Genomic DNA, 100,529 nt, shown 5'->3' on the forward strand with positions numbered 1-100,529 from the left:
GCCCGCGACTATGTGCTGCCCAGCCGGGTGTGCGGCGGCGAATGGTTCGCCCTGCCCCAGTCCCCCCAGTTGTTCAAGCAGCTGCTGATGGTGGGCGGCATCGAGCGCTACTACCAGGTGGCCCGCTGTTTCCGCGACGAAGACCTGCGGGCCGATCGCCAGCCGGAATTCACCCAGCTGGACATCGAGATGAGCTTCATGGATCAGGAGCAGATCCTTGAGTTGAATGAATCACTGATCTGCGCCATCTGGAAGGCCGTGAAGGGCGTCGAACTGCCGCGGCCCTTCCCACGCATGACCTGGCATGACGCCATGGAGCGCTACGGCACCGACCGGCCCGACACCCGCTACGGCATGGAGCTCACCAACGTGAGCGACATCGTCAAAGACATGGGCTTCAAGGTGTTCAGTGGCGCCGTGAAGTCCGGCGGCGCTGTGAAGTGCATCGCGGTGCCCGGCGGCAACGATGCGGTGAGCAACGTGCGGATCAAGCCCGGCGGCGATGTGTTCAGTGAGGCACAGAAAGCTGGTGCCGGTGGCCTGGCCTTCATCCGGGTGCGCGACGGCGGTGAGATCGACACGATCGGCGCCATCAAGGACAACCTCAGCAATGAGCAGAAGCAGGAGCTGCTCAGCCGCACCGGTGCGGAACCCGGCACCCTGCTGCTGTTCGGTGCCGGCGACACCGCCACGGTGAACAAGGCCCTCGACCGGGTGCGCCAGTACCTGGCCAAGGAGCTGGGCATGGTGAAGGCCGACCGGGACAACGACCAGTGGAACTTCCTCTGGGTGGTGGACTTCCCGATGTTCGAGTTCAACAGCGACGAGAACCGTTACGAGGCTCTGCACCACCCCTTCTGCGCCCCCAATGCGGAGGATCTCGGCAGCGATGCATCGAAGTGGGCCGAAACCCTGCCCGGAGCCCGGGCCCAGGCCTACGACCTTGTGCTCAATGGCCTTGAGCTCGGCGGCGGCTCCCTGCGCATCCATGACTCCGCCCTGCAGCGCCAGGTGTTGCAGACGGTTGGATTGCCCCTCGAGGAGGCCCAGGAGCAGTTCGGCTTCCTGATGGACGCTCTCGATGTGGGCGCACCGCCCCACGGCGGCCTGGCCTTCGGTGTGGACCGGATGGTGATGCTGCTGGCCGGCGAAGAGTCGATCCGCGACACCATCGCCTTCCCCAAAACCCAGCAGGCCCGCTGCCTGATGACCAGTGCTCCAGGGGGCGTGGCCGACAAGCAGCTGGAGGAACTGCACGTGGCCAGCACCTGGGTTGAGCCCGACCAGGAGGACTGACCGCAGCCACTGGGCTGAGCAGATCCCGAAGGGAATCAGCGCATTTGTCGCACCGCGGCCAACGGCGAGGAACCCTGAAGTTGGACTTCACAAGGCCAGCTTTTGCCCAGCAAGCCCCGACGGACCGGGGGGACCCGTGAACGCCGCAGCAGCGGCACAACGGATCTGCTGCGGCTTTATCTCCAGGACATCGGCCGGGTCGACCTGCTCACCAATGAGGAGGAGGTCACCTTGGCACGTCTGGTGCAGCGCCGCGAAGCACTGCTGCTCCAGCAACGGGAGCTGGCTGAGAGCGATGCCGCCATCGGTGAACTGCACCATCTCGAAGAACTGCAACGCCGGGAAGCCAACCAGCACAGCCACTGGCCAACCAAGCAGGAATGGGCACGCGCGGCAGGACTGCCCTTGCCCGAGTTGCAGCAGCGGATTGACCTGGGCTATCAGGCCTGGGCTGAGCAGGCCCAGCTTGAGGCCAAAGATCTGAAGCTGGCCCTCCGCAACGGGCGGCGAGCCAAAGACCACATGATTCAGGCCAACCTGCGCCTGGTGGTGGCGGTGGCCAAGAAGTACCAGCAGCGGGGCATGGAAATCCTGGACCTGGTCCAGGAGGGAACGCTCGGGCTGGAGCGGGCCGTGGAAAAGTTCGATCCCACACGCGGTTTCCGCTTCAGCACCTACGCCTACTGGTGGATCCGCCAGGGCATCACCCGGGCCATCGCCACCCAGAGCCGCACGATCCGGTTGCCCGTTCACGTCACCGAAAAACTGAACCGGATCAAAAGGGTCCAGCAGGAGATTGCAAGCAACGAAGGACGCATTGCCTCGATCGCGGATCTGGCGCGCGAGCTGGGCATCAGTGAAGACACCGTGCGCCAGACCCTGGCACGGGTGCCCCGCTCAGTGTCTCTGGACACCCGTGTCGGCCGCGAACAGGACACCCAGCTCGGAGATCTGATCGAGGACGGCCATGCCACCCCGGAGCAGACCCTCACCCACGACGAACTCCACAACGATCTGGAGGATCTCCTGGATGAACTCACCAGTCGGGAGGCCGCTGTCCTGCGCCGGCGCTTCGGATTGGAGGACGACACGCCCCAGACCCTGGCCCAGATCGGGGAAGAGCTGAAACTCTCAAGGGAGCGCGTTCGTCAGATCGAAACCCGCGCCCTGCTCAAACTGCGGCAACCCCAACGACGCAGCAAAGTCCGGGATTACATCCAGGGCCTGGATTCCTAAAACACTGGTTCCCCCAGGAGCCCATGACCGACGCCAGCTAATTTGAAGAGTCGCCCGGCAGGTCATGGCCAAATTCGTCTTCATCACCGGTGGTGTGGTGTCCAGCATTGGCAAGGGAATCGTGGCGGCGAGCCTCGGCCGGTTGCTGAAGTCGCGGGGCTACAACGTTTCGATTCTCAAGCTGGATCCCTACCTGAATGTGGATCCCGGGACGATGAGCCCGTTCCAGCATGGTGAGGTCTTCGTCACCGACGACGGCGCCGAAACCGATCTCGACCTGGGCCATTACGAGCGCTTCACCGACACGGCGATGTCACGCCTGAACAGCGTGACCACCGGCTCGATCTACCAATCGGTGATCAACAAGGAGCGCCGCGGCGACTACAACGGCGGCACCGTTCAGGTGATTCCCCACATCACCGGCGAGATCCGCGAGCGCATCCACCGGGTTGCCTCCAACAGCAATGCCGATGTGGTGATCACGGAAATCGGCGGCACCGTGGGTGATATCGAATCACTGCCCTTCCTCGAAGCCATCCGTGAATTCCGGGAGGACGTGGGTCGCAACGACCTGGCCTACATCCACGTCACCCTGCTGCCCTTCATCGGTACCTCCGGCGAACTCAAAACCAAGCCCACACAGCACTCGGTCAAGGAACTGCGTTCGATCGGCATCCAGCCTGATGTGCTCGTTTGCCGCAGTGATCGCGACATCAGCGACGATCTCAAGCGGAAAATCGGCGGCTTCTGCGGGGTGCCCACCCGCGCCGTGATTCCCTCTCTGGATGCCGACAGCATCTATGCCGTGCCGCTGATCCTTGAGCAGGAGGGTCTGTGCCGTGAAGTGCTGGACGTGCTGAACCTGACCGACCATGACAGCGACATGGCGGCATGGGAACAACTGGTCAACAAGCTGCGCAATCCCGGCCCATCGGTGAAGGTTGCCCTGGTGGGCAAGTACGTGCAGCTGAACGACGCCTATCTCTCCGTCGTCGAAGCGCTGCAGCACGCCTGCATTGCTCAGGATGCCTCCCTCGACCTGCACTGGGTCTGCGCTGAACAGATTGAAGCCGACGGCGCCGATGCACTCCTGCGCGGAATGGACGCCGTCGTCGTGCCCGGTGGCTTCGGCAACCGTGGCGTCGATGGAAAGATTGCAGCGATTCGCTGGGCCCGGGAACAACGGGTGCCCTTCCTTGGGCTCTGTCTTGGGATGCAAACCGCAGTGATCGAGTGGGCTCGCAACCAGGCCGGCCTCACCGAGGCCACCAGTGCTGAATTAAACGAAAACACGCCCCATCCCGTGATTCACCTGCTGCCGGAACAGCAGGACGTGGTCGACCTCGGCGGCACGATGCGCCTGGGGGTCTACCCCTGCAGAATTGCGCCGGGAACCCTCGCCCAGAGGCTTTACGGGGACGAGGTGGTCTATGAACGCCACCGCCACCGCTACGAATTCAACAACTCCTATCGCAATCTTTTCCTGGAATCCGGATATGTGGTGAGCGGCACGTCCCCGGATGGACGCCTGGTGGAGTTGATCGAACTGAAAGGGCATCCGTTCTTCACGGCCTGCCAGTACCACCCCGAATTCCTCTCCCGGCCTGGACAACCCCATCCGTTGTTCCGGGGATTGATCGAAGCGGCCCAACAACGCCTTCCCGATTCACCGGCTCAGGCCCTGCGTCAACAAGGGGACATTGCGATTCCATGACCCGCATCAATGGCTGACTCCCAGCGTCTTCCCGTGGTGGAAACGTTCCATTCCCTGCAGGGAGAAGGCCACCATGCCGGACGCAGTGCATTTTTCATTCGGCTCGCCGGCTGCAGCGTGGGCTGCCCCTGGTGCGACACAAAACACTCGTGGCCCAGTCAGGCACACCCTGAGCAACCCATCGATGCCTTGGCTGAAGCGGCACAGAGTGCTGCTGAGTCAGGGGCCAGCTTCGTTGTGATCACCGGTGGGGAACCGTTGCACCACGATCTGCAGCCCCTCACCCAGAGCCTCGATGCGCGATGCGGTCTCCCCCTGCATCTGGAAACCAGCGGGGTGGATCCGCTGAGCGGACGCTTCGACTGGATCACCCTCTCGCCAAAACGCCACCGCCCCCCACGGCAAGAGCTTTTGCAGGCCTGCCATGAGCTGAAAGTTGTGGTGCATGGCCCGGAAGACATCAGCTTCGCTGCAGCAATGGCGTCCCAGTGCGAGAACGACACCGAACGACTGCTTCAGCCGGGCTGGGAGAGCAGCATCGGAGAAGCCCTGGCAGTGGAGCATGTGCGTCAACACGCCCAATGGCGCCTCAGCCTGCAAAGCCACAAATGGCTTGGAATCCGCTGAACAATGCCGTTGAGGGCAGGGTCTGCTCCACTACGTTGAGATTGAACAGAATTTGATCGCCTGAGCCATGACCTCAGTGGCCGTTCTGGGCACAGGCCTCCTCGGAACGGCGATCGCAACGCGATTGCTGGAGCAGGGTCTCCACGTCCACATCTGGAACCGCGACCCCTCCCGCATCGTCTCGCTTGTGGAGAAGGGTGCAACAGCGATCGACGATCTGGGGCAAGCCGCGAAAAACAACAGCATTTTGATCACCGTCTTGCGTGACGGGGCAGCAACGGCATCCGTGATCGGCACGATTGGGGATCTGCAGAGCTCAACGGTGATCCCGATGGGGACCATGGGAGTTGAGGAAAGTCGCAAGCTCGCCACACAGGTTGCGGACCAGGGAGGGCAGTATCTGGAAGCCCCGGTGCTCGGCAGCAAACCACAGGCACTGAACGGATCGCTGCTGGTGATGGCCGGCGGCGAAGAGAATGTCTTCGAAGAACAACGGCCACTCCTCTCTCATCTCTGCCAGGAGCCCCAGCTCGTGGGCCCCGTTGGCAGCGGCGCTGCCACCAAGCTGGCCCTCAATCAGTTGATCGCCAGCCTCACCCACAGCTTCTCCCTCTCCCTGCAACTGATTCAGCGGGCCGGCGTTCCTGTGGAAACGTTCATGGCCATCCTGCGGCCGTCAGCGCTCTACGCCCCCACCTTCGACAAGAAGCTGCAACGGATGCTGGATCACAGCTACGCCGATCCCAACTTCAGCACCGCCCTGCTGCGCAAAGACCTACACCTGTTCCTAGAGGAGGCGACAACGACTGGGCTCCAGGATCAGGGGTTGAGCGGTTTGCTGTCCCTGCTTGAACAAGCCAAGGGCACCGAGCTGGATGAGCAGGACTACTGCGCCCTGCACGAACTCACGGTTCTGAGATGAGTCAACGCACTGCCATCGCGCTTCTCTCCGGAGGTTTGGATTCCGCCACTGCTGCGGCCCTTGCCCTTGAGCAGGGCGACCGCGTCATCGGCCTGTCCTTTGACTACGGCCAGCGCCATCGCCGCGAATTGGACGCCGCCGCTTCCGTTGCTGAGCAGCTTGGCTTGGCAGAGCATCACTGCATCAGCGTGAATCTGGCCAGCTGGGGGGGCTCAGCCCTCACCGACGCCAGCATCTCAATCCCCACCGATGGCGTGGAGGAAGGCCGCATTCCGCCCACCTATGTGCCCGGGCGCAACACCGTGTTCATCTCCATTGGCCTCAGCCTGGCGGAGGCCCGCGGAGCCGAGAGGTTGGTGCTGGGGGTGAATGCTGTCGATTACTCGGGGTATCCCGACTGCCGGCCCGACTACCTCAACGCCTTTCAGACCCTGGCCGACCTGGCCAGCAAAGCCGGTCGGGAGGGCCATGGCGCCCAACTCTGGGCACCGCTTGTGCAGTGGAGCAAGGTGCGCATCGTTGAGGAAGCTCTTCGCCTGGATGTTCCGATCGAAACAACCTGGAGTTGCTACAGCGGCGGCACGCACCCCTGCGGCGTCTGCGACAGCTGCCGCATCCGTGATGCAGCGCTCCGCGAGGCAGGCCGGCCTGACCTCTGCAGTTCAACAGCGGCATGATCCGCCCCCAACGGCTTGAACTGCCCTGGCAGGAGCCCCAAGCGCTCGCGAACCAACTGGCCCATGCCTACGGCGAAGAAGGCCTGGCCTGGCTGGATGGCGACGGCAGCAAGCTGGGCCGATGGGCCACCCTGGCGGTGGCACCCCAGGAGATCATCTGCTGCCGTGGCCTCCCTGGAGAGCCAGGAGCCGGCAATCCCTTCGAGGCACTGCGGGGGCTTGCCCCAGGGCATTGGTGCGGCTGGCTGAGCTATGAAGCCGCCGCCTGGGTGGAACCGGGAAACCCCTGGGCCAGCGACGGCATGGCCACGCTTTGGATCGCCCGCCACGATCCAGTGCTTCGCTTTGATCTGCAAAAGCGCAGGCTGTGGATCGAAGCCAGCAGCACGGCTGCTCTGGAACGCCTCACCCAACAGCTGGCCTCCAGCCCTGAGCAGCCCAATCACGAGGCCCCATCAATCCCCCTGACGGCCTGGAGTCACCACACCACACTCGAGCAGTACGCCGCGGGGGTGCAGCGCATCCGTGATCTGATTGCAGCAGGTGATCTCTTCCAAGCCAATCTCACGGCCTGTTGCAGCACAGCTTGGCCCCAGGGAGGCAGTGCCCTCGCGCTGTTTCTCACCCTGAGGCAGGCCTGTCCTGCCCCCTTTGCAGGGCTGATCATCAGCGACCAGAACGAGGCGTTGCTGTCATCGTCACCGGAACGGTTCCTACAGGTGAGTGCCGAGGGAGCCGTGCAAACCCGGCCGATCAAAGGCACCAGGCCGCGCCATGGCGAGCCCGAAGAAGATGCCAACCTCGCCGCGGAACTCGTGTGCAGCGACAAAGACCGGGCCGAGAACGTGATGATCGTCGACCTGCTGCGCAACGACCTCGGTCGTGCCTGCCAACCGGGTTCGATCCAGGTTCCCCAACTGGTGGGGCTGGAAAGTTATGCCTCCGTGCATCACCTCACCTCGGTGGTGGAGGGGCAGCTGCAGGCCGGGTTGAGCTGGGTCGATCTTCTGGAAGCCAGCTGGCCTGGAGGATCGATCAGTGGAGCACCAAAACTGCGGGCCTGCCAACGTCTGCATGAGCTCGAGCCCACCAGCCGCGGGCCTTACTGCGGATCACTGCTGCGGATCGACTGGGATGGCAGCTTCGACAGCAACATCTTGATCCGGTCGCTGCTGCGCCAGGGCGACACCCTGCGGGCCCATGCCGGCTGCGGAATCGTCGCCGACTCGGATCCCCTTGGCGAAGCAGAGGAGTTGATGTGGAAACTGCAGCCCTTGCTGGAGGCGCTGGCATGACCACAGCTGGCATGAGCACCGCTATCGCCTGGATCGACGGCCAGTGGGGAACGGCCGCAACCCTGAACCTTCCCCTCGATGATCGAGCACTACTCCTGGCCGATGGCCTCTTCGAGACTGTGCTGGTCCGCAACGGCCAGCCGCAACTCCTGCAGGAGCACCTGAAGCGATGGAACAGCAGTTCAGCCCTGCTGGGCATGGACCCGCCACCGCAGCGGGACACGCTGGAGACACTGATTCAAGAGGCGATTCAACGCAGCCAGCTGAGCGAAGCCGATGGAGCCCTGCGCCTCAACTGGAGCCGTGGCAGCACACCCCAGCGTGGAATCGGACTGCCAGCCCCAGGCCATCACCGCTTTTGGCTCACGCTCCAGTCCTGCACACCGACGTTTTCAGCCGTCACCACCATCACCAGTCGCCATGAGCGCCGCAACACCTCCAGCCGCTTGAGCCGTTGCAAGACCTTGGCCTACGGGCAATCGATCCAGGCCCGCAGGGAAGCCCAGGAGCAAGGGGCCGACGACGCTTTGCTCTTGAACACGGCTGGAGCCCTGTGCTGCGCAACGGCGGCCAATCTGTTGGTCCGGCGTCGCGGACAGTGGCTGACACCGCCCCTCAGCAGCGGCTGCCTCCCAGGGGTGATGCGGGGCCGTGCACTGGCCCAGGGCCTGGCGAAGGAAACCGAGCTGACGGCGGAGTTCGATGCCGATGATCTGGCCGTTCTGATCAACAGCCTCAGCTGTCGCCCGATCTGCTCCCACGACGGTCAGCCCATGGCGACAACGACTGCGGCAGCAGAGCTGTGGCAATCCCTGCTCGATTGAGCCAGGGGCCAGCGATGGCCTAGATCCGAAGAATCCGGCGCACAGCCTCGTCCCAACCGCTGGCATGGGGGGCTGCCGCCAGTTGGAAACGCCCGGAAGCGATCCCGGAGCGCAACTCGGGATGGGGGCCATCGGGCCCGGGCACAACGACAGCAACGTCGGCCACCTCGAGCAACGGCAGATCGTTGGGGGAATCCCCCAAAGCCAAGACCTTCACCTGCTCAGCATCAAGATGACGCTTCAAGGTGGCCAAGGCCTTGCCTTTGCTGATGTCTGGGCCCAGCAGATGCCCCATGCGGTTGCCCTGCACCACCGTGAGGTCCATCCGCTGCACCAGGACCTCAAGCCGGCGGCGTCCCTCCGCCGAAGGCGGAACGAAGGGCACGCTGCAGCAGCGCCGCTGCGCCTGGCGTAAGGCTTCGCCGCCAAGCCCCAACAAGCGCTGCCCTTCCGCCTCACTGAGTTCATCCAACGGGAGAAGGGGCTCGCCCAGCTCACTCTGAAGACGTTGCAACTGGGGTTTCAGCTCCGTCCAACCCGGGCCCAACGGCAGCTCCCAGGGCTCCCCGTCAGGGGTTTCCCCATGCACGGCGCCACCGTTTTCAACGATGTATGGATCGTGAAGCCCCGCTTCTGCGCGAAAGCCACGCACTTCCTCGGCTGTTTTGCTGGTGCAGGGAATCACCGGGATCCGGCGCTGTTGCAACTGGCGGAGCAGATCCTTGGCCGGCGACCAGTCGTAGCTGTGATCCAGCAAGGTGCCGTCGAGATCGGTCACCACCCACCACGCCGGCTCGACACTCGCGGTCATGGCTGAACCAACCAATGCACCGCATAAGGCTCTAGCGAATAGGACTGATGTGGTTCAAACACACGACCGCTCAGGCAATCGGCCCAGGGCTGATTCAGATCACCCCCCAAGCCAGCAAGGCGCAAGCTCAGGCGCGAGGCCGTCATGTTGTGAACGGCCACCAGCATTTCGCCCCCGCGGCTCCGCTGCAGGATGACGCGATCACTGCGATCCGGACTCAGCACCGTCATCGGAGCATCCGGATGCAAGGCCGGATGAACAGCCCGTTCGGCCAGGGCCTTGCTCAACACAGGAAGCAACGCCGATGCATCAGCGTCGGGATCCGCCAGACGTCGCTCCAAGGCCTGGGCCGTGAACTGAGGCCGATTCAGATCCCGTCGATGGCCCGTTCGACGAAAGCGTGCGAGGTCGTTGGGAGCCGCCAGCAACGCCGGCAGATAAAAGGCGGGAACCCCGGGCAAGGCCAGGATCAACAGCTGGGTGAGCAGGAAACGCTCCCGTTGCAGGTAGGCCGGATCAATCCCCCCATCCGCCATGGCACTCCACCAGCTGATGTTGATCTCGTAGGGCACCTCCTCACCGGAACTCAGCATCCTGTGGCTGACCAGTCCACCCCGTTGTTCGCAGCCGATCAACAGTTGAAGCAAGCGCTTCTGAGGCATCAGGCCCTCCAGGGGTCTTAAACCGATGCCGTCATGACAAGCGGTGAAATTGAGCAGGCCTGTCTGCGGCGGCAAGTCGGGCCAACGACTCAGCCAAGCATTAAGAAGGTCGGCCCGACCACTGACGCTGGCCTCCAACAGCAAGGGCGGCAAGGGAAAGTTGTAAGCGAGATGCGCTTCATCACCGCTTCTCAGATAGGAGAGGTTTTCCTGCTCCGGCACGTTGGTTTCCGTGACCACAACGCCATCGGGACCCACCTGATCGAGCAGCAGACGCAGCACCCGAACCAGTTGATGGGCCTGAGGCAGATGGATGCAGGAGGTGTGGGGTTCCTTCCAGACAAAACCCACGGCATCCAGACGGATCCAACGCACCCCATGGCGAGCCATCCGCTGCATGAGACGGGCAAAGCCCAACAACACCTCCGCACTGCGCCAGTTGAGATCCACCTGATCGGGCCCAAAGGTGGTCCAGACCTGTCGCGCTCCCTTGGCCCCCCTCAGTTGTGTGAACAGATTGGAGCTGCGCGGACGAACCACATCCGCCCAGCAGGGATCGGGAGCGGCTTCCAGCACACAAGAGCAGCCGGGCTGCTCATCCCGCATGAACTGCTGCACCCAGGGGTGAGACGCCGACACGTGATTGAGAACGAGATCGGCCATCAGCCGTCGGCCCTGGGCGAGAGCAGCAAGGTCGCTCCAATCGCCGAAACGCGGCTCGAGCGTGGTGTGGCTGGCCACCGCAAAACCGCCGTCACTGGTGGATTGCAGGAACGGCAGCACATGAATCACCGCTGCGAAGGGCTGCAGATGGCGATTCACAAACAACTTCAACGCTTGAAGACCAGGCACACCCTCATCACCAATGGTGTCGGCGTAGGTGATCAAGACCACGTCGCCACCGTCCCAGCGGTGGGCGTGCTCAGCCATATCGCCATCTCCTGACGCATCGCTCAAGATCTGCAGCAATTGCGACGGCACGTCCTTGCCATCCCCAGAAGAATCGTGGGGGTACAGATCGCCAAGCAGGGTCCGCAGCGTTTCTTCGCGCGGGGGCTGCATCGCTTTCCTCCTCAACACCGTTCAGGTATGGGGCAGGACTCTCACCACTGTTGTTGCATCGAACACCACATGGACTTTCAGCAGGGGCTGATCAGCACTGTTCATGACTACAGCTTGGGCAATCTCGATGCAGCTGCCTTCAACCAGGAGCTGAGTCAGCGACCCACCACCCTGCTGATCCCCTGCCTGATGGAGGAATTCAGCCGCCCAGCCCTGGGGCTGATCCGCGACACACTTTCAGGCCTGCAAGGGCTCAACGAGCTGGTGGTGGCCTTGGCCGCCAACAGCGCTGAAGACGTCAAAGCGGCCGAACAATTTTTCGAGGGGATGCCCTTCCCCGTTCGCGTGCACTGGACCAATGGCCCTGCAGTGCGCGAGTTGCTCGAATCCGTCGGCGAACTGGGGCTCGACGTGACCGGACCACCCGGCAAAGGCTGGGCCGTCTGGCAGGGACTCGGCGTGGCATGCCAGGACGCTGAAGTGGTTGGCCTGTTCGATGCCGACATCAGAACCTTCGGATCGGCGTATCCAGAGCGCATGCTGCGTCCCCTGCTGGATCGATCCCACGGCATTGCCTACGTCAAGGCCTTCTACAGCCGCCTCTCCCTTGAAACCCAGGCGCTTCAAGGCCGAGCCACCCGTCTGTTTGTTGGCCCATTGCTGGCCAGCCTGGAGCAGATTTTCGGGCCTCTGCCCTACCTGTCGTACCTGCAATCCTTCCGCTATCCCCTGGCGGGTGAATTCGCCTTCACCACCGATCTGGCGATGAATCTGCGCATCCCATCGGACTGGGGACTGGAGGTGGGCCTGCTGTCTGAGGTGTATCGCCATGTGGCCTCCAGCCGAATCGCCCAAGTTGACCTGGGGTTGTTCGACCACAAACACAAGGAGCTGGGCCAGCAACCCAGCGAGGGCCTGCAGCGCATGGCGGGCGAAATTTTCGGCACGGTGTTGCGCGGCCTGATGGAACACGAGGGCTGTGTGATGTCGATGGATCAACTGCCAACATTGGAAGTGCTGTACCGGAGGGTGGGCGAAGATCGCGTGCGGCAGTTCGGCCTTGATTCGGCGATCAACCGACTGCCCTACGACCGCCATGGCGAAGAACTGGCTGTTCAGAACTTTGCGGGCCTCCTGCGCCCCGGCCTGGCCAAACAGATGCAGGCACCCATCGCCCATCAACTGCCCAGCTGGTCGAGACTGCGCAGTTGCAATTCAGCCCTGCAGGCTGATCTGGCCGCAGCAGGACAAGCGGACCGGACTTCACTGAAACGGCCGAACCACAACCCTGAACCCTTGGCCTCTGAGCTGGCTGCGTAGAACGAAGCGAAGGGGATCTTTAGCCCAACTGCTCACGCTGCCGCGTCACCCAAGCTGTTGCAGCCCGCTGGGAATGCCAGGCCTGAAGCAATTGCTTGGCCAACACTTGCAATTGCTGTGGATCGAGGGTTGATTCAATCGCCCGATTCATCCGCTCAACCTCAAACTGCTGAGTAACACTCAAACCAATCGTTTCTTCCATCGCGTCATCCTCTACATCGACGAATTAATCATGCAAACAGCGGCGAAAAAGATTTGTTTCGAATGAAACGAAAGACCCCCTATGCGCGGCCACTCAAACCCTGAACGACGCACGCCCAAGAGGAGCCGGGTCAAAAGTGTGATGATGACTACAAAAAAGATCAGCTTTGTATCAGCTCATCTGCATCAAATCTAAAGGCGTGCCGATTCGGTGACCAATCCAACATCTTCCTTGCCTGAAAAGCAAGAGATTGGCATCATTCCAGATGCTAAACATGATTGAGTGTATTTACCAAAACGACACCAGCCGCATGGTGATCGTGAAATGCATCGGCACAGACCACTTCTATCGGGAGAAGGTCGTGATGCCCACGGAGGTGTTCTGGTTCGAAGCGCCAAAAGATGCGCGCCTGGAAATCTGGAAAATGTCGATGACGGGGCAAATGCTGCATGTTCGTGCCGATGTAAGCGACTACGCCATGAATGAAGAACCTGCGACAGAATCCCTCTGGGCCAGCTGAACTGACCCAAAAGAATTCTCGAACGACAGAGGCTTAGATGTTGTGTCTCACCACGTTGATCAGCGGAGCAGCTCGTTGAGCCGCTGCTGAGGTGATCGGTCGCCGAGTGCTGTGTGCTTCCTGAGACGGTTATAGATCGACAGGTAGCGAGGCAGCCACTGATTGCGTTCCTCTGAGTTCTGGAACGGCATCCCGTAGGCCCATTCCCGGCACAAGGTCTGGATGAACCGTTCGGCTTTGCCGTTGGTCCTCGGGGTGTAGGGCCTGGTGCGGATGTGCTTGAGGCCAAGGGCTTTGCAGGCCTTGGCAAAGCTGCGTGAGACATAGGCGGGGCCGTTGTCAGACATGACCTGCCTGCACTCGACGCCCTGACTGTTGAACCAAGCCAAAACTCGGCTCATAAAGCCAATGGCCGTTGCCTGCTGCTCGTCGGCGAGCACCTCGACGTAAGCAAGCCGTGTGGCGTCATCAATGGCGACGTGGACACGGTCGTAGCCGACGCCAGTAGAGCGGCACTGCTGGCGGTTGCCGGTGATGCGGTGGCCGACCTTTCGAAAGCGGGCGAGCTTTTTGACGTCGATATGGATCAGGTCTCCGGGATGCTCCCGCTCGTAGCGCTGGACTGATGGTTTGGGCTCGAGATTCCGCAGCCGCCCCAGTCCCAGGCGGTTGAGCACCCTGGCCACGGTGGAGAAAGGTGCTGCTAGAAGCCTCGCGATGTGGCGCAGGTGCAGCCGTTGATGACGGAGCTCCACGGCGTGCTGCAGTTGCTGCGGATCGAACGTCCGCCGCTGGGTGCGGCGAACACTGCGTCGATCCGCCAGAGAAGGTGCACCGCCTGAGCGGTAGCGGGCCAGCCACTTGTAGGCACAGCGGAGGCTGATCCCTGCTTCTGCAGCCAGTTCAGCCAGGGGACGACGGTCTTGGAGGTGTTGATTGACGAGCCTGAGCCGGCTCTTCTGTGTCAGCCGGGCATTGGGATGGCTATGCATGGGGCGTGAGGTCTGGGTTGGTGGGTCGCACCTCAACCCGTAACGGCCTCACACCTTCTTGTCAGCTGACCAACCTGCTGAGACTGAACACTTAGACGCTGAGGAACTGATCCACCACCGCCTGACTGAGGTCACTGGTTGGACCACTGGCCACAATTCCGCCCCTCTGCATGGCGTAGTAACGGTCGGCTTGACGCACGAAGTGGAGATGCTGCTCCACCAGCAACACACCGATACCGGTCTCGGCGATGATCCGACGCACCGCTGCCTCGATGTCCTGCACGATGTTGGGCTGGATGCCCTCGGTGGGCTCATCGAGCAGCAACAGCTTCGGCTTACCGAGCAATGCCCGAGCGATCGCGAGCTGCTGTTGCTGCCCCCCGCTGAGGTCTCCACCCTTGCGGGGCAGAAACTCCTGCAGGATCGGGAAAAGTTCGTAGACGAAGGGGTCAATCCGACGATTGCGGACCAGCCCCCCCGGCAACGCCTCCATGCCCAGCATCAGGTTCTCTTCGACCGTGAGCTGGGGGATGATCTCGCGACCCTGCGGCACGTAGCCCACACCAGCCTGGGCCCGTTGATGGGGCGCCTGACGATCGAGTCCATCGCCGTTGAAAACGATCTCACCCGTGCGGGGCCGCAGCAGCCCAATCAGGGACTTGAGCAGCGTGGTCTTACCCACACCGTTGCGTCCAATCAGGCAAACCATCTCCCCTTGCTTCACGGTGAGGTCCACATCGCGAAGAATGTGGCTCTCGCCGCAATAGGTGTTCAAACCACGGATTTCCAGCAGCGTTGTCATCCGTTCTCCTCCTCAGTGGTGCCGAGATAAACCTCAATCACCCGGAGATCGCTCTGCACCTGATCCATCGTGCCCTCACAAAGGACATGACCCTGGTGCAGCACCGTCACCGGACTTTCAAGCCGCCGAATGAATTCCATGTCGTGCTCAATCACCAACACGGTGTGATCCCCCGCCAACGACTTGAGCAGATCCGCCGTCAGATCGGTCTCCTCATCCGTGAGCCCAGCCACCGGCTCATCCACCAGCAACAGGTCGGGATCCTGACCCACCAGCATGGCGATCTCAAGCCACTGTTTCTGCCCATGGGACAAGGACCCAGCAGCCCAATCGGAACGGTTCTGCAGGTTAACGATGCGCATCAAGTGATGAACACGGTCTCGCTGCTCCCCATTCAGGCCCCCCACCAGCAATGACCAGGGCTGCTTCGGCTGGCTGACCGCCAGAGCCAGGTTCTCCTGAACAGTGAGTTTCTCGAACACACGAGGACTCTGAAACTTGCGGCCGATGCCAAGGCGCGCGATGCGGTGCTCGCGCGTTCCCACCAGAGAGCGTCCCTTGAACACCACGTCCCCTTCTGTGGGAGCGGTCTTGCCAGTAATCACATCAAGGAACGTGGTTTTACCGGCACCATTCGGGCCGATCACGGCGCGCAGCTCCCCAGGCTGAAGGCTGAGGTTGAGATCGCGGAGCGCCAAAAAGCCATCAAAACTGACGGTGATTTGGCGCAACTCCAATAAAGCCGTACTCATGACTGAACCTCTTCCTGACCTTCAAGATCGAGACGTGGATAGGTCTCACTCCGACGGGAGATACCGAATCGGTTGAGCCAGTTGCGAGGTCCATCACCTCGGAACCAACCAATGACGCCTTCTGGTAAGGCCGTCACCACAAGGATGAACAGGCCACCTTGGATGAACAGCCAACTCTGGGGCAGTGCTTCGCTGACCAAACTCTTGGCGTAGTTGATGGCCACAGCGCCAAGAATGGCTCCCACGAGCGTGCCTCGACCGCCCACAGCAACCCAGATCACCATCTCAATCGAGAAGGGAACAGTCATGTACTGCGGCGAAACGATGCCCGACTGAACGGTGTACAGCGCACCACCGATTCCGGCCAAACCACCAGCGATGGCGAAGACGATCGTCTTGAACAACGTTGGGTTGTAACCGGCAAAGCGCAGCCTGGGTTCGTCATCGCGAATGGCGATCAACACGTCTCCAAACCGGCCCCGCACCACCCAGCGCAAAAACAGCCAGGCCAGGATCACCACCACAGAGGTCAACCAGAAGAAACCCCGCTGCATCTCAGGGGAACCCACCATCTGACCGAACAGCTGGGTGACATCGGTTTTAAGGCCGTTGGTGCCGTTGATCAGCTTCTGCTGGCCGTTGAAGAAATTGAAGAAAACAAGCAGGGCCGCCTGGGTGAGGATCGAGAAGTAGACCCCCTTGATCCGATTGCGGAACACCAGGTTGCCGAGCACGGCGGCCAGCACGGCTGGAACCAGCCAGATCGCCACCAGTGTGAACAGCGGGGAATGGAACGGCTCCCAGAAAGCGGGCAACCGATCCACGCCGTAGAGGCTGAAGAACTCGGGAATGCCGTTGGGCAGATCAGCCGAGCTGTTCAGCTGCAAATACATGGCTGCCACATAGCCGCCGAGGGCAAAAAAGATGCCCTGGCCAAGGCTGAGCAGACCGGTGAAGCCCCAGATCAAATCGATGCCCAGGGCAACGATTGCCAAAGAGAGGAAGCGACCCAACAGATTGAGCCGAAACACCGGCAGAACAGCAGGTGCGGCAACGATGGCAGCGACGATCACCACCCAAAGGATGATCAAGGGCCAACGGCGTTGTTGAAAGGCTTGGAACATCAGATCAAGCCTCCACCATGCGTCCTTTTTGCGGGAACAGACCCGCGGGACGGAATTGAAGGAACACCACAATCAGAGCGAACACCATCACCTGAGCCATGCTCGTGGTGGCAAAGAAATTCACCGCACCGGCCAGGGGAGCCGGCATGTCAGGCCAGATCGTCAGCAAGCGGCCAGCACCGATCAGGTCGGTGAGCAGGCCAATGGCAAAGGAAGCGAGCACGGTGCCTAACAGGTTTCCGACGCCACCGAGCACCACCACCATGAAGCAGCCCACGATGTAAGACCCGCCCACGTTGGGGCCCACCGAACCCAGCAGAGAAACAGCAACCCCCGCCACACCGGCCAAACCGGAGCCGATGCCGAAGGTCAGCACGTCAACGGTTTCGGTGGGAATGCCCAGACAATCACTCATCGAACGGTTCTGGGTGACGGCACGAATGCGCATGCCCCACACACTTTTGTTGAGGAACCACGTCACCCCAACCACCGCAACGATCGTGATCACGATGATCACCAGGCGCGGCACAGGAAACGTGATGTCCATGAATTCGATGCCACCGCGCATCCATTTGGGTGCCGTCACATCCACATTGCGGGAGGTGGCTCGGGCGATGCGACTGATTTGAGAGGCCAGACCACCGGCCAGCAGCACACCGCCTAGGGCTGAAACAGCCCAACTCCCCGCACGCACCAGGCGAGCTCGAGGTCCCGAGAGGAGAGAGGAGGGAAGCAGCAGCGGCAGGCCAAAGCCCAGCACCAGCGCCAGGATCAGTCCGGCGGCGTGGGCCAGGGGAACACTCCGCACAAACTGCTGAAGAATCAAGCTGACCCCCCAAGTCGCAAGCAACGTCTCCAGCGGATTGCCGTAGAGCCGGCGAATCACGGTGCGTTCCAGCAGGATGCCGACCACACCGCTGACGATGAAGGCCAGCGGAAGCGCCACCAGCACGTAGGCGTTGTAAACCTGCTGCAGCGCAGGCAGCTTGAAGATCAGCTGCACCACGTAGGTGGTGTAGGCCCCAAGCATGATCAGCTCGCCATGGGCGAGGTTGATCACACCCATGAGGCCGAAGACAATGGCCAGTCCGAGGGCGGCCATCAGCAGCACCGAGCCGATGGCAACACCGTTGAACAGGCTTTCGAGAAGCAGTTGCACGGACGTGTGAAACGAAGCGTTCAATGAAACGACGAAAGGAGGAGCCCGTCACCGGGCTCCTCCCTGAAGAGCAATCAGGCTGTGATCAGAGGATCAGAGCTTGTACTTCTCACCCTTGGCGGCGTCGGTCCAGTCGCAAGCGAAGCCCTTGGAGCTGGGCTCGAACTGGTTCCAGGCCTGAGGAGCCACAGGACCATCGGTGGATTCGAGGATCTCGAACTGGCCATCAGCCGTGATCTGGCCGATGCGCACGGTCTGGGACAGGTGGTGGTTGGGCATCACCTTCACAGGACCCTGGGGCGCGTCGAACTCGATGCCGACCAGGGCCTCACGCACCTTGTCGTCGTCGAAGCTGTTGGCCTTCTCGACGGCCTTCTTCCAGAGGTAGACCATGTTGTAAGCCGACTCCTGGGGGTCAGCGACCTGGCGGTCTTCGCCGTACTTGGCCTTGAAGTCAGCAGCGAACTTCTTGGACGCCGGGGTGTCGATCGACATCATGTAGTTCCAAGCGCCGTAGTGGCCCTCAAGGAACTCAGAACCGATGGTGCTGATCTCCTCTTCCGCGATGGAATAGCTCATCACGTAGTAGCCGTTCTCAGGAGTGATGCCGGCGTCCTGGATCTGCTTGAAGAAGGCGACGTTCTGGTCACCGTTCAGGGTGTTGATGATCACACCACCGTCGGGCAGGGCCTTCTTGATCTTGGCGATGATCGGAGCAACCTCGGTGTTACCCAGGGGCAGGTAGTCCTCACCGACCACTTCGCCACCCAGGGACTTGAGCTGTTCCTTGGTGATGGTGTTGGAGGTGCGGGGGAAGACGTAGTCCGAACCCACGAGGAAGAAGGGCTTGCCAGCGGCAGGCGACTTCTCATACATGAACTTGGTGGCAGGCTCCGACTGCTGGTTCGGAGTGGCACCGGTGTAGAAGATGTTGTTGGAACACTCCTGACCCTCGTACTGAATCGGGTAGTAGAGGAAAGCGTTCTTCGACTCGTACACAGGCAGCATCGCCTTGCGGCTGGCAGAGGTCCAACCACCGAAAACGACGGGCACTGCGTCCTGGTCGATCAGCTTCTTGGACTTCTCAGCGAAGGTGGGCCAATCGGAAGCACCGTCCTCGACGATGTACTCGATCTTGTATTTCTTGCCGTCAACCTCAACGCCACCGGCGGCATTGATCTCATCGATCGCCATTTTCTCGGTGTCCACCAGGGTGGACTCGGAGATGGCCATGGTGCCGGTCAGCGAGTGCAGGATGCCAACAGTGACGGTGTCGTCAAAGTCGGTCGCAGGAGCAGACGCTTTGTCACCGCCACCACAGGCGGTCACGGCAAGACCCAGCGATGCCGCGGCCATGCCGGCGAAAAGGCGCTTGGAGAGAGGGGTGCTCATGGAATGAGAGGGCACTTAAAAGCTTGGACGCGCGAAACGCCCTGAAATCTGACCATCGCTATAGGCGGGGATTTGAAACGTAACAACGGGAACACTTTTGTCCCCAAAAGCTTGTGTTTTCATGATTTTGGTAGCTGTTGCAACAAAAACTCCACCACCTGCTCCAGGCCTTCACCGCTGTGGAGATTGGTAAAACACCATGGGCGGTTTCCCCGCATCCGCCGGGTGTCCTGTTCCATCACTGAAAGATCGGCACCAACCTGAGGAGCCAGGTCAATCTTGTTGATCACCAACAGGTCAGAGCGGGTGATGCCAGGCCCTCCTTTCCGGGGGATCTTGTCGCCGGCCGCCACGTCGATCACGTAGATGCAGAGATCCACCAGTTCCGGACTGAAGCTCGCCGCCAGGTTGTCGCCGCCGCTCTCAACCAGCACGAGATCGAGATTCGGAAACTGCGTCTCCAGCTCCGCCACGGCGGCTCTGTTGATCGAGCAGTCTTCGCGGATCGCCGTGTGAGGGCAACCACCGGTCTCCACGCCAAGGATCCGCTCTGGATCCAGGGCACCCGCACGAGTAAGGAACTGGGCATCCTCCTGGGTGTAGATGTCGTTGGTGACCACCGCGAGCTGCAGCTCGTCGCGCAAGCGGCGACAAAGCGCCTCCACCAGTGCGGTCTTGCCGGATCCCACAGGACCCGCCACCCCAAGGCGCAGTTTGCTGCTCATCAGCTTCGAAACAGGCGTGAATACAGCTCAGCATGGGCAAGCTGAGCCATGCCCGCACCCACACCGCTACTCCAGAGCTGCTGCGGATCGGCCGCCTGGAGCAGCTGCGCTTGGGAGGCAATCAGCGGCAGCAGCCGCTGTTGCAGCACCTGCGCTCGGGAGGGCCCCAACGGCAGCAGCCGCACCGAGGCACTGAGCTGATTGGCAACCCAGCCGTAGAGGTACCCCTCCGCCATGTCTCCCGCTGGAACCGACAAGCCCACAGCGGCCCAGGCCCAGGCCGCCGGCCAACTCAGGGCAACCGGTTCAGGCAGGTCCTGACCCATGTCTGACATCAACTGCAGCAGCGACATCCCCATCTGACGCTGCTGGGCTCGCAGCTCCGCGGCCTCGCGGGTGGCCAACAGCCAACCATCCAGATCGATCAGGCGCCCCTTGGCTGCCGCATCGGCCTGGGTGGACCACCCCACAAGGGCCTCCGCCAGAGGCCTCAATGCCGCGGCCTCCAGCCGCACCGCGCCCCGTTGCAGTTCAGCCTCCAACCAAGCCTGGATGGCCTGCTCATCGGCGATGGATCCCGCCTGAATCAGCACCTCCAGGCCCTCTGAATAGCTGAAGGCACCCACGGGCAGGGCCGGGCTGACCAGTTGCAACAACGCCAGGGAAGTCATCCGTGCTGATGGCTTCCGTAGGCACCGCCCTCAGGGGCAAACGACTGCAGGCAGCGGCTGACCTTCAAGCCACGCCCCTCCAGCATCGTGGCGAGAACGGAGTCCTCCGGCAGCAACAGCTCCTGCTCATGCAGCTCCAGGGCGACATGGCGATTACCCAGGTGATAGGCCGCCTGCAACAACTCAAGGGGATGCGCCCCCTGGACCCGCAACAACGCCTCCGGCGCTGCCGTCACCTCTACAACGGTCGTACCCGACTGGTCCCCCAGCAGATCACCCGGCTGCAGCGATCCCACACGGGGCAACTGCAGCAGCACCGGACGACCGCAGGAGGTGGTGCGACGGCCCCGCAGCACCGTGCGCTCTTCGGCCGTTAACGGCAACTGAAGCGTTGCCGTAGCACTGCTGCTCTGCAGGCGCTGCTCCAGCACGACCACCGCATCCGTCACCAGCACCTCCTCTCCAGGTCCACAACGAAAGCGTGCCGATCAATCAGCAGCGCTTTGGTGTGCATTGCTACAGAGTCGAAGCCGGTGGCGGCGGAGCGTGAGGCCATGCAACGTCTTGATCCCTGGCACGGCCGCTGCGACCTGCAGTTTCACGCCACCAACGGCAGCACCAAACACCAGGGGGGCTGCACAGCTCCGTTCAAGCTGCTTCGCAGTGAACGCGGCGATGACGGACGCTGCGAGCTGCCGGTGCTGCACACCGCCGGAGGCCTGGTGGGCGGCGATCAACTCAGCCTGGACATCAAGCTTGAAGCCAACAGCCGCAGCCTGATCACCAGCGTGGCGGCGCAGAAGGTTTACGGATCGATCGGCCGCAGCCACCTGCAACCGGAAGGTTGCTCTGCCCAACAACAGGTGCACTGCACGCTGGCCAGCGGCAGTGATCTCGAATGGCTGCCGCAGGAACTGGTGCTGTATGCCGATGCCCTGTTCGAGCAGCAGCTGACGGTGACCCTGCCCCAGGACGCCTCCTTTCTCAGTGCGGAGATCGTGCGCCTGGGCCGAACCGCCGCCGGTGAAACCCTGCAGCAGGGACGTTGGAGGTCGAGCCTCACGATTCAGCGCGTCGCGGCTCGCAGCTCAACCTGGGAGCTGGCGGATCGGGTGGAGCTCGGCGGCGCCAGCCTGGACAGTCCGCATGGGATGGGGGGCGCCCCGGTGTTCGGAACACTGGTTTGGGCCGCGCCGATGGCCATCGACGCCGAAACAACAGCAAAGCTGTTGGAGGAAGCTCGGGCCGACCGCGAGGGTCTGACGGGCACGATGCGCTGCGGTGCCCTCAATCAGGGCCTGATCGCCCGCTATTCCGGCGAGTCGAGCCGTGATGCCCGCTTCTGGTTCAGCCGAGTCTGGGAGCGAACGCGGAGACTCCGGGGGCTGACAACGCCTCGCATCCCCAGGGTCTGGCCCCTGCAGGAACAGCCTCTGCGCCGACAAACGTCCACCGTGAACGCTTTGGAGACCGCAGCGGAGACACACTGAAGAAGACCGAGCTTCGCCATGCATCTCAGTCCCCAGGAAAAGGACAAGCTCCTGATCGTGACCGCAGCACTGCTGGCCGAGCGGCGCTTGAACCGCGGCCTCAAGCTCAACCACCCCGAAGCGGTGGCCTGGCTCAGCTTTCTGGTGCTCGAAGGCGCCCGTGATGGAAAGAGCGTGGCGGAGCTGATGCAGGAAGGCACCACCTGGCTGCGTCAGGACCAGGTGATGGAGGGCGTGCCCGAGCTCGTCCATGAGGTGCAGATCGAGGCCGTCTTCCCCGATGGCACCAAGCTCGTCACCCTGCACGACCCGATTCGCTGAGGCAGAACCCATGGCACCTCTCATTCCAGGCGAACTGCTTCCCGAACCTGGTGAACTGGAGCTGAATGCAGGCCGACCTGTCACCACGGTGAGCGTCTCCAACAGCGGCGACCGGCCGGTGCAGGTGGGCTCCCATTTCCATTTCGCCGAAGCCAACGCGGCCCTGCAGTTCGACCGGGCCGCAGCCCGCGGTCAACGACTCGACATCCCCGCCGGCACCGCCATCCGCTTCGAACCCGGCGACAGCCGCGACGTGAACCTGATTCCCTTCGCCGGGGCGCGACGCGTCATCGGCTTCAACGGCCAGATCAACGGACCCCTCGACGCCTGACCCATGCCCTACCGCATCTCCCGCCAGGCCTACGCCGATACCTACGGACCCACTACCGGCGACAGAGTTCGCCTGGCCGACACCGATCTGATCCTGGAAGTCGAAAAGGACTACACCGTCTACGGCGATGAGGTGAAGTTCGGCGGCGGCAAGGTGATCCGCGACGGCATGGGCCAGTCCCAGACATCCCGAGCCGAGGGCGCCGTCGACACGGTGATCACCAATGCCCTGATCCTCGACTGGTGGGGCATCGTGAAAGCGGATGTCGGCCTCAAGGACGGCCGGATCGTGGGCATCGGCAAAGCCGGCAACCCCGACACCCAGGAAGGGGTGACGATTGTGGTTGGCCCCGGCACGGAAGCCATCGCCGGGGAGGGCCACATCCTCACGGCCGGTGGCATCGACACCCACATCCACTTCATCTGCCCCCAGCAGATCGAAACGGCCCTGGCCAGCGGCGTCACCACCCTGATGGGCGGCGGCACCGGACCGGCCACCGGCACCAACGCCACCACCTGCACCCCCGGCGCCTTCCACATCGCGCGGATGCTCCAGGCCGCCGAAGGCCTGCCGGTGAACCTGGGCTTTTTCGGCAAGGGCAACGCCAGCACCCCGGAAGCCCTGGAAGAACAGGTGCGCGCCGGCGCCTGCGGCCTGAAGCTGCACGAAGACTGGGGCACCACACCCGCCACCATCGATGCCTGCCTGTCGGTGGCCGATCGGATGGATGTGCAGGTGTGCATCCACACCGACACCCTGAACGAAGCCGGCTTCGTGGAGGACACGATCGCTGCGATCAAAGGGCGCACCATCCACACCTTCCACACCGAAGGCGCCGGCGGCGGCCATGCCCCAGACATCATCAAGATCTGCGGCGAGGCCAACGTGCTGCCCAGCAGCACCAATCCCACCCGGCCCTACACCCGCAACACGCTCGAGGAGCACCTCGACATGCTGATGGTGTGCCACCACCTCGACCCGAAGATCCCCGAGGACGTGGCCTTCGCCGAATCACGGATACGGCGCGAAACCATCGCCGCCGAAGACATCCTTCACGACCTCGGCGCCTTCTCGATCATCGCCAGCGACTCCCAGGCCATGGGCCGCGTGGGCGAGGTGATCACCCGCACCTTCCAGACCGCCCACAAGATGAAGGTGCAGCGCGGTGCATTGCCGGAAGACTCCGCTCGCAACGACAACCACCGCCTCAAGCGCTACATCGCCAAGGTGACGATCAACCCAGCGTTGGCCCACGGCATCAGCAGCGACGTGGGGTCGATCGAAACCGGCAAGCTCGCCGATCTCGTGCTATGGAAGCCGGGCTTCTTCGGCATTCGCCCGGAACTGGTGGTGAAGGGCGGTTCGATCGTCTGGGCCCAAATGGGCGACGCCAACGCCTCGATTCCCACCCCTGGCCCGGTGCACGGCCGACCGATGTTCGGCGCCTTCGGCAAAGCCCTCGCCCCCAGCTGTCTCACCTTCGTGAGCGAAGCGGCGATGGATGCCGACATCCAACGCCAGCTCGGCTTGGAGCGCACCTGCATGGCGGTGAAGGAGACCCGCAGCGTGGGCAAGAGCTCCCTCAAGCTGAATTCAGCGCTGCCCAAGGTGAGTGTGGACCCGCAGACCTATGAGGTGTTCGCCGACGGTGAACTGCTCACCTGTGAGCCCGCCGAGGTGCTGCCCCTCGCCCAGCGCTATTTGCTGCTTTGAGCCCCACGCTGCTGGTGGTCCAACACGTGGACCACGAAGACGCCGCACTGGTGGGAGAACTGGCGCGGCAGCGGGGCCTGACACTCAAGATCCTGAGGCCCGACCGGGGCGACCCACTGCCGGACCCCAGGGCGTGTGCCAACAGCATCGCCCTTGTGCTCGGTGGTCCGATGAGCGTGAACGATCGCAACCAACCGGGCATGGACTGGTTGCGTCAGGAACTGGACTGGCTGAGGGGCTGGCACCAGCAACGCCGACCGGTGCTGGGCATCTGCCTGGGGGCACAGCTCCTGGCTGTGGCTGCAGGGGGCAGCGTGCAACCGCTGCAGGTGGGAGCACCACCACAGCAGCTGAAGGAATTGGGCCTCGGCGCGATCCACTGGGTCGCGGATCCAAGCGATGAGGCTTTGCTCAAAGGGCAACCAAGCAGCAGCCTGGTGCTGCACTGGCATGGCGATCGGATCCACCTCCCGGCTGATGCAACCCTGCTGGGTTCTTCACTGCACTGCGCCGAACAGGTGTTTCGGATCGGAGCCCACGCCATTGGCCTGCAATGCCACCTCGAGATCGACGGCGATGCGCTGGAACGCTGGATCGCCAACGACCACGACTACGTGGTGAACGCCCTTGGAGCTGAAGGGCCCGATCGCCTGCGCTGGGACTGGCGCAGGCTGGGCACAACGCTCCAAGAACAAGGCCGAAACTTCTTCAATGCTGTGCTCAATCAACTGATTGAGATCAGCCAGACCCACTAATTCCTACGGACAAAAATAAACAAAACCAAAAACTTTTCTGAAGAGGTATCACCCTGAACACCACTTCGGGATTTGCAGGAGCTTGAATACTTCTGTAGCAACAGCTACCGATCGTTCACTTCGCATCGCGCGAAGCGCAGTTCGCCTCAGGCCATGGAACGGGGACCTGAGCTTGCTTCGAGGACCATCCAATGACCACCCTTCTCTATCGCGGGCATCAGTACCAGCAAAGCAACGCCACCGAGGGCAATCCTGGCGTTCAGCTTGTGTACCGCCGCAACGTGTACCAAGCCCGCCAGATCAACAACCACCGCACTCCGGTGCAGCTGATTTACCGGGGCGTGCGCTACACGCGCTAGGCCAACTTCTCGATCCGTAGCAACTCGAACATTCCAATCCTGAGGATTGAGGCGTAATAGATCCAGCTTCAGCAACGACGTTGGATCTCATCACTACTCGCCTCGACCAAGGTCTCGTGCAGGTGAATCCCTCCAGCGTGCACGGTGTGTTCTGGCTGCAAACGCACTTTCCAGCTCAAGACTGGGATGCCCTGCTGTCGGGACAAGCCGCTTTCGGCATGGATTGCATCGACGATCTGATCAGTGATGCCCGCGAAGCTGGATTGAATGTGGAGTGGGAAGCTTCCGTCCCCAGCTGAACCCCCTGGAATTAAAAAAGCCCTGCAACACAGTCGTGTGCAGGGCTTTTTTAATGGCGTGAATGACGGTGAATGCTCAAGCCACCAAGCGGTTGAGCATCGGCAACTCCGACAGTTCATCCCTCCACTCCTGGGCCCAGAGGGCCTGACTGCGCTCATACACCTCCATCAACTGCTCCACGGCGCGCTCGTGAAAATCAACGCGAAGATCCAACAGCGGAAAAGCCGCTTCACCGCTCACCTGCACCGCCGCTGACGTGCAGAAGGGAGAACGATGGTCACCGCCGGCCGCTTCCCCAGCCTGCAGAGCCATCATCAGGCGGCGACCCAGTTTCAAGCTGGGGTCGCTGGTGAGAAAGGCCTGCTCCATGGCTGCCAACACCCCTTCATCCACCAAGCAATTGCCGGCAACAGACAGATCACGCTGATGGCGATGACCTGCCCAAGGGCCGCAATCCTGTCCCGTCCAACAGGCCGTGCGACCGTCCAGATCAATCAGGTGAAACTGACGCCGGTCACGGTGCTGATCATCCGCCAGCAAGCTGGCCAGAACGCTCTCGGCATCCGAACTCTGCTCCAGGCGCTCAAGACCACAAATCCCCAGATACGGATTGGTGTGGGCCTGGGTGGCGACGGCACCAACCCCGGCGCGGATGTGGGGCACGGTGGATCCAACAGCCAGATGACAGGTGGCAACGGCCACGCCAAAGCGACCGTTGCTGGGGTCCCGAGCCAGGATTGAAAAGGTCACGGCAGCTGACGGTCGAGCCGCTGCAAGGTTTCCAGCAGCACCGCAGTTCCCGCCCAGCACTGCTCATCGCTGGTGAACTCTGCAGCGGAATGACTCAGACCACCCCGACTGGGCACAAAAATCATGCCCATCGGCCAACGGCGGCCGACCTCCTGCGCATCGTGACTGGCTCGGCTGGGGAGATGGCTGTGGGACAGGCCGAGATCGGCCGCGGCCTCCGCAATCGTGGCCATCACCACGACATCAGCAGGGGTGGGATCAACACTGAACTGGGGATCCACCGCAATTGGGCAGCCCGTTTCAGCACCGATGCGTTCCAGCTGCTGCATCAACTCCTCCACCAACTGATCGAGCACGGTCGGATCCACATCCCTGAGGTCAACGGTCAGAGTGACAGCGCCGGGAACAACATTGGCGGCATTGGGCCAAACCTCCAGTCGACCCACCGTCGCCACCGGATCCCCTGGATGGCGGGAGGCCATGGCCTCGACGGCAAGAACAATGCGTGAAGCCGCCACAAGAGCGTCCTGTCGCAGCTCCATCGGTGTGGTGCCGGCGTGGTTGGCCTGGCCCTGCACGTTGATGCTGAAGCGACGCTGACCCACAACACCCTCAACAACACCGATGGCATCACCGCGTTGCTCGAGAACACCACCCTGCTCAACATGCAACTCCAGGAAAGCGGCGTAGGCCTCATCGGAGCGGCGGGCTGACGCCAAAGACGGCCAATCCCCCCCGAGGCGCGCCAGGTTGTCCTGAATCGGCTGGCCGTTGCTGGTGGCGTAACTCTCCGGGTCAGCGGAGGCCGTGCCCGCCAAGCCCTTGCAACCCACCATGGTCGACTCCTCGTCGGCAAAGGCGATCAACTCGATACCATGCCGCAGCCGCAAACCCTGATCCTGTAGAGCGCGGCAGGCCTCCAGGCCGGCCAACACCCCCAGAGCACCGTCAAAACGACCACCGGTGGGAACCGTGTCGAGGTGCGACCCGGTCACCAGGGCCGGACGGTGGGGATCCAAGCCTTCAAGGCGTCCGATCAAGTTGCCAGCGGCATCAACACGCACCTGCATGCCGAGCTGCTTCATCCAGTGGGCCAGCAACTCGCGCCCTTGCACATCCTCCGGCGAGAACCCGCGTCGACAGATGCTGCCATCGGGCTTGGCGCCAATGCTGGCCAGCTGTTCAATTGTTTCAACCAAACGATCACGGTTTGGTCGCGCAGCAATCTTGGCTGGCTCGACCCTTGATGCAGGGGTGGTCGGAGAAGCCGTAATGAGCGCTGGCAATGCCGTGACCTTCAGTTCAAAGGGATTAACACCTTCACCTGAAAGGGCCGATCGGCCTGTAGCTAGCGCAACGATTTAATCCTGACCAAAGAATTCAAACGGGCATCAGCACCCGCCAACCCAGGCGGTCTGCCTCACGCCGGGCCAGGGCTGGCACGTCTTCCGCCACAAACATGCGGTGCAGCATCTGCACACCCAGCAGATGATTGATCACCGCATCCATCTGTACACGCTCCGCATCGGTGGTGGCCGGATCCTCGTGACGCGCAAACAAGGCACGCACGCCGGCCTTGCTCAACAAACCAGCGGCATCGATCGCCTCATCGCTGAGGTAGTCGTCGGCGAGCTGCTTCATCTGCTCCCACTTCTCGGGCTCCGTGTGGGCTGGCGGGGCCATGAAGGCGAACTTCTCACGCCGGTACAACACCTCCGGCAACAGGCCGGCCATGGCTTCCCGCAGCACGTATTTCTCAGTTTTCCCCTTGATCCGCAGCTCAGGCGGCACCTGAACCGCCACCGCGGCCAGATGGTGATCGAGGAAGGCGGGTCGCGCTTCCATGGAATTGGCCATGTCGACCCGATCGCCGCCCCAGGTGAGGATCTGGCCCTCCAGCATGGTCTTGATCCAGACGTACTGGGCCTTGTCCAGGGCATGGCGCCCGTCCAGTTGATCCGCATCCAGTTGCTCGGCAATCGCCTTGCCCGGGGAGTAATCCTTCAGGGCTGCGGCATGGGATTCCGCCAGAAGCTCCGGCACCAAGGGCGCACAGGCCAGCCAGGGCTGCAGGCAACTGGGGGTGAAGCCAACCACCGCATCAAGATCGGGGTCATCCACCTGGTTTTCAGCCAGCATCGCCCCTTTCACCAGGGCATTGGACTGCTGCAACAGGCTTTCCCAGCTGGCGCGCTCCTCCTGCGGCAGGTCATCGAGACCGTGGAGGAACATGTCGCGGCGGAAGGCGGGATAGCCACCGAACAGCTCATCTGAGCCTTCACCGGTCATCACGACCTTGTAATCCACGTCGTTGACGTGGCGGCTCATCAAGAACTTGGCCACCGCCAGGGTGTTGTAGATCGTTCGCTCCGCATGCCAAATGGTGCGTTCCATGTGGCCATAGAGCTCCTGGCCCGAGAGACGCATCAGATCCTGCTCAGCGCCTGTGGCCTCAGCCATCTCCCGGGCAATCGGCGACTCGTCATAACGGGCGTCGTCAAACCCGATGGTGAACGCCTTCACCGGTGCCTGGCTCACGGCTGACGCCAAACCAAGGATCGAACAGCTGTCGATGCCGCCGGAGAGATAACAACCCACCGGCACGTCAGCCACCATGCGCAGTTCAACGGCCTCCAGCAAAGCCTCACGAACGGCAGCGATGTGGTCAGCTTCGGTTCGCTTGGGGTCCCGCTCGTCCTTGCGCGGAAAGTCGACGTCCCAGTAGGTGGACTCCGACACCTCCAGATGCCCATTCACCCGTTGCACCTTCAGCACATGGCCGGGCTTCACCTGATGCACCCCGGCGAAGGCGGTGGTGCCGGGAACCATGGTCTGCATCAACTGGTGAAACAGACCCTCCGAAGTGAAACGTCGCTCCACCGCCGGATGGGCGAACAGCACCTTCAATTCGGAACCGAACACCAGACCCTCAGGCGTCATCGCCCAGTACTGCGGTTTGATGCCGAAGCGATCCCGCACCAGGTAGAGGCAGTCTTCGGACCGATCAAACAAGGCGAAGGCAAACTCACCGCGCAACAAGGGCAAGGTCTCCTCCAAGCCCTGGCGTTGATACAGCCGCAGCAGGATCTCGGAATCGCTCTTGCTGCTGAATCGCACCCCCTGGGCGGTGAGGTCAGCCCGGATTCGCTGGAAGTCGTAGAACTCACCGTTGTGGGCCATCAGCACCTCCCCGTCATCGGTGAGGAAGGGCTGCCGGGCCCGTGACTCATTCAGGTCAATGATCGAAAGGCGCGCATGGCAGAAGCCAACGCCGGCCTGATCGATCACCTCAACGCCGAAACCATCGGGCCCGCGATGGGCCTGAATCGCCGCCATGTTGACCAGCAGCTGGCGATCCACCGTCTGTTGACGGTCTGCGTTGAAGACACCACCAATTCCACACATCAGCTCACCTCAGATCACATCCATCACGCGTTCGGCCCGATCCACCATGCAGGTGAGCAGGGCCATCCGCAGGAACACAGCTCCCCTGGCCTGGCTGAAATACCAGTTGTGGGGCGTGTCATCCATGCAGGTGCTCAGTTCCGCCCCCCGCGCCAGCGGGTGAAGCACGATCGATTCTGCTTTGTAGGGCAAATCCTTGGTGAGACGGAATTGATCGCCATGCACCTCAAAGCTGTCGCCCACCCAGGCAATGGCATTGATGTAGGTGACATCCAGGTGGGGCAATTCCTGAATCAGATCGGTGCTGCAGCGGAGCCGCAATCCGGCCTCCAGCAACTCCTCCTTTTGCCCCGGATCGAACAGGGATTCCTCGGGGTCAGCCTCCGCTGAGTGGATCACCACCACCTCATCCACAATGTGGGGAAACTTGGCCAGGATCCGCAGCAACGAGCGCACGGTGCGCATCCGCGCTGGCACACCGATCACCCCAATCCGAATGCGTTGGTTCGCTGCCACCTCGGGTTCCGCCAGCGACGGTCGCCATTTGAGGATGGTGAAGAGGTCCGCCATCGCCTGGGTTGGATGCTCATCGATGCCATTGCCAGCGTTGATGATCGGAATCCGCAACGTGCTGGACATCGCATAAACAGCGCCGGGATCGCTATCCCGCAGCACCACGCAATCGCCGTAGTTGTTGAACATGTGGGCGACATCTTCCAGAGACTCGCCCTTGGCGATGCCAGTGGAAGCACGGTCGGTGATGTTGATCGAGCTGCCCCCGAGGCGATGCCAGGCACTGTCAAAGGACAGACGCGTGCGCGTACTGGGCTCGTAGAAAGCATTGATCAGAATCTTTCCCTTCAGCGGAACGCTGTGAGTGATGTAGCGACCAGGATTGCTTTCGTATTTGGCCGCCAAACGAAACAGCTGCAACAGGGTCTCGGGCTGAAACGGCTGGATCGACACCACATGCTGATCCACTAAATCCTTGAGCGGCTCAGCGTCTTCCTCAATCGTCGTTAGGAGGGTTTCTGGCTGCGTGCGTCCGTAAACGTCTGGCCCGATGGGCGCAAAGCGCATCGGCTCGTCATCCAGTTCCAGCGTGGCTGTTTTGACGTCGAGCATCAAACCTCTCCTCGCAACAGAGCCGGAAGGTCAACAACCGGCACCACTTGTAACTTTCAACACCCTGCAACAACGGGGGGGCCATCTTCAAGAAATCACGCGGCTTCTTTCGAAAGCGGAAGAAAAACGGTGGCAATAGCTACACAATTGCCGAGAAGTTCGAATTACTTCACCAAACCCGGCCATTGCGCCACTCCACCCACCAGATCAGCAGCAGCACGAGCACCGACAGCACCAGGGCGAACTGACTGGCCACCAGCAGAGCCTGAAAGCCCGACAGACCAACGAGGCCCGCCATCAAAGGAACCATTTGGATCATCCCTCCTCCTGCAGCAAGGTGAAGTCGAAGCGTTCCGGCCAGAACCGACTGCCAAGCAGCATCACAACCGCCGAAACGGCCGCCGAAAACACAGCAGCGCAATAGGGCGCGATCAACACGTAGGCGAGCAGGCCCACAACACTGCCGGCCAACATGGCCGCAATGGCAGCGGTGCGGTTGGCCGTGCGCCAGTAGAGGCCACACGCCACAGGCCAAACCGTGGAAGCCACCAAGGCACCGGTGAAGAACAGCACCGACGCCAGCGAATCCAGCCGCGGCCAGGACAGCGCCAGGGTGACGACAGCCAGTCCCACCACCATCAACCGCGCCGCCTGCTTGAGCTGCAGGTCGCTGGCCTGGGGGCGCAACAGGCGGAAGTACACATCCTCTGCCAGCAGATCGGCGGTGGAGGCCAACAGCGAATCCAGGGTGGAGGTGAGCGAGGCGAACACCACCACAAACACCAGAGCCGCGCCGCCGGCACCGAGCAGATCGGCTGCCATCACAGGGAACACCATGTTCACCTGCTCGATGGGCAACTCACGGGCCAGGGCGACCAGGCCGATGGAGCCCGTCACCATCGGCACGCTCATCCAGGCGATTCCCCCCAACACGAAGGAGGTCATCACCACCGAGCGCCGGCTCGCGAAAACCCGGGACCACCAGATGTTGTTGTGAAACACCTCGCCCATCGAAAACAGGGCGGAATTCCAGGCGATCAACAAACCCGCCGGCAGCAGCAGATCAAGCCGATCGGGATGCCGGGCCAGCAACGCGGCATGCACCTCGGGCATCGGAAATTGACGGAAGGCGAGCACCGCCACCACCGCCAGCAGCACCATGATCAACAGGGACTGAATGAAATCGGTGCCGATCACAGCCCGCATTCCACCGAACAGGGTGTAAAGCGTGGCGACACCAATCACCACCACCATCCCCACGTGGTAGTTGAAGCCTGAAAGAGCCTGCAACAGCAGGCCAGCACCCATCGCCTGGGTCATCAGAAAGCCCAGGGTGTAGATCGCGGTGATCAGCATGAACACCCACCAGGCCAGACGCCCGTAGCGCAGACGAATGAAATCGCCGCTGGTGCGCCCGTTGGGCATCAACTGCTTGATCCGCGAGGCCAGGGGGGCGAACAGGATCAGACCAAGCCCGGCCAGGGCATAGCTGAACATGCCCCAAAGGCCGGTTTTGTAGCCGAATTCAGGGGCGAGCAGGGTGGTGTTGCCGGTGACCCAGGAGGCCATCAACGTGGCCGTGCTCAGGGCCAGCCCGATGTTGCGCCCCGCCAGCATGTAGTCGTCGGCATTGCCTTGACCGCGCCGGCCCCAGGCAATCCCGAGCGCCACCCAGAGAACGGAGAACAGCACCACCAACGCCCAGGCGATCCCGGGCTGAAGGAAGGGAACCGAGTCAGCGGACATCCGTCGACCCCCTGCGGTTCCAATACAAATGTCCGCGCAGAATCATCACCACCGTCGCCGCGGTCACAACGGCACCGAGGGCAAAGATCAGTCGCGCCCAGAGCAATTCATCCAAGGCCCAGCCCCTTTGAACTCAAGAAACAGGTAAGCAAAAAGGCTTCCCAAGCCGGGCTGTCGCCCTCCATTCAGGTGCCTTCGGATACCCAAACAGCAGGCGATCAGCACCCGGTCGCATGAAATTGCGGAATGTGTAGCAACTGCAACCCGAAGGGGGATCGGCCGACGCGTTGGATGCCTTCCCCTCATTCCATCGGGATGTTTACCGACTACAAACCCACGGTCGGCTTCGACGAATATTTCTGCAGTGAAACGGCAAGGCCGCGCGACGATCTGGCCACGCTGCTCACATCACTGGGGCAGATGGGATTGCCCGAGCTCAATCGCAGCCACGCCTCGGCCAGTCAGCTGCTGCGTCGCCTCGGCGCCACCTTCCGCCTCAACGATTCCGGCCTCAAAGGCAGCGAACGGATTCTCCCCTTCGATCCCTTGCCCCGCCTGATTGGCCGCAGCGACTGGATCACCCTGGAGCGGGGACTGCTGCAACGCCTGGAAGCCATCGACTGCTTCCTCGCCGACATCTATGGCCCCCAGCAGATTCTCAACGACGGTGTGATCCCACGGGAAGACGTGGAAAGTTCCTCCGGCTGGCGACCTCAGATGCAGGGCATCAGCCTGCCCCTCAACCGCTGGTGCCACATCTCCGGGCTCGACCTGATCCGCGACGGCGAGGGCACATGGCGGGTCCTGGAAGACAACCTGCGCTGTCCGTCGGGGGTGGCCTACTTCCTCGAGAACCGTCGGGTGATGAAACGGTTGTTCCCTGGCCTGTTCGAGGGCCGTGCCGTTCAACCGATCGACGACTATCCCTCCCATCTGCTGCGCACCCTTCAGGACCTGGCTCCCTGGAGTGACAGCCCCCGCGTGGCGATCCTGACGCCCGGGGTGTTCAACAGCGCCTATTTCGAGCACAGCTATCTCGCCCAGCAGTTGGGCATTCCTCTGGTGGAGGGACGCGACCTGGTGTGCGAAGACGGCCGGATGTGGATGCGCAGCACCAACGGCCTCAAACCCGTGGATGTGATCTACCGACGGATCGACGACGATTTTCTCGATCCCACCGTGTTCCGCCAGGACTCGATGCTGGGGGTGCCGGGCCTGATCGACGTGCTGCGGCAAGGACGGGTCGCTATCGCCAATGCCCCTGGCACCGGCGTCGCCGACGACAAACTGATCTACGCCCACGTGCCGGCGATGATCCGCTACTACCTCGATGAGGAGCCGATCATCGAGAACGTTCCCACCTACCTCTGTTCCCGGCCGGATGATCAGCGCTACGTGCTCGAACACCTCGAGCAACTCGTGGTGAAGTCGGTGGCGGAAGCCGGGGGCTACGGAATGCTGATCGGCCCCCAGGCCAGCCGTTCGGAGCTGGCGGACTTCGACACGAAGATCCGTGCGAATCCCCGCAACTTCATCGCGCAGCCCACGCTGCAGCTCTCCACCGTGCCGTCCCTCAGTGACGGTGAGCTCTACCCCTGCCACGTGGATCTGCGCCCCTACGTGCTGCGGGGCGCAAGCAACTGGGTGAGCCCAGGGGGGCTGACGCGCGTTGCCCTCAAGCGCGGCTCACTGGTGGTGAATTCGTCCCAGGGGGGCGGATGCAAGGACACCTGGATCGTCGACGACCAACGGATGGCGGCACCGCAGCCCCAGGAGGCTGTGCCGTGTTGAGCCGCGTTGCCGATTCGCTCTACTGGATCAACCGCTATCTGGAACGTGCCGAAAACATCTCGCGCTTTCTGGAAGTGAGTGAATCGATGGCGCTGGACTGCCCTCCGGGCAGCGCCGAACCATGGCTGCCGCTGGTGGAGGTGACGGGGGATCGCCACCGCTTCGATACGGCCTATCCCGATGCCACGCCCAAACAGGTGGTGCAATTCCTGCTGCGGGACCGCAGCAATCCCAACAGCATCGTGAGCTGCATTGCGGTGGCCCGGGAGAACGCAAGGCAGATCAGGGATGTGATCACCACAGAAATGTGGGAGCAGATCAATGATCTGCACTGGAGCCTTCAAGACGATGAACACATCTGGCGCGAACCAGTGCAGGAACAACTGCGGATCATCCGCCGTGGCTGCCAGCTCGTGTACGGGATCACCGACACCACCCTGAGCCGTGATCTGAGCTGGCTGTTCAGTCAGCTGGGACGTCTGATCGAACGCGCCGACAAAACCTCGCGCATCCTCGACGTCAAATACTTCCTGCTGCTGCCCTCCCCTGAGGAGGTGGGCGGCGTGCTGGACGAACTGCAGTGGATCACCCTGCTGCGCACGGCAGGCGCTTATCAGATGTACCGCCAGAGCGTGCAGCAAGCGATCAGCCCGGCATCCGTGGCCCGCTTTTTGCTGCTGGATCCCAGCTTTCCTCGGTCGGTGCGGTACTGCCTCCAGGGCATCAGCGACACCTTGCAACAGATCCAGCAGCACCCGAGCCAAGACACGCCGGATGACCTCGACTGCTTGCGCGGACAGCTCCTGGCCCGCTGGAGTTATGTGCGGATCGACAACCTGATCGAAGCCGGTCTGCACGAAGCCATTGACCAGCTTCAGCAGGACCTCAACCAACTCCACAGCCTGATCCAGACCCGCTACTTCACCAGCGCCGACCTCCGTTCCACCCCCACCGATCCCGCATGCGCGCTCTCATCGTTCACCGCCTGACGTATCGGTATGACGCCCCGGTTTTCTTGGGGGAACATCGCCTGTGTCTGAGGCCTCGGGGGCAGGGGTTCCAGACCCTGCTGGAGCATCAGCTCAGCGTGCTGCCAGAACCAGAGCAACGTCGGGAGCTGGTGGCCGCCAGCGGCGACGAAATCCAACGGCTCCGCTTTCTCGGCAACACCGATGAACTGGTCTTTGAGGCCCGCAGCCTGGTGGAGACCCGGCCGGCACCGCCGCTGGAGAGCTGCTTCAACGGACTGGAACCACCCCTGCCCTACCCACGCGGCCAGCTCAACAGCGATCTCCAAGGGGCCCTGGAGGGCTGGTTGCCCAACGGCCAGCACGAACCCGCGGCCATCGACCTCACCCAGGAAGCCCTGATGGGCAGCAACCAGCAGACCCTGGCTTTTCTGAAGCAACTGATTGAGCTGATTCAGGAGCGGGTAAAATACACCCAACGCCATGTGGGCCCCGCCTGGCCTGCGGGCCGAACCCTGCGCGAGCGGATCGGCTCTTGCCGTGATCTGGCCATGCTGATGGTGGCCTGCTGCCGCGTGGTGGGTCTTCCAGCCCGATTTGTGAGCGGCTATCAACTGCAGCAACCTCCCCCGAAGGAGTACGACCTGCATGCCTGGGCAGAGGTTTACCTGCCGGGAGCGGGCTGGCGGGGCTTTGATCCCAGTGCCGGCATGGAAGCCAACGAGCGCTATGTGGTGCTCGCCACCTCCTCCAAGCCGGAACTCACCGCAGCCGTGAGCGGCAGCTTCAGCGGTCCCCCCGGAACAACGAGTGAGCTGAATTGGCAGATTCAGATCAAGGAGGAAGCCTCCGGAACAGCAACCTCCTCACCCAGCCTGGTTCAGGCCGCCTGAAGCAGAGGTTCCACCCCGTGCAACTGGGGCCTCGGAGCCGAGCTGTCGGTGGCCGCCATCAAAGCCGGAATTTCGGCGCTGTTGTAGACTCGAAATTCATGCACCAGAGAAGCGCCTTCTTCACGAACCGCCTGGTTCAGAACGACGGAACCATCGGGATCGGAGATCGAACGATGGAAGGTGCCAGGAGGGATGCGAAGGATGTCACCACCGCTTTCGAGCCGAACAATGTGAAACGGCTGCTCCCAGGCCAGGTTCACCAAGAAGAAGGTTCTGCCGCCACTGGCCGCCAGCAGATTGTCTTCCTGATGGGGATGCAGATAGAACTGCCAGGCTCCGCTCTCCGGATCATTGGGAGGCGAGACCGCAGGGCCGCTGTGAATCACCAGGTCGCGCGCATTCGAGGTGTTCACGGTGACGTCAAAAAAACGAACCGACGGGGTGTCGCGGAAGCGCTCGTAGGCCAGCAGTTCAAACATGTGGATGGATCTTCTTGGATCCTTCAGCTGCCCCGTTGTACCGAGAGCATCACGCAAAAACGGTGACGATCACGACGGTTCAGCCCCCCAGATACGCCATTTCCGCATGGGTTGACGCAGCCGCCGCTGGATCACGCTCCTCGCTGTAGCGGTCTTGACGCCGCTGCCAAAGCTGGCGCATGGCCTGCTCGAGGCGAGGCTCCGACGCCAGCGCAGGCTTGAGATCCGTGCCTTCCGCGGAGAACAAACAGGTGAACGCCTGTCCATCGGCAGTGACGCGCAATCGGTTGCAATCCCCGCAGAACGGCTCGGTGATGGAGGCGATCACACCGATGGATCCGGCGCCATCGCCATAACGCCAACGCCCGGCCGTCCCGCCCCGCGGGCGACCTAGAGGTTCGAGGGGCCAACGGGCATTAATGCGCTCCACCATCTGAGCCGCCGGTAGCACCTGCTCCAGCGACCACTGGTTGCGGTTGCCCACATCCATGAACTCGATCAAACGCAGCTCCACCCCCAGCTGCCGGGCCAAACCGGCCAAGGGCAACAGCTGATCGTCATTGATCCCCCGTTGGATCACGGCATTGAGCTTGAGCTCGCCGCATGAGGGATTAAAACCAGCGGCACGGGCCGCGGCGATGCCGTTCTGCACCTGGCGCACCAAGCGGTCCCCAGCCACGGCGCCACCCTGGAGACCAGCCATGCGCGCCGCTGCCTCCCCTTCCGCCGCATCCAGGCTGATGGTGATGCGATCCAGCCCTGCGGCACGCAACGCGCGAGCCATCGGTTCCGACAACAGCACCCCATTGCTGGTGAGCGCCACGTTCTGCAAACCGGCCATCGGATCCGAACAATCCCGCCGGGCCTGCGCCACCGCCTCCAGCAACGGCAACAAGCGACGGCTCAACAACGGCTCTCCACCGGTGAGCCGCAGCGTCTGTACCCCCAGGCGCGCAGCCACACGAATCACGCGCAGCTGCTGCTCAAGCGTGAGCAGGCCCGGGGGCTCCTCCACATCCGGACAGCAGTACGGACAGGAGAGATTGCAACGGGCCGTGAGCGACAACCGCAGCACCCCGATGGGCCGGTGGAGACGATCTGCGAGCGGCAACGACGTGCTCATCCCTCCAACGCTGCCAGATCTGCAGGGCAGTTGGCATTTAGCAAAGCTTCTGCAGGCAAGAGCACCGTCTGATGGGGAACGCAGGTCAACCAGTCCATCCATCGCAGCTCTCCGCATTGCAGTTGCTGGTCAAGGCAGGAGCGAAAGGGTGAACCGGAGGGGATCACCGCCAGTAGCGGCTGCAGCCGTTGCCCGTCATGGGCCACCGCTGCTTGATCGGGGGCACGATTCCAGGCTGCGATGAGCTGCTGGACAACGGCGGTGCGCAAGCGGGGCATGTCCACCGGCAGCACCAACAAGGCCTCCCCAGGCCGAGACGGCAACAGCCGGGCCAGCGCCTTCAGGGGGCCATTCCAGGGAGGGGGCTCCAACACCACGGAACATCCGGGCCGGTGGGTCAGCAGCTCTGCGTGGGCGGCATGACGACTCAACACCTGCACCGGATAACCGAGGGGCAACAGCTGGTCAACCAGGGCCGTGAGCCAGACACCACCGGAGGGATGCGGCAAGAGGGCCTTGTCACGCCCCATGCGACGGCTGCTTCCGCCACTGAGCACACAAACCCGCAAGCCTTGATTCACATCGCCGACCAACAATCTGGACCAGCGAAGTCCCACAACCCACAAAAGTTGCAACCGCTACTAAATTGCTGCAGCACAAGATCACCTGATCCGATTAATCAGCCCCGTTGATGTTTGCTTGGCAACACAAAAACACAAATCGGTAACCAATCTGACCAAACAAGGGGTCGGCGAATTGATTGACTGCGCGGGTCAAACGGACTCTCTTTTCGACCGTTTTGCCATCCCCGGGCACCTTTCCTTTTGAAGCCCGAGGTTCCATTTCTTCTCCTCAATGCTTGGCGACCTTTGGTCGTTCCAGGGCAGGTACCGAACCCTTCACCTGACCTGGATCGCCTTCTTCCTGACCTTCGTGGTCTGGTTCAACCTGGCCCCTCTGGCCACCACCGTGAAAGCGGACCTGGGTCTGACCGTTGGTCAGATCCGCACCGTGGCCATCTGCAACGTGGCCCTCACCATTCCGGCGCGCGTGCTGATCGGCATGCTCCTGGACAAATTCGGACCCCGGATCACCTACTCCTCGATCCTGGTGTTCTCGGCGATTCCCTGCCTGCTGTTTGCGTCCGCTCAGGACTTCAACCAGCTCGTGGTGGCCCGTCTGCTGCTCTCCATCGTTGGCGCCGGCTTCGTGATCGGTATCCGCATGGTGGCCGAGTGGTTCCCGCCCAAGGAAATCGGCCTGGCTGAAGGCATTTACGGCGGCTGGGGCAACTTCGGCTCCGCCTTCTCCGCCCTCACCATGGTGGCCCTCGCTGGCTTCCTCTCCTTCTCCGGCGGCTTCGAACTGCCCACCGGCGCTGTTCTGAACTGGCGCGGTGCCATCGCTCTGACCGGCATCGTCTCCGCCGTCTACGGCCTCTTCTACTTCTTCAACGTCACCGACACACCCCCCGGCAAGACGTATCAGCGCCCTGCCAAGACGGCAGGCCTGGAAGTCACCTCCATGCGCGACTTCTGGGGTCTGCTGGGCATGAACGTGCCCTTCGCAGCCATCCTCTGCGTGCTCTGCTGGCGCCTTTCCAAGGTGGGCTTCCTCACCGCAAGCACCTACCCCCTGGCCCTCGGTGCCGTTGCCGTCTGGTTTGCCTTCCAGACCTGGGGAATCATTCGCACCAACCGCGACCTGATCCTCGGCAACAAGGTTTATCCCAAGGAAGACCGCTACGAGTTCCGCCAGGTGGCGATCCTCGAGCTCACCTACATCGTGAACTTCGGCTCCGAACTGGCCGTGGTTTCGATGCTGCCCACCTTCTTTGAAACCACTTTCGATCTGCCGAAGGCCACCGCCGGAATCCTGGCGTCCTGCTTCGCTTTCGTGAACCTGGTCGCCCGCCCTGCTGGCGGTCTGATCTCCGACCGCGTCGGCAGCCGCAAGAACACCATGGGCTTCCTCACTGCCGGTCTCGGCGTGGGCTACCTGGTGATGAGCATGATCAAGCCCGGCACCTTCACCGGCACCACCGGCATTGCCGTTGCCGTGGTGATCACCATGCTCGCTTCGTTCTTCGTGCAGTCCGGTGAAGGCGCCACCTTCGCGCTGGTGCCCCTGGTCAAGCGTCGCGTCACCGGTCAGGTGGCCGGCCTGGTGGGTGCCTACGGCAACGTTGGTGCTGTGACCTACCTGACCATCTTCAGCCTCCTCCCGATGTGGATGGGCGGCGGCGGCGAACCCACCCCCGAGGTGATCGCGGCTTCCAACAGCGCCTTCTTCCAGATCCTGGGTGTGGCCGGTCTGATCGTGGCCTTCTTCTGCTTCTTCTTCCTGAAGGAGCCCAAGGGGTCCTTCGCAGACCTGCACGAAGGCGAAACCGCCTGATCCATCTCCCTCCGCAGCACCCTGTCGCTGCACAACGACCCGGAGCTTCGGCTCCGGGTTTTGTTCTTTTTTTGGTTCCTGCATGACCAACTCACCCCGCAGCGTGCGCAGCCAGTGCCCCTACTGCGGCGTGGGTTGTGGCCTGGAGCTCTTGCCTCCTGCCGTGAAGGGTGAGGCCGTGAAACGGGATGCCGAGGGCAACCCGATGTGGACCGCCCGCGGCGACCGCGAACACCCCTCAAGCCTTGGCCAGGTCTGCATCAAGGGCGCCACCGTCGGCGAAACCCTGGCCCCAGGCCGCCTGCGCCAACCCCTGTTCCGCCAGACCCTTGAGGACGACTTCGCGCCGATCAGCTGGGACCACGCTCTCAACAAAATCACCGGCCAGATCCAGGCGAGCGTGGCCCGGCGCGGCAACGCCGATGGCATCGCCATGTACGGCTCCGGTCAATTCCACACCGAGGATTACTACCTCGCCCAGAAGCTGCTCAAAGGCGCCCTGGGCACCAACAATTTCGACGCCAACTCACGGCTGTGCATGAGCTCAGCGGTGGCGGGCTACACCCGCAGCCTGGGCTCCGATGGTCCCCCCTGCAGCTATGAGGACCTCGACCACTGCACAGTGGCGTTTCTAATCGGCACCAACACGGCCGAATGCCACCCGGTGCTGTTCCAGCGGCTGCTGAAGCGAAAACGCAAAAACCCCGGCAGCGTCAAGATCGTGGTGGTGGATCCACGCCGCACCGACACCGCCAAAGCCGCCGATATCCACTTGCCGATTGCACCGGGCAGCGACCTGGCCCTGCTGCACGGCATTGCCCACCTGGTGCTGCGCGAAAACGGCCAGGATCCGGCCTTCATCGACGACCACACCGAGAATTACGACGCCTTTTTTGACGTCGCCGCCCGCTGGACCCCAAGGCGGGTGGCCCTGTTTTGCAACATCCCCGAAAAACGGCTGCGGGAAGTGGCGGCTCTGTTCCACCGGCGCGAGAAGGTGCTCAGCCTCTGGTCGATGGGGGTGAACCAACGCCGTGAAGGAACGGCCGTGGTGCAGGGGTTGATCAATCTGCATCTGCTCACCGGCCAGATCGGCAAGCAAGGAGCGGGCCCGTTTTCCCTCACCGGCCAACCCAACGCCATGGGCGGACGCGAAGCCGGAGGCCTGGCCCACCTGCTGCCGGGCTACCGCCTGGTGGCCAACGCCGAACACCGCGCCGAAGTGGAGCAGGCCTGGCAGCTGCCGGCGGGACGAATCAACGCCAAGCCCGGATTGGCGGCCTGGCAGCAGATCGAAGCCATGGAACAGGAGGCGCTGGATCTGTGGTGGGTGGCCGCCACCAACCCCCTGGTGAGCCTCCCGGATCTCGACCGGGTGAAGTCAGCCATGCAGAAGTGCCCGCTGGTGGTGGTGAGCGAGGCCTACGCCGACTCGGAAACGTCCCACTACGCCCATCTACTGTTGCCCGCAGCCCAGTGGAGCGAGAAGGCCGGCGCCATGACCAATTCCGAACGGCGGGTCACCTACTGCCCGGCCTACCGGCGTCGTTTCGGCGAGAGCCGTCCCGACTGGGAGGTGTTTGCCGAGGTGGGCCGGCGCCTGGGTTACAGCGAGCAGTTCAACTTCGAATCAGCAGCTGAGGTGTACGCCGAATTCACGGCTCTCACCCAGGGCAGGCTTTGCGATGTGAGCGGCCTCAGCCATGAACTGCTGGAAGGCGAAGGACCGCAGCAATGGCCCTATCCCAGCGGCAGCAACCCCACCACAAAAGCCAAACGCCTCTACGAAGACCATCAATTCGCCACCCCCAACAAACGCGCCCGCTTCAGCACCGATCAACCGCTGGGACTGGCGGAACCCCCCTGCGACACCTATCCGCTGGTGCTGACGGTGGGTCGCTACCTGGGCCAGTGGCACACGATGACCCGCACCGGCAAGGTGGAACGGCTGATGAAACAGCATCCCGAGCCGCTGCTGGAGATTCACCCCGGTGACGCGCAGGAGTTGAAACTGCGCAACGGTGAACTGGCGGCGATCAGCTCACGCCGCGGCCACCTCACCGCCACGGTGAAAGTCACCGATCGCATCCGGCGTGGGTCGGTCTTCCTGCCGATGCACTGGGGATTCACCCAGGAGAAGGCCTGCGAAGCCAACACCCTCATGCACGACGAGGCCTGCCCTGTGTCAAAGCAGCCTGAACTCAAGGCCTGCGCGGTGATCGTGGCTCCCGCCGTCTCGGTGGTGAAGCCCGTTGAACAACAGAAAGGACGCTTGGAGGCCCTGCGCCGGCTGCTCACACCAGCACTTCGCTGAAGGCTGCCTCAAGGTTGTGGTGGTCGTGCCCAGGCCGAACCAACTTGCACAAGGCAAAGCGATCCAGCTCACTGAGCTGGGTCCACTGCTCCAGGGTCAGCGCCACACCCCGCACTGTGGCCGCCTCCTGCAACACAGCGGGCAGCTCCGCCTGCTGTTGCCAGGGGGCACCACTCACCGGTGGCAGATCCTTGGCCATGCCATCGGCCATGGAACGCGTGCAATCGCGCAGGTGTTGGCGAAGCTGCTCAAGAGCATCGACCCCATCCGGCCAATCCACCAGGGCTTGACGTTGCTCCTGGGAAAGTTCAAGCCAGTGGTTGAGCTTCAACTTCACCCCACACAGATCCAATTTGCGTCGCACACACAGAGGGATGCAGCGCCAGTTGCCGATGAAGTCCTGTTCAAAGGCAAAGCAATGGCTGGCGGAATTACGACGGCTGGACATCAACCAAAGCCTTGATCGGTGTCAATGATGACAACGGAAGCCTACGGGAACAGTGATGTTTAACCCGATACAAATGTTGGTCTGTGCGCTTCGCCCTCTCCCTCGGAATGCTGCTGGGAATGTCCCATGGATGGGTCACGGCTGATGCACTCCAACAGCAGCCCATGCAGGGCTTTGATCCCATAGAAACTGTTAATTCCGCTACACAATTCAACCCGTTTAGTAGTCGTTCACACCAATTTTTTCCATACTGAAGCTCCGTTTAAAGAGTTTCTGCCGTGACCAGCAGCATCTCGTCCGCTTCCGGCCGCAGCCCCATCACCTTGGCCGCCGGTTTCCTGGGTGCCTTCATCGTTGGTTCCCTTGCCGTGCAACTGGTGCGCAGCCAGTCGGCTTCCGTTCAGGCCGGTGCCGCTGGCGTGGAGCCGGTGATCGCCGGGCCTGCCGCTCTCTGGGCTCCCTTGGCCGAGCGCGACATCGCCAGTGCCACCACAGGCGCAACAGCCCAACCCACTGCTGCCATCCAGCCCGCCGTGGAGCCTGTTGTCGGTTCCGAAGCCACCCTCTGGGCACCCTTCGGCGAGCGCTGATCGCACCGCGCGAAAAGCACAACCTAAATAAGCTGGCGGCATGGGGATTCAGCGCCGTCACTTCCTCCAGCGAACGGGCGGCCTGGCCTTCGCCGCCCTGATCCAAGCGCGCCCCGTTGAGGCAGCAGAGGAGGGTTTCTGCAGCCCGAATGATCCACTCGAGGCCCTGATGGCGGGGAACCGCCGATTTGCCGAGGCCTGGCGCCAGGGCAAACAAGACGACGGAACGACACCCCGAACGGCGGGCGCTCACCCGCGCTGCTTTAACTCCCCCAGGGCGTTGGCCACCAGCCAACATCCCTGGGCCACCTTGCTCACCTGCTCTGATTCACGGGTGTCGCCGAGCTGGGTGTTCGACACCACCCCTGGCGAGCTGTTCGTGATCCGCAACGCCGGCAACACCGCATTCACCGAAGCCATTGCCTCGGTTGAATACAGCGTCAGCGTTCTCAAGACGCCACTGTTGATGGTGATGGGACACAGTGGCTGCGGAGCCGTGACGGCGGCGATGGACACCAACCCGCTGACCCCCTCCCTGGAGCGACTGATCCAACCCATCCGGGAGAACATCAACGGCAGCAGCGATCTCGAGGACGCCGTGAAGCGCAACGCCCTCGCCAGCGCCTCCACGTTGATTCAACGCAGCGCCGTTCTGGCTGAGGCCAAAGCCAGTGGTGCGCTGAAACTGGTGGTGGGTTGTTTCCAACTCAGCAGCGGTGTTGTGAGCTTGATCGAATGACGCAAGACCTGAGTCATCTGAACCAGCAAGGCGAGGTTCACATGGTGGACGTGGGGGACCGTCCGGCCACCCACCGAGAAGCCCATGCCCGTGGCGCCATTCGCATGGACGCCTCAACCCTCGGCCTGATCCAGCGGGGCGAGACACCGAAAGGAGATCTTCTGGCGGTCGCCCGGGTGGCAGCGATCCAGGCGGCCAAACGCACCTGGGAGCTGATTCCCCTGTGCCATCCGCTGCCACTCAGTGGCATGGATGTGTCAATCGACGCCGACGCCTCCCTGCCTGGCCTGGTGCTCCACTGCCGTTGCCGCACCACAGGCCAAACCGGGGTGGAAATGGAAGCGATGACGGCTGTGTCCGTGGGGCTGCTGACCCTTTACGACATGCTCAAGGCGGTTGATCCAGCCATGACGATCGAAGCGATTCAGCTGGAATTCAAGGAAGGAGGGCGGAACGGTGTCTGGAAACGCTGAGCCCTACGGACGCGAAGGGCTACCCCTCGAAGAGGCACGTCGACGGGTTCTGGCGGCGCTTCAGCCGATCACAGCCAGCAACACAGTGCCGCTGCAGCAGGCCCTCGGCCGGGTGAGCGCTGCGGATGTTCTGGCCAGCGCGGCCGTTCCAGGATTCCGGGCCTCGATCATGGACGGCTACGCCCTGGGGCAGAGCCACCAGCCCAACCCTGGGGACACCTGGCAGCTGAAGGGACGCGCCGCCGCCGGCCAGCCCTTCAACGGAACCCTGACCGCGGGCGATGCAATCCGCATCCTCACCGGCGCTCCACTGCCGGACGGTGCCGGCTGGGTGCTGCCCCAGGAGCTGATCAGCTTGGACGGCACCAGCCTTCAGCTGGTGAAAGAGGCGTCGGATCGTCCCTGGATTCGCCCCGAGGATGAGGAATGCCGACCGGGGGACCTGCTGCTGGCCGCTGGAGAGCGCCTTGGTACCGCCGATCTCGCACGCCTCGCCGGCTGCGGCATCGCCGCCCTAACCGTTGCGCAGCAACCCCGCATCGGGCTGCTGATCAGCGGGGACGAGCTGGTGCCACCCGGAACAGCGCGGCAACCCGGTGCCATCTGGGAAAGCAACGGCACGCTTCTGGAGACAATGCTCCGGGCCCTGGGGCAATCGGTGACCCAGCGACGGGTGGTGGCCGATCAACCCGACGCCCTGCGCCAGGCCCTGCTGGATCTGGCCCATGACTGCGACGTGGTGGTGAGCACCGGCGGCGTCTCCGCTGGCGACACCGATTGGATCCGACCCCTGGTGGCGGAGCTGGGTGCCGTGGACTTCTGGAAACTGTTCCTACGCCCGGGGCGCCCCTTCGCCTTCGGCAGCATCGGCGAGGGCGTGCCGTTTTTCGGACTGCCGGGCAATCCCGTGGCGGCAGCCGTCACCGCCCTGCAACTGCTCTGGCCCGCCCTGCAGGTTCTGGAGGGCCAAAGCGAACCGGAGCTGTTCCCCCGGGTGATGGTGGAACTCGTCGACCCGTTGAGCCGCCGACCGGGACGGCCGGAATTGGCTCGGGCCCGCCTCGACACCAACGCCGCAGGAACGCTGCTGGCACGGGTGGATGGCTCGCAGGCCTCATCCCGGATCGGTTCCCTGCAACAGGCCGATCTGCTGTTGGAACTGCCAGCGGAAGCCGTCTCGCTCGAAAGCGGCACCCGTCTCTGGGCCCAGCTCATCCGTCAGCGGATTTTCTGAGCCGAATCAGGCTGAAAGCAGCGGCGCTCCCAGGCCGTGAGCTGGCCCGATGAGTCGAAATGGATGCTGATCTGCTGAAACAGGGCATCGCCGAGACGGCCACCGATCTCGAGGCTGAAGGGCTCCCTGGGGAGCTCACTGGGCACCGAGAACAGCAAGCCGTCGGGCATCACCGCTGAGCAGTCGTTATGCAACAGCTGGCTTGGATCAAACACCAGCGAAGCCGCGTCCTCCGCCTGGCCGTTCACCCCCGCCTGCGGCTTGAGCATCTGCCGCTCGCCACTCCATCCCTGCACCGGCGCCAGCAGGGCCTCGGGTGTCCCGCATGCGGGACGGTCAGGTTCGGGATCGGTGCCATTCAAGCAACGGAAACCCACCGCCCCAACACGCTGCAAACGCCAGCCGCCGTCAAGCGGTTCCCAGAGCAGCACCAGCATCGAGCGGGAACGACCGCAGAACAGGTTGATCTCATGGCCGAAGCGGGGGCGATCGGGATCCAAACCCCGGCTGGACTGACCTCCTGCCCCGGGAAACTGCCAGCAGCCTCCACCGGCGTTGTAGGTGGCCCGGCTGATGGGATAGGTGGCCTGACCACCGGGGGCAAAGGCCAGACCCGATCCATCCCACACCCCGTGGTCGTCATCGGAAAAGGAAATCGCGTAGGTGGTGGGGTCGATCCGACGGGTCGGATGCTGCAGATCCAGCCGACCGCTGCCGTCTCGCTCAAACCAATGGCCGCAGCCCTGCCAGTGGCCGGCGAAATTGCGGCGGTTGAGGGTCCACTGATCAGTCATGTCCGTGACGGCATGGAACGGTCGGTCTCCTTAGGGTCGCCCCAACAGCCATCCCCGCCATGGACCTGACAATCGTTGGCTGCGGCTACGTGGGGCTCGCTCTGGCGGAGCGGCTGCAACCAAGACGCCCCCAGCTGAAGCTGACGCTGACCACCACCAGCAGCGAACGGCTGGAGCAACTCAGCCCCATGGCCGATCGGGTGGAGCTGTGCGACGCCACAGACCCCGTGCAATTGCGGAACGCCCTGCGGCAGAGCAGCAATGCCGTGTTCTGCCTCGGGCCAAAGGGAGATCGCCAGGTGGATGCCAACGGCTACCGCCACACCTTCGTCGACAGCTTCCATTGCCTGACGTCGCTGTTGCCACAACTGCCGAAACTGCGGCAGATCGTCTACACGGGCAGTTGCTCGGTGTACGGCGATGCCGCGGGGGACTGGGTGGATGAGCAAACACCGCCCGCACCAGGCCGCGGCCATGGCGATGTTCTGCTGGAAGGCGAACAGCTGCTCAGCGGCATCAGGGACAGACGGGTGTGCATCCTGCGCCTCGGGGCGCTCTATGGCCCTGGCCGCGATCTCGATCAACGCCTGCGCAGGCTCGCCGGACTGGAACGCCCTGGCAGCGGCTCGACCTACAGCAACTGGCTGCATGTGGCGGATGCCGCCGGTGCCCTGGAAGCCGCTGTCGACGCTGAATGGGCCGGTCTGGTGAATGTGGTCAACGACGAACCGATTCGGCTGCGGGACCTGGTGGGGCGCAGCCTGCAGCTCCAGGGCCTGGCCCCCGTGCACTGGCTTGGGCAGGACGAACCGGGTTCAGGGGGCCGGCGGATCCGCAACACCCGGCTCAAACAGCTGGGCTACCAGCTGCAGCACCCGCGCCTTGATCAAAGTGGCGTGTTGGCCTCCAGCCAGGTGCCCTGACCAGCGCACCACTCCCGCTTCCAGAACGGTGCCTGGTGCTTGAGTTGCTCCAACAAGGCGGCCGAGCAGCGCTGCGCCGCCCCACGACGATCGGCCTGCACCGCCACCAGCACGATCGGCTCACCGGGGGCGAGCTTGCCCACCCGATGCAGCACCAAAATCGGCCCCGTCCGGTGCTCCTGCTGCAGGCGCTGCGCCATGGCCGTGATCTGACGTTCGCAAAGGCCGGGAAAGTGCTCCAGCTCCAGTGCCTCCAGAGGCCGGCCATCCATCGTGGAGGGACGCACCCGACCCATAAAGATCGCCGCGGCCGCGGCATCCCCGCTCCAAAGCGCCAGTTGCTGCCAAGGATCAAAGGGATCCGGGCACACCTCCACACGGCAATCGGTCACGCTTCACCCCCCCGTGAACGGTGGAAGAAAGGCCAGCTCATCACCGGCCTGCAATGGCTCATCGGCACCGACCAACTCCTGGTTCACCGCAATGCTGATGCCCTCCAGCGGACCAAGATCCAACTGATTCCAGACCTCACGAGCCGTCGAGACACCTGGTGTGAAGGGAAGGGAACGCTCGGCCCAACCGGCGCGTTCTCGCAGGGAAGCGAACAGCAGCACCTTCAGCACCACGTCTATGGCAGCTGGAGCGGTTCTAGCGTCCGAGGGCTCCGCCGCTGTGCCATGGGCCTCTCCATCGCCCTGCTCACCATCTCCGACACACGCGCCCTGGCGGACGACAGCAGCGGAGATCAGCTGCAGCGCAGCCTTGAAGACGCGGGGCATCGCCTTCAGGAGCGACAACTCTGCCCGGATGATCGCTATCAAATCCGCCGTGAACTGAGCCGCTGGATCGCCGATCCTGCGCTTGATGTGGTGATCACCAGCGGCGGCACCGGGCTCACCGGCCGCGATGGCACCCCCGAAGCGGTGGCACCGCTGCTGGACAAAACCATCGAAGGATTCGGTGAACTGTTCCGTGTGCTCTCCTTCGAGAGCATCGGTACCAGCACCCTGCAAAGCCGCTGCCTTGCCGGCGTGGCAAACGGCACGTTTGTGTTTGTGCTGCCAGGATCCCTGGATGCGGTGACCACGGCATGGAACCGGCTCATCCGGGCTCAGCTCGATGCCGACACCCGACCGTGCAACCTGGCCCAGCTCCGGACTCGCTTGAAGGAATAGAGCGGTATCGAGCGGAGCTGTTCAGAACGGAATCGGCATCGTGACCGCTGCCGGCGTGGGCATGCAGGCTTCAACCTGCTGATCAATCACCTCACCCACCACAACGATCGAGGGTGACTTGAAGGCTTCGGCTCGGCATTGATCGGCAACGTCTACCAGCGTGGCTTTGAGGCAGCGTTGCCCTGCCACCGTGCCCTGCTGGATCACCGCCACGGGGGTTGTCGCTGCCAAACCACCCGCCATCAGCTCCTCTGCGATCCGGGGCAGGTTGTGCAGCCCCATGTAGATCACCAATCCGTCACTGGCCGTAGCCAGACCACGCCAATCCACGGAAGGACGGCGCTTGTCGATTTCCTCGTGACCGGTGACGAAGGTCACCGATGACCCCGCCCGCCGGTGGGTGACGGGAATTCCGGCGTAGGCAGGGGCAGCAATGCCAGCAGTGACACCAGGCACCACCTGAACAGGAATGTTCCGCTCCGCCAGGTAAGCGGCTTCTTCCCCTCCACGACCAAACAGGAAGGGATCACCCCCCTTCAAGCGCACCACAGTGCTGTGCTTCTGGGCCATTTCCACGAGCACGGCATTGGTGCTGGGTTGGGGCACCGAATGATGTCCGCGACGCTTGCCGACAAAACGGCGTTCGCAGGTTGCCGGCACAAGATCCAGCACTTCCTCGGGCACCAGCGAGTCGTACACCAGGGCATCGCACTGGCTCAGCAGCCGATGCGCCTTCAGCGTGAGCAACTCAGGATCGCCGGGACCGGCTCCCACCAGATAAACGGTTCCGGTTTGTTCAGAGGTGGTCACGGCAGAGAAACAAGCAGATCGATCAGGGCCTGACGGGTGGGGGAATGCTCCAGCAGAGGAGGTAATCCACCAGCTTCGCTCAACGCATCCGTCATACGGTTTGGAGCGAGGGTTAATGGAAGTGGCCTGGCCCTGGGGTGGCGCTGCTGGAACTCGGGCCAGGCATCAAAGGGAACCAAGGGCAAAGCCAGGCGAGACGCCAGCATCGCGAGGAAGCGATCCGCCACACCCGGGCGCAAAGGGTGGTGCACCAGCACGGCATCAGCGCGCTCAGACGACGGAAGTGCTGAGAGCACAGCGTTCCACCACGTGGTCCAAGAGCCCAGAAAGGGCAGCAGACGCACACTGGCTCCGACCCCACGAAGCCTGTTGCGAATCGCCGGCACATCCGTGCGGGCGTGCGCCCCAGGCAGCAGCAGCAACGGAACGATCCAAGAGGATTGGGGAAGCGCCGATACGGGTTGTTCAGCCGTCAGCACCTCCAACTGCACGGGCGCCGAACGCCGCTGAGCCAGAAGGTCTGGCAGAGAGGCCAGACACTCAGGAACAACACCGCCACTGCGGCCATGCACCACCAGATGCAACCCTTGCCGCCCCCCATCGGAAGCGTCATTCCGTAGCAATGGCCACGGATTGATGACCATGCCGGCTGATGTCATCGGGTTGTTGTGAACGTTGGATGAGTCATGGCGCCCCGCCGTCGTTTTGATCGTGCCCCATTGGACAGCCGCTCCTACCGGGAGCCGCTGGACGGACGGATTGAGCGGTACGCCTTCCGAGACGACCGGTATGACCGGGACGAAGTCCGAGACGAGAGGTACAGCAGGGGATACGACCCCAGGGAGGCTCGTTACGACCGGCATGACCGGTACGACCGAAGCTCCGACCGCCCCGCTGGACCCTCCGAACTCGACCAAGACTTCGCTGCGATGAAGCGGGTTTGGCAGATGCTCCGGGCCGGAGCGATGCGCATGGTTGGCGAAATCGGACGCCAATACTGAGGCGGGAACAAGTTGCCTTTTACGGCCTCGCGGGAACCGTCAGATGTAGCCGGTTTTACAAATCCGAGAGGACAAAGCCCCTGGCATGGATCAACGCCAAAAGTGTTCCCTTTGTTACGGACCAGGGTTGCCGTCGCAGTGTTTATTCAGTTAACCCAACGCTCCCCTTCGTTTTGAAGCGTTGCCGGTCTTCGGGCCATCTCGATTGATTCGCGCCTCGTCTTTGAGCAATCAATCCGCCCACTCGTTAATCGACTTATGACCATTAGCTCTCCCTCCAGGCCTTATCTGGATGGCAAGAAGCTCAACAAGATCGAGCAGAACAAGGCGGCCAAAGATGGCCTGTTGGTCGGCAGCGAAATCGAAAAATTTGCCGAGCTCGGCTGGGAGCAGGTGGATGAAACCGACCTTCAATTGCGTTTGAAGTGGTATGGCATGTTCTGGCGTCCGAAAACGCCAGGCAAATTCATGCTGCGCCTGCGGGTGCCCAATGGTGTGCTGACGGCCGATCAACTGCGGGTGGTTGGCTCCATCGTTGAGCGCTACGGCGAAAACGGCAGCTGCGACATCACCACCCGTCAGAACCTGCAACTGCGCGGAGTGCTGCTGGGCGACCTGCCGGAAATTCTCAAGCGTCTGAAGGAAGCCGGCCTCAGCACGATCCAATCCGGCTTCGACAACCCCCGCAACGTCACCGGCAACCCCATCGCCGGCATTGATCCCAACGAGATCGTCGACACGCGGCCTTACACCACCGAGCTGCAGAACTTCCTGACCAACAACTGTCAGGGCAACCCGGAGTATTCCAATCTGCCCCGCAAGTGGAACACCGCCGTTGCCGGTGCAAAAGACAACTTCCTGCTCCACAACGACATCGTTTTCCACCCCGTGGAACGGGATGGGGTGGTGGGATTTGGCGTCTGGATCGGCGGTGTTCTGTCATCGCAGATGAACGCCTATGCCGTTCCCCTGAACGCCTGGGTGAAGCCAGAGGAAATCTGCAAGATGACCGACGCCGTGATCCGGCTCTGGCGCGACAACGGTGAGCGCGACAAGCGCCCCAAGGGTCGTTTCCGTCTCTACCTGGATCAGATCGGGCATGACGTGTTCCGCAGCCAGGTGGAAGAACTCTTCGGTCCGTTGACCCCAGACCCGGGCTCTGTTTTCAACACCACGCCCCGCTCCCACTACGGCTTCCATCCCCAGAAACAGGAAGGGCTCTCCTACGCCGGACTGCACGTTCCGGTGGGTCGCCTGACCGCACAGGATCTGCAGGATCTGGCAACCGCCAGCCTCAACTACGGCAGCGGCGAGGTGCGTCTCACCGAAGATCAGAACGTCATCCTCGTTGGCCTTCCCAACGACAAACTCGACGCCCTGAAGGCAGACGCCCTGGTGCAACGCTTCCCGCTGAAGCCCGGTCACATCTCCGCAGGAACGGTGTCCTGCACCGGCAACACCTACTGCGGCTTCGCGCTCACCAACACCAAAGACCAAGCCCTGGAAGCAGCCAAGGAACTCGACCAAGAGCTCAATCTTCCTGAAGAGCTGAAGATCCACTGGACCGGCTGCCCCAACACCTGCGGCCAGGCCTACATGGGTGCTATCGGTCTCACCGGCACCAAGGCCAAAAACAGTGAAGGCGTGATGGGAGAGGGCTACACGATGACCATCGGTGGTTCCCAAGGCGCCAACCCGAGCATCGGCGAAATCCACCGCAAGGCGATCCCGGCCGATGAGATCAAGACCGCTCTCAAAGAGGTGTTGATCGACAAGTTCGGGGCCACCCCCAAGGCCTGATCGCTGCGGTCGCCGTGACGCTTCCTTTTGAAGTCACGGCTCCCCGCATCGACCACTCCCCCTCACCGTCATGGCCAACCGCAACGACGTGTTCTCTCGTTTCGTCAACTGGCTCAGCGCCAGTGGTCGCGACGGAGCCGCCATCAACCGTCAGGGCGGCAGCCCTGATGTGTTCTCCCGCCTGATGAACCGCATCAGCGGCTGACATCAAAACCTTCGTCCAACTCTCACTCTCATCTGATGGACTACGTCCTACCCAATGAGCTTGTCGACGGCATGATTGCCGCCGGCGGCAAAAAATCAACGGTCAGCGTGAAGAACCTGCTGATCCGTGGCTTTTACTCCGGGGCCATCCTTGGCCTGGCAGTGATCCTGGCCCTCACCGTGGGCATCACCGTCAAAGCCCCCTTCGTGGGCTCGCTGCTGTTCCCCTTCGGCTTCGCCAGCATCGTGCTGTTCGGCATGGAGCTGGTGACCGGCAACTTCGCCCTGCTGCCGATGGCCACCTGGGCCGGCAAGAGCACCTGGGGTGCCACGTTCCGCAACTGGGTCTGGGTGTGGATCGGCAACTGGATCGGCACCGCCGTTGTGGCCGTGATCATGGCCATCAGCCTCACCAGCGGCACCATGGATGGAGCTGCAGACAACGTCGGCCCGCCGATCTGGGATGCCGTAGCCCAGAAGATCATGGCCCTCAATCAAATCAACGTTGAGAAGAAGTACGAGGCCCTGGGAAGCATGGGCTTCTTCCTCGCCTTCCTGCGCGGACTGGTGGCCAACTGGTTGGTTTGCCTGGGCGTGACCATGGCTCTGGTGAGCAAGAGCGTTCCTGGCAAGATCCTGGCCTGCTGGCTTCCGATCACCGCCTTCCAATCGATGGGCATGGAGCACATCGTGGTGAACCAGTTCCTCCACACCGCTGGCCCGATCCTCGGTTCAGGTGTCCCCTTCACCAAGGTGATCTTCTGGAACTTCCTGCCTGTCACCCTCGGCAACATCGTGGGCGGCATGGTGTTCATCGGCATGCTCTTCTACAGCACCCATCGCACTCCGATGGAGAACGTGCTGCCCACCGAGCACGATGAAAAGCTGGAGCGTGAGCTCGCTGCTGAACTGGGTGCCCGCTGATCCATCCATGAACGACGAAGCCGTTCTCTGGGAACGGCTCGCACGATCACGACGTGCTCCTTTGGAGCCCGCTTGGCTGGGGGAGGTTTACTCCCCCAGCCTTTCTGTTGATCTGCGGCGAGCCCTCTGCGAAAAACTAGGGATGCAGGCCGAGCGCGGCTGGCCCGTGATCCAAGACCTCCTCGCCAGCCACGGGGTTCTGCCCGATTTGGTGATGGCGGCAGGGCTCTGCCACCAGAGCGAAGCCCGCGATTGGTTGTTGGCTCAACTCGAGCAAACCTCAGACGATGAAGCCGCCAACCTGATGGTGGTTCAGGCTCTCGCCTGTTGGGGCGCCGAAGTACCCGAATCAGTGGTGGTGAATTGCCTGCATCACCCGGGCCAACTGCACCGACTTGCCGGCCTGCAACTGCTCAGCTTCCGGTCCCACTGCCTCGACGACGGTGAACTGCTGCAGTTCTGCCAAGAGGTTTTGAATGATTTCCGCGACCCAGTGGTTGTGGCCACCATTCGGGTTCTGCAACGCCGCGATGGCGTGGTGATCAGCGACAAGCTGGCAGAGCTGTGTAGAAACGGTTCCCTGCCTGTTGCCGAGGCCGCCTTCCGCGCGCTCGGTTGCATCGCCACACCTTCCAGTCAACGCTGCCTGCTGGAGTTAAGCCAGGAGCTGAATGACGACGTTCGGCGAAAAATGGCCAGCACCCAACTGAGCCAACAATTCCGCCAATAAAAAAGCCCCGCGATTGCGGGGCTTGATGTCTTCAATCAAGACACTTGAATGTTCACCACTTTTTGTAAGGCAGGAACTTGCCGCACATGGTGATTTTGACGCGATCACCTTTGGGATCTTCAACTTTGTCGACATCAAGCGTGAAGTCGATCGCGCTCATGATGCCGTCACCAAAATGCTCCTGGATCACATCCTTCAGGGGCATGCCATAGACCTGCATGATCTCGTAGAAGCGATAGATCAGAGGGTCGGTGGGGATCACCGGATCGAGGCTGCCCTTGGTGGGGAACTCCTGCAACGCCGCAGTGATGGCCGCATCAAGGGAGAGCAGCTCAGCCAGCTTTTCAGCCTCTTCCTTGGAGGCCGTGGCTTGTCCATAGAACAAGGAAGCAATCCAGACCTCATCAAGGCCAAGGGCTGCTTCCAGATCAGCAAAACTCATGCCCTTGGCTTTCTTGGCAGCCATCAAGGTGGCGGTAACAGTCATGATTGAACGAAAATTTGTTATGGCCGCTTCAAAAACAGCGTTCCAAGTTGGAACGTCTCAGCAGCAAGATAACTGTTGCGCAGAAGCCAATTCAATAATGCAACATCAACTACAAAACAACAGCCTGCTTTTGAAGCAACAAGCACAGCCAAAAGCCCGCAATGGATGTGAAATCACGTTGAAAGCATGAATTAGATGAGCCAATTTTTCCAATCCATGGCAACCATGCTGCAGGCGCAATTCCTTCCAACGACAACAACCCCCCAACTGATGCTGGAACGGCTTTACTACGCCGAAGGACGCCACCACCCGGAGCATCCACGCCATGGCAGCTTCGAGGGACTATCTCGACTGATCAGCCCCTGAGATTTCGTAGCAATCGCTACCTCTGCGGGGTCAGTCGCTCCTGAAGACTGACATCAGCTTGAGGCCGGACCTTTGACGAGCGCAGTTCTCTCCGGCCGCGACCGCTTCAAGCAGCACCTGCGCAAGGTGGGAAGCGGTGAACACACCAGCAAAGGCATGAGTCGCGAGGAAGCGGCTGATGCCATGGAGCTGATGCTGCAGGGCGAAGCAACGCCCGCTCAGATCGGCGCCTTCCTGATTGCCCATCGCATCCGACGGCCCGAACCTCAGGAACTCACGGGGATGCTCGACACCTACCGAGCCCATGGCCCGGTGCTGCAATCCACGGCTGGCAGTCGAGCACCGTTGTGTTTCGGCATGCCCTACGACGGGCGCACGCGCACAGCGCCGATTTACCCGCTCACCGCGTTGGTGCTGCTGGCCTGTGGTCAGCCGGTGGTTCTCCAGGGCGGAGACCGAATGCCGATCAAATACGGCGTCACCGCCGTTGATTTGTTCCGCCTCCTCAATCTCGACCTCAAGGGCCTGCCGATCAGCGCCGTTGCAGACGGTTTCCAGCAGAACGGTTTCGCGCTGATTCACCAGCCGGATCACTTCCCGATCGCGGAAACCCTGATCGGCTACCGCGAGGAACTGGGCAAGCGTCCCCCGGTTGCCAGCCTGGAACTGCTCTGGACACCCCACCAAGGCGACCACCTCCTGGTGAGTGGCTTTGTCCACCCACCAACAGAAGCCCGCGCCTGGGAAGCCCTCAAGCAAGCCGGCGAAACCGATGTTCTCACCGTGAAGGGGTTGGAAGGAGGCACCGACCTGCCCATCGGACGCGCCTGCATCACGGCCCGGGTGCGGAACGGCAAGGCCGAACGATTGATCCTGCACCCCCGTGACCATGGCTGTCACGACGCCGACGTGGAGTGGGCTGACGACACCACCTGGGCCGATCAAGCACGCAACGCCCTGCAGAACAAAGGCCCTCTCTACGACGCCCTGCGCTGGAACGCCGGCGCCTATCTGTGGTTCGCCGGCTGCAGTGATTCCCTGGAACAGGGCATTCAACGGGCAGCATCCGTTCTGCAGACGGGTCAGGCCCAATCCATGCTCGATCAACTCTGCACTTGGCGGAGCAGCTTGACCATCCGATAGCGCTCGAACGGAACGCCTCCGATCAGGATCGTTTCCGGCGCCTCCACCACCCAGCCCCATCGCTCCAGCAACGGTCGGCTGAACTGGCTGGCCTCCGTCCGCAGGTGCCGAACGCCGGACGCCAGCGCATCCGCCTCAATCCTGTTCAAGAGGGCACTGCCATGCCCCCGCCTCGAGGCACAACCACGGCAGTAGAGCAGCGACAGGCGGTCTTCGGGATGGCGGATCGCAAAGGCCGAACCATCGGTGGTGAGCCATCCCGAGCCCTCCCGAAAGCTCGTATCGAGCACGCCGGGCAACCAGGCCAGAGCCGCCCAGGCCCTGACTTGTTCCTCTGAGTAAAGGAGGGGAGCTTGCGATTCGATCGCATCGGCATAGATCTCCCGCAACAGCGGTTGATCCTCCGCAGCGATCGGACGCAAAGCCATGGCAACCGCCTGTGGGAATGTGAGTCTCTCCTGCGTGGCAGCAAGCTTGCAGCGTCCTCGGATTCCCACACTGCTCAGCGCGTTTCTCACGCTGCTCAACGACCGCCTCAGCGAAAGCATTGTTTTTCCGCTGTTGCCCTTTCTCCTGGCCCAGTTCGCCCCAGACGGACGCACCCTGGGGCTGTTGGCGGGAAGCTATGCCCTGGCGCAGTTCCTGGTCACTCCCTTGATCGGAGCGCTCAGTGATCGCTACGGCCGCCGCCCCGTGATCAGCATCTGCGTCGCAGGATCCGTGGTGGGGCTCGGCCTGTTTGCGGTGACGGTTTCACTGCCTTGGCCCAGCCAAAGCCTGCTGCCCCTGATGTTGCTGTTCGCAGCACGAATCATTGACGGCATCAGTGGCGGTACAGCGGCAACAGCCAGCGCCGTGCTCGCCGACATCACGCCTCCCGACAAGCGAGCCCGTGCCTTCGGCTTGATCGGCGTGGCCTTTGGCTTGGGGTTCATCCTTGGCCCCTTCGTTGGCGGGCAACTGGCTCGGGTGGCGGTGTCCCTTCCCGTTTGGGTGGCCACAGGCTTCGCTGCACTCAACCTCTTGGTGGTGCTCAATCTGCTGCCGGAAACCCATCCCCAGGAGTCCCGCAAAAACCTGCCTAGAAAACGCGACCTCAATCCGTTTGCGCGGCTGAGCCAGGTGCTGATGAACCCCAGCGTGGGGCGACTCTGCGGAGCTTTTTTCCTCTTCTTCCTGGCCTTCAACGGCTTCACCGCCATCCTGGTGCTCTATTTCAAGCAGCGCTTCGGCTGGGGCCCTGAGCTCGCCACCACCGCCTTCCTTGTGGTGGGGGTGGTCGCCACCGTGGTCCAAGGAGGGCTGATCGGGCCCCTGGTGAAACGCTTTGGTGAATGGCGTCTGACCTTGCTGGGCCTGGGCCTGGTGATCATTGGATGTCTGCTGATCCCCAGCGTCGGTGCATCCGATCGGGCGGGCGCCATCTTCACTGCCGTCGGCATCCTGGCCCTGGGCACCGGATTGGTCACACCAAGCCTGCGCAGCCTGGTGTCACGGCGCCTGGGTCGGGAAGGGCAAGGCAGTGCCCTCGGCAGCCTGCAGGCCCTGCAGAGTTTGGGCAGTTTCCTCGGCCCTCCCCTGGCGGGATTCAGCTACGACCTGCTGGGTCCAGTGAGCCCGTTTGCAGCTGCGGCAACCGTGCTGGTGATCGTGATCGGCCTGGTGGCCGGCAGCCCTCTGCCGGACATCTCCGACACACAACCAAGCCAGTCCTGATTGCTACGTTTCGGCTAACGACACCAGCGCCGAGCCGTTCAGCCCATGTGCGCAGCAGCCTTAGCCCCGGAGCACTACATCAACCGGGAGCTGAGCTGGATCGCCTTCAACGAAAGGGTGCTGGCCCAGGCCCTGGATCCGCGCACACCTCTGCTCGATCAAGCCAAGTTCAGCGCCATCTTCAGCAACAACCTCGACGAATTCTTCATGGTTCGCGTGGCGTCACTGAAGTCTCAGGTGGAGGCGGGCGTCAGCAAGCCAAGTGAGGATGGCAAATCGCCGTTGGAGCAGCTGCTGGCGATCCGGGAACGGCTGATTCCCCTGCTGCGAGAGCAACAAGTGCATTACCGCCAGCACCTGAGGCCGAAGCTGCTGGAACACAAGGTTGAGCTGCTCGATTACAAACAGCTGAACGACGACCAACGCCAATGGGTTGACGACACCTTCCAGACCTCGGTGTTTCCGGTGCTCACACCTCTGGCTGTGGACCCCGCCCATCCGTTCCCCTTCGTCAGCAACCTGAGCCTCAACGTTGCGGCCGTGGTTGTTGATCCGGAAACAGGACAACGGCAATTTGCCCGGGTGAAAGTTCCCCAGAAAAATCTGCCTCGCTTCATCGCCATCCCCTCGCACCTGAGCTGCCAGGAGCACAAACCCGTTCACACCGCCATCGCCCTCGAGCAGGTGATCGCCTTCAACCTGAGGGAGCTGTTCCCTGGCATGACGATCGAGGGGCACTACTTCTTCCGCGTGACGCGGGATGCGGATCTGGAACTGAGGGATCTGGAAGCCGATGACCTGATGCTGGCCCTGGAACAAGGATTGCGAAAGCGACGTATGGGCGGTGAGGTGGTGCGCCTCGAGGTGCCCAACGAAATGCCTCAGGACGTGGTGGAGATGCTGATGACAGGACTCAGCGTTGAAGAGGAAGACCTCTATGTGATTGATGGTCCCCTGGGCCTGGACGACCTGCTCAGCCTCACCGCCCTACCGCTGCCGAAACTCAAGAGCCAAAGCCACGGAGGCCAGACACCGACGGTGCTAGCCCGCAGTCAGCAACACCTGCTGGACGAGGGAGCAATCAAGCCGGATGAGTTCAGATCGATCTTCTCGGTAATTCGCCGTCAGGACATCCTTCTGCACCATCCCTATGACCTCTTCTCGACAACCGTCGAAGAGTTCATCAACCAGGCAGCAGACGATCCCCAGGTGATGGGCATCAAGATGACGCTCTACCGCACCTCCAAAGACTCGCCGATCATCGCTGCACTGATCCGTGCCGCCGAAAACGGCAAGCAGGTGATGGCACTGGTGGAATTGAAAGCACGGTTTGACGAAGACAACAACATCCAATGGGCCCGGCACCTGGAGCAATCCGGAGTGCATGTGGTCTACGGGGTGCTGGGGCTGAAAACCCACACCAAGATTGTTCTGGTGGTGCGCAAGGAGAAGGACAAGCTGCAGAGCTATGTGCACATCGGCACGGGCAACTACAACTCCAAAACCTCCAAGCTCTACACCGACCTAGGCCTGCTCACCGCCAATCAGGAACTGGGTCAAGACCTGGTGGAACTGTTCAATTACCTCACCGGTTTTTCCAAGCAGCAAAGTTTTCGTCGCCTGCTCGTAGCCCCCGTCACCCTGCGGAAAGGCATGGAGCTGTTAATCCGCCGCGAAATTGAACATGCTCAGCAAGGCCGAGAGGCCGTGATCCGAGCCAAGATGAATTCCCTGGTGGACCCAACGATCATTGCGCTTCTTTATGAAGCCTCCCAAGCCGGAGTAACGATCGAATTGATCATTCGTGGCATGTGCAGCCTCTATCCCGATTGTGAAGGACTGAGTGAAAACATTCGTGTGATCAGCATCATCGGCCCGTTCCTGGAACACTCGAGAATCTTTTCCTTCGCCAACGGCGGCTCACCGGAGGTGTACATCGGCAGTGCCGACTGGATGAGCCGCAACCTCGACCGCCGCATTGAAGCAGTCACACCGATCGAAGACCCCGAGCATCGCCAGAAACTGGAACGCCTGCTGCAGCTGTACTTGAATGACAACCAGGCCGCCTGGGACATGCAGAGCGACGGCACATTTGTGCAGCGCAAACCCGAAAATGACACCTCGGAACGCAATTCCCAGATTCAATTGATCAAGGAATGGAGCAACGGCATCCAATCCATGTGATTCTTTTGGTTTTCAAAGGGATTGCGTCTGTGACATCCGATACAACATTCCTTCAAAACAAACTTGAAGCCTGCACGATCACAGCCAGATCAGTTGTTTTGAAAGCCCAAAGATTCAGCTCCTGAAATTCTTTCGATTCGAAACAGTCAACACTGTTGCCTGGTGCTAAGTTCAGCCCAAATTCATTCAGGAGACCAGGGTGATGGGGATCCCTCTGGAATCTTCCGGCACGACAAAACAGTCGTCCCGGAAGGAACCTGGGTTGCCGTCCACCGGACGTCGACCATCAACTCGACAAGGAGGGCGGCTTGCCACCGACTCCATCGGTTTTTATCTGAGCAGCATCGGACGTATCCCCTTGCTGACGGCAGCTGAAGAAATCGAACTTGCACACCATGTGCAAGCGATGAAGCAACTTCAGGAGCTACCGGAAGAGGAACTGACCTCCCGGCATCGCCACAAAATCCGCATGGGCAAACGGGCCCGCGACAGGATGATGGCCGCCAACCTCCGCCTCGTGGTGAGCGTGGCGAAGAAATATCAGAACCAGGGCCTGGAGCTGCTCGATCTGGTTCAGGAAGGTGCCATCGGCCTGGAGCGAGCGGTCGATAAGTTCGACCCCGCCATGGGCTACAAATTTTCCACCTATGCCTACTGGTGGATTCGCCAAGGCATGACGCGGGCTATCGACAACAGCGCCCGGACCATTCGCCTGCCGATCCACATCAGCGAAAAGCTCTCCAAGATGCGACGCATCTCCCGGGAGCTGTCCCACCGCTTCGGTCGTCAACCGAATCGGCTGGAATTGGCAAGTGCCATGGGCATCGAGCCCCGGGAACTGGAGGATCTGATCTCCCAGAGCGCACCTTGTGCATCTCTGGATGCCCATGCCCGTGGCGAGGAAGATCGCAGCACCCTGGGTGAACTGATCCCCGATCCCAACGTTGAAGAACCGATGGAGGGGATGGATCGCAGCATCCAGAAGGAACATCTGGGTGGCTGGCTCTCGCAGTTGAACGAACGCGAGCAGAAGATTCTGAAATTGCGGTTCGGTCTTGGTGGTGAAGAGCCTCTGACCCTTGCGGAGATCGGTCGTCAGATCAATGTGTCCCGTGAGCGCGTCCGTCAGCTGGAGGCCAAAGCGATTCTCAAACTGCGCGCCATGACCAACCACCAACAAGCCGCCTAAGCCACTTGCTTTCCATCACCGGACCCATCGCCATCCTGACCTGGATGGCGATGGTGATAGCAGGCGCGGTGTTGTGCCGTCGGCTTCGGCCGAACCAACGGGAACTGAGCCGAAAAATTGTGCACATCGGAACCGGAGCCGTGGTTCCTTTGGCCTGGTTCTTTGGAATTCCCTTCGTCGTCGCCCTGCCTGTTGCGGCGGTGATCACGGTTGTGACGACGATCAATCACCAATGGCGCTTCATCCCCGCCGTTGAGGATGTTGATCGCAACAGCTACGGCACCATCGCCTACGGCATCGCAATCACAACGCTGCTTCTGCTGTTCTGGCCAACCCGAGCCGATGCGGTGTCCGCCGGGGTTCTCGTGATGGCCCTGGGGGATGGCCTTGCAGGGTTGATCGGCCGCAACGTCGCGTCCCCGAAGTGGGTTCTTTTTGGTCAGACCAAATCAAGCGTCGGCACAATGACCATGGCCGTTGTCTCAGGCCTGGTGCTGATCGGCCTGGCGCGATGGTCGGGGGCGGACCTGTCCATGCCAACAGCTCTTGGCATTGTGGCCATGGCAACCGGTTTGGAGCAGCTCAGCTGGAGCGGTCTCGACAACCTCAGCGTTCCCCTCAGCGTGGGGGTGCTTTGGAGTCAACTAGTGGTTTGAACCAAGGCGTTGATGCTCAGGCGGTAACCGTCTGTTTGCGACTGGCCACGGCCGCGGCCAGATCCTCCAACAGGGTTTCGGTGGTCTCGAGGCTGATGCAGGCATCCGTGACGCTCTGGCCATAGGTCAGCTGCGTCAGGTCGGCGTTGAGCTTCTGGTTGCCCTCCACCAGATGGCTCTCGATCATCACGCCCATCACGTGATTGGAGCCCCCCCGCAACTGCTCGGCAACGCTGGCCAGCACCTCCGCCTGTCGGCGGAAGTCTTTGTTGCTGTTGGCATGGCTGCAATCCACCATCAGACGATCCTGCAGACCGGCTTTGCTCAACTCGGCTGCGGACTCCTGCACAGCCTCCAAGTGGTAATTGCTGCCCTGGCTGCCGCCGCGCAGCACGAGGTGGCCGTAGGGATTGCCCGTGGTGCTGACGATCGAGGCATGACCATCGCGATTGATGCCGAGGAAGTGATGCGGCTTGGCTGCCGCCTGCATGGCATTGATCGCGATGGTGGCGCTGCCGTTGGTGCTGTTCTTGTAGCCGATCGGCATCGACAGCCCTGAGGCCATTTCGCGGTGGGTCTGACTTTCCGTCGTCCTGGCGCCGATCGCGGTCCAGCTGATCAAATCAGCGATGTATTGCGGAACCACCGGATCGAGCAGTTCCGTTGCAGCAGGCATCCCCTCCCGGGCGAGATCCAACAGCAGTCCCCGGGCCCGCCGCAGGCCGGTGTTGATGTCGTAGGAGTCGTCGAGATGGGGGTCATTGATCAGTCCCTTCCAACCAACCGTGGTGCGCGGCTTCTCGAAATAAACCCGCATCACCACCTCGAGCTGATCCTTCAGGCGCTCGCGGATCGGAGCCAGGCGCTGGGCATACTCCCGGGCAGCCTTGACATCATGAACAGAGCAGGGGCCCACCACCACCAGCAGACGCTGATCACGGCCACTGAGGATCTCTTGAATGCGCCGGCGGGCTGACGCCACGGTCTCGAGCGCCGCCGCGACCATGGGCAGCTCCTGATGCAACACAGCAGGGGCCACCAGGGGACGTGTCTCCACCACATGCAAATCGGAGGTGGTGGCCATGACTGGACGCGAGACTCCGACCAAGGCTACGCACCCCGCTCACTGGCAACAGACACGGTCCGGAAGAATGGTGGTCATCCCTGAACAGAGATCTCCATGCTGAGCGCTTACCGCGAGCTGGCCGCCGCCCGGGAAGCCCAGGGCGTTCCCGCTCTTCCACTCAACGCCGAGCAGACCCAGGGACTGACCGAATTGCTGCAGAACCCTCCCGCCGGCGAGGAGGAGTTCCTGCTGCACCTGCTCAGCGAGCGGATCCCCCCGGGTGTGGATGAAGCGGCTTACGTAAAGGCCACCTGGCTCAGTGCCGTGGCTCAGGGGGACGCCAAGAGCCCCCTGGTGTCACCACTGGAGGCCACCCGGCTGCTGGGAACGATGGTGGGGGGATACAACGTCGCCGCCCTGATCGAGCTGCTGAAGCACTCCGACGCTGCGCTGGCTGGCTGTGCTGCTGAGGGACTCAGCCGAACGCTGCTCGTCTACGACGCCTTCAACGAAGTGATGGATCTGGCAGCGGACAACCGCTTCGCCAAGCAAGTTGTGGACAGCTGGGCCGCAGCCGAGTGGTTCACCGCCAAGCCCGAACTGGCCGAGAGCATCACCGTGACGGTGTTCAAGGTTGAAGGCGAAACCAACACGGACGATCTGTCACCGGCCACCCACGCCACCACCCGGCCGGACATCCCCGTCCATGCCCTGGCGATGCTCGAGACCCGCGATCCGGAGGGCCTGAAGACCATCGCGAGCCTGAAAGAGAAAGGCCATCCCGTGGCTTACGTCGGTGATGTGGTGGGAACCGGCAGCTCCCGCAAGAGCGCCATCAATTCGGTGCTCTGGCACACCGGCAATGACATCCCCCATGTACCCAACAAACGGGCGGGCGGCGTGATCCTCGGCGGCAAGATCGCCCCGATCTTCTTCAACACCGCTGAAGACTCCGGTGCCCTGCCGATCGAATGCGATGTCACCGACCTGAACACCGGTGATGTAATCACCATTCGCCCCCACGCCGGCACGATCGAACGGGACGGCAAGGTGGTGAGTCGGTTCGAGCTGAAGCCCACCACGATCAGCGACGAGGTGCGGGCCGGCGGTCGCATCCCCCTGATGATCGGCCGCGCCCTCACCGACAAGGTGCGCGCCAAGCTTGGCCTCACCCCTTCGGATCTGTTCATCCGCCCCTCAGCCCCGGCAGACACCGGCAAGGGCTTCACCTTGGCGCAGAAGATGGTGGGCAAGGCCTGCGGTCTTGCAGGCGTCCGACCCGGCACCAGCTGCGAACCGCTGATGACCACCGTCGGCTCTCAGGACACCACCGGCCCGATGACGCGGGACGAAATGAAGGAACTGGCCTGCCTGGGCTTCTCCTCTGACCTGGTGATGCAGAGCTTCTGCCACACCGCCGCTTATCCGAAGCCGGTGGATCTGCAGACCCAGAACGAACTGCCCGACTTCTTCGCCCAGCGCGGTGGCGTGGCCCTTCGACCCGGTGACGGCATCATCCACAGCTGGCTGAACCGGATGCTTCTGCCCGACACCGTCGGCACCGGCGGCGACAGCCACACCCGCTTCCCCCTCGGCATTTCCTTCCCAGGCGGCTCTGGGGTGGTGGCCTTTGCAGCCGCCATCGGCGCCATGCCACTGGACATGCCTGAATCGGTGCTGGTGCGCTTCAGCGGGTCCCTGCAACCGGGCGTCACGCTCCGGGACGTGGTGAACGCCATCCCCTGGGTGGCCATTCAGCGGGGACTGCTCACCGTTGAAAAGGCCAACAAGAAGAACCTGTTCAACGGCCGGATCATGGAGATCGAAGGTCTGCCCGACCTGAAGCTGGAACAGGCCTTCGAACTCACCGATGCCAGCGCCGAACGCTCCTGCGCCGGCTGCACGATCAAGCTCTCCGAAGACACGGTGAGCGAATACCTGCGCAGCAACGTGGCGCTGCTGAAGAACATGATTGCCCGCGGCTACAGCGACGCCCGCACCCTGGCCCGCCGGATCAAGGAGATGGAGGCCTGGCTGGCGAATCCCCAGCTGATGAGTGCTGACGCAGATGCGGAGTACGCGGAAGTGCTGGAGATCAACCTCGACGAGCTCACCGAACCGGTGGTGGCCTGCCCCAACGATCCCGACAACGTGAAGCTGCTCAGCGAGGTGGCTGGTGACCCAGTGCAGGAGGTGTTCATCGGCTCCTGCATGACCAACATCGGCCACTACCGCGCCGCGGCAAAGGTGCTGGAAGGCGCCGGCCAGAACACGGCGCGCCTGTGGGTCTGTCCGCCAACGCGGATGGACGAAGAGACCCTCAAAGAGGAGGGCTACTACGCCACCTTCGAGGCCGCCGGGTCCCGCATGGAGATGCCGGGTTGCTCCCTCTGCATGGGCAACCAGGCCCGCGTGGAGGACAACACCACTGTGTTTTCCACCAGCACCCGCAACTTCAACAACCGCCTGGGCAAGGGTGCTCAGGTGTACCTGGGCAGCGCCGAACTGGCCGCCGTCTGCGCCCAGCTGGGACGCATTCCCACCCCGGAGGAATACCGCAGCATTGCGGCCGAGAAGATCGATCCCCTCTCCGACGAGCTCTACCGCTACCTGAACTTCGATCAGATCAGCGGCTTTGAAGACCAGGGGCGCGTGGTCAGTGCTGACGACGAAGCAACCGTTCTGGCTCAGGCCTGATTCCGGATCACCTCATCTGTGCCATCCCTGAGCGAATCCAAGCAACGACGCCACCTCCTGGGCTCCAGCCGGAGCATCAGGAGGTTGTTGGAACGCCGCTGGCTGGTGGTGGTCTTGGCTCTGGCGCTCACGGGCCTTGGGGCTGCCATCACCGGCCTGCTGTTCACCAGCGGCATCAACCTGCTGCGGGATTGGCGGCTCGACCTGCTCGATGAATTTCCAGCCTGGGTGGTACTCCCCACCCTCGGTGCCATCGGCGGCATGGTCTCAGCCTGGTTGATCACCAACCTGTCTCCGGCCGCTGGCGGAGCCGGGATCACCCACATCATGGGCTTCCTGCGCCACCGATCGGTTCCGATGGGGCTTCGGGTAGGGCTGGTGAAACTGGTGGCCGGCATCATTGCCATCGGCTCGGGTTTCCCCCTGGGCCCGGAAGGCCCCGCCGTTCAGATGGGCGGCTCCGTGGCCTGGCAGATGTCCCGCTGGCTGCGGGCACCGGTGGCCTTTCGCCGGGTGATTGTGGCCGCCGGTGGTGGTGCCGGTATTGCCGCCGTGTTCAGTGCTCCCATCGGTGGATTCATCTACGCGATCGAGGAGCTACTCCACTCCGCCAGGCCCGTGGTGCTGCTGCTGGTGATCATCACCACCTTCTCGGCCGACACCCTGGCGGATGTGCTCGGCTTTCTCGGCCTCAACCCCGGGGGCGGTGGGCTCAACAGCACCATCGGGTTTCAACTGGAACGGGAGTACACCCCCCTGGTGCGCTTCCTGCCGGTGGATCTGCTGTATCTGGTTGCTCTCGGTGTAGTGATCGGTGTCCTGGCGGAGCTCTACACCCGCTACGTGCTCACCATGCAGCGGCAGGGCAACCGTTGGTTCGGAGACCGACTGATCCTGCGCATGACCGTGAGCGGGCTCGTGCTGGGCTGCGTCTATGCAGCCCTGCCGGATGCCTTCCATAACCCCAGCGAACTGAAGCACCTGATTGGAGCCGGCAAGGCCGATATCAGCTTGGCCCTCGCCAGCTTTGTGGTGCTTTTCTTCAGCACCGGACTGGCGGCGGGCTCAGGAGCGCCAGGGGGACTGTTCATGCCGATGCTGACCCTGGGAGGGGCCATTGGCCTGGCCGGTGGATCTGGCGTTGAGGCCCTGACCGGGCATGTGCCCACCACGTATGTGTTCGCGGGCATGGGCGCCTTCGTTGCCGGCTGTTCGCGCACACCGATTTCAGCGATGTTCCTGGCCTTTGCCCTCACCAAGGATCTGCTAATCCTCAAGCCGATCATGGTGGCCTGCCTCACCAGCTTCGTGATCGCCCGACTGTTCCATCCCCACTCGATCTACGAACGTCAAATGGGCATGGAACTGGATTCAGAAGGCCGGATGCAACAGCGCTTGAACCGTCACCGGCGAAGTTTTGCAGCACCGGCGCTGCCAAAAGGCCCTGAAAAAGAGCGTCTCTAAAGCAGGGTATTTCTTCTGAAACCAGCCTTCGACTGGGCCGTCTTGCATTCGAGCCACCAATGCAGGCCGCGCCAAACGCCAGACAAGCCCCCAAAAGGGCAAGCGCAAAAGAATGCAAAAGCACCTAACATTCCTACAGAAAACGAAACGCAACAAGACTCTCACATACAAATAACGAAACAATCCCATAATGAACCATAACCTCAATTAAAACTAAGAAAACTCTTAGTTTTTGCAGCGATTCCCGTTGGAATATAGGGTGTTAACAGATTCACTGCAGGACAAAGCCATGGCAGCCTCCGACCAATGGCTCAGCGCTGACTTCCTGCTGCTCAAAAAAACAAGACTTTCAAGCCGATCAGACAGCGAATACATATACAACCCACTCAAACAAAATAAAAATCAGGTCACTACAGACACTCAGTCAATCCACATAAGATCAAATAACAATAAAATAAATGAATCTGCTTATTCCAGCGAATTTGTTCTCTCAGCACTGAACGAAAGAAGCAAGAGAGAGGATTTGAGTGGAGCATTTACCTCCGGCGAGCAGCTGCTCAGTACAGAAGATGCATACGCTCATTTCAAGGAATTACCAACGAATCAGCAAAACTCAACATCCATCACCATCCAGGCAGCACCAAATGATGATAATTACTATAAGCAATGGGGCCTAAAAAATACAACTTATGGAAGCAAGGCAGAAGCTGCATGGGACTCAGGAGTCACTGGCTCACTTGCAAACGTTATCGGGGTAGTAGACACCGGAATAGATTACAAACACCCAGACCTTTATCTGAACATCTGGCTAAACCCGGGCGAAGTCCCAAATGGCGTAATTGACATCAATAATGATGGATTGATTACATTTTTCGACCTTAATGACAGCAGCAATTCTGCCTTCGCCTGGGATTTTGACCAAGCAGGAGATTACGGCTATGGCTACGTGGATGCTGGAGACTTATTTCAAAACGATATCTGGATTGACGGATTTGACAACGAGAACAATGGCTATATCGATGATTTAATCGGATGGGATTTCTACAACGACGACAACGACCCATTTGATGATGATTCGCACGGCACCCATGTGGCCGGAACCATTGGCGCGCTTTCAAACAATCAGACGGGCGTAGCAGGCGTCAACTGGGACATTCAATTAACAGCTCTCAAATTTCTTGGCCCCAATGGAGGCTATACATCCGACGCCGTCAGAGCCGTTGATTATTTCACCGACGTCGCCACAAGATACGATTCATTAATCACCAATAATGGCAATGCTCGCTATTTAGCAACCAACAACTCTTGGGGAGGAGGTGGCTTCAATTCTAGCCTTTCTTCAGCCATACAAGCAGGTGCAGATCAAGGAATTATTTTTGTAGCTGCGGCTGGCAATGATGAGAACAATAACGATAATATCTCAAGCTATCCATCTAATTACGAAGCAGTTCACAACAGTATTGATCATGTTGTTGCAGTCGCATCAATCGATCAAAATGGGAGTCCATCCTGGTTCACAAACTATGGACCGGATTTCAATGTAGATATAGCAGCGCCAGGTGGAAACATTGAATCAACTGTTCCATATAACGGATATGACTCATACTGGGGAACCTCGATGGCTGCTCCGCATGTATCCGGAGCACTGGGACTTCTAGCAAGCAAAAATCCAACAGCTTCAAGCTCGGAACTGATCCAAGCACTTTATACAGGTGCCGACCAAAATATTAACTTACTAGGCACATCAGTCGATGGAAAACTATTAAATATAGCGAGCTCTCTAAACGAGCTGGATGGCCCTGATCCCAACCCAACTCCGACGCTCTCCATATCTGCTGAAAGTCCATATCAACAATTTGAAGGTGATCAAGACACCATCACAAACTTCATTTTCACTGTCACAAGGCAGGGTGATGATCTCTCAAAAGACAGCACCGTTCAATGGTCGATCCCTGGTAGCTCAACGACTGGTGAAGCCACTGCGGATGACTTCATAGCAACAGGAGGTTCACTCCTTTTCACCAATGGTGAAAGCTCCAAAACCATCACCGTTGAAGTCAAAGGGGATGCAGTTGAGGAACTTGATGAAACCTTCTCAGTTCTTCTTTCGTCGCCTACCAATGCAACCATTGGTACAGAATCAGCTTCGGCAGTAATCCTCAACGACGATATTACTCCTGGTCCAATCGAGACACCTCTATTCACAGAGAACTTCGAAACAGGCGATTACTACAACAACTGGATACAAGATTCTCAAAACGATTGGCGCATAAGTAGCGCAAGGTCCATCGGTAACTGGGCAGCTGAAATCGATGGACGAGCCAACAATGCATGGATGGAATTAAGCGATTCACTGAATATCACTTCTTTCGATGATGTTCGGGTCGACATCCAATGGCTGATTGAAACCAGCTTTGACAATGATGAATTTCTAGCCATTGATGCCTCAATCAACGATGGAGACTGGATAGAAATTGACCGACTATCCGGAGCAAACGGCACAGGCGGTGACGAACAATCGGGCAACCCCTTCCAAGAGGGTTCGTATTTGCTGGGCGATTTAATTGCTGATTACTCGACCGCAAACCAAAGAAACCTCAAGATAAGACTCAGGGGTACAGCCAGCTCCTCCAGTGAAGATGCTTACTTTGATGATGTAATTATCACAGGATTAAACCAAAATTCAGGAACTCCACCTCCAATTCTCTCCATATCTGCTGAAAGTCCATATCAACAATTTGAAGGTGATCAAGGCGCCAACACAAACTTCATCTTCACTGTCACAAGGCAGGGTGATGATCTCTCGAACGAGAGCACCGTTCAATGGTCGATCCCTGATGGCTCAACGACTGGTGAAGCCACTGCGGATGACTTCATAGCAACAGGAGGTTCACTCCTTTTCACCAATGGTGAAAGCTCCAAAACCATCACCGTTGAAGTCAAAGGGGATGCAGTTGAGGAACTTGATGAAACCTTCTCAGTTCTTCTTTCGTCGCCTACCAATGCAACCATTGGTACAGAATCAGCTTCGGCAGTAATCCTCAACGACGATATTGCTCCTGGTCCAATCGAGACACCTCTATTCACAGAGAACTTCGAAACAGGCGATTACTACAACAACTGGATACAAGATTCTCAAAACGATTGGCGCATAAGTAGCGCAAGGTCCATCGGTAACTGGGCAGCTGAAATCGATGGACGAGCCAACAATGCATGGATGGAATTAAGCGATTCACTGAATATCACTTCTTTCGATGATGTTCGGGTCGACATCCAATGGCTGATTGAAACCAGCTTTGACAATGGTGAATTTCTAGCCATTGATGCCTCAATCAACGATGGAGACTGGATAGAAATTGACCGACTATCCGGAGCAAGAGGCACAGGAGGAGACGAGCAATCTGGCAACCCTTTCCAAGATGGTTCATTTTTCCTGGGTGATTTGATCGCTGATTATTCCAATGCGCCCAATAGAAATCTCAAAATAAGGCTTAGAGGCACAGCTAGTAGCTCCAGAGAAGATGCTTATTTTGATGATTTCGTTATTACCGGCTTGACTCACAGCGACAGCACAAACTTTGCTCCAACTAAAAACCACAATGAATCTTATTTTTTAGAACCCTTCGAGCTGCCGCCTGACCCAATCGCCTGAGAGTCAGCCTCTAAAATTTGTTTGGCTTTATCAATGTCGGAATCTGAATCAAGAAATCCTGCTATTTGATCCAGCGACGCCCGAGCCGGGCGCACTGCGCACGGTGCTGGCTTTCCCCAGCACTTACACCGTGGGCATCACCAGCCTTGGTTATCAGATCGTCTGGTCCACTCTGGCGATGCGGTCCGATGTTGACGTACGCCGGCTGTTCACTGATCAGGGAGATCCCCCCCACCGGCACTGCGACCTGTTTGGGCTATCTCTGAGCTGGGAACTCGACGGACCAGTCCTGCTCGATCTGCTGGAGCAACAGCGAATCCCGATCTGGAGCCACGCGCGCACCGACGACCATCCGATCGTTTTTGGTGGCGGACCTGTTCTCACTGCTAATCCTGAGCCCCTTGCACCGTTTTTTGATGTGGTGCTACTAGGCGATGGCGAAGACCTGCTGCCTGCCTTTATCGATGCCCTCCAGCGCTTGAAGGGCCACCCCCGAGCCGAACAACTGCAGCATCTGGCCAGAGTTCCGGGGATCTACGTGCCAGAGCTCCATGCACCCCGTTATGCAGCGGATGGCACCCTGCTGGGCGTGGCACCAGTGGATGCAACTCTTCCAGAACGGGTGGCCAAACAGACATGGCGCGGCAACAGCCTCAGCCACTCGACGGTGATCACGCCGGAAGCGGCCTGGCCCGACATCCACATGGTGGAAGTGGTGCGCAGCTGCCCGGAACTGTGCCGCTTCTGTCTGGCCAGCTATCTGACCCTGCCGTTCCGGACACCATCGTTGAATGACGGGCTGATTCCGGCAGTGGAAAAGGGACTGAAAGCCACCAAACGCCTTGGGCTGCTGGGAGCGTCCGTGACCCAGCACCCCCAGTTCAGCGAACTGCTCCAGTGGCTGGCCCAAGACCGCTTTGATGACCTACGCGTCAGCGTCAGTTCCGTGCGGGCCGCAACCGTTACTCCAAAACTGGCGGCTGTATTGGCAGGACGAGGCAGCAAATCCCTAACCATCGCGATCGAGAGCGGCAGCGAACGGATGCGCCGCGTGGTGAACAAAAAACTCGGCGGTGAGGAAATCGAAGCCGCCGCCCGCCATGCCAAGCAAGGCGGATTGAAGGCCCTGAAGCTTTACGGAATGGTGGGACTCCCCTGCGAAGACAACGACGATGTGGAAAGCACCGCAGCGCTGCTGCTGAGCCTCAAGAAAGGCACCCCTGGACTGCGCTTCACCCTGGGCGTAAGCACTTTCGTGCCCAAGGCCCATACTCCCTTCCAATGGCAGGGGGTCCGCCCTGAGGCGGAAAAACGCCTGAAACTGCTGGCGAAACGCCTCAAACCCAAGGGCATTGATCTGCGTCCGGAAAGCTATGGCTGGAGCGTGATCCAGGCCCTGCTCTCCCGCAGCGACAGACGCCTGGCGCCCGTGATCGCAGCAGTACGCGGCTCTCAAGAAAGCCTTGGTGGTTGGAAAAAGGCCTACCGAGCCGCCCTCGCAGGTGAACTCCCTAAAGCCCGCAGCGCGGGCGTTGTCTTACCACTCCCCCCCAGTTGGCAAAGCGTGGTGCACGACGAGTGGGGCTCAGGCACGGTCTTGCCCTGGGGCCATCTCGATGGCCCCTTGAGTCAGGAGAAGCTACGGGAGCATCACCAACAGGCTCTCAGCCTGAGTTGACCACTGCCGTCTCGGTCTGGCGAATCCGACTGCGCAGTCCGGCCAGCAGGATCCAACCGGCAATGTTCAAGCGGCTGTCAAAGAAAGGGATGTCGGTGCCATGAAGCACCACCAGCACCAGCACCGCAGCCCACCAAGCACGATCAAACAAATCCATGCGGCTGCACCGCAAGGAGACGATTAACAACATCAGCACCAAAACCACCAGCGCAAGCGCCGCCGGCACCCCGCTGCTAACCGCCAGCTCCAAAGGCAAATTGTGCGAGTGGCCATGCCATTTGCCCATGCGCAAGGGGTAGAGCACGGAAAAAGCCGCAGCACCCCAACCGAGCCATGGCCGTTCAGCAATCAGCTGCAAAGCCACACCCCACTGACTAAGACGGGTAGATGCCAGGACACGCTCCCCCGCGTAGCGGCTGTCGCTGAGCCGAGACCACACCGACTCAGGCACCAAAGCCCGGGCAGGGTCCTGGAGAAGTTCCGGAACACCGGGCAACACCGCCAGCAGAACAGGGATCAATCCAAGCGCCAACAGGGGCAACAACCAGGACCAACTCACCGGCCCAAGCACCAGTGGCACCGCCAGCACCAAGGCGCCCCAGCCGTTACGGGACTCCGTGAGCACGAGTGCTGACACCAAGGCAGCAGCCAGGATCAGCACCACACTTCGACGATTGCGATCGAGTCCTGGTTGCACCAGGGCCGCCAGCATCAACGGCCACACCAGCGCCAACCAGGCCGCGGCGATGTTGGCGTAATCGAACAAACCCGACAGCCGGCCCTCGGGCTCACCTCCAGGAGCCATAAACCAGATCACCAGGCCCCCCAGTGACTGCCAGGGACCCTGCCAACCCAACCACAACTGACCCAGACCAGTCACCACCACAGGCACCGTGCCCGCCACCATCCAGAGCGCCGCTCGGCGGCGCGCCCCCGCCTCCGCTACATAGGGCTGGAACCCCCAAAATCCCCAAAAGAAAGGCAGCCAATTGGCAAGACCGGCCCAAGCCAGATCAGCACGCACGGCGCTGAAACAGCCGAGCAACATGAGCGCGCCAGCCACCAGGAGCGGCCAGTTCCAGCGGTCGCGCCAGTAGGCACATTCACGACGGAGGCTGCCAAAGACCAAGGCCGGCACAAACAACAGGCTGGCCAGCAACACCGACGAGGGAAGCAACAGCAATCCGAGCTGAAACAAGCACCAACCCCAAGGGGAAGCGGCGGCCGGACAGTCGCCCCTCAGCCATGCGCACAGACATGCCGTCATGCAAACACCGCCGTGCGGCCGCGATAGACCATCACCTGACGGCGCAGATGCAAGCGAAGGGCCCGCGCCAAGGCGAGGCGTTCCGTGTCACGGCCCTTGCGAATCAGATCCTCCACTTCGTCCCGATGGCTGACGGAAACGGTGGTTTGCTCAATGATCGGGCCGTCATCCAGATCTTCGGTGACGTAGTGGGCCGTTGCACCGATGAGCTTGACCCCACGGTCCCAGGCCCGGTGGTAGGGCTGAGCGCCCTTGAACGCAGGCAGAAAGGAATGGTGAATGTTGATCACCTGGGGGAAACGCTCGAGGAAGTCACTGCTCAGCACCTGCATGTATTTGGCCAGCACCGCAAGTTCAACCTCGTTCTGTTCAAGCAGCTCCAGAATCCGGTGCTCAGCATCCGCCTTGGTGTCCCGACTGACCGGAACACAAACGAAAGGGACATCAAACGACGCACACAGGGGTTCCAGATCCGGATGGTTGGCGATCACGAGGGGAACCTGCATCGGCAGCTCCCCGCTTTGAACCCGCCAGAGCAAGTCCTGCAGGCAGTGGCTCTGCTTGCTGGCGAAGATCGCCACACGGGGGAATTCATCTGAGAAGTGGAGCTGCGCTTCCCCACCCAGCCGCTGTCCCAGGGCCTGAGCCGCTTCGGGAAGCACATCCCGGGGTATGCCGAATCCCTGGAGCTGCCACTCAATCCGGCTGAGAAACAACCCTGCTCCCGCGTCCGTGTGGTGATCGGCATGACGAATGCTGCCGCCATTGGCTGCCACCCAACCCGCCAGTTCGCTGACCAGGCCCGGACGATCAGGGCAGATCATCTGGAGGATGACCGTGGCGTCACTCACAACAACGCTTTGAAAAACAAAATTCTCCCGCGCAGGAGGGGCTGGTTAAAGTCGCAGGGAAATTTTCGATCACCATGCTGAAGGCTCTGAGCCGCCTTGCCGCGTTCTGCCTCTGCGTCGCTTTGAGCCTGGGTCTGATGGCCCCGGCTGCTGCCAGTGCTGCCGGCATCAGTCCTGACGACCTGGGCGTGATCCGCCGCCAGGCGGCAGCCTTTGAAGACGCAAAGTCCCGTCTGCCTGATCTGGCACGGCTGGTGAGTGAAAAGGATTGGGTGTTCACCCGCAACCTTCTGCATGGCCCCATGCAGGAAGTGAGCCGGGAAATGCTTTACATCAATCAGCGCCTCGACAAGAGCGAGCGAAAGGAAGCCACCAAGGTGGCCCGCTCCTTGAAAGAAGCTCTGGCTGATCTGGATGAAGCAGCACGCCTGCAGGACTTCAGCCGTCTGCAGAAGTCCTACAGCGCCGTGGCTGCCGGATTTGATGCCTACAGCGATCTGATCCCCGCTGAGGCCTTCAACTGAGCCGCTCCATTGGAGTGATTGGTGCCGGGGCCATCGGCCTCGGCACCGCTTGGCATCTGGCCCAGCAAGGGCACGATGTTTCTGTTTACGACCCTCGCCTGAACCAGTCCGTTGATCGCGAGGGATCAGCAAACGATTTGAGTGGAACATCGGCATCTCTCGGGGTGCTGATGGGCCACGTGTTTCGCCGCAGCAGCGGGCGGGGCTGGAGGCTGCGCCGCCGGAGCATGGAGCTCTGGCCGCAATGGATCGAAACGCTGCAGGCTCACCAGCCTGACCTCAGGCTCCATCCGGGCCTGCTGCAAATCGCCCAGGACGAACGAGCGGCTGAGCGGATGGAAGCGCTGGCCGCCCAGCGCGTTGACCTGGGCCTGCAGATGGTCACCAACGCCGACCTGGCAGAGGTCTGGCCGACGGCCAGGCACGGTGGCCTGCACTCGCGCCACGACGGTCGTGTGGATCCACTGCTGCTGCAACGGGCCCTGCGACAGGCGCTGGCAGAGCAAAGCGTGGAGCTGAATGCCACGGCGGTGGTCCATCTGGACCGCAACGACAACCAATGGCGTGTGCATCGCGCCGATGGAAACAGCTCCATTCACAACCTTGTGGTGCTCTGCACAGCCCTGAGCTCGGACGTCTTGCTGGAACCGCTGGGCCAGGCCCGACAGATGACACCCGTGTTGGGCCAAGCCCTGTCACTGGAACTGACAACGGGTCCGACAACCTGGAGCCATTGGCCCTCGGTGCTTGTGGATCAGGGCTTCAACCTGATTCCCACCGCACCAGGACGGTTGCTGCTCGGGGCCACCGTGGAACCGGGCGATCGTGCTTCGGAGGATCCGCTGACCCTGATGCGCCACCTGAATGAGCGGGCACCGGAGTGGCTGCGCTCAGCCACGGTGGTTGGCCATTGGAGTGGCCTGCGAGCCCGGCCCGTGGATCGCCCCGCACCTCTGTTGGAGGAGCTGGAACCTGGATTGATCCTGGCGAGTGGGCACTACCGCAACGGCGTTCTGCTCACGCCTGGCACCGCCGAGTGGGTCGCCGCTGAACTCGAGCAGAGATCACTTGAGCAGGCATAAAAAAAGGGCCCCGTAGGGCCCTGAGGCGTTGCTGAATCAACCGATCACTTGGTCTCGGTGAACTCCGCGTCGATGACGTCGTCGCTGGCATCGCCACCACCGGCATTGGCACCGGCACCAGCATCAGCGCCAGGCGCGCCAGCACCAGCTGCAGCCCCTTCTTGCTGATAGACGGAAGCACCCACGGTGTAGAGCTCCTGCTGCAGTTCCTCCAGCAGGGTCTTCATCGCGTCGTAGTCGTCCTTCTCGGTGGCTTCCTTGAGCTTGAGACGCTTCTCTTCCAGCTTGGCCTTGGCGTCGGCATCAACCTTGTCGCCCAGTTCGCCCATCTGCTTTTCAGCCTGGTAGACGAGGGTTTCAGCCTGGTTCTTGAGGTCGATCTTTTCGCGCTTCTCCTTGTCAGCGCTGGCGTTGGCTTCGGCGTCCTTCACCATCTTGTCGACCTCGGAATCCGAGAGGGTCGACGCGCCGGTGATCGAGATGGACTGCTCCTTGCCGCTGCCCTTGTCCTTGGCGGTGACGCTGAGGATGCCGTTGGCGTCGATGTCGAAGGTCACCTCGATCTGAGGCACGCCACGGGGAGCCGGGGGGATGCCATCGAGACGGAAGGTTCCAAGCGACTTGTTGTCGGACGCCATCTCGCGCTCACCTTGGAGCACGTGGATTTCCACATTGGTCTGACCATCCACAGCCGTGGAGTAGGTCTCGGTCTTCTTGGTGGGAACCGTGGTGTTGCGGGTGATCATCTTGGTCATCACACCGCCGAGGGTTTCCACACCCAGGGAGAGGGGCGTGACGTCAAGCAGAAGGATGTCCTTCACCTCGCCAGCCAGCACACCGCCCTGAATGGCAGCACCCACAGCCACCACCTCGTCGGGGTTCACCGTCTGGTTGGGGTCTTTTCCGGTGATGCGCTTCACCAGTTCGAGCACGGCCGGGATGCGGGTGGAACCACCCACCATCACGATCTCGTCCAGCTCGCCGGAGGAGAGCTTGGCGTCCTTGAGCGCCTGCTCCACAGGCATGGCGCAGCGGTCAATCAGCTTGGAAGCGAGTTCCTCAAACTTGGCGCGGGTGAGGGTGAGGTCCAGGTGCTTGGGACCCTCGGGCGTGGCCGTGATGAACGGCAGGTTGATCTCGCTCTGGGTGGCGTTGGACAGCTCAACCTTGGCTTTTTCAGCGGCTTCGGTGAGGCGTTGCAGGGCCTGCTTGTCCTGACGCAGATCGATGCCTTCGTTGGATTTGAAGGTCTCGGCCAGGTGATCAACGATCACCTTGTCGAAGTCGTCACCCCCGAGGTGCGTGTCACCAGCGGTGGACAACACTTCGAACACGCCGTCGCCTACTTCCAGAACGGACACATCGAAGGTGCCGCCGCCCAGGTCGAAGACCAGGATGCGCTCGTTGCTCTTCTTGTCGAGGCCGTAGGCCAGAGCCGCAGCGGTGGGCTCGTTGATGATGCGCAGCACCTCAAGGCCAGCGATCTTGCCGGCGTCCTTGGTGGCCTGGCGCTGGGAGTCGTTGAAGTAGGCGGGAACGGTGATTACCGCTTGGCTTACGGTTTCACCGAGGTACTTACCGGCGTCCTCGGCCAGCTTGCGCAGCACCTGGGCGGAAACCTCTTCAGGCGCGAATTGCTTGTCGAGAACAGGGCACTTCACCTTCACGTTGGAGCCGGCCTTTTCGACGCCGTAGCTCACCTCTTTCGATTCCTCGTTCACCTCATCAACCCGACGGCCGATGAAACGCTTGACGGAATAGAAGGTGTTATCCGGGTTCATCACCGCCTGACGTTTGGCGATCTGACCCACCAGCTGATCCTGGTTCTTGGTGTAAGCAACCACGGAGGGCGTGGTGCGGAAGCCCTCGGCGTTCGCGATAACGGTGGGCTTACCGCCCTCCATCACGGAAACACAGCTGTTCGTGGTGCCAAGGTCAATGCCGACAACCTTGCCCATCGGTGCCCACCTCCAGAAATGGTGATTTGATTGGGCTCATCCTCCACAGCAGACCCGGTGACAGGCGAGGTGTGGTTCCCGAACAGGCAGGCTGGTGGAGCGATCCGGCCCTGGCAATGATCAACGGCGACACCAGCCTTGTGGGCCTGCTTGGCAATCCAGTGCGCCACTCGGTTTCGCCGGTGATGCAGAACGCCGCCATCGAAAGCATGGGGCTCAACTGGCGCTACCTGGCCCTGCCCTGCGAAAACGAAAACCTTGATCAGGTGTTGAACGGTCTCAGGGCCGTTGGCTGCCAGGGCCTCAACGTCACCATCCCCCACAAACAAGCCATCGCCGAGCTCTGCGAGGAGCTGAGCCCACTGGCGAAACGGCTCGGTGCCGTCAACACCCTGATTCCGGGAGCGGGCGGTGGCTGGTTCGGCACCAACACCGATGTGGAGGGCTTTCTGGCACCCCTCGGTACCAACGACACCTGGGCAGGACGCCATGCCGTGGTGATCGGCTGCGGCGGATCAGCTCGAGCCGTGGTCGCCGGTCTGCAGACCCTGAACCTCAGCAGCATCACCGTTGTTGGACGGCGAAGCGAGGCACTGCAAGCCTTCATCACTGATCTGCAGCAGAGCCACGCCCCCCTGACGGCCTGTCTCGACACCGCTGTTCAGCTCAACGAGAGCGTGGCTCAAGCGGCTCTCGTGGTGAATACCACCCCGGTGGGAATGGCCCAGCACGGCGACCCGGAGGCCATGCCATTGGGGGCCGAACTCTGGACAGAGCTCAACACCGAAGCGGTGTTGTACGACCTGATCTACACACCCAGGCCCACCAGCTGGCTTGCAGCTGGGCAACAACGGGGCCACCGCTGCATCGATGGCCTCGAGATGCTGGTTCAGCAGGGCGCTGCCTCGCTGCGGCTCTGGAGTGGACGCGACGACGTTCCTGTCGAGGCGATGCGAAGCGCCGCCGCGACTGCTCTTGCGAACTAAGGTCCCAACAATCCCTAGCTCCACCGTGCAGATTCCCCTCTGGCAGCGGCTGCTCGCACCGCTGGTGTACCTGCTCCCCTGGAGTGACGCCATTCCCTTTGGCCTCGGGGCTGACGGTGTGTTCAACCAGATCCCGTTGCTGAGACTGCTGATCGTTCCCGCGGTACCGCTGATCCAATTGGATCGGGGGGTTCCCTTCGGTGGCCTACTGCTTTTCTTCGTGCTGTTTCTGGCGGTGGTGCGGAATCCGGCCGTTCCCTACTTCATCCGCTTCAACACCCTGCAGGCCCTGCTCACCGACATCGTGATCGTTGTGCTGAGCTTTGCGTTTGGCATCCTTCTCCAACCCATTGCCGGAGGCAGCCTGCTGGTGAGCACCCTGTCCAGCACGATCGTGGTGGCGGTGCTGGCCATTCTTCTGTTTGCCCTGGTGGAGTGCTGGCGCGGGCGCGAACCGGATCTTCCCGGCATCAGCCAGGCCGTACGGATGCAGCTCTACTGAAGTGCTGGGGCAGGCCAGGGGATAAGGTGTTAGATCCGTCGCTCACTCCGGTGAGCCTGATACCCCTTCGGTGCTGCCCATGACGCACGATCCGTATTACGAAACCATGTACATCCTTCGTCCGGACATTCCGGAGGAGGAAGTTGAAAGCCATCTCACCAAGTACCGCGACATGCTCGTGGAAGCTGGTGCCGATGTGCTGGACAACCAGATGCGTGGCAAGCGCCGTCTGGCCTATCCGATTGCAAAGCACAAGGAAGGCATTTACGTGCAACTGAGCCACAACGGCGATGGCCAGCACGTTGCTGTTCTCGAGAAGGCAATGCGCCTCAGTGAGGATGTGATCCGCTATCTGACCGTGAAGCAGGAAGGTCCCCTTCCCGCACCTCGGGTGATGCCGGGCAGCGAAGCTGCTCAACAGCAACAGGCCGAAGCCGCTGCATCAGCTGACTGATCAGCATTGTTGGATTCGTGGGTGGGCGATACCGTCCGCCCATGGATTCGAAACACGACCACCCTCAGCCAACCGAATCTGTTTGGAACGAGCGTCATGGCGACGCTGAAGTGATTCGGTTGCTGAAACAGAGAATTTCCGAGCTCGAGGGCGAGATCGAGTCCTACAACGAGCTTCTGGCCGAACTGCCGGACGTCTTTGAACGCCGTTTCCAACAGCGGCTTGAGCCGTTGATGGAGCGTTATCAACTGCTGGCTGAACAGGTTGATCAAGACCAGATCGAACGGCCTCAACCAGCCCTGCCTGGAAGCTCAGACCCGGACAACGTTGTGCGTTTTCCGGGCCTGAGGCTTCTCAACTTCCTGCAGAAGCGGCAGCGCTCAGCTTGAACGGCGCTGGGATGCTGACCAGAGGCGGGTCGGCAGACCCCAGACGTAGATAAAGCCCTCTGCAGCGCGGTGATCGAACTGGTCCTCACTGCCGTAGGACGCCATTTCGGGGACGTAAAGGCTGCTATCAGCTGAGCCGCGGCCGGTGACCGTGGCCGTTCCTTTGTGCAGCCGGAGACGAACGACACCATTGACGGTGGTCTGGGTGCGGTCCATGAAGCCGTCCAGAGCATCTTTGAGAGGGCCAAACCAAAGGCCCTGATAAACGAGGTCGGCCCACTGCATTTCCAACTGCCGCTTGCTGCGCAGCACATCAGCAGCGAGGGTCAGGCTTTCCAGTTCCTGGTGGGCCTGGATCAACAGCAAAAGGCCGGGCGTTTCGTAGATCTCCCGGGATTTGATCCCCACCACGCGGTTCTCGATCATGTCGAGACGGCCAATGCCATGGGTGCCCGCCAGGCGGTTGGCTTCACGGATCAAGGCCACGGGGTCCAGCTGCTGACCGTTGATCGCCACAGGATTGCCTGCTTCAAAAGCAATCTCGATCTCTTCGGAGGCATCCGGAGCCGCCTCCACCGATCGCGTCATCGCAAACACCTCCTCGGGAGGAGCCACCATCGGGTCTTCAAGGGGTCCGGCCTCAATGCTGCGGCCCAGCAGATTGAGATCGATCGAGTAGGGCGACTTCTTGCTGACCGGTGCGGGCAGACCAAAGCGTTCGCCGTAGGCGATGGTCTCCTCACGGCTCATGCCCCACTCACGAGCTGGGGTGAGCACCTTTAGGTCCGGTGCCAACGCAGCGATGGCCACATCAAAACGCACCTGATCATTGCCCTTGCCTGTGCACCCATGGGCGACAGCATCGGCACCCACTTCCCGGGCCACCTCCACCAGGCGCTTCGCGATCAGAGGCCTCGCCAGGGCCGTGGAGAGGGGGTAACGGCCTTCGTAGAGAGCGTTGGCACGAATCGCCGGAAAGGCGAAATCCTTGATGAAGGGCTCGATCAGATCTCCCACCAGCGACTGACTGGCACCGGCATCCAGCGCTTTCTGACGAATCGGCTCCAGCTCATCGCCCTGGCCGAGATCAGCGGCAAAGGTGATCACATCCTCAACACCCCATTCCTGCTTGAGGTATGGGATGCAGACACTGGTATCAACTCCCCCGGAATAGGCGAGTACCACCTTCTTGGCGCGGCCCATCAATGGGTCTCCTGATCACAATCGTCTGATTCTCTCGTCTCGCCGGCCGCCACCTGTGGAGAAGCCGCAAGCAACCATGCAGCCAACGCCGCAGCCGGGACAAAGACCAGCAGCAGCGCCAGTGTCCAGGAGGTCTGCAACGGTTCAGGCCGCTGCAAACCCCACCAATGCAGACCAGAGCTGATGATCAGGGCCAGACCCCAGAAAAGAACGAGCAGCGCAGATTTGTTCAGTGGGGGATTAAAACAGCACATGGTCTATCTTGGTTGATTGGCCCGCGTCACTCCCTGCATGAGCGCTCTGGTTGATTTAAACGCCCTGGACAGCGTCAACCCGTCCCTCACCCGCTACGGGCGCCGCGACCCTGCACCCGTGCTGCCACTGCGTGAGGAGCCTGACCTTCTATCTTGGCTGGAAACCAGCGGCCGTCTCGTTGCCGACGAAGAATCCGGTTCACCTGAAGTGAGCACCGTCGAAGAGGAGGAACTCTCCGCGCTCATGGGTGAGAAAGAGGATTACAACAAGGATGACGAGCAAAACGAGGAGCAGTGGGAGGACTGACGTCCCCCAAGCACTGACTGGTCGCCACTGAGCGACTCACCTAGGGTCCCAGCGATCAGTCCAGTGCAGCTTTGCAATCCACGGATTCGAACCGCCGCCCTTGGTGGGAGAACGGCTCATCGAGTGCCAGCTTGCTGATGCTGGTGGTCTTGATGACCAGCTTTGCAGCCGACAAGTGGATCACCAATGCGCAACTGAGCCTGCCGCTCTTGATTTCAGCGGTCTGCGCAACAGCGACTGCAGCCTTGGGAATTCCCCTTCTGCGGCGCTTGAAGATGGGGCAGTTCATCCGTGAGGAAGGCCCCAAAGCCCATCAGAGCAAGGCGGGAACGCCAACGATGGGGGGCCTTCTAGTGGTTCCCGTCGGGGTCATTCTCGGGAGCCTGATCACACGGGACGCCGTGGCGTCACAACAACTGCTCAGCCTGGCAGCCCTGACCCTGACGTTCATGCTGATCGGCGGCATCGATGACTGGAGCAGCCTCACCAAACACACCAATGCTGGCCTGACGGCGCGAGGGAAATTGCTGCTGCAAGCCATGGCAGCCGCAGCCTTTCTTGCCATCGCTGCCTGGCAGGGCTGGATCAGCAGCAGCATTGCCCTGCCCTTTGGCCTTGAACTGCCCTTAGGGCTTCTGATCTGGCCGCTGGGGCTGTTTGTCGTTCTGGCGGAGAGCAACGCCACCAACCTCACCGATGGCCTGGATGGCTTGGCCAGCGGCTGCGGAGCACTGGTGTTTACCGGTCTGGCACTTCAACTGATGCTCCGAGGAGACAACGGAGATCCCGCCTTGGCTGGCTTCTGCATGACCATGGCTGGGGCATGGCTTGGGTTTCTGGTGCACAACCGAAACCCGGCTCGGGCCTTTATGGGCGACACGGGATCCCTGGCCATGGGAGCCGCCCTCAGCGGTGTGGCTCTGTTGTCCAACAGCCTCTGGCCCCTGCTGGTGATGGGAGGCGTCTTCGTCGCCGAATCCCTCTCCGTGATCATCCAGGTTTGGGTGTTCAAGTCCACGAAAGGCCCAGATGGTCAGGGGCGACGCGTGTTCCGCATGGCGCCGCTGCATCACCACTTTGAGCTGGGCGGCACCGACGAACGAAGCGTGGTGCCCGCGTTCTGGCTGGTCACAGCAGGGCTTGTGCTTCTCGGACTGGTGCTGCGTCCCTGAGAGTCGATCTTTTGATCCAATCCTGAGAAGCATCATTGAAGTGAGCTGAAGGATGCAGTTGCTTCAGATCGACAATGAAATCGCACTTGTCTTCGTACCGCGCAAAGTCAATTCTTCTGAGAAAGATTGACCCTGACGCAGAAAAACGACCGACATTTTCAAGATCTTGGAGTGACCACAACACAGCGTTCTGAATGAAGGGAGGCCTGAACGACATAGCCGGTACTCAGGGGATTGTTGATATCCAGAACGAACGCTTCGCGCCGCTCACACCCCTTAAAGTCATGTTTTGAGACGGCAAGGCGTGATGACCTACTTCACCTGGCGTGAATCCGGTCTCACCGCTGACTGCTCAAGTCTCGAAGCGATGGCTGCCCGCTTTGAGGAGTCGGCCAGTTTGATGCGGCGCATGTCGAGCGAAGGGTTCCAACTGGAACGCCATGGAACGGAGCAGCGCATCACGCATCCCGATCCCACCGTGTTTGAAGCCTGGGGTTTCGTCAGCGAGGAATCACCGGTCCGCCAACTCACGCTGATCCCCGATCTTCAGAACTGATGGACAACCTGCTTGCCAAAACCGCTGAGCTGCTCGCCAACGCCGCTGCCGATCCAGATCGGGTTCTGCGGTGGGTTCTGATCTATTTCGGTGTGTCGTCGCTCGGATTTATGGGTGTATGGCTGATCGGAGAAGTGCGCCGTCAGAGCAGTAACGATTCGAACTGAGCCCTTAGCGGCTCGCTTCCACCGAGCGCTGACGCCATTGAGGCGATTGCTCCATCGATTTCAGCTGCTCTGCGCTGGGGCTCTCAAGCAGATCAAGGAGATGCAGGGGTTCAGCTTCGAAGTGGAGATGAGGACCGGTCGACCACCGGCCCGTGTTGCCGCAAAGACCAATGATCTGGCCGCGGTCATAGGAGCCTGCTGGGGCACCAGCATTGAGATGGCTGTAACGCGTCTTGACGCCTGCCCCAGCCAGATGAAACGTCCATCCGTGGGTCGCTGTCCAGCGACTCCGACCGACCCCGTCATGAGCGGCACGCACAGGGCGACCAACACGGCAGGAGATGTCCAAGGCTGGATGGTCCTGTTCGACGCCTTGGGTCACCACACCCGACATCGGCACAAGCAACGCGGCAAACAGACCGAGCAAACAATCAAAACGAGAATTGGAAGAGAATCTTAAGACACAGTCCCTTCCGCCAGAGAAAAGACAGCATTCTCGTTTTTCCTTAACGCTCTCTTAAAAGGAAAAAAACCCTGTGGTTCCAGGCAACTTCCCGGGCGGTCTGGCGACGGTTCAAAGGCAAATCAACTGCAGCTCATGCGCAGAGCACTTCTGTTCACCGGTGCCGGCCTGATGGTCGCCGCTGCTGGACTCCCCAGCTTCGCCGCCCCCAAACAAACCGCCCGCACCGTCACCAACGGTTTCGTTCGCTCCAACGTGCTGTTGCCCCTCGGTGGCAAAAAGGCCGTCTCCAATCCCGTGCCTGAGGATCTGAGCGACCTGTCCGGTTGGACCCGCGAAGAACTCGAGGTGGGTCTGGAGAAGCAATACGACGTTGACGTTGCTGACGTCACTCGCTTCCTTTACTCCACCGAAGGCGAGGCTTTCCTCAAGGAAAGCATCAACGGCAACTATCACCCGTACTACAGCCAGCAGAACGATCTGCAGGCCGTTCGCAGCGCCATCATTCTTGATGCTGAAGATGGCAAGCTCTCCAGCTACGGAATGATGGCCAAGCTGCCGACCGATCAGCGCCTGCAAGGTGCCATGAAGGTCTGCAATGCCGAAGCACAAGGTGATTTCCACAAGGACACCTCCCTGCTCAGCTGGTACATGAACACCCCGGCCTGCATCCAGGCCTACACCGCCAAGGCCGAAGAGCCCGCTCCTGCTGCTCCCGTTCAGGGACTCTGGTGATCTAACAGCCGAACGACAAAACACGTCCACCAAGCCCTGGGTCCACCCAGGGCTTTTTTCATGCCTCGTTTTTTGTGCCTCGGTCTGTCACGGCACAACCATCAAGGCAGGACCACCACCGGAGTCCCCACATCCACAAGGTCAAACACCCTGCGGATGTGTTCTTCATAAAGGCGAACGCATCCATGGGATACGGCCCGTCCGACGGTCCAACGGTGGGGCGTGCCGTGCAAGCCGACGTGGGAGCAGCCGCGGACCTGCACCACCTTCTCGCCATCCCAACCACCGGGATTGGAGCAGTCCTGATAGAAGGCAATCCAGCGCGATCCCAGGGGGTTTCGGCCTCCGGGGGGAACCAGAGCACCGGTGCCGGGATGCCGCCAGACGGGGTCCACCGCTTTGAACAGCACCCGATGCTCGCCGAGAGGCGTTTCCCAGCCTTGGGTGCCGACAGCAGCAGGCACCCGCAAACGAAGCTGCCCCTGCTCCAGCAGGATCAGCTGACGGCTGGAACGATGCAGCACCAGCTGCTTGGTGGAACGGGAACGAACAGCAGCAGGCAGCAAGGCCAGTGCCTCCGCATCACTGAGCCAGGGGGCAACCGGTGGAATGGGATCCGCAGGCCTGGACTGAACCGGCCCGAGCTGGAGAGAGGCTCCAGCGAGAACCGCCAACAACGTCGCCCGAAGCACTGGACTCAATCAAGAACGCATCCTTGACCTAGCGGGACATCGGGAGCTGCACCCCAGGCTGCGGAAAGTCTCAGGACTTGCGTTGATTGATGATGCAGGCAGGCCGTTCAAGGATCACCATGCCGTCGTTTCCACGCACCGTGATGCTGCTGGGCAGCGGGGAGCTGGGCAAGGAGGTGGCCATTGCTGCCCAACGGCTGGGCTGCCGGGTGATCGCCTGTGATCGCTATGCCGGTGCTCCGGCCATGCAGGTGGCTGACGTGGCCGAAGTGCTGCCGATGACCGATGCCGATGCCTTGCTGGAGGTGGTCAGGCGCCACCAACCCGATGTGGTGATCCCGGAGATCGAAGCACTCGCCGTTCATGCCCTGGCGGAACTCGAACAGGAAGGGATCACCATGATTCCCACGGCCCGCGCGACGGCCGTCACGATGAACCGAGACCGCATCCGCGACCTGGCGGCCGGCGAACTCGGTCTCCGCACCGCCCGATTCGCCTATGCCTCCAATGCTGAAGAACTCACAGCAGTGGCGGAACCACTGGGCTGGCCCGTCGTGGTGAAACCGGTGATGAGTTCCTCCGGCAAAGGCCAGAGCGTGGTGACCTGTGCAGACGATCTGCCCAAGGCCTGGGAGGCTGCCATGGCCGGTGCGCGGGGCACCTCAACCCAGGTGATCGTGGAGGAATTTCTTCATTTCGATCTGGAGATCACCCTGCTCACCATCCGTCAGCGCAATGGCGAAACACTGTTCTGTGCACCGATCGGCCACGAACAGGAAGGAGGGGACTATCAATGCAGCTGGCAGCCAGCTCAACTCAGCGACCAACAACTGCGTCAGGCCCAGGCCATGGCCAAAACCGTCACCGACAACCTGGGCGGTGCCGGTCTCTTCGGGGTGGAATTTTTCCTCTGTGGCGATGAGGTAATTTTTTCTGAACTGTCGCCCCGGCCGCACGACACTGGCCTAGTGACCCTGATCAGCCAGAACCTGAGCGAGTTCGAACTGCACCTGCGCGCTGTTCTCGGTCTGCCGATCCCGACCATCACGGCAGCTGATGCGGCGGCCAGCCGAGTGATCCTGGCCCAAACGAACATGGACTCCGTAGCTTTTGAAGGAGTCGAACAAGCGCTCACGGAAGCTGACACCCAAGTGCTGCTTTTCGGCAAGCCCACAGCCCGCCCCGGTCGACGCATGGGTGTGGCCCTAGCAAGGGGAGGAGATCGGAAGGAAGCACAAGCAAAGGCCGACAGGGCAGCCGCCTGTGTGACCGTGATTCCAGGATCAACGGCTGCCTGAAAACCGGTAGTGGGTTAAGCCATCCAGCACGGCTCCAACACTGGGGCGTTTCGAGACGTATACCCGCTGCTGGATCCGTTGGCCCAACAGGTAGGGATCGTGATCCGCAGGAACCACGGTGGCGGGTAAACCATCCAGCAACTCTCCGTCCCCTTGCTGACTGGCCACCACCAGAACCTGATCCAGGGGGAGCCCCCAGGACTGGACCAGGAAACGGATGGCCTCGCTGCGGGATGCACGCTGCGGCAGAACATCCAGGAACCAGTGGCAACGGAGCTGGGGTTCCGCCTGCAGGCCATGGCGGCGCAAGCGCTGACGAGCCAACCCGATTAAACCGCAGTTGGAGGCCCGCAACAGGTAGCTGACCTTGTAACGACTCTGATGATCAGCATCCTGAAGCTGGATGTGTTCCTGCAGTTGACCCATGGCTGCAAGAACAGCATCACGATCCCAGGCCTGGCTGATCCGCTTGGCCCAGACGGGATCCTCGGCGCGATCTGCCGCGTGGTGAATCTCGGTTCCAGCCCTGCAGATCCAGGCCTTGGGATCGGGAAGATGCAACTCCCGGTAGCGCTGACGCGCCTGAGCCAGGGAGCGCCCCGTGAGGATCACCAACCCTGTCGAAGCAGCCAAGGGTTCGGCTTGGAGCCGGTCGCGCAGATGCGCAAGGGAGCGTTCCTCCGGCAGCTCCAAGCTGCTGTCGAGATCCAACGCCAACAGCCTGGAGACGGGGCTGGGCCGCCGCACCACCAACATTCCACGCACAGGTGACACGCGAACTTTCTGCTGCATCAGGGCGAGGTACTGACACACATGGGCATCCCAGCTGAAGTGCCGACTGATGGCCTCAACTCCGTTGTCACTCCAACGGCGCCAACGGGACCGATCACTGCCAGCCAATTCCAGGGCTTCCTGAAGTGCTCCGGGATCGGTGACGTCCGCCAGAAGACCGTTCTCGCAACGGTTTTGAATATCCCGTGGCCCTCCATCGTCGGTGGCCACCATCGGCAAACCGCAGGCCGCGGCCTCAAGCAGGGTGAGTCCGAAGGGTTCGGTCAACGCCGGGTTCACAAACAACCCTCCCCGACATGCAGCCCAGCGGTACAGAGCGGGGATCTGGGCACGACGGTGTTGTTTGGGGTAGGCGACCTGGCCATAGAGGTCAAACCGATCCACTAGATCGAACACCTGCTGAAGCACATCACGCTGCTGCTTCTCAAGCTGACGCGGATCATCCCGACAGCCGAGCACAAGCACCAGGTTGTGACGCTGCCGCAGCACTGGAGACTGGCCATAGGCCTCCACAAGCGCAGGAATGTTCTTGCGCCGCACCGCTCGGGAAATCGCCAGGAGGGGAGGCCGATCCGGCTCCCTCAGGAAAGGCTGCAACAGGCTTTGCAGCGCAGATCCTTCCTTCAATGAGCTGTGGGGATGAAACCGGGTGGCATCGACCCCGGGGGGGACCACCACCGCCTGATCCGCCTGAAAGTGGCCGTAGCGGCAGTACTGCTGATCCGCCTCTTGACGGGTGCTGGTGATCACCAGATCCGCCTGGGCGAGAGCACGCTCTTCGGCGTCAATGCGCCGGCTGATGGCATAGGTCTGCTCAAGTTGAGAGCGATCCAAGCCACCAGCCAGGAGACGACGCTGTTTCTCCCGGCCGAGGGAATGACCCGTAAAAACAAGCGGAATCCCCAAGCGCTGACTGACGAGGGCACCCACCAGACCGGCATCGGCGTAATGGGCATGAATCCAATCCACCCTCTGGCCGGGCTGGCTCAGATGTTCCACCAGCTGATCGGCCAGCTCCTCGAGATGGGGCCAAAGCAACTCCTTGCGCAGATACCGCTTGGGACCGAAGGGAAAGCGCAGGATGCGGGCCCCTGGAGCAATGGCTTCAACCCGTTGGCTGTAATCGAGATCGACCCGACGGTCCTGAATCAGCCGGGTGACCACGTCAACCTGCTCAACCTCCGCCCTCTGCGCCAGGCTGCGCACGAGCTCCAGCACATACAACGTCTGGCCACCGGTATCAGCGTCCCGTCCCAGTTCGAGCTCATGGGAACGAAACAGACCGTGAAGGTGCAGATGCAACAACCGGATCCCCATTCGCTCCACTCACAAACAACAACGGGACGCAGATTCGGTGCCGTTGTTTTTTCTTTAGAGGCGGAAGAAGGGGTAAAAAATGAAAAAAACCTTAGAAGACCTGCAAATCAAACCGAGCAAGAAAGCTGAGTTATGTTGTCGTGCAATGGATCTGAGCCGTAGGGACAACAGTAAAAGGCTCGGCTTGTTGTAACAAGCCAGCAACATCAGAGGCGGGCGCTTACATCAACAAGGCTGCCCCGCTCATCACCCCAACCACCCGCAGAGAAGGTGAGGGCGGCATCCAGCTCAAGCTGCTCGTTGATCCAGCCAAGGATGACCGGCCCAACCTGTGCCGGAGTCGACTCACCTTGAAAACTACGAAGGCTGAAGTGGTCCGCACCCTGAACCATCACCAAGCGATGACCTAAGCGCACGGCCTTACTCTCACGCATTGGAGCGATCGCTTCCGGGCCCGAAGGCACCACCCAATCGCGGGTACCGCTGATCAGCAGCATCTTGGCCGGACGGCTCTCCAAGCGACTGCCGTCAAACAACAGACGCAAGGGCGGACTAACGGCCACAACAGCCTTGACCCTTGGATCAGCAACAGCGGCTTGGTTCACCCCCGACAGCCAACTGCACTGGAGCACCCAACTGATGTTTCGCTCCGAATCCTTGAGGTCACTGCAACGGGCTTTGAGCCTGGAATCAACAGGAACACCACCGGCCAACTGAAGCGTGGTGGTGGCTCCCCAGGAGTGACCCACCACCGCAACGGCATCGGTGTTCAACCTGGACCCAGGCAGAACACGCTCTGCACTGATGGCATCCAACAAAGCGGACACATCAAGGGGCCGAAGCCGCAACTCTTCAGGCCCAGGCGGCGGCACATCACCAGCGAGCATCGCCTTCTGCTGATTGAGGTCGCTGCCCGGGTGATCGGGAAGCAGCACGGTGTAGCCATGGGCAGCCAGCACCTCACCCCACCCTTCGAACGACTCCGGATCGTCCCAGAGCCCATGGGAGATCACCACCAAACGACGATTCCCAAGGGCTGCAGGCTGAAGCATGAGAACCCGCATGGGTTTTGGCCGATGGGGCACGGAAACCTGAACAACCTCACGGGACCAGCTGGGCCGCAGAGGCTCCCGCAGAGCGGGCGTCACAGATGCAGCCTCAAGGGAACGGGCCAGGGCAACCCCCTCCTCAAGATTGGTTTTAAGCCGGTTGGCCACCTCAGCGAGGCGGGATAGATCGATCGACGCTTGCTCTCCGGGCAACTCCCTCAAAAAGCCAAGAATGTTGGGTTGCCCCCGGCGTTCAGCACGAATCAGGGCTTCGGTCAGCATCCTCCCGCTGTCATCCAGCTCAACCCCCTCAAGAGACACAACCTGCGTCGCCGCATGGAGGGCCTGCTCAAGCAGGGGCTGACCGGTCGATCCCGCCAGCAATGCCTTGGTCTCCAGGGGCAGCGGCGTCAGGAACACCTGACGCAACAGCGGCAACAACTTGCCACCACTGGCCAGTTCCAGATCCTGCAGATCCGGACTGGCCTGAATCAATTGTTCAGCCGACTCACCGTCAGCGAAGTTGATCGTGATCTCCGTCTCCAGAAACGGCAGACGCAACACGAACCGCTCCAAAGCTGAAGCTGGGCCTCCACCAAGCGCCAGTGACATGCCAAACGCCAGAGCCGCCAGGTGGGTGCGAAGTCGGGCCATCAAGCCGCCAGGGAAACGGGGAGTTCTGGTGGATGCTGCTCCAAAACGCGAGCCAGGTAGCGGCCGGTGTGACTGGTGGGGTGCTGGGCGACCTCTTCTGGAGTGCCCGTGACCAGGATCTCGCCACCCTTGTCACCGCCCTCAGGGCCAAGATCAATAATCCAGTCGCTGCAACGGATCACGTCAAGGTTGTGCTCGATGCAGATGATCGAGTTGCCCTTGTCCACCAACCGCTGCATCACATCCATCAGTTTGTGCACGTCGTAGAAGCTGAGGCCGGTGGTGGGCTCATCAATCAGATAAAGAGTCTTGCCAGTGGCCCGCCGTGACAGCTCCGTCGCCAGCTTCACCCGCTGGGCCTCACCCCCCGAGAGGGTTGGCGCCGGCTGGCCGAGCTTGACGTAGCCAAGGCCCACATCCACCAAGGTGCGCAAGCGATCGGCCGCCTGAGGAATCGCATCAAACACCTCAGCGGCCTGCTCCACCGTCATCTGCAGCACATCCGCGATGGTGTGGCCCTTGTATTTCACCTGCAGGGTTTCGCGGTTGAACCGGGCGCCCTTGCAGACGTCGCACTGAACGTACACATCCGGCAGGAAGTTCATCTCAATCACGTTCACGCCCTGACCACGGCAGGCCTCACAGCGGCCACCCTTCACGTTGAAGCTGAACTGACCCACCTGGTAGCCGCGAGCCTTGGCCTCCACCGTGGCAGCGAACACCTGACGGATCGGATCAAAAGCACCGGTGTAGGTGGCTGGATTGGAGCGGGGCGTGCGTCCAATCGGGCTCTGGTCGATCACGATCACCTTGTCGATCGACTTCAACCCCCGCAGTTCCCCGAGACCCTGCGGAAAGGGCACCTTGAGACCCAGTCCGTTCTCCAGGGCGGGATGCAGGAGCTCATTCACCAGGGTGCTCTTACCACTGCCGCTCACCCCGGTGACGGACACCAACCGACCCAAGGGAAACTCAACCGAAACGTTCTTGAGGTTGTTGCGGTTGCAATCGATCAACTTGAGCGAGCGCGAACCGCTCTGGCGACGTTCAGCCGGCGTTGGAATCGAGCGACGGCCACTCAGGTAAGCGCCGGTGAGCGATTCACTGCTCGCCACCAGATCATCGAAACTTCCCTCCGCCACGATGTGGCCCCCATGGACGCCGGCACCAGGGCCGATGTCCACCACGTGATCGGCAGCACGGATGGTGTCTTCATCGTGTTCCACCACCACCAGGGTGTTTCCAAGATCCCTGAGCCGCACCAGGGTGTTTAGGAGACGGTCGTTATCCCGCTGATGCAGGCCGATGCTTGGCTCATCCAGCACATACAGCACCCCTGTGAGACCAGCACCGATCTGGGTTGCGAGACGGATGCGCTGGGCTTCACCGCCGGAGAGCGTCATCGCCGGTCGATCAAGGCTCAGGTAGTCCAGACCAACATCAAGCAGGAATTTCAAACGAAGGCGGATTTCCCTGAGCACCAGATCACCGATCTGGATCTGACGGGCATTCAGCAAGGGCTCTGAACCCTCATGGGCGCCCACACCCATCAGTTTTTCGATCCGTTCCAGGGTCTGACCGACGCTGACGGCCGTAAGTTCTGGAATCCGGTACGGCCCCACTTTCACCGCCAGGGCTTCGGGACGAAGCCGCTGACCGGCACAGCTGGCACAGGGCACCAACTCCAGATATTTCTCCAGCTTCTGGCGCTGGGACTCGCCGCTGGCATCACGGAGCTGCCGCTCGAGAATCGGAAGAATGCCTTCGAAAGGTCGGGTGTATCCGCCTTTGCCCTTGCGGTAACGGCTGTCGGCCTGGATCAGAATCGGTTCGCGGCTTCCATTGAGCAGCACATCCCGCTGCTCATCGCTGAGTTGATCCCAAGGGGTCTTGATCTCAAAGCCAAAGGCTTCCCCCACCGAGAACAGCAAGGAGAAGTAGTAGCTGTTGTCCTTCTCTGCCCAAGGCGCCACAGCCGCATACACCGGCTGACTGGGATCCGGAATCACCCGGTCACAGGTGAACTTGCGCAGATGGCCGATGCCATGGCAGTCCTCACAGGCGCCGTAAGGGCTGTTGAACGAAAACAGTCGCGGTGACAGCTCCTCCATCACAGCGCCGTGAACGGGGCAGGCGAAGTTTTCGGAGTAGAGACGCTCCCGCTCAATGCCGTCGGGAAGCTCCTCCCCTTTCTTGGGCACCACCTCCACCAATGCCAAACCATCGCCGCGTTTGAGGGCCGTGCGCAGCGAATCAGTCAGCCGTTCCTGGATCCCCTCGCGGGCCACAAGACGATCGACCACCACTTCGATGTTGTGGCTGTGGTTCTTATCGAGCTCGATGTTATCGGCCAGCTCGCGCACCTCGCCGTCGATGCGCACCCGGGCGAAACCTTCGGCCGCCAAACCGCTGATCAATTTGGTGTGGGTGCCCTTCTTGCCGCGCACCACTGGCGCCAGGAGCTGATAGCGGGTTCCTTCCGGCAGCAGACGGATCTGATCGACCATTTCGTCGATGCTCTGGGGCCGGATCGAACGTTCACATTGCGGGCAATGGGGCTCGCCGGCGCGGCCGAACAGCAGACGGAGATAGTCCTGAATCTCAGTGACCGTGCCCACCGTGGAGCGGGGGTTGTGACTGGTGGATTTCTGATCAATCGAAATCGCCGGAGACAGGCCCTCGATGGCATCAACATCGGGCTTGTCCACCTGCCCCAGAAACTGGCGGGCGTAGGCCGAAAGACTTTCGACGTAGCGGCGCTGTCCCTCGGCAAAGATCGTGTCAAAGGCAAGTGAACTCTTGCCGCTGCCACTCACTCCGGTGAAGACCACCAGTTTGTTGCGGGGAATGGTGACGTCGACGTTCTTGAGGTTGTGCTGGCGAGCGCCACGCACGCGGATCACATCTTCAAGACTTCCGCCCGAAAGGTTCACGGGGGCCTTCTGACCGGTGCTCTTGGCAGCAGCTGGCGCCATCAGGACCCGTTGGAAAGCTCAAGAGTTTAGGAAGAACTCAAGCCTTCAAGCTGTTCGCTGGTCCAGCAGGCTCGCTGCATAGGCATCGGCTTGATCGCCACCAGCGAGGTCTGCCAGCTCCTGGCGGCGTTCCTGGGTGTCCCGCAGTCGGGACACTCGCGAATGGGTGATGCCGTCTTCAACATGCTTGCTCACTCGGAAATGGTGATCAGCCACTGCCGCCACGAGCGGTTGGTGGGTGACGCAGAACACCTGGCGCTGACGGGCCAGGGTCTGAAGCAGATCGGCCATCGCTCCACTGACGCGTCCACTGACCCCGGCATCAATCTCATCAAAAAGAAGCGTGCTGGAGCCATCCACTGCGGCAAGGGTGGTCTTGAGCGCGAGCAGAAAACGGGACATCTCACCGCCGGAGGCCACCTCGGTTAGCGGTGCCATCGGTTGACCGGGATTGGCGGAGAACAGGAATTGAACAGCGTCCGCTCCATGCTCAGCCGGATCACAGGGGGTGAGATCCACCTTGAAGCGCACGTTGGCCAGGCCCATGGGTGGCAACAGCTTCAGCAACGAGGCCTCTAAGGCCTCCGCCGCCTTAAACCGCTCGCGACGCAGGGCCGCATTGGCCTGGTCACGCATCTGGCGACGGACGGTTTCGGCCTGTTGCAGGCGGGCGAGATCCGCCGCGAAGCCTTCCGATCCCAAACGATGAAGCAGCTCGTCGCGCCGCTGAATCAAACCGGCCAGATCAAGGCCGTAACAGCGCTGCAGCCGTTTTAAAACCAACAGACGGTCCTGAATCCGCTCCAGCTGGTCTGGATCGCTCTCCAGCGCCAGACCGTATTGATCGAGGGAGCGCAACAAACCGTCCACACCTGCTTCGAGATCCAGCGCCTGATCACGCAGGGGCTCAAGCGAACCATCCAGCTGCGCCATGGCCTGCAGCTCCTGGATGCACGCCGCGAAATGTTCCTGCAGGGAAGGCGCCTGATCCACACCGTCGCGGAGACGCCCAAACAGCAAGGCCAAACCCTCCAGCAGCCTCACGCCATGGACGAGGCGGTCTTGATCCTGTTCCAGCCGCTGCTGCTCGTCGGGGTCGTCGAGATCGGCAGCTTGCAGCTGCTCCAACTGCTCTTCCTGTTCAGCCTGCTCCTGTTCGGAGCGCTGCTGCTCCTGCTCAAGTGCCGTCAGGGCATCTGCGGCCTGGCGCCATTCGGTCCAGGCATCAGCCACCTGAACTTTGAGCTCAGCCAAAGCAGATCCACCGAGACAGTCAAGCCAGAGCCGTTGCTGCCCCGCCCGCGACAACAACTGGGTCTGTCCCTGAACCGTGAGATCAATCAACAGCGGCCTCAGCTCAAGCAACTGCTGACGGTTCACCGTGCTGCCATTCAGCCGGCAGCGACTGGAATAACGATCACCCTCCTGCCGTTTCCATTCGCGGCTGATCAGAAGCTCCTCTTCGGGGTCAAACTCCGCCGCGATCAACCACTGCTCCAGGGCTGGGTTGAGTTGAAACGCAGCCTCGATCCTGGCGCGATCCGAACCCGTCCGCAGCAGACGAACGCCCCTGGAGCCCTGCGCTCCACCCAACACCGCATCGAGGGCATCGAGAAGGATTGACTTGCCAGCCCCGGTCTCACCGGTGAGCACCGTGAAACCCGAGCTGAACTCCAGTTCAAGACTCTCAATCAGAGCGATGTTCTGCAGCAGCAGACCGGTGAGCACGTCCAGCCCTGTGATGATGCCGACCGTAGCGGCAGCTCGGTTCGTTTAGAAGGGGTGTCGGACATCCCGATGAATTGATGGCGCAGGAGCTCGGGGATTTCATCGAAGCCGCTGGGTTGCTCGAGTACGACCCCGCCGCCATCACACGTATTTATGCCGGCCATCCCCAGCGGCTGATCCGCCGGCTCTGGCAAACCCTCGTACCCATCGGCCTGTTGCTGCTGGGCGTCGCCTTCGACTGGATCTTCCAGTTGCTGAAGGATGAGGAACGGGCCCGGGCTCGAGCTCGCGAATGCGCTGAACTTCTCGTGGATCTTGGCCCCGCCTTCATCAAGGCCGGCCAGGCGCTCTCCACACGACCAGACATCGTCCCGCCGCTGCTGCTGGAAGAACTGGCCCAGCTCCAGGACCAACTGCCCGGCTTCGACAGCGGCCTGGCCATGGCCTGCATCGAGGAGGACCTCGGCGCACCGGTGGATGACATTTTCGAGCAGCTGGACCGGGAACCGATCTCAGCCGCCTCCTTGGGTCAGGTGCACAAGGGAACCCTCAAAGGTGGCGCAAGGGTGGCGGTGAAGGTGCAGCGCCCGGGGCTGCGCGAACAGATCACCCTGGATCTGTACATCGTGCGCAACATCGCCGCCTGGTTGAACAGCAACATCGGATTGATCCGCAGCGACCTCGTCGGCCTGATCGATGAACTGGGTCGACGGGTGTTCGAAGAGATGGATTACCTCAACGAGGCCTCGAACGCTGAGACTTTCGCTGAGCTGCATCAACACAACCCTCGCATCGCTGTTCCGACGATTTATCGCAACGCCACCAGCCGCCGGGTGCTGACGATGGAGTGGATCGACGGCGTCAAGCTCACCAACCTGGATGCAGTTCGCGAGCTCGGTGTCGACCCGGACGACATGGTGGAAGTGGGCGTGAACTGCAGCCTTCAACAGTTGCTGGAGCATGGCTTCTTCCATGCCGATCCCCACCCCGGCAATCTCCTGGCTCTGGAGGACGGTCGCCTCTGTTATCTCGACTTCGGGATGATGAGCGAAGTGAGCCGCGAGTCACGCACCGGCTTGATTCAGGCAGTTGTCCATCTGGTGAACCGAAACTTCGGGAAGCTCTCCAAAGATTTCGTCACCCTGGGATTCCTAGCGGAAGACGTGAACCTGGAACCGATTGTTCCCGCCTTTGAGAAGGTCTTCAGCCAGGCCCTCGAGGCCGGCGTCAACCGCATGGATTTCAAAGCGGTCACCGACGACATGTCCGGTGTGATGTACAAATTCCCCTTCCGGGTGCCGCCTTACTACGCCCTGATCATTCGGTCGCTGGTCACCCTGGAGGGCATCGCCCTGAGTGTGGATCCGAACTTCAAGATCCTTGGTGCTGCCTACCCCTATTTCGCCAGGCGACTGATGGAGGATCCCGATCCCCAGCTGCGTCAAAGCCTCAAGGAGATGCTGTTCGACGGAGACGCCTTTCGTTGGACCCGTCTGGAAAATCTGGTCTCCAGCGCTGCAAGCCAGGCCCAGCTGGATCTGGAGGCCTTGCTCGATCAACTGCTCGACTTCCTGTTCTCACCCAAGGCAGGATTGCTTCGAGATCAACTGGTGACCGCCACCGTGGATCGGCTGGATGCTCTGGGTTGGTCAACGATGCAACGCCTGGGTCGACGCCTCCCCAAACGACTGCAACCATCCGCCCTTGGCCAGACACCACCCGGGCTCTCCGATCCACTGATGCAATTGGAGCCGGTGCGGGAGTTGATCCAAGTGTTGCAATCGTTGCCGGGATTCACACCCGACCTTCTCCTGCGTCGCATGCCGAGGGTGCTCAATGAACCAGACACCCGGCGCATGGGGTTCAAGGTGGCTCAGGGGCTGGCCGAACGGGGAGTTGTCCGCCTGGTGCGGGTCGCCGCTGGAGTTCCGGCCTAACTTCCGGCCAACACCTTCAGCGTGATGCTCGCCAAGCCCTTCACCCGTTCCTCCCTGCTGGGCATGGCAGCGGGAGTTGGAATCGCTTGGAGCAGTGCCATGCAACCCCTGCAGGCCGCGACGGACGTGGCACTGATGAGTGGTGCCTTTCGCCGCTCTATTCCCGTCAAGGAAATTGAACACCTGGCCGAAACCGGTGAAGCCATCGGCTTGCTGGGTGATCTGCTTGAACTGTCCAAGCAGGACCCTCAGGAGGTTTCGCAGATGCTCAATCAGAGCCTCGAGCTTCCCCTGGTGCTCACAAGCCGTCTGATCAACACACGGATCGGTGAGGCCATCCTGCGTCGTGTTGCACGCATCATTCATCCGATCTACACACCGGAACCTGAGGTGAGTGTTCCGGCGATCCGCGCCGGAGTGATCAGTGGATTGCAGAGCGAAGATGGCCTCACGGCAGTGAGCTTTTTGAAGAGCTACCCCAATGCCGTCATGGCGGTGAATCTTCCGGCTCTGTTTGGAGTGATCGAAAAAGCAGAATCCATCGCCGGTCTGGTGCAGTTTTTCTCCGACTCCCCCTTGGACGGATTGAAGGAAGCGCAACCCTGACCAAGCCCGGAGCAGACGCCGCCTAGATTCCGGCAATCCCCCCATCCCAGCCGGTGTCCCTGTTTCAGAACCTCCGTCGGCGTTTCACTGCCACCCCTGTGATGCAGGACTGGCCTGGACTGATTGAGGCTTATCGCAGCTGGCTTCCCGTCAGCGATGCGACGCCCGTGATCAGCCTGCGTGAAGGCGCCACCCCTCTGATCCCCGTGCCATCGGTTGCAGAACAGATCGGCAAGGGCGTGAAGGTGTTCGTGAAATACGACGGCCTGAACCCCACAGGGTCCTTCAAAGACCGGGGCATGACCATGGCCATCAGCAAAGCCAAAGAAGCCGGTTGTGAAGCGGTGATTTGTGCCAGCACGGGCAACACCAGTGCTGCGGCTGCGGCCTATGCCAGGCGGGGTGGGATGCGTGCCTTCGTCTTGATCCCGGATGGCTATGTCGCCCAGGGAAAACTGGCTCAGGCGTTGGTGTACGGCGCTGAGGTGTTGGCGATCCGCGGCAACTTCGACCGCGCCCTGGACATCGTTCGGGAAGCGGCAGAGAAGTATCCCGTCACCCTCGTGAACTCGGTGAATCCCTACCGGCTGCAGGGCCAGAAAACAGCGGCCTTCGAAATCGTGGATGCCCTCGGTGATGCACCCGACTGGCTGTGCATTCCCATGGGCAACGCCGGAAACATCACCGCCTATTGGATGGGTTTCCAGGAATATCAACAGGCCGGCAGGAGCCGCAGCCTGCCCCGAATGATGGGATTCCAGGCCAGCGGGTCCGCCCCTCTGGTGAACAACACCACGGTGACGGACCCCGAAACCATCGCCACCGCCATCCGCATTGGCAACCCGGTCAACCGAGCCAAAGCCCTGGCAGCACGCGAAGCCAGCAATGGCGCGTTCCTGGATGTGACCGACGCGGAGATCATCGCGGCCTACAAGCTTCTAGGCGGCCAGGAGGGAATCTTCTGTGAACCCGCCAGCGCTGCCTCTGTGGCAGGCCTGCTCAAGCGCAAAGATGAAGTGCCAGCCGGCGCCACGGTGGTCTGCGTTCTGACCGGCAACGGCCTCAAGGATCCCGACTGCGCCATCAGCAACAACGACGCCGCCTTCCACACCGACCTCAATCCTGATCTGGGCACCGTCGCCAGTGTGATGGGCTTCTGACACACCGCCTTGCATCAACGCACTTCTGCCCCCGTCAGGGGGCTTTTTTGTGGCCGTAAGACAAAACCAACCGACAAAGCGGCTGCGGAAGACGCCTTAAAACCATCCCAACACGCTGTGGAAAACAGGCGAGAACCATCCGCCCGTTTGTCGCGCGAGTTTTCCACTCGCTGTGAAGAGGTGGAAAGCGAAGCCTCACTCCCCATCCTGTGAAAAATTCTCCTCAGCCCTGGCTCATCGAGAACTGTGATGAGCGCTGGTTT

100 protein-coding genes (1 of these 100 only partly in view) are annotated in these 100,529 nt (G+C 61.3%); 59 read left to right on the plus strand and 41 right to left on the minus strand.

Annotated features, from left to right (window positions below; all coding sequences use genetic code 11):
* The 8 genes from aspS to SynA1544_RS14100 form a co-directional block, all read left to right on the plus strand.
* Positions 1-1,296 carry the 3' portion of an aspartate--tRNA ligase gene (gene aspS / locus SynA1544_RS14065; protein WP_186514289.1) on the plus strand. Its footprint begins 534 nt before the window's first position, so the window shows 1,296 of its 1,830 coding nt (coding positions 535-1,830); the start codon falls outside the window, past its left edge; the stop codon is at positions 1,294-1,296.
* 102 nt (positions 1,297-1,398) lie between these two features.
* Positions 1,399-2,532, plus strand: a complete 1,134-nt coding sequence (locus tag SynA1544_RS14070; RefSeq protein WP_186514290.1) for an RpoD/SigA family RNA polymerase sigma factor — start codon at positions 1,399-1,401, stop codon at positions 2,530-2,532.
* Positions 2,533-2,596: 64 nt separating this feature from the next.
* The gene (locus SynA1544_RS14075) at positions 2,597-4,246 is read left to right on the plus strand and encodes a CTP synthase (protein ID WP_186514291.1); all 1,650 of its coding nucleotides are present in this window, start codon (positions 2,597-2,599) and stop codon (positions 4,244-4,246) included.
* A 9-nt stretch (positions 4,247-4,255) separates the two neighbouring features.
* Entirely contained in the window at positions 4,256-4,873 is a 618-nt protein-coding gene (locus SynA1544_RS14080; protein ID WP_186514292.1) for a 7-carboxy-7-deazaguanine synthase QueE, read from the plus strand.
* A gap of 67 nt (positions 4,874-4,940) precedes the next feature.
* The gene (locus SynA1544_RS14085; RefSeq protein ID WP_186514293.1) at positions 4,941-5,795 is read left to right on the plus strand and encodes an NAD(P)-dependent oxidoreductase; all 855 of its coding nucleotides are present in this window, start codon (positions 4,941-4,943) and stop codon (positions 5,793-5,795) included.
* Entirely contained in the window at positions 5,792-6,472 is a 681-nt protein-coding gene (gene queC, locus SynA1544_RS14090) for a 7-cyano-7-deazaguanine synthase QueC (RefSeq protein WP_186514294.1), read from the plus strand. Before SynA1544_RS14085 ends, queC begins: the two co-directional genes overlap by 4 nt.
* Positions 6,469-7,767 (plus strand): anthranilate synthase component I family protein, encoded by a 1,299-nt coding sequence (locus SynA1544_RS14095; protein ID WP_186514295.1) that lies wholly within the window; start codon positions 6,469-6,471, stop codon positions 7,765-7,767. Before queC ends, SynA1544_RS14095 begins: the two co-directional genes overlap by 4 nt.
* Before the next feature lie 11 nt (positions 7,768-7,778).
* On the plus strand, positions 7,779-8,591 hold the full coding sequence (locus SynA1544_RS14100; RefSeq protein WP_186515602.1) for an aminotransferase class IV: 813 nt from the start codon (positions 7,779-7,781) through the stop codon (positions 8,589-8,591).
* Between the two features lie 19 nt (positions 8,592-8,610).
* On the opposite strand, the gene SynA1544_RS14105 is transcribed toward SynA1544_RS14100, so the two are convergent.
* Positions 8,611-9,402: an HAD-IIB family hydrolase gene (locus SynA1544_RS14105; protein WP_186514296.1), complete on the minus strand. Its 792-nt coding sequence runs from the start codon at positions 9,400-9,402 to the stop codon at positions 8,611-8,613.
* Entirely contained in the window at positions 9,399-11,126 is a 1,728-nt protein-coding gene (locus SynA1544_RS14110) for an alpha-amylase family glycosyl hydrolase (protein ID WP_186514297.1), read from the minus strand. The genes SynA1544_RS14105 and SynA1544_RS14110 overlap by 4 nt, the downstream gene beginning before the upstream one ends.
* 69 nt (positions 11,127-11,195) lie before the next feature.
* Between SynA1544_RS14110 and SynA1544_RS14115 the strand changes: the two genes are divergently transcribed.
* On the plus strand, positions 11,196-12,446 hold the full coding sequence (locus tag SynA1544_RS14115) for a glycosyl transferase (protein WP_186515603.1): 1,251 nt from the start codon (positions 11,196-11,198) through the stop codon (positions 12,444-12,446).
* 19 nt (positions 12,447-12,465) lie between these two features.
* Here the strand turns inward: SynA1544_RS14115 and SynA1544_RS14120 are convergent, their stop codons facing one another.
* Positions 12,466-12,597, minus strand: a complete 132-nt coding sequence (locus tag SynA1544_RS14120; protein WP_370594077.1) for a hypothetical protein — start codon at positions 12,595-12,597, stop codon at positions 12,466-12,468.
* Between the two features lie 325 nt (positions 12,598-12,922).
* On the opposite strand from SynA1544_RS14120, the gene SynA1544_RS14125 reads away from it, so the two are divergent.
* Complete coding sequence (locus tag SynA1544_RS14125; protein ID WP_186514299.1) at positions 12,923-13,168, plus strand: DUF1830 domain-containing protein; 246 nt, start codon at positions 12,923-12,925, stop codon at positions 13,166-13,168.
* Positions 13,169-13,227: 59 nt separating this feature from the next.
* Here the strand turns inward: SynA1544_RS14125 and SynA1544_RS14130 are convergent, their stop codons facing one another.
* From SynA1544_RS14130 to ureE, 9 genes are all read right to left on the minus strand, one after another.
* A complete protein-coding gene (locus SynA1544_RS14130; RefSeq protein WP_186512980.1) occupies positions 13,228-14,160 on the minus strand; it encodes an IS481 family transposase in 933 nt (310 codons plus the stop codon).
* 91 nt (positions 14,161-14,251) lie between these two features.
* On the minus strand, positions 14,252-14,962 hold the full coding sequence (urtE, locus tag SynA1544_RS14135; RefSeq protein WP_186514300.1) for an urea ABC transporter ATP-binding subunit UrtE: 711 nt from the start codon (positions 14,960-14,962) through the stop codon (positions 14,252-14,254).
* On the minus strand, positions 14,959-15,714 hold the full coding sequence (gene urtD, locus SynA1544_RS14140) for an urea ABC transporter ATP-binding protein UrtD (RefSeq protein WP_186514301.1): 756 nt from the start codon (positions 15,712-15,714) through the stop codon (positions 14,959-14,961). Before urtD ends, urtE begins: the two co-directional genes overlap by 4 nt.
* Positions 15,711-16,838 (minus strand): urea ABC transporter permease subunit UrtC, encoded by a 1,128-nt coding sequence (gene urtC / locus SynA1544_RS14145; protein ID WP_186514302.1) that lies wholly within the window; start codon positions 16,836-16,838, stop codon positions 15,711-15,713. The genes urtD and urtC overlap by 4 nt, the downstream gene beginning before the upstream one ends.
* A 4-nt stretch (positions 16,839-16,842) precedes the next feature.
* Positions 16,843-17,997: a branched-chain amino acid ABC transporter permease gene (locus SynA1544_RS14150; protein WP_186514303.1), complete on the minus strand. Its 1,155-nt coding sequence runs from the start codon at positions 17,995-17,997 to the stop codon at positions 16,843-16,845.
* Between the two features lie 93 nt (positions 17,998-18,090).
* Positions 18,091-19,389, minus strand: coding sequence for an urea ABC transporter substrate-binding protein (gene urtA / locus SynA1544_RS14155; protein ID WP_186514304.1), 1,299 nt, complete (start codon positions 19,387-19,389; stop codon positions 18,091-18,093).
* Between the two features lie 119 nt (positions 19,390-19,508).
* Positions 19,509-20,114 carry an urease accessory protein UreG gene (ureG, locus tag SynA1544_RS14160; RefSeq protein ID WP_186514305.1) on the minus strand — a complete coding sequence of 202 codons (606 nt, stop codon included), beginning with the start codon at positions 20,112-20,114 and terminating at the stop codon, positions 19,509-19,511.
* A complete protein-coding gene (locus SynA1544_RS14165) occupies positions 20,114-20,785 on the minus strand; it encodes an urease accessory protein UreF (RefSeq protein WP_186514306.1) in 672 nt (223 codons plus the stop codon). The genes ureG and SynA1544_RS14165 overlap by 1 nt, the downstream gene beginning before the upstream one ends.
* Positions 20,782-21,234, minus strand: coding sequence for an urease accessory protein UreE (ureE, locus tag SynA1544_RS14170; protein ID WP_186515604.1), 453 nt, complete (start codon positions 21,232-21,234; stop codon positions 20,782-20,784). The genes SynA1544_RS14165 and ureE overlap by 4 nt, the downstream gene beginning before the upstream one ends.
* Positions 21,235-21,339: 105 nt before the next feature.
* Here ureE and SynA1544_RS14175 point away from each other — a divergent pair, with 105 nt between their 5' ends.
* The 7 genes from SynA1544_RS14175 to SynA1544_RS14205 all read left to right on the plus strand — a co-directional run bounded on the left by SynA1544_RS14175 (position 21,340) and on the right by SynA1544_RS14205 (position 26,053).
* On the plus strand, positions 21,340-22,275 hold the full coding sequence (locus SynA1544_RS14175) for an urease accessory protein UreD (RefSeq protein WP_186515605.1): 936 nt from the start codon (positions 21,340-21,342) through the stop codon (positions 22,273-22,275).
* A gap of 18 nt (positions 22,276-22,293) precedes the next feature.
* Positions 22,294-22,596, plus strand: a complete 303-nt coding sequence (locus SynA1544_RS14180) for an urease subunit gamma (RefSeq protein ID WP_006851427.1) — start codon at positions 22,294-22,296, stop codon at positions 22,594-22,596.
* Between the two features lie 10 nt (positions 22,597-22,606).
* Positions 22,607-22,927, plus strand: coding sequence for an urease subunit beta (locus SynA1544_RS14185; RefSeq protein ID WP_186498340.1), 321 nt, complete (start codon positions 22,607-22,609; stop codon positions 22,925-22,927).
* Positions 22,928-22,930: 3 nt separating this feature from the next.
* Complete coding sequence (gene ureC / locus SynA1544_RS14190; protein ID WP_186514307.1) at positions 22,931-24,640, plus strand: urease subunit alpha; 1,710 nt, start codon at positions 22,931-22,933, stop codon at positions 24,638-24,640.
* Between the two features lie 14 nt (positions 24,641-24,654).
* Positions 24,655-25,395, plus strand: coding sequence for a type 1 glutamine amidotransferase (locus SynA1544_RS14195; protein WP_255477649.1), 741 nt, complete (start codon positions 24,655-24,657; stop codon positions 25,393-25,395).
* A 191-nt stretch (positions 25,396-25,586) separates the two neighbouring features.
* A complete protein-coding gene (locus SynA1544_RS14200; RefSeq protein WP_186514309.1) occupies positions 25,587-25,754 on the plus strand; it encodes a DUF4278 domain-containing protein in 168 nt (55 codons plus the stop codon).
* Positions 25,755-25,834: 80 nt separating this feature from the next.
* Positions 25,835-26,053 (plus strand): hypothetical protein, encoded by a 219-nt coding sequence (locus tag SynA1544_RS14205; RefSeq protein ID WP_025362577.1) that lies wholly within the window; start codon positions 25,835-25,837, stop codon positions 26,051-26,053.
* 76 nt (positions 26,054-26,129) lie between these two features.
* Here SynA1544_RS14205 and SynA1544_RS14210 read toward each other — a convergent pair whose 3' ends face one another.
* From SynA1544_RS14210 to SynA1544_RS14230, 6 genes are all read right to left on the minus strand, one after another.
* Positions 26,130-26,804, minus strand: coding sequence for a DUF1028 domain-containing protein (locus SynA1544_RS14210; protein ID WP_186514310.1), 675 nt, complete (start codon positions 26,802-26,804; stop codon positions 26,130-26,132).
* Positions 26,801-28,003, minus strand: coding sequence for a Zn-dependent hydrolase (locus SynA1544_RS14215; RefSeq protein ID WP_255477650.1), 1,203 nt, complete (start codon positions 28,001-28,003; stop codon positions 26,801-26,803). Before SynA1544_RS14215 ends, SynA1544_RS14210 begins: the two co-directional genes overlap by 4 nt.
* 181 nt (positions 28,004-28,184) lie before the next feature.
* Positions 28,185-30,209 carry an asparagine synthase (glutamine-hydrolyzing) gene (gene asnB, locus SynA1544_RS14220; protein WP_186514312.1) on the minus strand — a complete coding sequence of 675 codons (2,025 nt, stop codon included), beginning with the start codon at positions 30,207-30,209 and terminating at the stop codon, positions 28,185-28,187.
* Positions 30,210-30,218: 9 nt separating this feature from the next.
* Entirely contained in the window at positions 30,219-31,334 is a 1,116-nt protein-coding gene (locus SynA1544_RS14225) for an aspartate carbamoyltransferase (RefSeq protein WP_186514313.1), read from the minus strand.
* A 169-nt stretch (positions 31,335-31,503) separates the two neighbouring features.
* Positions 31,504-31,632 carry a hypothetical protein gene (locus SynA1544_RS14975; protein WP_255477651.1) on the minus strand — a complete coding sequence of 43 codons (129 nt, stop codon included), beginning with the start codon at positions 31,630-31,632 and terminating at the stop codon, positions 31,504-31,506.
* A gap of 17 nt (positions 31,633-31,649) precedes the next feature.
* Entirely contained in the window at positions 31,650-33,080 is a 1,431-nt protein-coding gene (locus tag SynA1544_RS14230) for a sodium:solute symporter family protein (RefSeq protein ID WP_186514314.1), read from the minus strand.
* A gap of 315 nt (positions 33,081-33,395) precedes the next feature.
* On the opposite strand from SynA1544_RS14230, the gene SynA1544_RS14235 reads away from it, so the two are divergent.
* The 3 genes from SynA1544_RS14235 to SynA1544_RS14245 are packed head-to-tail and all read left to right on the plus strand — an operon-like array spanning position 33,396 to position 36,732.
* On the plus strand, positions 33,396-34,871 hold the full coding sequence (locus tag SynA1544_RS14235) for a circularly permuted type 2 ATP-grasp protein (RefSeq protein WP_186514315.1): 1,476 nt from the start codon (positions 33,396-33,398) through the stop codon (positions 34,869-34,871).
* Complete coding sequence (locus tag SynA1544_RS14240; protein WP_186515606.1) at positions 34,865-35,860, plus strand: alpha-E domain-containing protein; 996 nt, start codon at positions 34,865-34,867, stop codon at positions 35,858-35,860. Before SynA1544_RS14235 ends, SynA1544_RS14240 begins: the two co-directional genes overlap by 7 nt.
* Positions 35,833-36,732: a transglutaminase family protein gene (locus SynA1544_RS14245; RefSeq protein ID WP_186514316.1), complete on the plus strand. Its 900-nt coding sequence runs from the start codon at positions 35,833-35,835 to the stop codon at positions 36,730-36,732. Before SynA1544_RS14240 ends, SynA1544_RS14245 begins: the two co-directional genes overlap by 28 nt.
* Here SynA1544_RS14245 and SynA1544_RS14250 read toward each other — a convergent pair.
* From SynA1544_RS14250 to SynA1544_RS14260, 3 genes are all read right to left on the minus strand, one after another.
* The gene (locus SynA1544_RS14250; RefSeq protein ID WP_186514317.1) at positions 36,720-37,211 is read right to left on the minus strand and encodes a redox protein; all 492 of its coding nucleotides are present in this window, start codon (positions 37,209-37,211) and stop codon (positions 36,720-36,722) included. The two genes, SynA1544_RS14245 and SynA1544_RS14250, sit on opposite strands and share 13 nt — an antisense overlap.
* A 79-nt stretch (positions 37,212-37,290) precedes the next feature.
* A complete protein-coding gene (locus SynA1544_RS14255; RefSeq protein WP_186514318.1) occupies positions 37,291-38,334 on the minus strand; it encodes a GTP 3',8-cyclase MoaA in 1,044 nt (347 codons plus the stop codon).
* Complete coding sequence (locus SynA1544_RS14260; RefSeq protein WP_255477652.1) at positions 38,331-38,927, minus strand: molybdenum cofactor guanylyltransferase; 597 nt, start codon at positions 38,925-38,927, stop codon at positions 38,331-38,333. Before SynA1544_RS14260 ends, SynA1544_RS14255 begins: the two co-directional genes overlap by 4 nt.
* A 262-nt stretch (positions 38,928-39,189) precedes the next feature.
* Between SynA1544_RS14260 and SynA1544_RS14265 the strand changes: the two genes are divergently transcribed.
* Together SynA1544_RS14265 and SynA1544_RS14270 are read left to right on the plus strand one after the other, a co-directional pair.
* A complete protein-coding gene (locus SynA1544_RS14265; RefSeq protein WP_186514320.1) occupies positions 39,190-40,731 on the plus strand; it encodes a NarK family nitrate/nitrite MFS transporter in 1,542 nt (513 codons plus the stop codon).
* 82 nt (positions 40,732-40,813) lie between these two features.
* Complete coding sequence (locus tag SynA1544_RS14270; protein ID WP_186514321.1) at positions 40,814-43,045, plus strand: nitrate reductase; 2,232 nt, start codon at positions 40,814-40,816, stop codon at positions 43,043-43,045.
* On the opposite strand, the gene SynA1544_RS14275 is transcribed toward SynA1544_RS14270, so the two are convergent.
* Complete coding sequence (locus SynA1544_RS14275; RefSeq protein ID WP_186514322.1) at positions 43,026-43,493, minus strand: nitrate reductase associated protein; 468 nt, start codon at positions 43,491-43,493, stop codon at positions 43,026-43,028. The genes SynA1544_RS14270 and SynA1544_RS14275 overlap by 20 nt on opposite strands.
* A gap of 278 nt (positions 43,494-43,771) precedes the next feature.
* Here SynA1544_RS14275 and SynA1544_RS14280 point away from each other — a divergent pair, with 278 nt between their 5' ends.
* The 4 genes from SynA1544_RS14280 to glp are packed head-to-tail and all read left to right on the plus strand — an operon-like array spanning position 43,772 to position 46,529.
* Positions 43,772-44,083: a hypothetical protein gene (locus SynA1544_RS14280; RefSeq protein WP_186514323.1), complete on the plus strand. Its 312-nt coding sequence runs from the start codon at positions 43,772-43,774 to the stop codon at positions 44,081-44,083.
* Between the two features lie 40 nt (positions 44,084-44,123).
* Positions 44,124-44,822 (plus strand): carbonic anhydrase, encoded by a 699-nt coding sequence (locus SynA1544_RS14285; RefSeq protein ID WP_186514324.1) that lies wholly within the window; start codon positions 44,124-44,126, stop codon positions 44,820-44,822.
* A complete protein-coding gene (moaC, locus tag SynA1544_RS14290; protein ID WP_186514325.1) occupies positions 44,819-45,295 on the plus strand; it encodes a cyclic pyranopterin monophosphate synthase MoaC in 477 nt (158 codons plus the stop codon). Before SynA1544_RS14285 ends, moaC begins: the two co-directional genes overlap by 4 nt.
* Positions 45,279-46,529 (plus strand): gephyrin-like molybdotransferase Glp, encoded by a 1,251-nt coding sequence (gene glp, locus SynA1544_RS14295; RefSeq protein WP_186514326.1) that lies wholly within the window; start codon positions 45,279-45,281, stop codon positions 46,527-46,529. The genes moaC and glp overlap by 17 nt, the downstream gene beginning before the upstream one ends.
* On the opposite strand, the gene SynA1544_RS14300 is transcribed toward glp, so the two are convergent.
* On the minus strand, positions 46,514-47,323 hold the full coding sequence (locus SynA1544_RS14300; RefSeq protein WP_186514327.1) for a hypothetical protein: 810 nt from the start codon (positions 47,321-47,323) through the stop codon (positions 46,514-46,516). The two genes, glp and SynA1544_RS14300, sit on opposite strands and share 16 nt — an antisense overlap.
* Before the next feature lie 59 nt (positions 47,324-47,382).
* Between SynA1544_RS14300 and SynA1544_RS14305 the strand changes: the two genes are divergently transcribed.
* A complete protein-coding gene (locus SynA1544_RS14305; protein WP_186514328.1) occupies positions 47,383-48,246 on the plus strand; it encodes an NAD-dependent epimerase/dehydratase family protein in 864 nt (287 codons plus the stop codon).
* On the opposite strand, the gene SynA1544_RS14310 is transcribed toward SynA1544_RS14305, so the two are convergent.
* Both SynA1544_RS14310 and SynA1544_RS14315 read right to left on the minus strand, forming a co-directional pair.
* The gene (locus tag SynA1544_RS14310) at positions 48,210-48,638 is read right to left on the minus strand and encodes a molybdenum cofactor biosynthesis protein MoaE (RefSeq protein ID WP_186496534.1); all 429 of its coding nucleotides are present in this window, start codon (positions 48,636-48,638) and stop codon (positions 48,210-48,212) included. The genes SynA1544_RS14305 and SynA1544_RS14310 overlap by 37 nt on opposite strands.
* A 3-nt stretch (positions 48,639-48,641) precedes the next feature.
* Positions 48,642-48,872 (minus strand): MoaD/ThiS family protein, encoded by a 231-nt coding sequence (locus tag SynA1544_RS14315; RefSeq protein WP_255477653.1) that lies wholly within the window; start codon positions 48,870-48,872, stop codon positions 48,642-48,644.
* Between the two features lie 51 nt (positions 48,873-48,923).
* Between SynA1544_RS14315 and moaB the strand changes: the two genes are divergently transcribed.
* Entirely contained in the window at positions 48,924-49,421 is a 498-nt protein-coding gene (gene moaB / locus SynA1544_RS14320; protein WP_186514329.1) for a molybdenum cofactor biosynthesis protein B, read from the plus strand.
* Between the two features lie 21 nt (positions 49,422-49,442).
* On the opposite strand, the gene cobA is transcribed toward moaB, so the two are convergent.
* Positions 49,443-50,231, minus strand: coding sequence for a uroporphyrinogen-III C-methyltransferase (cobA, locus tag SynA1544_RS14325; RefSeq protein ID WP_186514330.1), 789 nt, complete (start codon positions 50,229-50,231; stop codon positions 49,443-49,445).
* Complete coding sequence (locus SynA1544_RS14330) at positions 50,228-50,875, minus strand: DNA mismatch repair protein MutS (RefSeq protein ID WP_255477654.1); 648 nt, start codon at positions 50,873-50,875, stop codon at positions 50,228-50,230. Before SynA1544_RS14330 ends, cobA begins: the two co-directional genes overlap by 4 nt.
* A 42-nt stretch (positions 50,876-50,917) precedes the next feature.
* Here SynA1544_RS14330 and SynA1544_RS14335 point away from each other — a divergent pair, with 42 nt between their 5' ends.
* The 5 genes from SynA1544_RS14335 to SynA1544_RS14355 all read left to right on the plus strand — a co-directional run bounded on the left by SynA1544_RS14335 (position 50,918) and on the right by SynA1544_RS14355 (position 54,890).
* On the plus strand, positions 50,918-51,232 hold the full coding sequence (locus SynA1544_RS14335) for a hypothetical protein (protein ID WP_186515617.1): 315 nt from the start codon (positions 50,918-50,920) through the stop codon (positions 51,230-51,232).
* Between the two features lie 258 nt (positions 51,233-51,490).
* Complete coding sequence (locus SynA1544_RS14340) at positions 51,491-53,032, plus strand: ferredoxin--nitrite reductase (protein WP_186514332.1); 1,542 nt, start codon at positions 51,491-51,493, stop codon at positions 53,030-53,032.
* 70 nt (positions 53,033-53,102) lie between these two features.
* Complete coding sequence (locus SynA1544_RS14345) at positions 53,103-53,237, plus strand: ferredoxin--nitrite reductase (RefSeq protein WP_186514333.1); 135 nt, start codon at positions 53,103-53,105, stop codon at positions 53,235-53,237.
* 35 nt (positions 53,238-53,272) lie between these two features.
* Positions 53,273-54,160, plus strand: a complete 888-nt coding sequence (locus tag SynA1544_RS14350) for a formate/nitrite transporter family protein (protein WP_115081352.1) — start codon at positions 53,273-53,275, stop codon at positions 54,158-54,160.
* Between the two features lie 7 nt (positions 54,161-54,167).
* The gene (locus SynA1544_RS14355) at positions 54,168-54,890 is read left to right on the plus strand and encodes a HEAT repeat domain-containing protein (protein WP_186515608.1); all 723 of its coding nucleotides are present in this window, start codon (positions 54,168-54,170) and stop codon (positions 54,888-54,890) included.
* Positions 54,891-54,942: 52 nt separating this feature from the next.
* On the opposite strand, the gene cynS is transcribed toward SynA1544_RS14355, so the two are convergent.
* Positions 54,943-55,356: a cyanase gene (gene cynS / locus SynA1544_RS14360; protein WP_255477655.1), complete on the minus strand. Its 414-nt coding sequence runs from the start codon at positions 55,354-55,356 to the stop codon at positions 54,943-54,945.
* Here cynS and SynA1544_RS14365 point away from each other — a divergent pair.
* The 3 genes from SynA1544_RS14365 (at position 55,346) to SynA1544_RS14375 (ending at position 56,886) form a co-directional block, all read left to right on the plus strand.
* The gene (locus SynA1544_RS14365) at positions 55,346-55,567 is read left to right on the plus strand and encodes a hypothetical protein (protein WP_186514335.1); all 222 of its coding nucleotides are present in this window, start codon (positions 55,346-55,348) and stop codon (positions 55,565-55,567) included. The two genes, cynS and SynA1544_RS14365, sit on opposite strands and share 11 nt — an antisense overlap.
* 26 nt (positions 55,568-55,593) lie before the next feature.
* Positions 55,594-55,743 (plus strand): cyanate hydratase, encoded by a 150-nt coding sequence (locus SynA1544_RS14370; protein ID WP_255477656.1) that lies wholly within the window; start codon positions 55,594-55,596, stop codon positions 55,741-55,743.
* A gap of 72 nt (positions 55,744-55,815) precedes the next feature.
* Positions 55,816-56,886: an anthranilate phosphoribosyltransferase family protein gene (locus SynA1544_RS14375; protein WP_186514337.1), complete on the plus strand. Its 1,071-nt coding sequence runs from the start codon at positions 55,816-55,818 to the stop codon at positions 56,884-56,886.
* Here the strand turns inward: SynA1544_RS14375 and SynA1544_RS14380 are convergent.
* Positions 56,847-57,314, minus strand: coding sequence for a GNAT family N-acetyltransferase (locus SynA1544_RS14380; RefSeq protein ID WP_186514338.1), 468 nt, complete (start codon positions 57,312-57,314; stop codon positions 56,847-56,849). The genes SynA1544_RS14375 and SynA1544_RS14380 overlap by 40 nt on opposite strands.
* Here SynA1544_RS14380 and SynA1544_RS14385 point away from each other — a divergent pair.
* The 4 genes from SynA1544_RS14385 to SynA1544_RS14400 all read left to right on the plus strand — a co-directional run bounded on the left by SynA1544_RS14385 (position 57,313) and on the right by SynA1544_RS14400 (position 62,631).
* On the plus strand, positions 57,313-58,602 hold the full coding sequence (locus SynA1544_RS14385) for an MFS transporter (RefSeq protein ID WP_186514339.1): 1,290 nt from the start codon (positions 57,313-57,315) through the stop codon (positions 58,600-58,602). The genes SynA1544_RS14380 and SynA1544_RS14385 overlap by 2 nt on opposite strands.
* A gap of 45 nt (positions 58,603-58,647) precedes the next feature.
* Complete coding sequence (gene ppk1, locus SynA1544_RS14390) at positions 58,648-60,786, plus strand: polyphosphate kinase 1 (protein ID WP_186514340.1); 2,139 nt, start codon at positions 58,648-58,650, stop codon at positions 60,784-60,786.
* Between the two features lie 202 nt (positions 60,787-60,988).
* Positions 60,989-61,975 (plus strand): RpoD/SigA family RNA polymerase sigma factor, encoded by a 987-nt coding sequence (locus SynA1544_RS14395; RefSeq protein ID WP_186514341.1) that lies wholly within the window; start codon positions 60,989-60,991, stop codon positions 61,973-61,975.
* 5 nt (positions 61,976-61,980) lie between these two features.
* Positions 61,981-62,631, plus strand: a complete 651-nt coding sequence (locus SynA1544_RS14400) for a diacylglycerol/polyprenol kinase family protein (protein ID WP_255477657.1) — start codon at positions 61,981-61,983, stop codon at positions 62,629-62,631.
* Positions 62,632-62,647: 16 nt separating this feature from the next.
* Here SynA1544_RS14400 and SynA1544_RS14405 read toward each other — a convergent pair whose 3' ends face one another.
* Entirely contained in the window at positions 62,648-63,715 is a 1,068-nt protein-coding gene (locus SynA1544_RS14405) for a 3-deoxy-7-phosphoheptulonate synthase (RefSeq protein WP_186514342.1), read from the minus strand.
* A gap of 96 nt (positions 63,716-63,811) precedes the next feature.
* On the opposite strand from SynA1544_RS14405, the gene acnB reads away from it, so the two are divergent.
* The 4 genes from acnB to SynA1544_RS14425 all read left to right on the plus strand — a co-directional run bounded on the left by acnB (position 63,812) and on the right by SynA1544_RS14425 (position 73,188).
* Positions 63,812-66,394, plus strand: a complete 2,583-nt coding sequence (acnB, locus tag SynA1544_RS14410) for a bifunctional aconitate hydratase 2/2-methylisocitrate dehydratase (protein ID WP_186514343.1) — start codon at positions 63,812-63,814, stop codon at positions 66,392-66,394.
* Between the two features lie 18 nt (positions 66,395-66,412).
* Positions 66,413-67,858, plus strand: coding sequence for a ClC family H(+)/Cl(-) exchange transporter (locus SynA1544_RS14415; protein ID WP_186514344.1), 1,446 nt, complete (start codon positions 66,413-66,415; stop codon positions 67,856-67,858).
* 289 nt (positions 67,859-68,147) lie between these two features.
* Positions 68,148-71,510: a S8 family serine peptidase gene (locus SynA1544_RS14420; protein ID WP_186514345.1), complete on the plus strand. Its 3,363-nt coding sequence runs from the start codon at positions 68,148-68,150 to the stop codon at positions 71,508-71,510.
* A gap of 103 nt (positions 71,511-71,613) precedes the next feature.
* Positions 71,614-73,188 (plus strand): radical SAM protein, encoded by a 1,575-nt coding sequence (locus SynA1544_RS14425; protein WP_255477659.1) that lies wholly within the window; start codon positions 71,614-71,616, stop codon positions 73,186-73,188.
* Here SynA1544_RS14425 and SynA1544_RS14430 read toward each other — a convergent pair.
* Positions 73,175-74,455 (minus strand): O-antigen ligase, encoded by a 1,281-nt coding sequence (locus SynA1544_RS14430; protein ID WP_186514346.1) that lies wholly within the window; start codon positions 74,453-74,455, stop codon positions 73,175-73,177. The genes SynA1544_RS14425 and SynA1544_RS14430 overlap by 14 nt on opposite strands.
* Entirely contained in the window at positions 74,452-75,306 is an 855-nt protein-coding gene (gene purU / locus SynA1544_RS14435; RefSeq protein WP_186514347.1) for a formyltetrahydrofolate deformylase, read from the minus strand. The genes SynA1544_RS14430 and purU overlap by 4 nt, the downstream gene beginning before the upstream one ends.
* Positions 75,307-75,380: 74 nt before the next feature.
* Between purU and psbQ the strand changes: the two genes are divergently transcribed.
* Together psbQ and SynA1544_RS14445 are read left to right on the plus strand one after the other, a co-directional pair.
* Positions 75,381-75,830, plus strand: coding sequence for a photosystem II protein PsbQ (gene psbQ / locus SynA1544_RS14440; protein ID WP_186514348.1), 450 nt, complete (start codon positions 75,381-75,383; stop codon positions 75,828-75,830).
* A 14-nt stretch (positions 75,831-75,844) separates the two neighbouring features.
* Positions 75,845-76,912, plus strand: coding sequence for an FAD-binding oxidoreductase (locus SynA1544_RS14445; RefSeq protein WP_186514349.1), 1,068 nt, complete (start codon positions 75,845-75,847; stop codon positions 76,910-76,912).
* Between the two features lie 44 nt (positions 76,913-76,956).
* Here the strand turns inward: SynA1544_RS14445 and dnaK are convergent, their stop codons facing one another.
* Positions 76,957-78,870: a molecular chaperone DnaK gene (gene dnaK / locus SynA1544_RS14450; RefSeq protein WP_114988798.1), complete on the minus strand. Its 1,914-nt coding sequence runs from the start codon at positions 78,868-78,870 to the stop codon at positions 76,957-76,959.
* Between the two features lie 116 nt (positions 78,871-78,986).
* Here dnaK and SynA1544_RS14455 point away from each other — a divergent pair, with 116 nt between their 5' ends.
* The 4 genes from SynA1544_RS14455 (at position 78,987) to SynA1544_RS14470 (ending at position 81,201) form a co-directional block, all read left to right on the plus strand.
* Entirely contained in the window at positions 78,987-79,856 is an 870-nt protein-coding gene (locus SynA1544_RS14455) for a shikimate dehydrogenase (RefSeq protein WP_186515611.1), read from the plus strand.
* Positions 79,846-80,358, plus strand: coding sequence for a Tic20 family protein (locus SynA1544_RS14460; protein WP_186514350.1), 513 nt, complete (start codon positions 79,846-79,848; stop codon positions 80,356-80,358). Before SynA1544_RS14455 ends, SynA1544_RS14460 begins: the two co-directional genes overlap by 11 nt.
* A 79-nt stretch (positions 80,359-80,437) precedes the next feature.
* Complete coding sequence (gene rpsF, locus SynA1544_RS14465) at positions 80,438-80,812, plus strand: 30S ribosomal protein S6 (protein WP_114988800.1); 375 nt, start codon at positions 80,438-80,440, stop codon at positions 80,810-80,812.
* A 41-nt stretch (positions 80,813-80,853) separates the two neighbouring features.
* The gene (locus tag SynA1544_RS14470; RefSeq protein ID WP_186514351.1) at positions 80,854-81,201 is read left to right on the plus strand and encodes a hypothetical protein; all 348 of its coding nucleotides are present in this window, start codon (positions 80,854-80,856) and stop codon (positions 81,199-81,201) included.
* Here SynA1544_RS14470 and SynA1544_RS14475 read toward each other — a convergent pair.
* Positions 81,193-82,404, minus strand: coding sequence for an argininosuccinate synthase (locus SynA1544_RS14475; protein ID WP_114988802.1), 1,212 nt, complete (start codon positions 82,402-82,404; stop codon positions 81,193-81,195). The two genes, SynA1544_RS14470 and SynA1544_RS14475, sit on opposite strands and share 9 nt — an antisense overlap.
* Positions 82,404-82,544: a hypothetical protein gene (locus SynA1544_RS14480; RefSeq protein WP_170950881.1), complete on the minus strand. Its 141-nt coding sequence runs from the start codon at positions 82,542-82,544 to the stop codon at positions 82,404-82,406. Before SynA1544_RS14480 ends, SynA1544_RS14475 begins: the two co-directional genes overlap by 1 nt.
* A 151-nt stretch (positions 82,545-82,695) precedes the next feature.
* Here SynA1544_RS14480 and SynA1544_RS14485 point away from each other — a divergent pair, with 151 nt between their 5' ends.
* The 4 genes from SynA1544_RS14485 to SynA1544_RS14500 all read left to right on the plus strand — a co-directional run bounded on the left by SynA1544_RS14485 (position 82,696) and on the right by SynA1544_RS14500 (position 84,860).
* A complete protein-coding gene (locus SynA1544_RS14485; RefSeq protein WP_006850710.1) occupies positions 82,696-82,965 on the plus strand; it encodes a DUF3134 domain-containing protein in 270 nt (89 codons plus the stop codon).
* Positions 82,966-83,102: 137 nt separating this feature from the next.
* Entirely contained in the window at positions 83,103-84,137 is a 1,035-nt protein-coding gene (gene mraY / locus SynA1544_RS14490; RefSeq protein WP_255477811.1) for a phospho-N-acetylmuramoyl-pentapeptide-transferase, read from the plus strand.
* A gap of 307 nt (positions 84,138-84,444) precedes the next feature.
* Complete coding sequence (locus SynA1544_RS14495; protein ID WP_115094718.1) at positions 84,445-84,693, plus strand: hypothetical protein; 249 nt, start codon at positions 84,445-84,447, stop codon at positions 84,691-84,693.
* Complete coding sequence (locus tag SynA1544_RS14500) at positions 84,693-84,860, plus strand: hypothetical protein (protein ID WP_186514353.1); 168 nt, start codon at positions 84,693-84,695, stop codon at positions 84,858-84,860. The genes SynA1544_RS14495 and SynA1544_RS14500 overlap by 1 nt, the downstream gene beginning before the upstream one ends.
* A gap of 4 nt (positions 84,861-84,864) precedes the next feature.
* On the opposite strand, the gene SynA1544_RS14505 is transcribed toward SynA1544_RS14500, so the two are convergent.
* Complete coding sequence (locus SynA1544_RS14505) at positions 84,865-85,287, minus strand: M23 family metallopeptidase (protein WP_186514354.1); 423 nt, start codon at positions 85,285-85,287, stop codon at positions 84,865-84,867.
* 171 nt (positions 85,288-85,458) lie between these two features.
* Here SynA1544_RS14505 and SynA1544_RS14510 point away from each other — a divergent pair, with 171 nt between their 5' ends.
* Complete coding sequence (locus tag SynA1544_RS14510; RefSeq protein WP_186514355.1) at positions 85,459-86,058, plus strand: alpha/beta hydrolase; 600 nt, start codon at positions 85,459-85,461, stop codon at positions 86,056-86,058.
* 101 nt (positions 86,059-86,159) lie between these two features.
* On the opposite strand, the gene SynA1544_RS14515 is transcribed toward SynA1544_RS14510, so the two are convergent.
* Positions 86,160-86,732 carry a L,D-transpeptidase gene (locus SynA1544_RS14515; protein ID WP_255477660.1) on the minus strand — a complete coding sequence of 191 codons (573 nt, stop codon included), beginning with the start codon at positions 86,730-86,732 and terminating at the stop codon, positions 86,160-86,162.
* Between the two features lie 137 nt (positions 86,733-86,869).
* Here SynA1544_RS14515 and purT point away from each other — a divergent pair, with 137 nt between their 5' ends.
* Positions 86,870-88,048: a formate-dependent phosphoribosylglycinamide formyltransferase gene (purT, locus tag SynA1544_RS14520; RefSeq protein WP_186514357.1), complete on the plus strand. Its 1,179-nt coding sequence runs from the start codon at positions 86,870-86,872 to the stop codon at positions 88,046-88,048.
* On the opposite strand, the gene SynA1544_RS14525 is transcribed toward purT, so the two are convergent.
* The 4 genes from SynA1544_RS14525 to recN form a co-directional block, all read right to left on the minus strand.
* Positions 88,034-90,157, minus strand: coding sequence for an HAD family hydrolase (locus SynA1544_RS14525; RefSeq protein ID WP_186514358.1), 2,124 nt, complete (start codon positions 90,155-90,157; stop codon positions 88,034-88,036). The genes purT and SynA1544_RS14525 overlap by 15 nt on opposite strands.
* 206 nt (positions 90,158-90,363) lie before the next feature.
* Complete coding sequence (locus SynA1544_RS14530) at positions 90,364-91,860, minus strand: alpha/beta fold hydrolase (protein WP_186514359.1); 1,497 nt, start codon at positions 91,858-91,860, stop codon at positions 90,364-90,366.
* Entirely contained in the window at positions 91,860-94,835 is a 2,976-nt protein-coding gene (uvrA, locus tag SynA1544_RS14535; RefSeq protein ID WP_186514360.1) for an excinuclease ABC subunit UvrA, read from the minus strand. The genes SynA1544_RS14530 and uvrA overlap by 1 nt, the downstream gene beginning before the upstream one ends.
* A 45-nt stretch (positions 94,836-94,880) precedes the next feature.
* Positions 94,881-96,563: a DNA repair protein RecN gene (gene recN / locus SynA1544_RS14540; protein ID WP_186514361.1), complete on the minus strand. Its 1,683-nt coding sequence runs from the start codon at positions 96,561-96,563 to the stop codon at positions 94,881-94,883.
* 77 nt (positions 96,564-96,640) lie between these two features.
* Here recN and SynA1544_RS14545 point away from each other — a divergent pair, with 77 nt between their 5' ends.
* From SynA1544_RS14545 to thrC, 3 genes are all read left to right on the plus strand, one after another.
* Entirely contained in the window at positions 96,641-98,500 is a 1,860-nt protein-coding gene (locus SynA1544_RS14545) for an AarF/ABC1/UbiB kinase family protein (RefSeq protein WP_186514362.1), read from the plus strand.
* Positions 98,501-98,524: 24 nt separating this feature from the next.
* Positions 98,525-99,106: an alpha/beta hydrolase gene (locus SynA1544_RS14550; protein ID WP_186514363.1), complete on the plus strand. Its 582-nt coding sequence runs from the start codon at positions 98,525-98,527 to the stop codon at positions 99,104-99,106.
* A 101-nt stretch (positions 99,107-99,207) separates the two neighbouring features.
* Complete coding sequence (gene thrC / locus SynA1544_RS14555; RefSeq protein WP_115131646.1) at positions 99,208-100,266, plus strand: threonine synthase; 1,059 nt, start codon at positions 99,208-99,210, stop codon at positions 100,264-100,266.
* Positions 100,267-100,529 lie beyond the last annotated feature (263 nt).

Origin of the sequence: Synechococcus sp. A15-44 (genome assembly GCF_014280115.1) — a bacterium.
Taxonomy (GTDB): Bacteria; Cyanobacteriota; Cyanobacteriia; order PCC-6307; family Cyanobiaceae; genus Parasynechococcus.

Excerpts from the sequence above, each read along its gene's own strand:
- SynA1544_RS14075 (WP_186514291.1), top strand. The coding sequence starts at position 2,597 with ATGGCCAAATTCGTCTTCATCACCGGTGGTGTGGTGTCCAGCATTGGC.
- SynA1544_RS14080 (WP_186514292.1), top strand. The coding sequence starts at position 4,256 with ATGGCTGACTCCCAGCGTCTTCCCGTGGTGGAAACGTTCCATTCCCTG.
- SynA1544_RS14085 (WP_186514293.1), top strand. The coding sequence starts at position 4,941 with ATGACCTCAGTGGCCGTTCTGGGCACAGGCCTCCTCGGAACGGCGATC.
- queC (WP_186514294.1), top strand. The coding sequence starts at position 5,792 with ATGAGTCAACGCACTGCCATCGCGCTTCTCTCCGGAGGTTTGGATTCC.
- SynA1544_RS14095 (WP_186514295.1), top strand. The coding sequence starts at position 6,469 with ATGATCCGCCCCCAACGGCTTGAACTGCCCTGGCAGGAGCCCCAAGCG.
- SynA1544_RS14100 (WP_186515602.1), top strand. The coding sequence starts at position 7,779 with ATGAGCACCGCTATCGCCTGGATCGACGGCCAGTGGGGAACGGCCGCA.
- SynA1544_RS14105 (WP_186514296.1), bottom strand. The coding sequence starts at position 9,402 with ATGACCGCGAGTGTCGAGCCGGCGTGGTGGGTGGTGACCGATCTCGAC.
- SynA1544_RS14110 (WP_186514297.1), bottom strand. The coding sequence starts at position 11,126 with ATGCAGCCCCCGCGCGAAGAAACGCTGCGGACCCTGCTTGGCGATCTG.
- SynA1544_RS14115 (WP_186515603.1), top strand. The coding sequence starts at position 11,196 with ATGGACTTTCAGCAGGGGCTGATCAGCACTGTTCATGACTACAGCTTG.
- SynA1544_RS14120 (WP_370594077.1), bottom strand. The coding sequence starts at position 12,597 with ATGAATCGGGCGATTGAATCAACCCTCGATCCACAGCAATTGCAAGTG.
- SynA1544_RS14125 (WP_186514299.1), top strand. The coding sequence starts at position 12,923 with ATGATTGAGTGTATTTACCAAAACGACACCAGCCGCATGGTGATCGTG.
- SynA1544_RS14130 (WP_186512980.1), bottom strand. The coding sequence starts at position 14,160 with ATGCATAGCCATCCCAATGCCCGGCTGACACAGAAGAGCCGGCTCAGG.
- urtE (WP_186514300.1), bottom strand. The coding sequence starts at position 14,962 with ATGACAACGCTGCTGGAAATCCGTGGTTTGAACACCTATTGCGGCGAG.
- urtD (WP_186514301.1), bottom strand. The coding sequence starts at position 15,714 with ATGAGTACGGCTTTATTGGAGTTGCGCCAAATCACCGTCAGTTTTGAT.
- urtC (WP_186514302.1), bottom strand. The coding sequence starts at position 16,838 with ATGTTCCAAGCCTTTCAACAACGCCGTTGGCCCTTGATCATCCTTTGG.
- urtA (WP_186514304.1), bottom strand. The coding sequence starts at position 19,389 with ATGAGCACCCCTCTCTCCAAGCGCCTTTTCGCCGGCATGGCCGCGGCA.
- ureG (WP_186514305.1), bottom strand. The coding sequence starts at position 20,114 with ATGAGCAGCAAACTGCGCCTTGGGGTGGCGGGTCCTGTGGGATCCGGC.
- SynA1544_RS14165 (WP_186514306.1), bottom strand. The coding sequence starts at position 20,785 with ATGACTTCCCTGGCGTTGTTGCAACTGGTCAGCCCGGCCCTGCCCGTG.
- SynA1544_RS14175 (WP_186515605.1), top strand. The coding sequence starts at position 21,340 with ATGCAACGTCTTGATCCCTGGCACGGCCGCTGCGACCTGCAGTTTCAC.
- SynA1544_RS14180 (WP_006851427.1), top strand. The coding sequence starts at position 22,294 with ATGCATCTCAGTCCCCAGGAAAAGGACAAGCTCCTGATCGTGACCGCA.
- SynA1544_RS14185 (WP_186498340.1), top strand. The coding sequence starts at position 22,607 with ATGGCACCTCTCATTCCAGGCGAACTGCTTCCCGAACCTGGTGAACTG.
- ureC (WP_186514307.1), top strand. The coding sequence starts at position 22,931 with ATGCCCTACCGCATCTCCCGCCAGGCCTACGCCGATACCTACGGACCC.
- SynA1544_RS14200 (WP_186514309.1), top strand. The coding sequence starts at position 25,587 with ATGACCACCCTTCTCTATCGCGGGCATCAGTACCAGCAAAGCAACGCC.
- asnB (WP_186514312.1), bottom strand. The coding sequence starts at position 30,209 with ATGTGTGGAATTGGTGGTGTCTTCAACGCAGACCGTCAACAGACGGTG.
- SynA1544_RS14225 (WP_186514313.1), bottom strand. The coding sequence starts at position 31,334 with ATGCTCGACGTCAAAACAGCCACGCTGGAACTGGATGACGAGCCGATG.
- SynA1544_RS14975 (WP_255477651.1), bottom strand. The coding sequence starts at position 31,632 with ATGGCGGGCCTCGTTGGTCTGTCGGGCTTTCAGGCTCTGCTGGTGGCC.
- SynA1544_RS14230 (WP_186514314.1), bottom strand. The coding sequence starts at position 33,080 with ATGTCCGCTGACTCGGTTCCCTTCCTTCAGCCCGGGATCGCCTGGGCG.
- SynA1544_RS14235 (WP_186514315.1), top strand. The coding sequence starts at position 33,396 with ATGTTTACCGACTACAAACCCACGGTCGGCTTCGACGAATATTTCTGC.
- SynA1544_RS14245 (WP_186514316.1), top strand. The coding sequence starts at position 35,833 with ATGCGCGCTCTCATCGTTCACCGCCTGACGTATCGGTATGACGCCCCG.
- SynA1544_RS14250 (WP_186514317.1), bottom strand. The coding sequence starts at position 37,211 with ATGTTTGAACTGCTGGCCTACGAGCGCTTCCGCGACACCCCGTCGGTT.
- SynA1544_RS14255 (WP_186514318.1), bottom strand. The coding sequence starts at position 38,334 with ATGAGCACGTCGTTGCCGCTCGCAGATCGTCTCCACCGGCCCATCGGG.
- SynA1544_RS14265 (WP_186514320.1), top strand. The coding sequence starts at position 39,190 with ATGCTTGGCGACCTTTGGTCGTTCCAGGGCAGGTACCGAACCCTTCAC.
- SynA1544_RS14270 (WP_186514321.1), top strand. The coding sequence starts at position 40,814 with ATGACCAACTCACCCCGCAGCGTGCGCAGCCAGTGCCCCTACTGCGGC.
- SynA1544_RS14275 (WP_186514322.1), bottom strand. The coding sequence starts at position 43,493 with ATGTCCAGCCGTCGTAATTCCGCCAGCCATTGCTTTGCCTTTGAACAG.
- SynA1544_RS14285 (WP_186514324.1), top strand. The coding sequence starts at position 44,124 with ATGGGGATTCAGCGCCGTCACTTCCTCCAGCGAACGGGCGGCCTGGCC.
- moaC (WP_186514325.1), top strand. The coding sequence starts at position 44,819 with ATGACGCAAGACCTGAGTCATCTGAACCAGCAAGGCGAGGTTCACATG.
- SynA1544_RS14300 (WP_186514327.1), bottom strand. The coding sequence starts at position 47,323 with ATGACTGATCAGTGGACCCTCAACCGCCGCAATTTCGCCGGCCACTGG.
- SynA1544_RS14305 (WP_186514328.1), top strand. The coding sequence starts at position 47,383 with ATGGACCTGACAATCGTTGGCTGCGGCTACGTGGGGCTCGCTCTGGCG.
- moaB (WP_186514329.1), top strand. The coding sequence starts at position 48,924 with ATGGGCCTCTCCATCGCCCTGCTCACCATCTCCGACACACGCGCCCTG.
- SynA1544_RS14330 (WP_255477654.1), bottom strand. The coding sequence starts at position 50,875 with ATGGTCATCAATCCGTGGCCATTGCTACGGAATGACGCTTCCGATGGG.
- SynA1544_RS14335 (WP_186515617.1), top strand. The coding sequence starts at position 50,918 with ATGGCGCCCCGCCGTCGTTTTGATCGTGCCCCATTGGACAGCCGCTCC.
- SynA1544_RS14340 (WP_186514332.1), top strand. The coding sequence starts at position 51,491 with ATGACCATTAGCTCTCCCTCCAGGCCTTATCTGGATGGCAAGAAGCTC.
- SynA1544_RS14345 (WP_186514333.1), top strand. The coding sequence starts at position 53,103 with ATGGCCAACCGCAACGACGTGTTCTCTCGTTTCGTCAACTGGCTCAGC.
- SynA1544_RS14350 (WP_115081352.1), top strand. The coding sequence starts at position 53,273 with ATGGACTACGTCCTACCCAATGAGCTTGTCGACGGCATGATTGCCGCC.
- SynA1544_RS14355 (WP_186515608.1), top strand. The coding sequence starts at position 54,168 with ATGAACGACGAAGCCGTTCTCTGGGAACGGCTCGCACGATCACGACGT.
- cynS (WP_255477655.1), bottom strand. The coding sequence starts at position 55,356 with ATGGCTGCCAAGAAAGCCAAGGGCATGAGTTTTGCTGATCTGGAAGCA.
- SynA1544_RS14370 (WP_255477656.1), top strand. The coding sequence starts at position 55,594 with ATGGCAACCATGCTGCAGGCGCAATTCCTTCCAACGACAACAACCCCC.
- SynA1544_RS14385 (WP_186514339.1), top strand. The coding sequence starts at position 57,313 with ATGGCAACCGCCTGTGGGAATGTGAGTCTCTCCTGCGTGGCAGCAAGC.
- SynA1544_RS14380 (WP_186514338.1), bottom strand. The coding sequence starts at position 57,314 with ATGGCTTTGCGTCCGATCGCTGCGGAGGATCAACCGCTGTTGCGGGAG.
- ppk1 (WP_186514340.1), top strand. The coding sequence starts at position 58,648 with ATGTGCGCAGCAGCCTTAGCCCCGGAGCACTACATCAACCGGGAGCTG.
- SynA1544_RS14395 (WP_186514341.1), top strand. The coding sequence starts at position 60,989 with ATGGGGATCCCTCTGGAATCTTCCGGCACGACAAAACAGTCGTCCCGG.
- SynA1544_RS14405 (WP_186514342.1), bottom strand. The coding sequence starts at position 63,715 with ATGGCCACCACCTCCGATTTGCATGTGGTGGAGACACGTCCCCTGGTG.
- acnB (WP_186514343.1), top strand. The coding sequence starts at position 63,812 with ATGCTGAGCGCTTACCGCGAGCTGGCCGCCGCCCGGGAAGCCCAGGGC.
- SynA1544_RS14420 (WP_186514345.1), top strand. The coding sequence starts at position 68,148 with ATGGCAGCCTCCGACCAATGGCTCAGCGCTGACTTCCTGCTGCTCAAA.
- SynA1544_RS14430 (WP_186514346.1), bottom strand. The coding sequence starts at position 74,455 with ATGACGGCATGTCTGTGCGCATGGCTGAGGGGCGACTGTCCGGCCGCC.
- psbQ (WP_186514348.1), top strand. The coding sequence starts at position 75,381 with ATGCTGAAGGCTCTGAGCCGCCTTGCCGCGTTCTGCCTCTGCGTCGCT.
- dnaK (WP_114988798.1), bottom strand. The coding sequence starts at position 78,870 with ATGGGCAAGGTTGTCGGCATTGACCTTGGCACCACGAACAGCTGTGTT.
- SynA1544_RS14455 (WP_186515611.1), top strand. The coding sequence starts at position 78,987 with ATGATCAACGGCGACACCAGCCTTGTGGGCCTGCTTGGCAATCCAGTG.
- rpsF (WP_114988800.1), top strand. The coding sequence starts at position 80,438 with ATGACGCACGATCCGTATTACGAAACCATGTACATCCTTCGTCCGGAC.
- SynA1544_RS14470 (WP_186514351.1), top strand. The coding sequence starts at position 80,854 with ATGGATTCGAAACACGACCACCCTCAGCCAACCGAATCTGTTTGGAAC.
- SynA1544_RS14475 (WP_114988802.1), bottom strand. The coding sequence starts at position 82,404 with ATGGGCCGCGCCAAGAAGGTGGTACTCGCCTATTCCGGGGGAGTTGAT.
- SynA1544_RS14485 (WP_006850710.1), top strand. The coding sequence starts at position 82,696 with ATGAGCGCTCTGGTTGATTTAAACGCCCTGGACAGCGTCAACCCGTCC.
- mraY (WP_255477811.1), top strand. The coding sequence starts at position 83,103 with ATGCTGGTGGTCTTGATGACCAGCTTTGCAGCCGACAAGTGGATCACC.
- SynA1544_RS14495 (WP_115094718.1), top strand. The coding sequence starts at position 84,445 with ATGACCTACTTCACCTGGCGTGAATCCGGTCTCACCGCTGACTGCTCA.
- SynA1544_RS14500 (WP_186514353.1), top strand. The coding sequence starts at position 84,693 with ATGGACAACCTGCTTGCCAAAACCGCTGAGCTGCTCGCCAACGCCGCT.
- SynA1544_RS14510 (WP_186514355.1), top strand. The coding sequence starts at position 85,459 with ATGCGCAGAGCACTTCTGTTCACCGGTGCCGGCCTGATGGTCGCCGCT.
- purT (WP_186514357.1), top strand. The coding sequence starts at position 86,870 with ATGCCGTCGTTTCCACGCACCGTGATGCTGCTGGGCAGCGGGGAGCTG.
- SynA1544_RS14525 (WP_186514358.1), bottom strand. The coding sequence starts at position 90,157 with ATGGGGATCCGGTTGTTGCATCTGCACCTTCACGGTCTGTTTCGTTCC.
- SynA1544_RS14530 (WP_186514359.1), bottom strand. The coding sequence starts at position 91,860 with ATGGCCCGACTTCGCACCCACCTGGCGGCTCTGGCGTTTGGCATGTCA.
- uvrA (WP_186514360.1), bottom strand. The coding sequence starts at position 94,835 with ATGGCGCCAGCTGCTGCCAAGAGCACCGGTCAGAAGGCCCCCGTGAAC.
- SynA1544_RS14545 (WP_186514362.1), top strand. The coding sequence starts at position 96,641 with ATGGCGCAGGAGCTCGGGGATTTCATCGAAGCCGCTGGGTTGCTCGAG.
- SynA1544_RS14550 (WP_186514363.1), top strand. The coding sequence starts at position 98,525 with ATGCTCGCCAAGCCCTTCACCCGTTCCTCCCTGCTGGGCATGGCAGCG.
- thrC (WP_115131646.1), top strand. The coding sequence starts at position 99,208 with ATGCAGGACTGGCCTGGACTGATTGAGGCTTATCGCAGCTGGCTTCCC.